We start from the raw sequence: 115,343 nt of genomic DNA, 5'->3' as shown, positions 1-115,343 counted from the left end.
ACGTTCATTTTGTCCAAGGGGATTTACTTGAACCGATTATGGCTCAAGGCATCAAAGTCGATGTGTTTATTTCCAATCCGCCTTATATTGCGGCAGAAGAAATGGATGGTTTATCAGAGGTTGTCACAAAGCATGAACCTGTCAATGCGCTGACAGATGGGCGTGATGGCCTGTGGTTTTATGAGCGTATCGCCTGTGATCTCCACAAAGTACTTCATCAGCAAGCGGTGGTTGTCCTTGAAATAGGGCATACACAAGCACAAGATGTAAAAGCGCTTCTTTTGCAGGCGTTCCCTTCAGCTGATGTTCATATCATCAAGGACATCAACGGAAAGGATCGAGCGGTTTGCGCACACATTCAAAACGGAAGTCCGGCTGAATAAAGTCGGACTATTTTATTATGTAAAGATGAAACTTATGGTAAAAGGGAAACGTATATATAGAAGAATGAACATTCTGATCATGATTTTTTACATAAATTTGTTTTGAAGGAGCGAATGGTGTGAACAGAAGGTATGCGATGGTGTTGGTCATCGTCAGTGTACTATTGATTGTGAGTGCTTGCGGTAAACCGAGCTTTAAAAAAGAAGCAGCAGCATTTGGGGAAAACTATAAAAAAGCACAATACACAGTGAATCGGACGGATGACCTATCTGACATGAAGGAGAAGTTGAAGGATTATTTAACCGAGCATGAATATCAAGAATATACAGAAGACAGCATGTTTCCAAGTGTATTAGAAGCAGCAAAAGATCAAGATTGTCAAATTAAACTGAAAAAAATTACGTTTACACCTTCAGATGAAAGCGATGACAGGATTGAATTTGACTATGAAATGATCATTCAATTTATTGACCATAAAGGAAAGGTCAAAAAGGAAATTGAGAAAAAAGGTGCAATGACAGTTATCAAAACAGATTCGGGATTAAAAATCAGCCGAGATTGGGATGGAAGACTGTACCCTTCCGATTACCAATCCTCACTAAAAAGCCGTTCATAAGTTGTTGAATGGCTTTTTTGCATGCAGAAAAAACATTGATTCGCTTTCCTCATGTAGTTGTTTTTTACTCATAATCTATTAAAAAAATCATTTTTGCTGTTTACGAGATGCGTTTCCTGGACACAATGTTTGTAGCGAAGAGATAAAGTGGGGGGAACACATTATGTTCAAAAGTAAAATGATGATTTGTCTTTATATGTTTCTATTATTATGTGGTGCTTTTGCAAACCTTGGAAAAGAGGAGACGGCGGCTGCTTCTGCCAATCAGCCTGTTGTGATTCCAGATGAAGCCATTCGTTTACGCATTTTAGCCAACAGTGACCGGTCGGCAGATCAAGATGTGAAACGAAGTATTCGAGATGAGGTCAATGCCAATATAACGGAGTGGGTGAAAGACCTCACATCCATTGAAGAAGCTAGACATGTGATTCGTTCAAAGCTTCCAGACATCAATCGTATTGCTAAAGCAAAATTAAAGGAACAACACATTGATCAATCCGTATCGGTCAGCTTTCAAAAAGCCTCATTTCCAACAAAGCTATATGGCAACTTTGTTTATCCTGCTGGGAAATATGAAGCCATTTTGATTACGTTAGGGGAAGGAGACGGAGCCAATTGGTGGTGTGTGTTATTCCCACCTCTCTGCTTTATCGATTTTTCAAACGGAGAAGCGATCGCCTCACCAGAAGGAGATGATAAAGAGCAGGTAGCCGCAGAGCCATCAAATGAATCTGTCAATGAAGTGGTAAAAGAAGAAGAGACGGGTGAAGTGAAATTCTTTCTGTTCGAATGGGTCTCTAGTCTTTTCTCTTAAAAAAGGTCTAAATCTGTTTTTGCCTCATAGAGTTGAAGTAAGAGAACAAAAAGAGGTGAAAGCATGTATTATCAATTAAGAATAGCGACAGAAGAAGATGCCCCGGCCATTAATGCTTTTCTTGAAAAAGGCCAAGCAAAAGGCGGGGTGACGATTGCAGAGCGTACGTCATTTGTGGTCATGGAAGATGCAGACGGTGAGCTTGCAGGCTGTTTAGGTCTTGAACGACTAAATGAACAAGAAGGATTGCTAAGATCACTTGTGATATCAGATAAACTTGGTCAGGGGCATATCGTTTCTCTGTTCCAAAGTGTTCAAACGCTAGGAGAAAAACAAGGTGTGGACACCTTTTATGTAGTAGCCAATCACTCCTCTTCGCATGATTTTTTAGCGCTGATGGGCTTTACGCCTATAGAGGAAATCCCGGAAAGTGTGTGGGTATCTGCGCATGCAAAAGAGTCGTTGGGAAAAGAGCAGGCGGTTGTGCTGCAAAAAACAGCGAGTTAATCACAAAATACCGGACTTATTCACATACTTATCCACTGTAAAACAAGCGTTATCCACAAATTGTGGACAACGCTTGTTTTATTTAGCAGCATCTTTTATACTTTCAAAAGGATAATTGAGATTTATCAACAGTTTTATCTTTTTTAAAAGGAGTTTGTATGATGTTAAATACAAAAAGGTGGTCTGTGGATTTAAAAAAGGATTTATCCACATACTATCCACAAATTGAACAAGCAGCTCTGTTGTTGCGGCAGAATGAAGTGGTCGCTTTTCCAACAGAAACGGTGTATGGACTAGGGGCAAATGCAAAAGAGACAGAGGCTGTGAAGAAAATTTATGAAGCGAAAGGACGCCCAAGTGATAATCCGTTGATTGTTCACATTGCGGACGTTCAACAGCTTCATGAATTTGCGCAAATAGAAAATGAAAAAGTAACAGCGCTGATGGATGCCTTTTGGCCAGGCGCTCTCACCATTGTTCTACCTTGTAAGCCGGGCACATTATCAAAGCAGGTGACGGCAGGTTTAACGACAGTAGGCGTAAGAATGCCTGATCATCCTGTTGCGCTTGAACTCATCCGAGCAGCTGGTCTGCCAATTGCCGCGCCTAGTGCCAACCGTTCGGGAAAACCGTCGCCGACACTTGCGGATCATGTCGAGAGTGATCTTGATGGGAAAATTGCTGGCATTGTCGATGGTGGTTCAACAGGTATTGGCGTGGAGTCAACGGTTGTATCCTGTATAGACGAGATTCCAGTGATCTTAAGGCCGGGCGGTATTACAAAAGAAGCGTTAGAAGAGGTCGTAGGAACGGTCAACACGGATCCAGGGCTGACGAAAAAGGATGAAGCGCCTGTATCGCCGGGAATGAAATATACACATTATGCACCTGAAGCACAAATGTATATATTTCATGGAAGTGATGAAGACATGCAGCTGCACATTCAGAAGTACCGAGCTGAAGGGCTAAAAGTAGGCGTGCTGACAACAGAAGAAAAGAAAGAATGGTTTGCGGCAGATGTTATCTTTAGCTGTGGATGGAGAGAAAAGCCTGAAACGGTTGCGGCAAACTTATATCGTGTGCTGAGACAATTTGATGAAACGGATGTAGACTTGATCATTTCAGAAGCCTTCTCAGAGCAGGGAGTTGGTTCTGCGATCATGAACCGTCTGCAAAAAGCGGCAGGAGGGCGCACTCTCTCTTCATTCAAATAGTTCTAACCTCTCTTGGACAAACATAGGTTAAAGGAGAATGCGTGTCCAAGGGGGATTTACATGAATGAACTAGCTGGCGAATTGCTGACACTCAGTATCATGGCTTTTGCACTTGGAATGGATGCCTTTTCGGTTGGACTCGGCATGGGGATGATTCAGCTGAGATTCCGCCAGATCGTTTATATTGGACTTGTCATTGGGATATTTCATATGTTTATGCCTCTTTTTGGCATGTTAACAGGTCAGCTTTTATCTGGCTGGCTTGGGCTCCTAGCAACCTATATTGGCGGGGCGCTGCTTTTGGTGCTGGGTCTGCAAATGATCATCGCTTCTATCCGAAAAGAAGATAAGCCATTTATCGCACCTGTTGGGGCCGGTCTCGTTCTTTTTGCAACAAGTGTGAGTTTAGATAGTTTTTCCGTTGGCTTAAGCCTAGGGATTTACGGTTCTCGGGTGTTGATGACCATTTTATTGTTTGGCTTTTTTAGTATGATGCTCACATGGCTTGGATTATTACTCGGTAAACAGGTTCGGTCATGGGTAGGTTCATACAGCGGTGCGCTTGGCGGATTGATTTTACTAGCCTTTGGAATCAAATTATTATTTCCGCTCTAGCCAGTCTCCTTACATAACATGTAGAATGAAATGCTATATAATAGAAGAAAAGGAGGTCGAAAGATGAATATCTTATTTGTTTGTACGGGAAATACTTGCAGAAGTCCGATGGCTCAAGCCCTTTTTTCCTCCATTGCAGATGAAAAAGGCTTACAGGTCACTGTAAAATCAGCGGGCATCTTCGCCTCTGATGCAGGGAAGGCTTCTCCTCAAGCAGTCGAAGCATTATTTGAGAAAAGCATTCCACTGAATCACTCATCGTCTAAACTAACAGAAGAACTTCTTCGTGAAGCAGATTATGTCTTCACCATGACGATTCAGCATAAACAGTTGATTGTGGAGCAATATGCTCATGTGAAAGACAAGGTCTTCACTCTAAAAGAATTTGCGACAGGATCAGAAGGTGACGTGTCGGATCCATTTGGAGGGAGTCTCTCCATTTATCAGGAGACACGAGATGAACTAGAAACGCTATTGTATCAACTTGCTAAAAAGCTTAAACAGGATCACAAATCCTCATAAATGGACAACCTGTAAAACCGTTGCGCAAACGGTTTTTCTGCTTTTGTTTGCAAATGACTAGGCAGAGGTTAAAATATAACTGTAAATAAAGAATGAATGTAAGACATGACAGATTAACTCACCCTTAGGAGGAATTGCCCGATGAAAGTAGCCATTGCATCCGATCACGGCGGAACGAATATTCGTGAAGAAATCAAACAACTAATGGATGAATTAAAGATTGAATACATTGATATGGGTTGTGAATGTGGATCAGGTTCTGTAGACTACCCTGACTATGCTTTTCCTGTAGCCAATATGGTGGCAAACGGGGAAGTCGATCGAGGCATTTTAATTTGCGGGACAGGTATCGGTATGAGCATTTCAGCAAACAAAGTGAAAGGCATCCGCTGTGCATTGGCGCATGATACATTCAGTGCAAAGGCGACGAGAGAACATAACGATACAAATGTTCTTGCGATGGGAGAACGAGTCATTGGACCAGGATTGGCAAGAGAGATTGCTCACATTTGGCTGACAACAGAATTTACTGCAGGACGTCATGCTGTGCGGATTGGTAAAATCGCTGATTACGAAGAAAAGCACCTGTAAGGAGCGTTTAACATGAACATTGGTCAAGATTGGCTTGAGATGTTAAAAGAGTTTCATCAAACAGTTGAACTGCGAGCCGGCCACATTTTAGTGATTGGCTGCAGTACGTCAGAAGTGGCTGGCGAGCACATTGGGACAGCGGGAAGTGAGCAAATTGCTGAAGCTATTTATCAAGAGCTCGATCAACTGAGACGCGAGACAGGAATTGAATTGGCCTTCCAATGCTGCGAGCATTTGAATCGTGCCCTCGTTGTGGAAGAGGAGGTGGCGTACCGGCTTAACTTAGAAATTGTAGCGGCAGTACCTGTCCGTAAGGCGGGTGGTTCTATGGCGGCGCATGCGTATCAGCAAATGGAACACCCTGTGCTGGTTGAATCCATTTCAGCGCATGCAGGGATTGATATCGGTGATACATTCATCGGCATGCACTTAAAGCGGGTAGCCGTACCGGTCCGTCTCAGCCGTCATCAATTAGGACAAGCACATGTGACGTTTGCAAAAACTCGTCCAAAGCTGATTGGCGGAGAACGAGCCGTTTATACAAGTTCATAGTTCGGATATATTTCTAATATAATGTTGAATGATGAAGACGCTTCACCCTTTGAATATTCGGGTTTTCATAAAAAAGAAGTCGATTTTCCAAAAAAAACTTTTACATTTTACTCAAAAACCGTGTACAATGAGATGGTGAAAACATCGAATGGAAATAGATTGGAGAGGATTTCGCTGATGAAACATTTACCTGAGCAAGACGCACAAGTATTCAAAGCAATTCAACTAGAGCGGAAACGCCAGCAGGACAAAATCGAATTAATTGCATCAGAAAACTTCGTAAGCGAAGCAGTCATGGAAGCGCAGGGTTCTGTCTTAACAAACAAATATGCAGAAGGTTACCCTGGTAAACGCTACTATGGCGGCTGTGAACATGTAGACGTTGTAGAAGATATCGCACGTGACCGCGCAAAAGAAATTTTTGGCGCTGAGTATGTGAACGTACAGCCTCACTCAGGAGCTCAAGCGAATATGGCCGTATACTTTACAATCCTTGAGCATGGCGATACAGTGCTAGGCATGAACTTATCACATGGTGGGCATTTAACACATGGAAGCCCTGTAAACTTTAGCGGCGTACAGTACAACTTTGTAGAATACGGTGTAGATAAAGAAACACAACATATCGACTACCAAGATGTACTTGAAAAAGCACGTGAACATAAGCCGAAACTAATCGTAGCGGGGGCAAGTGCTTACCCACGTCAAATTGATTTCAAAAAGTTCCGTGAAATTGCCGATGAAGTCGGTGCTTACTTTATGGTGGACATGGCTCACATCGCGGGTCTTGTTGCAGCAGGTCTTCATCCAAATCCAGTTCCTTACGCTGATTTTGTGACAACGACAACTCACAAAACATTGCGCGGACCTCGCGGCGGAATGATTCTATGCCGTGAAGAGTTTGGTAAAAAGATCGACAAATCGATCTTCCCTGGTATTCAAGGTGGACCACTCATGCATGTGATCTCTGCAAAAGCTGTTTCTTTCGGTGAAGTATTGAACGGAGATTTCAAAACATATGCACAAAACGTGATTGATAACGCAAAACAACTAGCTGAAACACTTTTATCTGAGGATATTCAGCTTGTATCTGGTGGAACAGATAACCATCTTGTTCTCATCGACTTGCGCTCTCTTGGCATTACAGGAAAAATTGCAGAAAACGTTCTTGATGAAATTGGTATCACGGTGAACAAAAATGCAATTCCATATGATCCAGAGAAACCATTTGTTACAAGTGGTGTACGTGTAGGTACAGCAGCAGTGACAAGCCGTGGCTTCGATCAAGAAGCGATGAAAGAAGTCGGTTCCATTATTGCGCTGGCTCTGAAACATCATGAAGATGAAGCGAAATTAGAAGAGGCGAAAAAGCGTGTATCTGATCTGACAGCTCGTTTCCCTCTATATCAAGAATTAGATTATTAAGATGCAGACCCATTTGCCTATTTTTGGCATGTGGGTTTTTTTTGTAGGATTTGCGAATCATATTGAAAGATGATGTCTTTTTATGTAGAATTGTAGGAAGTGTGCAAAGTTCACCGGAAGATGACAGAAAAGGAGTTGTAGCAAGCAATGGCAAAGGTTTATGTATTTGATCACCCGCTTATTCAGCACAAACTTACATATATTCGTGACGTTCATACAGGAACAAAAGAATTTAGAGAGCTAGTGGATGAAGTCGCAACATTAATGGCATTTGAAATTACAAGAGACTTACCGCTTGAAGAGGTAGATGTAGAAACACCTGTACAAGTCGCTAAATCAAACGTGATCTCAGGTAAAAAACTCGGAGTTGTGCCGATTTTAAGAGCAGGTCTTGGAATGGTAGACGGGATTTTGAAGCTCATTCCAGCTGCCAAAGTGGGACATGTCGGTTTATACCGTGATCCGAAGACATTAAAGCCTGTTGAATATTATGTGAAGCTTCCATCTGATGTGGAAGAGCGTGAATTTATCGTAGTAGACCCAATGCTTGCAACGGGCGGATCAGCTGTAGAAGCATTAAACAGCTTGAAAAAACGCGGTGCGAAAAACATCCGCTTCATGTGTCTGATTGCTGCGCCAGAAGGTGTAGAAGAAATGCAAAAACATCATCCAGATGTTGATATCTACATTGCGGCATTAGATGAGAAGTTAAACGAAAAAGGTTACATCATCCCAGGTCTTGGTGATGCTGGTGACCGTATGTATGGAACAAAATAAGAATGATTCATGAAAAGCCCACATGCAAACGTGCATGTGGGCTTTTTTGAAAAATATGACAAACGGTTGATATCGTTCTTAGAAAAATCAATGTATACTGAACATTAGCAGTTTTTTTGCATGAATGTCACAACTCTCCTAAAGTTTGATGAAATTGTGAACATTTTGTGTGCTCTCTCATTATAGAAAAGTTTTTTAACTTTCAACGGATTGACACATCATAGACGCTATTGTATGCTAAACGAGGGTATTATGGTAAGGTTTTCATAGCCTATAGCACTCTACTAATCCTCATTGTGAACCCTTTAATAATCAGGGTTTGTATCAGCGAATGAAGCAGAATCCCATAGATCTAAAGATTTCAAGTCTGATTGCACAATTAGACCGATGGGTGATTGATTTTTTTCAAATAGGACGGCTTATCATAAGCGTCTTCTACGCAGTTTTCATCACCATTTATCACCTTTTTTACAATATTTTTCATCGGGAGTCAGATGAATGAACGATCCAAACGTCATTTTCCGCAGACAGAGTAAATATATGTTCTATTTATTGGCAATTTTTGTGTTTGGCTATGCCATGCCTGGTTTTAAACCACTGTTTCTTGGTTTCATTATCGGCACAATTTTTGCTTTCTTTAATTTATTCCTGCTTATTCGGAGAATGCATGCTTTTGATCGAGCAGTTAAAAAAGGAAAATCTATTCGTTCAATGGGAAGTACAGCCAGGTGGGCCAACGCAATTCTCGCAGTAGCGATTGCTTGGCGTTACCCTAACGAAGTTCATCTGGCAGGTGTTGTTATAGGATTAATGACAATATATCCTGTCATTATGATAGATTCCTTCATTCAACTTAAACGTTCTACTATGGAAGAGAGGTGAATACTCTTTGGGTCACAGTTCAAAAACTACAGAATTTTTAGGGTTAACGTTCAACTTATCCAATGTTCTCATGATTACGATTGCTAGTATCATCGTTCTTCTCATAGCGGTGCTGACTACTCGTGTTCTGGCTATTCGTCCGACAAAGGCGCAGAACTTCATGGAATGGATTGTTGATTTTGTTCGAAATATCATAGGTAGTTCGATGGACATGAAAACAGGAGCCCCATTTCTAGCGCTTGGCGTTACATTACTCATGTACATATTTGTTTCAAACATGCTTGGACTGCCATTCTCGATTACGGTCGATCACAACTTATGGTGGAAATCACCAACTGCTGATCCTGCAATCACAATGACACTAGCGGTTATGGTCATGGGATTGACACACTACTATGGTGTTAAAGCAAAAGGAGTCAAGGAATATACAAAAGACTACTTTAGACCAATCCCACTTTTAGTACCGCTGAAAATTATTGAAGAATTTGCAAACACATTAACACTTGGTTTGCGTCTTTATGGAAATATTTTCGCTGGAGAGATTCTTCTTGGTTTACTTGCAGGACTTGCGACTAATTTCTATTCGCAAAACCTTGCACTAGGTATCATTGGTACATTAGGTGCCATCGTGCCGATGATTGTATGGCAGGCATTCAGTTTGTTTGTCGGAACCATCCAGGCATTTATCTTCACCATGCTGACAATGGTGTATATCTCCCATAAAGTCAGCGACGAACACTAAAAAATTGAGAGTCCAAAAAGGACGTTATTTTAAAGGAGGAGCTTTTTAATGAATTTAATAGCAGCAGCAATTGCAATCGGTTTAGGAGCACTAGGAGCAGGTATTGGTAACGGTCTAATCGTATCTAAAACAGTTGAAGGAATCGCTCGTCAGCCAGAAGCTGGTAGAGAACTAAGAACTCTTATGTTCATCGGGGTAGCTTTAGTTGAGGCACTTCCAATTATCGCTGTCGTTATCGCATTCTTGGCATTCTTTGGTTAATATGTGAGAAGCGTTCTAATATGAATTTTAATGGCGAAGATCAGATTAGTTCGAAACTTCGCCATTCCTTTATGTTTTGTTTCTTAACATATTATTTAAAGAAGGGAGTTGCCGTACTAAATGTCTCAGTTACCAGTAGTTTTAGGAGCAGGTCTAAACACCGGAGATATCATATTCCAGCTGATCGCTATGCTCATCCTGCTTGCACTTTTAAAGAAATTTGCGCTTAAGCCTTTATTAGGGATTATGAAACAGCGTGAAGATTATATAGGAAATGAAATTTCAAGTGCTGAAGAAAAGCACGTTCAAGCTGAAAAGCTTCTTGAAGAACAACGTGTCTTATTGAAAGAAGCACGCGAAGAATCACATACACTCATCGAAAATGCGAAAAAGATTGGTGAGAAACAAAAAGAAGACATCATTCAAGCAGCACGTCAAGAATCAGAGCGCTTGAAAGAGTCTGCTAGAACTGAAATCGTGAAAGAAAAAGAACAAGCTGTGGCTGCACTGCGCGAGCAAGTTGCATCACTTTCTGTATTAATTGCTTCTAAAGTGATTGAAAAAGAACTTGATGAGCAAGCACAAGAGAAATTGATCCAAGAGTATCTTAAAGAGGCAGGCGAAAGCCGATGAGCGTGACTATTGTCTCTAAGCGTTACGCTTCTGCTCTTTTTGACATCGTTCTTGCTTCTTCGGCAGTAGACGAAACTGAAAAAGAGCTGAATGAGATCAAAAAAGTTCTCAAGGCTGACCAAGAATTAAATGACTTTCTTGTTCATCCGAAGATTACGGCAGACAAAAAGAAACATCTGATTGCAGAAGCTTTCAAAGGTGTTTCGACATATGTTTTGCACACAATGTATTTACTGATTGACCGTGGACGCACGAATATTTTTCCTGAAATGGCGTCTGAGTTTGTGAAACTTGCAAACCGTACGAAACAAATAGACGATGCGATCGTGTATTCAGTGAAACCGCTCAGCGGAGCTGAAATTCAATCTTTATCTGAAGTATTTGCCAAAAAAGCCGGAGTCACATCACTGCGTGTAGAAAACGTGATTGACAAGGATCTAATAGGCGGAGTGAAAATCCGTATCGGAAACCGCATTTATGACGGCAGTGTCAGCGGAAAGCTTTCCCGCATTGAACGTCAGCTTGCAGGCGAAAATCGTTAGAAGGGGTGAAACCTTAGTGAGTATCAAAGCTGAAGAGATTAGCGCGCTGATAAAGCAGCAAATCCAAAACTATCAATCTGAAATTGAAGTAAAAGATGTCGGTACAGTCATTCAAGTAGGGGACGGTATCGCGCGTGTACATGGCCTTGACAACATTATGGCAGGAGAGCTTGTTGAGTTCTCTAACGGTGTAATGGGTATGGCTCAAAACCTTGAGGAGTCTAACGTAGGTATCGTAATCTTAGGACCTTACAAAGATATCCGTGAAGGTGACGACGTAAAACGTACAGGTCGTATTATGGAGGTTCCAGTAGGAGAAGAGTTAATCGGACGTATTGTGAACCCACTTGGTCAGCCTGTTGATGGACTAGGTCCAATTTTAACAAGCAAAACACGTCCAATCGAAAGTGAAGCACCAGGCGTTATGGATCGTAAATCGGTACATGAGCCGCTTCAAACGGGAATTAAAGCAATTGATGCCTTGATTCCAATCGGACGCGGACAGCGTGAATTGATCATTGGGGACCGTCAAACAGGTAAAACATCTGTTGCAATCGATACGATCCTGAACCAAAAAGATCAAGACATGATCTGTATCTATGTAGCGATCGGACAAAAAGAATCAACTGTTCGTGGTGTTGTTGAAACACTTCGTAAGCATGGTGCGCTTGACTACACAATCGTTGTCACAGCTTCTGCATCACAGCCAGCTCCACTTCTTTACCTTGCTCCTTATGCAGGTGTAACGATGGGTGAGGAATTCATGTATAACGGCAAGCATGTGCTTGTAGTGTATGATGACCTTTCTAAACAAGCGGCAGCTTACCGTGAGCTTTCATTATTGCTTCGTCGTCCTCCAGGTCGTGAAGCATTCCCTGGTGATGTTTTCTATCTTCACTCTCGTTTATTAGAGCGTGCAGCGAAGCTTAGTGATGAAAAGGGTGGCGGTTCTATCACAGCATTGCCTTTCGTAGAAACGCAAGCTGGTGATATCTCTGCATATATCCCAACAAACGTTATCTCAATCACAGATGGACAGATCTTCTTACAATCTGATCTCTTCTTCTCAGGCGTACGTCCAGCGGTAAACGCAGGATTGTCTGTATCTCGTGTAGGTGGTTCTGCACAAATCAAAGCGATGAAAAAGGTAGCAGGTACACTTCGTTTGGATCTTGCTTCTTATCGTGAGCTTGAAGCATTCGCTCAGTTTGGATCTGATCTAGACCAAGCGACTCAAGCCAAATTAAACCGTGGTGCTAGAACAGTTGAAGTCTTAAAACAAGACTTGAACAAACCGCTGAAAGTTGAAAAACAAGTAGCGATTCTTTATGCACTGACAAGAGGATACTTAGATGATGTAGCGATTGCTGATGTCAAACGCTTTGAAGCTGAGTTATTCATGTACATTGAAGAAAACCATAAAGACTTGTTTGACACAATCTCTCAAACAGGAAACATGCCTGCTGATGAAGAGTGGAAAGCAGCGATCGAAGGCTTTAAACGTACGTTTGCACCAAGCAACTAATTAGTAATCTTTCCGAGAGAAAAAGATTCTCTTTTTCTCTCTTTTCACGTAAATGAACACGGATTCCTGAAAAAAGGTGGTGAAATCTTTGGCCTCATTACGCGATATTAAGTCAAGGATCACGTCAACAAAAAAATCGAGTCAGATCACAAAAGCGATGCAAATGGTATCAGCTGCGAAACTGAATCGTGCTGAAAATAATGCGAAGTCCTTTGTTCCTTACATGGAGAAAATCCAAGAAGTCGTTGCGGCAATCGCAACTGGAACAAGTGCTAAGCACCCAATGCTTCTTTCAAGACCTGTTAAGAAAACAGGGTATCTCGTCATTACATCTGATCGAGGACTTGCAGGACCTTTTAACAGCTCGATTTTACGTGCCGCTTACCAAGCCATTCAATCTCGACATCAATCTGCTGATGAATATGCGGTGATTGTGATTGGTAAAATCGGACGCGACTTCTTCAAAAAGCGTGGTATTCCAGTTATTTCTGAAGTCACAGGGCTTGGAGACGAAGTAGCGTTTGCTGATATTAAAGAATTAGCAAGCAGTACAGTACAAATGTTCTCTGATGAAGCGTTTGATGAACTTTACATGTTCTATAACCATTTCGTCAGTGCCATTTCACAAGAAGTAACAGAGAAAAAATTATTGCCGCTAACGGACCTTTCGGCCGCAGCGACACCAAATAAACGTTCCGCATCTTATGAGTTTGAGCCTTCTGAAGAAGAAATTCTTGAAGTTCTCCTTCCTCAATATGCAGAGAGTTTGATTTTCGGTGCGCTTCTTGACAGCAAAGCAAGTGAACATGCTGCAAGGATGACAGCAATGAAGAGTGCAACAGACAACGCAAAAGAATTGATCGACAGCCTGACACTCTCTTACAACCGTGCTCGTCAAGCAGCGATTACACAAGAGATTACAGAAATTGTCGGCGGAGCAGCTGCCTTAGAATAGAAATAATTGTCAGGAGGGAATGCAATGAAAACAGGACGCATCAGTCAGATCATGGGACCAGTCGTAGACGTTCGTTTTGAAGACGGTCACTTGCCTGAGATTTATAATGCGATCAAAGTTTCGCATAAAGCGGAAAGCGAAAGTGAAGTTGATATCGACTTAACTTTAGAAGTAGCACTACATTTAGGTGATGATACAGTGAGAACCATCGCAATGGCATCAACAGACGGTGTGAAGCGCGGTATGGAAGCTGTAGACCTTGGAAAACCAATTTCAGTACCAGTTGGTAACGTAACACTTGGACGTGTATTCAACGTACTGGGAGATAACATTGACTTAGATGAGCCACTTGGTGTGGAAGCGCAAAGAGACCCAATCCACAGACAAGCGCCTTCTTTTGATCAACTTTCTACAGAAGTTGAAATTCTTGAAACAGGTATCAAAGTTGTTGACCTTCTTGCTCCTTACATCAAAGGTGGAAAGATCGGTCTATTCGGTGGAGCCGGTGTTGGTAAAACCGTTCTGATTCAAGAATTGATCAACAACATCGCACAAGAACACGGCGGTATTTCTGTATTCGCTGGTGTTGGAGAGCGTACACGTGAAGGAAATGACCTTTACTACGAAATGAAAGATTCTGGCGTTATCGAAAAAACAGCGATGGTCTTCGGCCAAATGAACGAGCCACCAGGTGCACGTATGCGTGTAGCTCTAACTGGTTTGACAATGGCAGAGCATTTCCGTGATGAACAAGGTCAAGACGTATTGTTCTTTATCGATAACATCTATCGCTTTACACAAGCAGGTTCTGAAGTATCAGCCCTTCTTGGACGTATGCCTTCAGCGGTAGGTTATCAGCCAACTCTAGCAACAGAAATGGGTCAGCTTCAAGAGCGTATCACGTCTACAAACGTAGGATCGGTTACATCGATTCAAGCGATCTATGTACCTGCGGATGACTATACAGATCCAGCTCCAGCTACAACGTTCGCTCACCTTGATGCAACGACAAACCTTGAGCGTAAGTTGACAGAGATGGGGATTTACCCAGCGGTAGATCCACTAGCTTCAACATCTCGTGCCCTTGCACCTGAGATTGTTGGCGAAGAGCATTATGCGATCGCGCGTGAAGTTCAGCAAACATTGCAGCGTTATAAAGAATTGCAAGATATCATTGCCATTTTAGGTATGGATGAATTATCTGAGGACGATAAGCTTGTGGTACACAGAGCTCGTCGTGTTCAATTCTTCCTATCTCAAAACTTCCACGTAGCAGAACAGTTCACTGGCCAAAAAGGTTCTTATGTGCCATTGCAAGAAACTGTTAAAGGCTTCAAGGAAATCTTATCTGGTAAATACGATCACCTTCCAGAAGATGCATTCCGCTTAGTCGGCCGCATTGAAGAAGTGGTTGAAAAAGCCAAAGAGATGGGTGTAGAGGCCTAATCTGGTCCTTAGGAGGGTAAAAGCATGAAGACCGTTCAAGTCAATATCGTTACTCCCGACGGCCCAGTGTATGAAGCGGATGTGGAAATGGTCAGTGTAAGAGCAGAAAGCGGTGAGCTTGGGATTTTAGCTGGCCACGTTCCAATGGTTGCTCCGCTAAAAATCGGTGCAGTTCGCTTAAAACATAGTGGATCAACTGAATTGGTTGCAGTAAGCGGTGGATTTGTTGAAGTTCGCCCCGAAAAAGTAACCATTCTTGCTCAGGCTGCTGAAACATCAGACAAAGTTGATGTCGATCGTGCAAAATCAGCGAAACAGCGTGCTGAAGAGCATTTGAACCACCCGAATGAAAGTGATGTACGCAGGGCGGAACTCGCATTAAAACGGGCATTAAACCGTTTAAATGTAGCAGGGAAATAAAACAGTAAATCCTTCTTATCACTGTGATAAGAAGGATTTTTTTTAGGATGACATGAGAGACTGATACATCGACACATACGGATGAGATGCTTGCTTTTCTAGATATAACTGCTCGCAAAATTGCGTACTGCAATGCCATGTTTTATTATTTCTGCGTAAGCCAAGCGTATATTGGTGCGAAGAGTCCATATAAGGCCGCACGACCCAGTCAGCATCTGAATGATGACGGATGACAACTTCTCCTAAATACACACTCATCATCGCTTCTAATGCATCTATTGGCATTTTCCACTCAGCAAAAAGCTGCTGACGGAAGGCATCGAAGTATAATGACTCTAACTGATAAAGGCTTTCCTCTGAGTAATCCAAAGAAATGTTATGAAAATGACACAATTGTGCTAATTCTTCTAGCTGTGTCTGTCTATAATCAAAGTAGAAAGCAATGGCTTCCCATTCATGTTCAAATGAGGGAACCAGTTCTCCGTACAAATCAACAAAGTCAGGAAAAGAATCTTTCAAATATGATCAGCTCCTTCCACCGCAGTATATCATCTCCTTCGCATCAGAATAAGAGGGGATTCACTCTAAATGTAGCTCTTTTTTCCAAATGATTCATCTTTCCGATTTTGGAGGATATAATGAAAGGGAGTTTTCCTTTACAGAAATCAATAAAAGGAGGATTCAAGTGTATGGAAGACGTAGGACAACAAGCAATTGTCAGTATTGTGATCCACCTATTTTTTATTGCCATTACGTGGTGGGCATTGCTTGCGGTGAATATCGATCCACTGATTAAAAAAGGAAAAATTATTCAAGCTAGATTGCTCATGATGCTGATCACGATTGCTATTGCATCGGCAGTCAGCAATTTCTTTCTTGATTATTTAAATTTCTCCAGACAAATCCCTTATATGTTTTAACATAAAAGGTTTGGTCACTGCCTTCTGCGGGAACGTAAAAAGAAGTGTCAAAAATATGGCCTTTGATGACTTTTCCACGTATGCATTGATCTCCTTGCGGCAACACTTGTAGCAAGGGGGAATGACAAGTGAGAAAGTGTTTAAAAGGTTGGCCATTATTTGCATTTATTCTTTTTTTTGTTCTGATGATTCAAGGTGTTCGGGCGGAAGAAACATCCACGCTCGCCCAAATAGCAGAAGGTATGAAAAACCAGCAAATCGAAGTAAGTGGATGGACGCTTCATGCCAAAACAAATATAGACATTTCATCCGAACAATTTTCAAAAAAAGTGAAACGTTTGAAAGACGAACTACGACAGTATGAGTGGACCGAAAAAAAAGAGAAACATGTCACCAAAGTCACAGGAATTTACAAAGATGAAAAAAATGATACATTATCGAAAATTTTACTCGTGAAGACCGACACAAAATCAAACCAAAAGTCGTATTTATTATATGAGCAAAAAGGTGCTCGCCCACTGAATACCTGGGAGCATACATATGATCAGTTCGTACGTCATGCAAAAAGCATATTACAAGAAAAATTTGTGATTTTTACTTGTCTCGATGGTCATGTAAATGGTATGATGGATGTTGTTTTGCAAAAAAAAGCTGAAATGATAGCAAATGAATTTCAAGCAAAACCTGTTGAGTATCTCGTTGAGTCTAATTTTGTGTCGCTTTCCGCTTACACAGAGAAGTGGGAACAGTTCATTATGACTTCAAATGATAAAATGAATGTTCAAATTGCCATCAGAAGTTCGGAAATGAACGAAAATCATACGATTACGGTTGGCACACCAATCGTAACGACTGAATATTAATATAGAGAATTTGGGACGCGGAGGGGAAGACCTTGGAAAAAATCATCGTCCGCGGCGGTCAAAAGTTAAACGGCACAGTTAAAGTAGAAGGCGCAAAAAATGCCGTTTTACCAGTTATCGCTGCATCTTTGTTAGCAAGTACAGAAAAAAGCGTAATTTGTGATGTACCTACGCTCTCCGATGTATATACAATCAATGAAGTGTTACGTCATTTAGGAGCAGAAGTACATTTTGAAAATAACGAAGTATCAGTAGATGCATCTCATGCACTAGAAACTGAGGCTCCGTTTGAGTACGTCCGTAAAATGAGAGCATCTGTGCTCGTCATGGGACCACTTTTAGCTAGAACAGGTCATGCAAGAGTTGCATTACCTGGTGGTTGTGCGATTGGTTCAAGACCAATTGATCAGCATTTAAAAGGCTTTGAAGCAATGGGAGCTAAAATTCAAGTAGGTAATGGTTTCATCGAGGCTGAAGTAAATGGCCGTTTAAAAGGTGCAAAAATCTATTTGGATTTCCCAAGTGTAGGGGCAACTGAAAACATCATCATGGCAGCAGCATTGGCTGAAGGAACGACGATTTTAGAAAACGTAGCAAAAGAACCTGAAATTGTTGATTTGGCAAACTACATCAATGCCATGGGCGGTAAGGTTCGCGGTGCTGGAACTGGTACAATCAAAATCGAAGGTGTAGAAACACTTCACGGTGCAAAACACAACATCATCCCTGACCGAATTGAAGCTGGTACGTTTATGGTGGCAGCAGCCATTACTGAAGGGAATGTTCTTGTAAAAGGCGCTGTGCCTGAGCACATGACTTCACTTGTGGCGAAAATGGAAGAGATGGGTATTCAGATCATTGAAGAAGAAGAAGGTTTAAGAGTCATTGGACCATCTGAGCTCAAGCCAATCGATCTAAAAACAATGCCGCATCCTGGTTTCCCAACGGATATGCAATCTCAGATGATGGCGCTATTGCTTCGTGCGAACGGAACAAGCATGATCACAGAAACTGTGTTTGAAAATCGTTTTATGCATGCTGAAGAATTCCGCCGCATGAATGGCGATATTAAAATTGAGGGTCGCTCTGTGATAATCAATGGACCTGTTCAACTTCAAGGTGCTGAAGTGGCAGCGACTGATTTAAGAGCAGGAGCAGCACTTGTACTTGCTGGATTAGTGGCAGAAGGTCATACACGTGTCACTGAATTGAAGCATATTGACCGTGGATATGTGAACTTCCACCAAAAACTAGCAGCAATCGGTGCAGACATTGAAAGAGTAAATGATGAATCAGCAGATGTGACACAAGAACAAGTTGTATCAGATCTAAACGCATAATCATAAAAGAAATCAGTGTGTCCATTTGGGCATGCTGATTTTTTTTAGAATCATAGACTGGTTGCATTTTCAAAAGCTTATCATTAGTGTATCCAATCATTTTAAATTTTATTCATAAAGACGAACAGTAAATCAAATGATGAAGAGCACAAACATATCAGCAAAAGACTTGTCCAATGAATGAAAGAAGCTGTCATATTAGCTTGTCCTTGCCCATAGGATAAAAGAGATTCAATGACAAATGGGGGCAGCCAATATGAAACCAATGATATGGACAATCGCAGGAATTTGCATCATCATTTTAATGATTCCAACCTTACTCGTGTTGCCGACGTTCCAAGGAAAACCAGCAGCCAGCCAACACGTAGCAGCAGAACCATCAGTTAAAAAAGAAGTGAAAGGTTCAGTCAAATTGAAACAATCACCCGTCTCCATTCCCGTCTACCGTTCAGCGCATCAGCAGGTAGAAAACATCCCCTTAGAAGAGTATGTGATCGGTGTCGTCGCTTCTGAAATGCCAGCCGATTTTGAAATAGAGGCGCTCAAGGCACAGGCACTCGCCGCTAGAACGTATATCGTCAGACAAATGATCATTGATAAAACCGTCAAATCTCCACAGGGTTCTCTTGTAGATGACACCCAAATGTTCCAAGTGTACAAAAATAAACAGGAACTGAAGAAAATTTGGGGAAAAGCGTACAATTGGAAATTAAAAAAGGTCACAGAAGCGGTCGCCAGTACACAAGGGAAAGTACTGACGTATGACGAAAAACCAATTGATGCTTCCTTCTTTTCAACAAGTAATGGGAAAACCGAAAATGCAGAAGCTTATTGGAAAAATGAAATCCCTTATTTGAAAAGCGTCTCAAGCAAATGGGACGAAAAATCACCCAAATTCCAAAACAAGAAAACCATCACAGTGAGCGAATTTCAGCAAAAACTGGGTGTGACCCTTGGCCAGCAGCAGGTGGGAGAAATTGTAGAACGAACACCAGGCAATCAAGTAGCCAAAGCCGTCATTAACGGAAAAACATTGTCGGGCAGAGACATTCGCGAATCACTAGGATTGCACTCTGCAGACTTTACATGGGAACGAAAGGGTCAGCAAATCGTGATTACGACAAAAGGGTATGGCCATGGTGTGGGCATGAGTCAGTATGGTGCACATTATATGGCACAGTCAGGCAAAAAAGTAGAGGCGATCGTGAAACATTATTATCAAGGGATAAAAATTGAATCAGCTGATCGCTTTCTGAACACATATATGGCTAAGAAATAAAAGCAAAGGTGCCTCAAAATGGGGGCATCTTTTTTTATGTGTGAAGAGGTTTGAACAGAATGTGACAAATTGCGACTTAAGGCGCACCTCAGGAAATCTTAAACATTTACATCCCGACAAGAACCGATGGCCGATACAAAGCCCCTCGAAAGAATGAGAAAACGAGGGTGACAAAAGAGTCGTTAGGTGAATATATCTAGACATCTGACAGAATTTTAGTGATTTTGATGAAAGAGAAAAAGGGATCGAGTCCTATACCATTCCAAGACAGAATATTTTACGATTAAGATGTTTCAATCAAATACATAAGGAGGAAGGAAAAGCATGTTGAAAAAAGTATTTACACTCGTAACCTTAGCTGTATTGACATTATCAATGTCAATCTCTTCACCAGTATTTGCAGAAGCAGCATCAGCCAAAAAACATAAGAAAGATGTAAGAGTGACGATCTTACTTGATGCAAGTGGAAGTATGGCAAGAAAAGTGGATGGAGAGCGCAAATTCGATTTAGCAAAACAAGAGGTATTTAAATTTGCTCAGTCTCTTCCGAAAGATGCTAAAATCCGTATGAGCTTGTTTGGGTCTGAAGGAAACAACAAAAACTCAGGTAAAGCCCAATCATGTGAAGTCATTAGAGGCGTTTATGGCGTTCAGCCTTATGAAAAGGATAGTTTCGAAAACTCTCTAAACGGTCTTGGACCAAATGGCTGGACACCGATTGCACGTGCTCTTGAAAGTGCAAAGCAAGCGGATAAGCAGCTTCATAAGGGAACAAAACACATTGTGTACTTAATTACTGATGGTGAAGAAACTTGTGGTGGAGATCCAGTAAAAGTAGCGAAAGAGCTTCATAACTCAAAAGGATCTACTGTAGTCAATGTGATTGGATTAGACTTTAACGATGGCTATGAAGGTCAATTGAAGCAAGTAGCTAAAGCTGGTAAAGGTCATTACTACCAAGCAAGCACAGGGAAAGAAATGGGTTCTATCCTTACAGCAGAATCATTAAAACTACACGAATAACTTGCTGAAGAAAAGGGAAACGATTGATTGATGCTTTCGTTTCTCTTTTTCTGTACAAATGAAAAAAAGGGAGATTTTTTAATGAAAAGAAATATTATATTAACCATTTTAGCGAGTCTTGTTCTGCTTCTTTCTTCACCAGCTCATGCTGTAACGAAAAAGGAGCCTGCTCATGTGGTGATTTTACTTGATTTAAGCGGAAGCATGGCACAATCGGTTGAAGGCGAAAAGAAAATCGATATCGCAAAACGCTCGATCCAAAGTTTCGCAAGTATTTTATCAGAAGATACACAAGTCTTGCTTCGTGTTTTTGGTCATGAAGGAACGAATAAAAATGCAGGAAAAGCCGTTTCTTGTGCAAGTTCCGAAGCAGTTTATGGATTTGGAACATATGAGCAAGCAACCTTTCAACAAGCGCTAAATGTGTATGGTCCAACAGGATGGACACCACTTGCCAAAGCATTAACTGATACGAAACAAGATTTTGAAGATCACCAAGCTAAAGGAAAAAATATTGTATATGTTGTCAGCGATGGTGAGGAAACATGTGGCGGAAGCCCATCACAAGCAGCAAAGCAATTACATGAAGAAGGGATTGACACAATCGTCAATATCATTGGCTTCGATGTAAATGAAAAAGAAGCAAAAAGTCTAAAATCTGTTGCCAAAGCTGGTGGTGGACAATATCAACCAGCAGCAAATGCAGAAGAATTGAATCATATTCTTCAAAAAGAAGCGAACTCTTTTGGTCAATAGGATGTGAATAGACAGCTGGGGAGAAACCCCCAGCTGTTTTTTCATTAAGGATCAATAAGGATCAATTTAAAGTCGTTTCCAATTCATCAATCCGTTTCTCCACGTAGTGCTGATCTTTTCTTGCATGAAAGGTTTCGGCTTTTTCTAATATTGCGGTGGTATTGTATTCTGGAATCTGAGAATAGCTTTCGTAAACCCCTTTTGGTATTAACACGTTTCCTTCAGGCCAATAAACTGCGATATTTCCACGTTTCAGCTCTCCGAATTGAGCAACTCCTTGGTAGGATCCGTATTGATTAAAAAGGACAACGGGATCGCCTTCTTGGACGTAAAGCTCTTTCGCATCTTCTTCATTCATCAAGATAGAATGCCGCTTTCCACCATTAAAGGCATCCTTTTCACTGTAAATCATAGAGTTGAATTGCTTGCCTCGTCTTGTCGTGATATTGAAATGCTCCTCAGTTTTTCGGTATTGAGGCAGCTGTGCTGGGAGCAGGTGTCCTTTTCCATCCGGTGTTGGACACACCCCATCTTCGCAAAGCCATGCGCCACCCCATTGAAAGACATCCCCTTTATGACGCAAATGCTGGATCCCATCATAGTTCCGATTTGCGATGGCAATCTCACGACGAATGTCTTCAGCATGGTCAAAATGAATCAGCTTCGCGTCTTCTGGGCGAACTCTTTTTGCTAGGTCAATATAAATGTCCCATTCAGCCCTGGCTTCTTCAATGCGAGGTCCTTCAATTTCCGGACTGAAATACACCATGCGTTCCGTACTGGTTGATGTACCGCCGCCTGGCTGTTCATATCTTGTCATTGCAGGCAGAACAATCACAGTCTCTTCTGCTTCTACCAGTGTAGAGGTGTTCAAAATAATATCTTGATGGACACGGAGTTCAAGTTCGGATAGTGCTTTTTCAATCGCTTCAGGATTTGGCATCGTTTCTAAAAAGTTTCCACCGCTAGTAAACAGCATCTTCAGCTTTTGCGGGTGTTCTTTTGGAAGAGCCATTTTTTCAAATGATTGCCCAATCGTGTCACCATGCCATTTTGGAATATCAAATCCCCATATCTTCTCGATTCTTTTAATATTCTCTTCATCAAAATCACTGCCGGGCAATACGAATGGATCGGCACCCATTTCGCCTGAACCTTGGACACCGCTATGGCCACGAATAGGCATAACGCCACAATGTTTTCTGCCAATAAATCCGCGTAACATCGCAAGGTTTGCGACTTGTGATATATTATCAGTTGCAAAGCGATGCTGAGTGAGACCCATACTCCAAATAAACACGCCTGAATTGGCATTGGCAAGCAGTACAGCGAATTCCTTCATTCTTTCTTTAGTTAAGCCTGACGATGCTTCGAGATCTGACCATTTTAACTGAGTGACATGCTGCTTTACATCTTTTATGCCGGTTGTATGCGCTTGGATAAATTCATGATCAAGAGCGGAATGGGGCGCTTGCTCCTCCATATCAAACCAATGTTTGATGACACCATTCATAAACGCAATATCGCCGCCTATATTGACTTGATAAAAATCATCCGCTATTTTTGTGCCGAATAAAGCACTTTCTGGAATAGAAGGGACCCAATATTTTTCCATTGCAGGCTCTTTATATGGATTGATGACAATGATTTTGGTTCCTTTCTTTTTAGCGGCGTACATATATTTAGTCGAAACCGGCTGGTTGTTTGCTGCAACAGAGCCCCAAAATATCAATACATCTGTTCCAATCCAATCACTGTAATTACAGCTGGATGCACCTATACCAAGGGAGCGTTTTAGAGCGGTTTTGCTTGGTGAATGGCAAATACGAGAAGCATTATCGATATGATTTGTTCCAATAAATCGCGCAGCTTTCGCCGCAGTATAGTACACTTCATTTGTAATCCCTCTAGCCGTTAAATAGAAAGCAAGCTGACGTTTATCAATGGATTTGATTTTAGCGGCGATTTGATCTAATGCATTAACCCAAGAAATGCGTGTAAAAGCATTCTCACCTTTTTTTCGAATCAGGGGATAAGGAATACGCCCAAGTTTTCGAAGAGACGTGCTATCCATTTGTTTGAGCCGCTCAATATCTTCGAACCATTTTGGATCAATAGCTGGCATTGTGTTAAGCCGTAGCACATTCAGTCTTGTAGTGCATATATGGGGTCCTGCTAGTGTTTGATCGTATAAACCTGATACACCAAGAGCACAGCCGTCACAAACGCCCTGAGTCAATATACGGTACGCATAAGGGAGATTATCTTTGTTCTCCCATGCCACTTTCATCGTGTCTCGAATGTGTTTCGGTTTTACTTTTCCGAGCCCCATAGGAGCAAAAGAGGCCCATAGCTTTGGTGAGGGTTTTTTGTTGAGTTTAATAGGCCCCTTGTGTTTTGTTTTTCCCATGATATCGTCACCCTCCTATCATTTTGTAAAGCGTTTTCATATCTAAAAATTACCTGTAGATTGTCATTCTGTCAAATTCATCTTAAGAGCGGACCGTGACAGAAGAAGGAGCAGTAAGATTTGATTCACGAAGTTGTTTAATATCCTTCCGAATGAGAAGAGATATGATAAACGCAATGAAAAATAGGCCAGAGAAGACCATGAGACTTTGTGTGTAATTGCCTGTAATGTCACGAATAAAGGAGGAAAATAAAGGTCCTGCTAAACCAGCAGCGGCCCAAGCGGTGAGAATATAACCGTGTATGGCACCTAGCTGCTTGGTACCAAATAAATCTCCGATATAGGCTGGAATTGAAGCAAACCCTCCTCCGTAGCACGTATAAATGATCGCCATCACGATTGAAAAGATGAGCGGTTCTTTTAAGTAGGGAAGTAAGGGAAAAGCAATGAGCTGTATAGTAAAGAAAATCGTATACGTATTTGGCCTTCCGATATAATCAGAGAAGGATGCCCATCCGATCCGTCCTAGCCCATTAAAAGCACCTAAAATTCCAACAAGAGTAGCTGCTGCACCCGCCGTGAAACCAACACTTTCTTGAGCAAGCGGTGATGCTACAGAAATAATAGCAATTCCGCATGTGATATTAATAAAGAGCATGACCCACAAATAATAAAAACGCCGTGTTTTAATGGCTTCATTTGCGGTGAGCTGTGATAAATCTTGAGGAATTTTCCTTTGGCTTGTTTTTAGCACGTTAAATTGTTTGACATCATCAGGTGTTGGTGGTGATAAATAAAGAGATGAAACGACCATGATAATAAAATAAGAGATTCCGAGAATATAGAAGGTATTTGCAATATCAACTTTTTCAATGAGTAATTGAATAATGGGACTGCAAATCAGAGAAGCAAATCCAAAACCCATAATGGCTAAACCCGTTGCGAGTCCTCTTCGATCTGGAAACCATTTGACTAATGTTGATACTGGAGCAATATAGCCTACACCTAATCCGATTCCAGCGAGTACACCATAAAATAAATAGAGGAGAGGTAATGAAGACATGTGGACAGCAAACCCTGATCCAGTCATCCCAATGCCGAAGAAAATAGCTGAGAAGAGCCCTGATGCCCTCGGCCCATACTTTTCAACGAAATGCCCCATAAAGGCAGCTGATAAACCTAAAAATAAAATAGCGATGCTAAATGTCAGGCTTATTTCTGTTAATGACCATTGAAAGGTTTGATGTAAAGGATTCGTAAAAACACTCCATGCATAAACAGATCCGATAGATAAATGAATCCCCACAGCACTTGTAGCGATCAGCCAACGATTTTTTGTTTTATTCATTGTGTTCCCTCCATATAAAGCAAACAAAAAGTTTGATAAGATAGAAATATGTTACATTTTTATGACTTTTTAAAATAATATCACAATTCGTCTGGTTCATATAACTAAATTTGTGTTGAAAGGAAGATCAGATCATGAATCCTTCTGTTAAAACGAAACGGCGCATACACCAATATCGCAAAGGTCAAATGACATGTAAAACAGATGAAGTTGTAGAAGAATTCCCTTTAACCGTGCTGGTGAATGGTGAAGAGTTTGTCACACTCGTTTGTTCACCGGATCATTTGAAAGAATTGGTGATCGGTTTTTTAGCTTCAGAAGGAGTCATTCGATTTGAAAAAGAGATTAAAAGGTTTACAATAGATGAAAGTATGGGTTTTGCATATGTTGACTTACATCACACAACTCAGTTCCAATCCTCAGATTTTACAAAACGAGTGATCGGATCTTGCTGTGGGAAAGGAAGACATTTTTATTTTCTCCAAGATGTGAAGACGGCAAAAACAGCCATTGACCGAATCAGTATTTCTGCTGAAACTTGTATTCATTTAATGAAATGTTTACAGGAGGAAAGTCAGTTATTTCAACATACTGGTGGTGTCCATAATGCTGGACTGTGTGATACAGAAAAGCTATTCATCACTAGGACGGATATAGGACGGCATAATGCGTTGGATAAAATCTATGGATATTGTTTACTTCATAAAATCCCACTGAGAGATAAAATCCTTGTATTTAGCGGCCGGATATCATCTGAAGTTCTGTTGAAGGCAGCAAAATTAGGAGTATCAATCGTCATATCAAAATCAGCTCCTACTGAGTTAGCACTTAAAATGGCAGAAGAATTAAATATAACAACAGTTGGATTCGTAAGAGGAGAATCTTTTAATATCTATACTCATCATCAGCGTATTACAGAATAGGAGGCTAAGTATGGTCAGTATTTTGGATAAAAGACATCGACCATTGCGCGATTTAAGAATATCCGTAACAGATCGCTGTAATTTTAGATGTACGTACTGTATGCCTGCTGAAATCTTTGGACCAGATTATCCTTTTTTAGATAAAGAAGAGCTGCTTAGCTTCGAGGAAATTGAACGACTTGCTGCGCTTTTTGCAAAGGAATTAGGTGTGGTGAAATTACGTATTACAGGCGGTGAACCTTTAATGCGTAAAGATTTGCCCGTTTTGATAGAAAAACTCGCAAAAATTCCAGGTATTGAAGACATCGCGATGACAACCAATGGAACGCTGTTACCTTTGTACGCAGATAAGCTAAAGAAAGCAGGTCTGAATAGAGTCACCATTAGTTTAGATTCTTTAAATCCAGATCGTTTTAAGCAGATGAATGGAAGACACATTTCCATCCAAAAAGTATTTGATGGGATAGAGGCTGCAAAAAAAGCTGGACTTGCTATTAAGATCAATATGGTTGTCCAAAAAGGTGTGAATGATCAAGATATCTTACCAATGGCAGCCTATTTTAAAAAAGAAGGACACATTCTACGATTTATTGAATTCATGGATGTTGGCAATACGAACAAATGGAATCTCAAACATGTATTGACGAAAAAAGAGATTATGGAGCTAATTCATTCAAAATACCCTATCAAACCAGAACCCCCTCGATATCAAGGGGAAGTAGCCAATCGTTATTTTTATGAGGATGGGTCAGGAGAGATTGGCATTATTTCTTCCGTTTCAGATGCTTTTTGTGGATCGTGTAATAGAGCTAGACTATCTGCACGTGGCGAATTATTCACCTGTCTTTTTGCATCATCGGGCTTTGATCTGAGACAATTCATCCGTAATTCAGAAAATGATGAATATCTAGTGAACATATTGAAGGAACTTTGGTCAAACAGACAGGATCAATATTCAGCTGAGAGAGAGCAAAAGAAAGATCAGAAAAAAGTTGAGATGTCCTACATCGGCGGGTAATGACAACAAAGTATCATGATCATCGATTTTTGAAAAGAAGAGAAAATGCTATAATCACTGTTGAAAATCTTCTTTTAACATCAGGATAATATTTCCTATAAGGCTCGGCCCCATAAAAAAACAGCAGAGATTCTGCTGTTTTTTAAAATGTTATTTTGTACCTCAAAATTGACAGAGTAAGGATGAAAAAGAGATTTTTATTCATTTTGTCCTGCTTTACATTGACAGGAACTATGCTAAGATCAAATCAATCTTTACCAACTCGATTTTTTTACTCCTGGAATCTGTCCTTTATAGGCAAGCTCACGAAAAGCAATTCGAGACATTTTAAATTTTCTCAAGTAACCTCTAGGACGGCCAGTTAATTCACAGCGGTTTTTTAAGCGAGTGGGTGAAAAGTCTCTAGGTAGTTTCTGCAAAGCTTCATAGTCACCTTTTTCTTTTAGCTCTTTCCTTAATTGTGCATATTTCAAAACGAGCTGCTGCCGCTTTTTTTCTTTTGCTATTTTTGATTTCTTTGCCATTTAAAACCCTCCTGGTTTAAGTGTGTATGTTCCATTGAAAGGGGTCTTCAAACGTTGTCCAATCTTGATCAAATTCTTCAGGTGTAAGTAAGCATTGATCTAGTGTACGAATAATATCTGCTTTAGGTAAATCTACACCGATAAAGACAAGTTTTGTATGTCGATCACCAAACTCTGCATCCCACTCATCTAGAATGTCTGGTTCCTGATTTAAGATCCGTGATCGTTCTTGCTCAGGCAAGGCAGCAATCCAGTATGCGATTGGTTCAATTGCCACAGATTTTCCAGCTTGTGAAATTAAAATGGTTAAATCATGATGTGTCGCTAGCCATGTAAATCCTTTCGCTCGAACGATTTGCTCTGGCATTTGATCTAACCATGCATTCAGTCTGCCAGTATGAAAAGGGAGCCTTCTTTCATAAACAAAAGATGATATTTGGTATTCTTCTGTTTCAGGCGTATGCTGAGAGTGTCCAGCATTAATTTCTTTGATCCAGCCCGCAGAAGCACTAGATTTTTCAAAATCGAATAAACCAGTATTCAAAATATCACTAGGTTGTACGTTACCTTTAGAGGTTCTAATAATGGCTGCTTCTGGTTGAAGTTTGGTTAACACGTGCTCAAGCCGATCTAGTTCTGATGCTGATACAAGATCACATTTGTTGATAATGAGCACATCACAAAATTCAATTTGATCAATAAGTAAATCGGAAATCTCTCGTTCATCATCATCTGAAACTGCTTCTTTACGATCCAATAAACTTTCTCCTGACTGGAAATCTGTCCAGAAACGGTTTGCATCTACCACCGTTACCATCGTGTCTAATCTGCAAAAACGTGTCAAGTCTATGCCCATTTCTTCATCAATGTAAGAGAAAGTTTGAGCGACAGGAATTGGTTCACTAATACCTGTAGATTCAATGACAATATAATCGATATTCCCAGCCTTACAAAGGCGTTCTACTTCAATTAATAAATCTTCTCTCAATGTGCAACAAATACAACCATTAGATAGTTCAACCAGTTTCTCATCTGATCGAGAGAGTTCGCCGCCTTGCTTAACTAATTCCGCATCAATGTTTATTTCACTCATGTCATTGACAATAACAGCTACTTTTAGGCCTTTACGATTTTGAAGAACATGATTTAATATCGTGGTTTTTCCAGCTCCTAAAAAGCCGCTTAGAACTGTGACAGGTATTCTTTTATCCATTTGATTTAGTCCTTTTGAACATGCTCATTTTGTATGCCGCCTCACTTATATAGTAATGATTACGATTTAAATCTTAAAAATTATTTTGTTTCCCGATGAAGGGTGTATTTCTTTAATCGTGGAGAATATTTTTTTAACTCCAATCGGTCTGGGTTCGTTCGTTTATTTTTTGTAGTGATATAGTTTCTGTCACCTGTTTCAGTACAGGCTAAGGTGATTTTCACGCGCATAATTGATATAATCCTCCTTTATTTCGTAATGATTACGATTTGTATTTTAAAATGATAAAGGCTGATTGTCAAGTTTAGTATCAAGTCTATGCCAACTCAAATAAAAAAGGGGTATCGTATTTCATTGATACCCCTTTTCATTAATAAAAGTCACCAAGTTCTTCTTCGTAATAATCTTCGTACTGTTGGACATCAGTAGGGAGTTCTTGGAGAAAGGCTAGCCCGCCTAGTATAAACATCAAAACGATAGCGATGAATGAGAGAATAACGGCGGCAATACTTGAAATCGCAAACAGTGTTTGCATTTTCATCATCTTAGCATATTGTTCCAATAATTCTTCGTAAGAAGTATCAGGCGCTTGAATCAATTGTTCAGCTGCTTTCACGGATTTTTGGACATGTATTCCCATCATAATCAGAAAAACGCCAATGGCAGCAGGAAGAACAAGCCAAAACCCACTGAGGATGGATAGACCACCTGAAATATAGAGAAAGATGCTCCCAACCTTTCCCCACTTTGTTATTGAATGAAGAGATTGAATGATTTTCTCAGTTTGTTGCAATTGTGTTCACTCCTTTATGTATTCACTCTATATCATACTTGAGCAAGTAGTACTTTAGGAAGAGTGAATTGACCTTTTTTCTATCTTTTATTTACTTTTTATGGATAAATAAATTATTTTTGAATAAGAAAAAAGTAACAATTACTATGATTTAAACATGCAAATTTTGTAATAAATAAGAAAAATAGTTTAAAATAATTAGAAAAATTATCAAAATATGTTGTTAGTTGTCTATCAATTGGTTATTATTGTATTGTATTACCATAAAAATTGGAAGGTGGAATTCATATGTTAGATCGAATTTTAAACAAAATGACCAATGTTCAACCTGCAGCTGCTAGATGTATTTTGCAAAGATTGGTCACTTCTTGCCAATCAGCACCAACTTGTTTCCTTCAAGGCGTTGGAACTTTCCGTTACTATGTGGATCGTGACACAGGTGAGATTTGTACTAGCCAAGAACGCGTTAAATGTGGCTGCTAAATCTAAGTATCTTATTTATTAGGGTGTGAACGCATGAGCATAACTCCAATTTCATTAGTAACAAATGCTATGCAGACGTCAAATAAGCGTCAAGCAGGCCATACATCAAATTCTTTTTTGACTCAAGCAGCGCAAATTGTTCAAGGCGACCATTCTCCAGAAGAGAGAAAGGCGTTATTTCAACAACTGACTTTAGTTCAGCAAGGAAAAGATTTAGAGCTTCATGTTTCTAAATTAAAGGAACTAGAGAAAGAGGTTCAAAAAGAGGGGTCTTCTTCTGTTACTGTGAATCAGCACGGTGATCAAGTTGACATTTCAAATGAAGCTCGCAGTGAGTTTGAACAAGCTGAGGAACAAACATCCGCTTCAAGCGAAGCTAATGATATCGCTGCAGAGGAAAAAGGGAAGGATGTTCAGCCAAATTCACAATAATAAAAAATGAGGCATGTGTTTGATGCTCTTCACATGCCTCATTTATCTTTAGTTTGCAGCTAGTCTTGAATAAAGACCGTCTGGAAAAGGTGCTGCATATGAGATGGTATCATTGTCTTCTACCATGATGTAGAACGGAAACTCCTGAATTTGGAATGCGTTTATCAATTGTTCATTTACCGGAATAATTCGCAAGTTTGTTTCGTTATCACGATATAATTCTTGGTCTTTTTTTTGCCCGTTTTTCAACAAAATACTCAATGAAACGTTTAGTTTACGCTGCTTTTTTGTTTCTAGGAATTGTTCGAGTGATGGAATGCAGTGCGGACATGCTGAGTCAGTGAAGATCAGTAATTGTTGTGTACGATTTGTTTGCAGCAGATCATTCATGTGAATGGGTGATGGCTGATCGAGAAGTGGATGCGCAAGTTTCTGCCCCACGTGTTCTATAGGTAAGATGATAAGCTGCATCTGTTGTTTTAAATAGATGATAATTCCAGCCGTTAATAGAAGACTGCAAATCATAAGAGCGAGCTGTATAAGAAAAATTGAATTCATCGTATATCGTCCTCTCAAAGTGAAGTTACGCAAAGCTATCATATTACAAATATCAAAAATATGTCAATTATACTAAATGGTGTAAGGTGGAGCATCTCATGAGTACAGTGAACCATTGTTTATATGCAATCTCCTATACTTGGAAAAAAAGTCGTTCTTATCTTCTTTTAACTTTGTTCATTCAAGTGATCGTTGGTTTTATGCCTTTGGCTAGTGTCTGGATTATTCAAACTTTGATTAATGAAATTATTTTATTTATGACGTCTTCAGGTGACATCCAAAAGGTTTTGTGGTTATTTGGACTGCAAATGGTCATTGTGATTTTAGGATATGGGCTTCAATTCATTCTTCAGCTTAGTCAACAGAAAGCAACAAATCTGATTGGTCTGCATTTGAAAGGTGAATTGCTTCAAAAAGCGATAAGACTGCCGTTTATTACGTTTGAGCACCCGTCCTTTTACAATGAAAGTCAACGTGTGATGAACAGTCATCAGCATGTTCTCAGTATGGTGAGAAGTATTTTTACAATGATGAGCGCGTTGATTACTGTTGTATCACTTCTTATTTATATGATCGGTATTCATTGGGGCTTAGCGGTCATATTGTTCTTGTTTACCTTGCCTGTATTATGGATTGAACTTTTCTTTGGAGGCGCACGTTATCGATTAAATCGTTTGTTAACGGCTAATGATCGAAGAGAAATGTATGTATCTGATCTCGTCGCGCAGCGAGATTCTCTAAAGGAAGTTCGTTTATATGGAATAGGGAATTATCTTCTTCAAAAGTGGAGAGGTCACTACATTAAAAGTGCAGATGAAAAATATAATTTGCTGAAACGCCAAGTGCGCTGGGAGATGGCAGGCGGGTTGCTTATGACATTGGCCTATGTGTGCTGTGGTTTATTGATTGTCTTTCTTATTTTTCAAAAAAAATTAGCAGCGGGTACGTTTGTTGCAGTGCTGCAAGCTGTACAAAACATTCAAAGTGGGTTTCAAGATTTAACGAGGGAATGTTCTAGTTTATATGAAACAAGCCTATATATTGATGAAATGAGAGCTTTTCAAAAGAGAGAAGAGGAAATGCATGAACAGACGGAAAAGGCAGCGTCGCTTCAGGGAATTGAGCATATCCAGTCCATTACATTAGACAATCTCTCTTTTACTTATCCGAATATGAAAAAACCAGCGATTGAGCATATTCATTTTCATATGAATAAAGGTGAACGAATTGCATTAGTAGGAGATAATGGGTCCGGTAAAACCACTTTAATCAAATGTTTAACCGGCTTATATGATCCAGATCAACAGAATATGCACAAAGTCAATGGAGAGGATATTTCCACCATCCATAAAAAGACCTATCATGCGAGAATGGCTGTTCTTTTTCAAGATTTTATGAAGTACGAATTCACTGTGAGAGAAAACATAGGGTTTGGCCGTATTGATGATATAGAAGAGGAAGAGCGGTTGATTTCAGCCGCCCGCCAAGCAGGTATAGAGAAAAGAATTAATCAAATGGAAGACACATATGATGCGCAGCTAGGGCGCTTTTTTGAAGAGGGACATGAATTGTCTGGCGGACAATGGCAAAAGCTTGCGATGGCGAGAACCTTCTTTAGAGAAAGTGATTTTATTATTTTAGATGAACCGACCTCTGCTCTCGATCCATTGTCGGAGATCTCGCTCATTCGAAAGTTATTCGATCATACGCAGGATCAAGGGGTTTTGTTTATTACACATCGTATGGGAGCGGCCCGCTTAGCAGACCGTATCATCGTCATGAAAGATGGTGCTTTCATTGAAGAGGGCAACCATGATGAACTGATGGCGTTGCACGGAGAGTACAGAAGGCTTTACGAGGCACAATCTCAACTATTTCAACAAAAGGAGATGGTGTAAGGTGAGTGTCTTTTATTTCATAGGCGTCTATTTACTAGGAATCATTTTTGCGGGTGCATGGCTCGATAAAGCAAGGAAACAGAAGGCACATGTCCAGCAGATCAATGCTTATCGGTTGTTGCCGCCTTCTTTTGCGGCACCTATGTTTTATTTATTTTTGTTGATTGAATTGGTTTGTACGGTTCATTTGTTTATATGGAACATGTCTGTCCTGCCTGCAATTGGCCTTACAGCCCTGTTATGTATTTATACTGGAGCGGTTACGTTCAATTTAATTAGGGGGCATCGTGATATTTCGTGCGGTTGTGGAGGGTTACTGGAAAACGATCGCCTGCATTGGGGGATTGTGATTCGCAATCTGCTGATGCTTACTCTTGTGGCAGGGTTATTTTATGTACATCCTAGTGTTGAAATGATTTCATTGCGGTTGAAAATGATTTGTTTTCTCATTGCAGCGGCTGTCTGTTTGATCATAGCGGTCAGCCAAGAAATTGTGCTATTGAAGCGAAAGTGGATCGACTCATTCCAGATTGCAGATGGATCAATTATAGAAGGAGATAAAATGAAATGACAGATATTTTATTAATCATTGTGTTATTAATTGTCATTGCCCAGCTGGCTGTCGTGTTTTTGCTTGCCCGTTTTATCGGGAGATTTATGAATAAAATAAAGTCCCTTGATGGAATTGAATTGAAGGAAGCGGATATTGGTGACCCGGCTCCGTTATTTCGCAGTTATTCGCATGTTGGTGAAAAGGTGATCTTGAAGGAGTATTTGCAAAATGGGCGAGCTGTGATGCTGTTATTTGTGAATTCTACTTGTATGACTTGTAAAAGTATTTTGTCTGATGTGCAGCCTCAAACTTCACATGATGATGCTCATGTGATTGTTATTAATGGAGATGAACAAGCCGATGATGCCTCGCTTCTTCAATTGCTGCCGGAGCAAGCTGTTTATATGCGCTCATCACAAATTATGGAGTTGTATGGAGTAACAGTTGTTCCGCAAGCGCTTCTGATTGATGAACATGGTATCATTCTGAAAAGAAAATCACTTCAAAATGCGAAGCAATTTGAGCAGTTGGTGCATGCTTCATAAAAAAGCGTCTCTTTCTTCAAGAGACGCTCCAGCGTGTAGACAAACCCTCGCATTCTTTGTCAGTCCTGCGTGCTGGTGCTCACGAATGTGAAATTCGCTCCGCGCCAGTACTCGACCTTCCTAGGGCTTCAAAGGTTTTCTATCACGCTGAAAAGAAGACAAAGGGCTAAAATCAAGTTCATTTTAGCCCTTTGTCAACAATCTAAAGCGTCTCTTTCTTCAAGAGACGCTCCGTTCATAATTCTTTTCCTAAAATATCTAAGTCGTACCGATTGCCGTCCATTTCCGCGATGCGTGGCAAATGTCCCCAAGTCTCAAAGCCGTGCTTCTTAAATAATTTGATGCTGGCTTCGTTGTGGCCGAAAATAAAGGCAAGTAACGTTCGGATGCCTAATGAGGGTGCCAATTCGAGCGCCTCTTGTAAGAACAGTGACCCTAAACCTTTTCCTCGATAGTTTTGGTTCAAATAAATACTCATTTCAACAGTACCGTTGTATGCAGGTCTGCCGTAAAACGTTTCAAAACTGAGCCAGCCGTAGATATTTCCTTCCTCATCTGTTTTCACATAGAGAGGACGTTTCTCTGAATGATTCAAAAACCACTGACGGCGGTCTTCTACTGTAACAGGTTCTGTATCGGCCGTTACTTCTCTTGAAGCAATCGTTGAATTGTAGATATCGACGATCTCTTTGAGGTCATCTTCTGTTGCCATGCGGTTGAAAGTTTTCACCATATGTACCCCCATCTTTTTTTTCATTCATCATACATATTATTGATGCGATTGCGCAAAATAAAAAGAAAAATGATTTCGTGTGTATATATTTTTTGAAAAGTGTTCAGAATGTTGCTGAGGTGATGAAAAATGAGAGAGGAAGAAAAGAAACGTACTTCCAAAATCACAAAAGTTCAGCAATTTTTCCGTAAGCGCTGGGTATTCCCTGCTATTTACTTGGTCAGCGCAGCGGTCGTGTTAACAGCCGTTCTTTGGTATCAAGCTGTATCGAAAGATGTGAAAGACCAACTATCTGATGGAAATCAAACAGGACAAGAACAGCGTGATGATGCCGTTGAAGTTGGAAAGCCAATTGAAAATGTCGCTATGCCGGTCCAGAATTCTGAGAATGTTTCTGTCGTGAAAAAGTTCTATGAAGCAGATGCTGATCAAAAAGAAAAAGAAGCAGCACTTGTAAACTATAATAACACCTATACCTTAAGCAAAGGTATTGATCTTGCAGATAAAGATGGCAAAGTGTTTGATGTCACAGCTGCTCTTAGTGGAACAGTCGTTCAGGCGAAAAAAGATCCAGTTCTCGGTCACGTTGTTGAAATTGAACATGAAGATGGATTGTCTACTGTGTATCAATCGTTGTCACAAGTGAGTGTAAAAGAAGGCGATGAAGTAAAGCAGAATGATGTCATCGGTGCTTCTGGTAAGAATCTATATGGTGCTGAAAGCGGCAACCATGTTCACTTTGAAATTCGTATGGAAGGTTTAGCGCTTAATCCACTTAGCTTCATTGATAAGCCTGTTTCTTCCATTGAAAAAGCAGCGCAAGAAGTGACAGAAGAAGCAAAAGAACCTGCTCAGCCAAAAGTTGATGAAAAAACGAAGGAACCTGCTGCTGACGATAAGGCAAAAGAGCCGGCTGAAGAAAAATCTGAAGATAAGTCTGATGAGAAGGGGAAATCCTCTGATCAAGAAAAGTCTTCTGATTCCTCTAAAGACCGCAGTCAGTCAGAAGAAACAAAACAATCTTAATGTCATGTCAGATCCTCTGTGTAGATAAATGCACAGAGGTTTTTTCTGTCTTTAAAAAAACCTCCGCCATATGGCGGAGGGATGCTATAGGGCGGCAGGTCCTTCTTCACCTGTCCGAATGTTGATTGTATTTTCTATCTCATATATAAAAATCTTCCCATCCCCTGGTTCGCCTGTACGCAGTACTTTCTGTGCTGTTTCCACGACCTGTTCAACAGGTACTTTGCTTAAGACGATTTCAATCTTTAAACGTTCGTACACATTGCTTTCCTTTTTGACGCCACGGTATAGTTCCGTATGTCCCTTTTGTAATCCGCAGCCGTGCACATTGGAAAAGGTAATAGAGGTAACACCAATCTTTCCAAGCTCCACCTTTAATGTTTCAAAATTAGCTGGACGTGTGACAATCTCCACTTTATACATTTTGCTCATAGAGACACCCCTTTTTCTTTAATCTTGATATGCTTTTTCGCCGTGCATCGTTAAATCAAGACCGACTGATTCTTCTTCTTCAGTTGCGCGAATCTTGAAGAAGATGTTGACGACTTTGATGATCACGTATGTGACAACTGCAACAAAGACGTATGTGGCCACGATGGCGACAACTTGTTTCCAAAGTAAGCTTGGATCGCCGTAAAATAAGCCGTTGGCTCCGCCATCATTGACAGATGTAGTGGCGAAAAGGCCTGTAGCAATGCCTCCCCACGTACCGCCGATCCCGTGCAGACCGAATGCATCCAGTGCATCGTCATAGCCGAACTTGGCTTTAAGTGAATAGACGCCCCAGAAACAAACGATTCCGCCGATGATTCCGATGATAATTGAAGCAAATGGTGTGACAAAACCTGCGGCAGGTGTAATCGCTACTAGGCCTGCAATGGCTCCAGAGATTGCACCTAGCATCGTTGGTTTTTTGTTGATCATCCATTCGACTAACAGCCAGCCGATGATTCCGGCAGCAGCTGCTGTATTTGTGTTAATAAAGGCATACATGGCGACACTATCTAATGTGAGGGCACTTCCTACGTTAAACCCAAACCAGCCAAACCAAATCACAGCTCCGCCAAGAAGTGTGTAGATCAAGTTATGCGGAGAAGAACTTGCCGCTTCTTTTCGCTTCCCGAGAACAATGGCTACGACTAGACCAGCCACACCTGATGAAATGTGGACGACGTTTCCACCGGCGAAGTCAAGTGCTCCCATTTCGCCAATCCAGCCGCCACCCCATACCCAGTGTGCGACTGGAGCGTATACAAATGTGACCCAAAGGAGTGTAAACACGACCACCGCTGAGTAACGAATACGTTCAGCGAACGCACCAGAGATAATGGCTGTTGTGAGGACGGCAAAGGTCATTTGGAACATCATGAACAATGAATGTGGAATCGTATCACTATATGAACCAGGTTCAAAGCCAACGCCTTTTAGTCCAACCCAGTCAAAGCCTCCGATCCATGCATTGCCTGGCGCAAAGGCCAGTGAATAGCCAAACACGATCCAGACGATAGAGACAATGGCTAGTGAGGTTAAGCTGTGCATTGTCGTACTTAACACGTTTTTACTTCTCACAAGTCCTCCATAGAATAAGGCTAAACCCGGTGTCATTAACCACACGAGTAGTGCGCAGAAGAACATAAATACTGTATCACCCATTTGCATGCTGCATTCCCCCGAATCATTCAGAATTAATAGATTTCTTAATTCTTCATTATAGAGAGAAAAGTCATATATAACATATTCATGTAAGTTTATCTAACATGGTTTTTTGGTCATTATCAATATAAATGGATGAAAAGTTCGTAAAAAATGAGAATAAACGTGTATGAACGACGAAAAATAAAGGGCATTTGACCTATAAAATCGAACTGAGAAACAATTTGGTTCGCTCCTCTTGAGGGGAATCAAATAATTCTGATGGGGTACCTTGTTCGACAATTCGTCCTTCATGCATATAAACAACTCGGTCAGCTACTTCTTTTGCAAAGCCCATTTCATGAGTGACGATGACCATTGTCATGCCTTCTTTGGCAAGACTTTTCATGGTTTGTAGCACTTCTCCTACAAGCTCTGGGTCCAGCGCAGAAGTGGGCTCGTCAAATAACATGACATCGGGCTTCATGGCGAGAGCTCGTGCGATGGCAACGCGCTGTTTTTGACCGCCTGATAGCTTTGAAGGGTACACTTTTGCTTTATCCGCTAGTCCGACTTTCTCTAATAAGACATTGGCTTCAGTTATCGCTTGTGCTTTCTTTGTTTTTTTCACCATAACCGGTGCTTCGATGATGTTTTCAAGCACGGTTTTGTGCGGGAAGAGATTAAAATGCTGAAACACCATGCCTATTTTCTGCCTCATTTTGTTTAATTGATCTCGTTTTGGATGAACGGGACTGCCATCAATGATGATCTGACCGTCATTTTTTATTTCTAAAAAATTCATACAACGGAGCAAGGTGCTTTTCCCAGAGCCGCTTGCACCAATTAAGACGACAACATCATTTTCATATACAGTGAGGTCGATATCTTTTAAGACATGCAGTTCTCCAAAGTGTTTATTCAGTTTTTCAACACGAATGATCTCTTTTGATTCTGTCATGCTTCTCCTCCTAATGATCACTGACTGATAGTTTCTTCTCAACGGTTTGCACAGCGAATGTTAACAGCAGGACAAGAACTAAGTAATAGACAGCCACGACAAGTAAGTACGTCATGTTGTCAAAACTGTTGGAGCCTTGAGTGGTGGCTATGTTAAAGAGTTCATTGACGCTGATGAAGGCGGCAAGTGAAGAGTCTTTTAAGCCGATAATAAACTGATTGCCAAGAGGGGGGAGGGCGCGCCGCATCGCTTGCGGGAGAATGATACGTCTCATGGTTAGAAATCGCCCCATGCCAAGAGAACGTCCTGCTTCTTTTTGACCTTGATCGATTGATTGAATCGCCCCTCTGAATATTTCTGCTATATAGGCACCGTTATGGAAGGCAAGCGCAATAGAGGCTGCCCAAAAGTCGGGTATATTTAATTCTGTAAGCCCAAAATACAGGATGAAAATCTGCACAATGAGTGGTGTCCCGCGTACAAGGAAGATATAGGCATTTGCGATATAACCGAAAACGGCCACGCGGGATATTTTTAGTAAGGCAAAGAAAAGCCCGATGAACATGCCGATGAAAATACTGATGACAGTGAGTTGTAAGGTGAGCAGCATTCCTTCTAAGAAAACGCCTCTAGAATCAATCAGCGTTTGAAAAAAATGTGATAAGGTAGGCAAAACAATCATCTCCATTTGAAGAAAGTGCGCCTAGAGAAAGGCGCACAATCGTGGTTTTAATCCTGTTTGACGGTAATATCTTCGTCAAAATACTTTTCGCTAATTTGTCTTAATGTTCCGTCTTTTTTGAGTGCATCAATCGCATCGTTGATTTCTTTTATGAGCTCTTTATTGTCTTTAGAGACAGCAATTGCTTGCTCACTTTGCCCGAGTCTTTCTTGTGCTTCAATTTTTAGTTTTTTCTTCATGGCTTCTGCACCTGTGGCAAAATCAGTGACGACCGCATCGTGTTTGCCATTGGCTAGTGCTTCTAAAGCGACAACATCACTGTCGTAATATTTCGGTTCCTGACCGCTATGTTCTTTGGCAATATCCGCATAAGACGAACCTTTAGAGACAGCGATTTCTTTGTTTTTTAAGTCATCTGCACTGTGAATGTCTGCGCCGGGTCTTGTGAAGATTTGCGAACCTGAGTAGTAATACGGTTGAGAAAAAAGGACGTGTTTTTTTCGTTCCTCGTTGATGGTATGACTTGCAATGGCGGCATCAAATTTACCTGCTTTGACGCCTTCGACGATGCCTGCGAATTTATATTTTTTCTGTACAGGCTCTAGGCCCATCTTGTCACTAATCGCATTGCCGACATCAATATCAAAGCCGGACATCTGGTTTCCATCCATGTAACTGAATGGGTGGAATTCACCTGATGCTGCAAAAATAAATTTCCCATCCTCCAAAATCGGCGACCCTTTCGCTGTAGAATTACGTTTATCTCCGTTCCCATTTGTTTCATTTGAACCGCACGAAGACAGAAGTAATACTGCAACCGAGAAAAGGGCTGGGACCCAAAACCGTCTTTTTTTAATAATAAGCTTCTCCTCCTTTTCAGCCGTTCTCCGTATAAGGAGAAAGTAGGCTTTTCAATATGTGTAGCATCTTACCATTTGTTCCTCATATTCTCAATTTTATATGCGCTTTTCCAACACTTGCCCTTTTTAAAATGTATGTCTTGCTTTTCGGAGAGAGAACTTGAATTGATCAGGGTAAAAAAGGGAAATGAATCTCATAATAACGAGGTGATAGACAAAGAACGTGTATGTCAAAAGAAGGGGGCGGGTGTATGATCAAATGGAAAAACAACCGAAAAGTCTTTTTAACGGCGATTGCTTTTGGAACGATGTTAAATCCATTGAATTCCTCAATGATTTCTTTAGCCTTGCATCAAATTCAGCATGAGTTCGGTTTGTCGTTTACGACGGTATCTTGGCTCATTTCAACCTTTTATTTGGCCAGCGCGGTCACGCAGCCGGTGAGTGGACGAATTGGAGATCATGTGATGAGCCGGAGAACCTTATTTTTATTTGGACTAGTTCTAGTGGCAGTCTCAGCCATTTGTGCGCCGTTTGCCCCGACTTTTGCGGTGCTGATTGTGATCCGGCTTCTTCAGGCGATTGGAAGCAGTGCGATCTATCCTTCAGGTGTTGGACTGATTCGGGATCATGTGAAGGAACGACAAGCTTCTGCTTTAGCGGTATTGTCCATCTTTGCTTCAGCGATGACAGCACTCGGGCCGACACTTGGCGGGTTTTTGATGACGATCGGCAGCTGGCCGGCGATCTTTTTAGTGAATTTGCCATTCATATTGATCAGTTTTTTTCTAGGCCTTTCCTTGTTTCCTAAGGAGAAGAAGAAAAAATTGCGTATCGGAGACACTGTCCGAAAGCTTGATTTGCCAGGGATGTTTCTATTTACAGTTTGTATTGTCCTTTTGCTTTCTTTTTTATTATCACTATCTGATGGTATTCAGTATGTACAGGGCATTCTCTGTCTTGTGAGTGCGGGTGCTTTTATATGGTGGGAATATCAGGTGGATGAGCCATTTATCCAAATTCGGATGTTCAGGCAGGAGAAACGGCTTTCGCTTGTGTATGTGCAATTTATCATTTTGAATATTTTCTTCTATTGTCTCTTTTTTGGCTTGCCAAGTTATTTTCAGGATGAATTGGGCTGGCGTGTGGAGATGACAGGTCTCTTTATGCTTTGCATGTCTGGCGTGAGCATAATGGTATCGCCGCTGACTGGCAAGTGGGTAGATCGCGGCGATGAACGGCACCCTGTTTTGACAAGTGCTGTGCTGATGCTGGCCGGTGCTTCCGCAATGACTTTCTTTTTTATTCCTGCGCCATTCTGGGGGAAAGGACTGGTTCTTGCTTTGCTTGGACTCAGTTACGGGATTGGAAATGTTGCGCTTCAAGCTGCGATGTTAAAAGCGAGCCCTCAACAAATGATTGGCACGACCTCTGGGCTTTTTCAAACATGCAGGTACCTTGGTTCCATTCTGTCATCTGCCGTGCTTGGCATGCTGTTTGGTGAGGAAATTGCAGGTTCTCATTTTGAACAATTAGGCTGGACATTGATCATGATTTCTCTTGTCGGCATTAGCGTCAGCCTTTATTTTTCGAGTATGGTCAGAGGAAAACAAACAATGAAAAAAGCGGCTGGGATAAAGTAGAAGAGAGGTCTTCCATACTTTATCGCAAGCCGCTTAAGAGTTGGACAGGTCTGATCCTTGGTCCTTTTGCTTCCTTCTGAAAATTTTGCCCACAATGTTCTCGTAAAATGTCACGATACGGTCAATTGGAGAGTCAAAGAACTTCCATAATTTATTCATGATAAAGACAACGACAATCGATACGATCAAGCTGCCTAATACATCAAATGGATAATGATGACCGACCCAGATGCGGGAGAACCCTGTCAGTAATCCAAAAACAAGCAAAATATTGCCGAGTTTTTTATTACGGGATCGAATGGCTAGTGAAAGAGCCAGTGCACCTGTTGTGTGGTCACTTGGGAAGGAAGCGTCTGCTGAGTGCGGGATGAGTGTGTCGACTTTGTGCGCCACAAACGGCCGCTCTTCATAATAAAACAGCGTAATGGCAAAATTGACGATGAGTGCCACGATGCCTGTTACACCAGAAAAGAAGACATGCTTCTTAAATTTGTGATTACCTAAAAACCAGCAAATCAATAAGACGAGGGCATATACGAGAATGGCCTTTTTCGTAATGAAAATCATGGCCTGATCTAAAAACTCAGAATGATGAGCCATCCCGTGTATGACTTTAAACAATTCGTAATTCAAAACATCACCTATACTTTCGCTTAACGCCAACTATTTTTCAAAAGACCTATCTGTTCATTTGAAATATCCTATATTTTAGCATGTTTTCAGTGAAGTTTAAAACAGTATCCTATTCTGATAGGGAAACCTTTTGTGCTTTTGCTTCTTGCGGTTTTCGTTCGCTCCAATAAAAAACACCCATGCTGAGTAACACGACAACGCCAGCAATGAGATATACATTTGAAAAATCTGTGAAGCTGACAAGCAGTCCGAAGACAAAGGATCCAGCGGCAATCCCCGTATCATATAGGGTAAAGAAAGTTGCTGTGGCGTAGCCTGTACGGTGTGCTGGTGAGTGCTGTATCGCAAGTGTTTGTAGACATGGCACCAAAGAGCCGTAGCCAAGACCGATGACAGCGCCGGATAAAAGAAGCATGGTGGCTGTTTGGGTAGCGGTCAGCATCCATAAACCAATCGCAAAGAGAGCAATCGATGGATAGATCACAATATGAGGCCCGACTCTGTCAAACAGTCTGCCTGTAAATGGACGTGATCCAAGCATTGCAGCTGCAAAAACAATGAAGAAATAACTGCTTGCACCCATCAGGTTCAGGGAATTGGCATAGACTGAAATAAATGAAATGATCGGCGAGTAACAGAAGGAGATAATGATTCCAACTGCTGCCGTTTTTAAAGCACCTTTTTCAAACAGATGAGAAAAAGTGAATCGAAAGATGACACTTCCGCCGTTTTCAGGCTCTGGCTGTCTAATCAGCATCGTGAAAGCTGCACCGATAGAGACGATGATCGAAAAGAGAAGAAATAAAGAATGGAATCCTACTTTTCCGACTTGATTCAGTGCGATAAACGGACCGATAACCACAGCGAGGTTCATTGACATCACAAAGTATCCAAGACCCTCTCCTCGTTTATGTTTCGGAATCATATCAGCAGCAATGGCACTTGCTACGGTTGTCAAAATGCTGAAGAAGATGCCTTGCACGAAACGCAGCATGAGAAGTGTTTGGAATTGATCAATTGGAATGTATAAATAAGTGAGCAGGGCAAAAGCTGTTGAAGAAAAAATCGCCATGCGTTTCTTGCCGAATTTCTCAATAATGGCCCCTGAAAATGGCCTTGTCACAATTGCTGATAATAAGAAGACCGTCACAAGGAGGCCGCCCTGTGATTCTGTTCCATTTAATTCATCCATTGTGTAAATGGGGAGTAGTGTCAAAAGGGCATAAAAAGAGGTGAATGTAAATAAATTCACCAGGACAATCATGATAAAGTCTTTTGTCCAAATGCGTTCGTTCATGGTGTATGTCACTTCCTATTCAGTTGATAATTTGTGTAAAAGTGTATGGAGGAGTTTTTTTTCTTCGTAGGTAAAATCTGAAAGACATTCTTCTTCAAATTGTTCCATCGTCTGTTTGATTTTTTGAAACTTTGCTTTTGCATCGTCTGTCATGACGATGAGATTCTCACGTTTGTCTTTTCCTTGGACTCGTTTCACCCAGCCGTTTGCTTCTAGACGCGTCACGGTTCTGGTAATCGTCGGTGCTTCGACGTTCAAATAGGTCCAAATGTCTTTTTGCGTTTTAGGACCGAATGTATCCAAACAAAAAAGTACAGTCCACTGGGACATGTACAAGTCATAAGCAGCAAGCGCTTCGTTCGCTTTTTTAGACAGCAGCCGCGCGCTTTGATGTATTTGATGTAAACACTCTCTGTTTAACGTATCCATAGGCTCACCTTTATTCATTATTTATCTAGGTAAATAAAATCACCTTTCCTATTTTACGTGTTACACCGATGCTTGTAAAGTGAAAATTTTCGCCACTCGAAATGATTTTTTGTTTTGTCTTTTCTGATAAATCCCTTGTCCCATCTTCATTTTTAGCATATTCCCTATGCAATGCTAATACACTGTTACAAACCTGACAAAGAGAGTGTTTGAGGTGAGGGATCGTGTTTGGCATTTACTACCTAATGGATGAGAAATTAAGACGAACAAGCGCCGCTGAAAATGGATAATATTGATACGGATCTCATTTCACACTTCTCACATCCATTTTAGGGAGGTCGAGTGGTGTGCACGATTACATCAAAGAGCGAACAATCAAGATAGGAAAGTATATCGTGGAGACAAAGAAAACCGTTCGTGTAATTGCGAAAGAATTTGGAGTCTCTAAAAGTACTGTACACAAGGATCTAACAGAAAGACTGCCAGAAATTAATCCAGATCTGGCTAACGAAGTGAAGGAGATACTGGATTATCATAAATCAATCCGCCACCTGCGAGGGGGAGAAGCCACAAAGTTAAAGTATAAAAAAGAAGAAATTTTAGAAGGTGAGCCTGTAAAACAGTAAGCTTTAGTTCTTTGTTCATAAACATGATATATATATCTTCCTCTTATCGGTAGTTTCTAACCACAAATTTTGTAAAGACTTTTGTAAAGAAATATCTTTTTTTCTGCAAATTATGATAGAATATATAATTAGGGCAGAATGTGGTATTTGCTATGGAAACAGATTTTCAAGGAGGATATATATAGATGTTTGCTAGGGATATTGGAATTGATCTTGGTACTGCAAATGTACTGATTCATGTCAAAGGAAAAGGAATTGTGTTAAATGAACCATCTGTTGTCGCTCTTGATAAAAACAGTGGGAAAGTATTAGCTGTTGGAGAAGAAGCGAGACGTATGGTTGGACGTACGCCTGGGAATATTGTTGCGATTCGTCCATTAAAAGATGGCGTAATTGCTGATTTTGAAGTAACTGAAGCGATGCTCAAGCATTTTATTAACAAATTGAATGTGAAAGGGCTGTTCTCTAAGCCGCGTATGCTCATCTGCTGCCCGACAAACATTACATCTGTTGAGCAGAAGGCAATCAAAGAAGCTGCTGAAAAAAGCGGCGGGAAGCATGTATTTCTTGAAGAAGAGCCAAAAGTAGCAGCAATTGGTGCTGGTATGGATATTTTTCAGCCAAGTGGAAACATGGTCGTAGATATTGGAGGCGGAACGACAGATATCGCTGTCATCTCGATGGGTGACATTGTAACCGCCTCTTCTATTAAAATGGCTGGAGACAAATTTGACCTGGAAATTCTAAACTACATTAAAAAAGAGTACAAGCTGTTGATCGGTGAGCGAACTGCAGAGGACATTAAGATCCAAGTTGCAACGGTATTCCCAGACGCACGTCACGAAGAGATCTCGATTCGTGGACGAGACATGGTGACAGGATTACCAAGAACGATTACCGTCACAAGCAAAGAAGTAGAAGAAGCATTACGTGAATCTGTATCTGCCATTGTTCAGGCTGCGAAACAAGTTCTCGAAAGAACACCACCTGAATTATCAGCTGATATCATTGACCGCGGCGTCATCATTACTGGTGGCGGAGCGCTTCTAAACGGGCTTGATCAATTGCTTGCAGAAGAGCTGAAAGTACCAGTTTTCGTTGCAGAAAATCCAATGGATTGTGTAGCAGTTGGTACTGGCGTGATGCTTGATAATATGGACAAGTTGCCAAAGCGTAAACTCAGCTAATGATTTCCCTCATTCTTTTTAGAAAGAATGGGGGATTTTTATTAAAGAAGCCTGCCAATATGCCGATATATTTCATAGAAGATTGTGTACTGATGATTTTAGGTCATGTGAAAGAATTTGAATGAGGTGAGCACGTGTTAAAAGGACTATACACCGCAACATCTGCCATGATCGCTCAAGAGCGGCGGACAGAAATGCTTTCAAATAATATCGCAAATGCGAATACTCCAGGCTATAAAGCAGATGAAGGGGCCATGCGTGCATTTCCAGAAATGCTGCTAAGCCGAATGGAATCAGGACGTTTCCAAACATCTTCAGGCAAAGGCTTTAGTATCCCTCAGCAAACGGCGATTGGCGGAATTAATACGGGAACATACATGCAGGAATTGATTCCTCAATTTACACAAGGAACATTAAAAACAACGGATCAAACAACGGATATCGCATTAGTAGAAAATAATGTACCCATCAACCCGGAGACAAATCAAAAGTCAGCGCTTTTTTATGCTGTGAATACACCAGAAGGCGTTCGTTATACGAAAAGCAGTTCCATTACATTGAATGATCAAAATCAGTTGACGATCAATGGACGTGCCCTTCTTTCCGTGACGGGTCAGCCGATTACCGTTCAAAGTGAGAATTTCAAAGTGAACGCAGATGGAACCGTGAGTGAAAACGGACAAAATCTTGGACAAATTGATGTACGTGTTGCAATGGATACAAGAAACCTTGCGCGTGAAGGAAATGATTTATACCGTACAGCTGATAATCAGCCTCTTCCAAGTGCGGTCAATAATGGTCAAATGTCCTATACATTAAGCCAAGGTGTATCAGAGCTGTCGAACGTTGATGTGACGAAATCATATACAGAAATGACAACAGCCTACCGCGCATTTGAAACAAACCAAAAAGTGGTTCAGGCATATGATAAGAGTTTAGAAAAAGCAGTGAACGAAATCGGAAGAGTGTATTAATGAAGAAATGAAGAGAGAGGAGGATTCTCATGCTTAGAACGATGATCAATGCAGCTGTGTCAATGAACGAGGTGCAAAAGCAGCTTGATATCATTAGTAATAACATTGCAAACAGTGAAACAACAGGGTATCGCGCGAAAAATACCCGTTTTTCAGAGCTGGTCAGACAACAGTTTAATCAGGTAGACGAAAAAAATGAGCAGGTGGCAAACAGTCGTCTGACACCTGCTGGTTTAAGGCTTGGAACTGGAACGATGGTCAATGCATCCATTAACTCATTGCAAGGGTCTATTAAAGAAACAGGCCGTGACCTTGATGTTGCATTTGGTGCGCCATCTCAGTATTTGCAGGTCAATGCTGGCGGTAACATCCGGTATACAAGAGATGGTTCTCTTTATCTACAGCCAGGAAATAATCGGAATCAAGTCCAGCTGGTGACAAGCGAAGGCCATCCGATTCTTGACGAAAACGGGAATGAGATTGTCTTAAATGCGAATTTCCGTGATATTTCTATCGATAAAAATGGCCGGCTTACAGCTATTTCTCGAGGCAATCAACCGAATCAGCAGGTGAATCTTGGGGTTGTTCAAGTGAATAATTCTTCAGCACTCATCTCTGAAGGAGAAAATTTGTTCTCAGTCGACGGCAACTATCAAGGCGCTTTAACGGCACTGAATGGGGCAAACCGTCAGGCCATTCAACTTCAGCAAGGTGCACTTGAAACGTCGAATGTGGACATGTCTAAAGAATTAACAGACCTCATGACAACACAGCGTTCGTATCAGATGAACTCAAGAACCATTACGATGGGCGATCAAATGCTAGGACTCATTAATACCATTCGATAATGAGCAGGCGGATGTCAGCCTCTCATGATAAAAAAGGCGGCTCGCTCAAAGTCGCCCTTTTTTTTATAAAAATCTGAGACATCTGCAAGCAGATCTTCAAGATCAATCCAGGCTTCTTTTCGTTCAAGACATGTGACGAGTGTAGCAATCTGTTCATCTGCCTTGGGCGTTTGGCTGTAGAGAAGGAATAAAATTTGGAACTTGATTCTTAATAGATCAAATTGGGCATCAACGGCTTCTTTTAGCCCTTTTTGAATATACTTCATTCCTTCATCAGTTAAATCCTCTTTAAAGCAGGAACGCACAGTTTCATAGAGACACGATACATAGGAGTGGGCAGATTTCCGGTATGCTGGGAGCCGAAGCGCTTTTTTAAAGTATTCTAGTGCTTCCTTATGACGATTCTGTCTCGACTTGATAAAACCAGCGTCATAATACACGATACCAAGCAGTTCTTGGTCATCAATCATTTTCACGTATTCGATAATTTCAATCAAAATAGCTTCTGCTTCTTCATATTTTTTTTGATCACTAAAGTTAAGTGCGAGCACAATTTTGCACCGATAAATGCTGTGGATATCCCCGTGCTTTGCAAAGATATCCATGGCTTTTTCAACATGTCGAATGGATAACAGTGAATAGCGGTTGTTATAATAAACGCCACTTGTACGGAAATGAAACTCCGCTTCCTCTAGCTCATCGTCTAGCAGGGGCAGTTTTTCTTCTGCTTTTTCAAGATAATGAATGGCATCATTTTGATCGCTCTTTAAAGATTCGTATAAACCGAGAAAAAAGTAAAAATAATATTGCAGTTGATCATTCATTTGATCTTTGTGGAGCATGAGTTCATGCTTCAGTTTTTCTAAGTCTTCTGTTTGGTTCATCCAGAGCTGGTGCCGAAAAAGCATAAGCTGATAATGTAAATGAAGCTCCTGTTTCTTTGACAATCTACGTTTATATTTGGTTAAGGACGTTTTGATCTCTTCAGCCTTCGAAAAATGTCGATGTTTTAGCATTGTATACCACGAATGGAGAAGTTTTTTAATGGATTTATCGCTTATAAAATTCATTTTTACCCTCTTATTCAATCAATGATGTAATATATATTACCATATTTGTGAAAAAACGATGAGTGTAGAGTGGATTATATTTCATGACAATAGGTAATGATAGATTCTATTTTTTACCATAAATGTTGGCTGAACATTGAAAAATGACTGCATTCATAATATACTTCAATAGGAATCAAATGAAGATTAGCGATATAGAAAAGAAGGAGAGATCAAGACATGCTTGATGCTCAGCAAATTCAAGACATTATTCCACACCGTTATCCATTTTTATTGGTTGACCGTATTTTAGAAGTTGATGGTGAGAAAAGAGCGGTTGGAATCAAAAATGTCACAGTAAATGAAGAATTTTTTAATGGCCATTTCCCAGGATACCCCGTCATGCCGGGTGTGCTTATTGTAGAAGCACTTGCTCAAGTTTTTGGGGTCATCATGTTAGGTAAAGAAGAGAACAAAGGGAAAATTGGTTTGTTTGCAGGGATTGACAGCTGCCGATTCAAAAGACAGGTCAAGCCAGGCGATCAGCTACGTTTAGAGGTTGAAATCACACGTCTTCGCGGTCCAGTTGCCAAAGGAAAAGCAGTTGCAACAGTAGATGGCGAAGTGGCATGTGAAGCAGAACTGACATTTTCTATCGGTCCGAAAGTATCGTAATGTGTCTGACGGTTCATCTTGTATGAACCGTTTTTTATATGGAAACATTCAGCCAGCGCGGATGAGGACTTGCTTTTTTGACAAAAAAACGTCATATTAGACAAAAAAAGATGAAGGTGATAAAGAATGCTGAAAGAATTTAGAGAGTTTGCCGTCAAGGGGAATGTGATTGACCTGGCTGTCGGTGTCATCATCGGGGGAGCATTTGGCAAAATTGTCACTTCACTTGTGAATGATTTAATTATGCCGCTTGTTGGTATTATTGTTGGGGGGCATGATTTTAGTGGATTGTCTATTAAAATCGGTTCTGCTCAAATTTTGTATGGAAGTTTCATTCAAACAGTGGTCGACTTCTTGATTATCTCCTTTTCCATTTTTATCTTTATTCGTTATTTAAATAAATTAAAACGGAAAAAGGTAGAGGAAGAAGAAGTGGTTGAAACGCCAGATCAAACGGAAGTGTTGTTAACCGAAATTAGAGATTTATTGAAAAAACAAAGCCAATCGAAAGATGTGCAATAGAAAAAGAGCGGCTCATCCCGCTCTCAGCGTGTAGACAAACCCTCGCATTCTTTGTCAGGGCTGTGCTCCGGTGCTCACGAATATTAAATTCGCTCTGCTCCGGTGCTCGCCCTTCCTAGACTTCAAAGGTTTTCTATCACGCTGAAAAGGAAGACAAAGGGCTAAAATAAAGTTCATTTTAGCCCTTTGTCAACCATCTAAGAGCGGCTCATCCCGCTCTTTTTTTATGTGTTCTGTTTAAAAGCATCCAGCAGTTTTTCTCCTGATAGCCCCTCTTTGACGAGGTCTTTTAATACTTCTTCGGTTTCTGTTCTGTAACGATTTGTGATCATTTTACCGTCGAGTAATACAGATATGTTTTCTTCTAAGGCAACGATGTTTTTGACTTGGACCGATAGATGAACAGGGCGGTTGTTTTCTTTTGTAATCGTCACGAGAATCTTTACTTCTGTATGCTGCTGAAAGAGCACTTCAAACACTTGTCTATGCTTCTTTGGAATCAGTGCCTCGATCATCCAGTGATTTTCGCCATCTTCTTTATTAATGATTAAGCCGTCACGAAGGGGAATGCTGGACATTTTATCTTGCTTTGGATCAAGTTCGATTTTTAAATCAATCAGCCTAAAGGTTTTCATATTTATCACCTCACAAGCGTTCATTATTCGTAAGTATCATTATAGCATACAACATCTGTATAAATGAAACCGCTGCCTACTCAGAACTAGCTGCATATAAGTGAAAGGAGATGTTTTATGGAGTCCTATCAACTTCGAAACATACATATTGGTGAGGAAAAGGAAAGCAATGTGAGGGTCTATACATGGGGAGACATTCTCTCATTTTGTGATGTGTATATGGAAGAAGGGGAGTCCCTCACTTTTCAATACGTGACAGACGATCAAATGGACTGTTTCGAATTTCAATTGTCAATTCATGATGGAAGGCTTTGTTTTTATTGGTTTGCGTGGGACGGGTCTGACTATATTCACATGCCTTCTAGTAATTGGATTCATTCAGATGTTTTTTATCAATTTATGAAAAATAAGTATTTCGTCAAACAAAATAAGATGATGTTTTATACGCAAGCGGTAAAAAGTAAAAATGATTGAGGAAATAAAGAATTTGAAGAACGATTTTGTCATTTTCGTTTTTTGTCTCTTGTGCTATTCCTCAGTAGACTAGGGTTAGCTGAAAGGAAAGGAGGCAAAAGGCAAAGGTCTAGCATCTCGCGGCCCTCCTCTAGCTATAGCTGATAGACTTTGCCTGGTACACATATTCACTGCGTAATAGTAGAACCAAGGTTTCTTTGTATCAGTCATGTGTCCCCTGTGAATCCCCTTATACGTATCCGGTCATGTAGCGTGACCGGGTACTCTTATATTCATTGATAAGCCGATCATCCCTTGCAAATAGTGGATACTCATTTCATAATGATGATGGATTTGAAAAACGGAAGGTCAACTGAAAATGCAGGCAAAAAAGGAGAGACCGATGACAAACATTCAATTAATCGCAACGGATTTAGACGGAACTTTATTGAACAGTGAGCACAAAGTGAGTCAGGAAAACGAGCAAGCGTTAAAGGAAGCAGCGGCGAGTGGGATTGAGGTTGTCGTTTCAACAGGAAGAGCGTATTTTGATGTGAAATCTATTTTTGATCAGCTTGGGATGAATACGTGGGTCATCAGTGCAAATGGAGCTGTGATTCATGATCCAGAAGGTCAGGTATATCATTCGGCTGTTCTAGAAGAAGAAAAAGCAAAACACATCTTATCATGGCTAGAGGAGCGTGATTATTACTATGAAGTGTTTACGAATGAAGCTATTTACACACCAAACCGCGGCAGGGAGCTTCTGGCGATAGAAATGGACCGCTTAAAGAGTGCAAATCCAGAAACGGATCAGCGTGTTCTTGAGCAAGCGGCTGAAGTTCAATACAGCCAGTCAGGTTTTGCTTATATTGATACATATCAAGAATTGTTTCGTGAGGATCAGAAGCTTTCGTTTTATAACATCTTAGGTTTCTCATTTTTTCAAGACAGATTGAAAGCCGGATGGGATGCGTTTGGACATGATTCTGAATTAACATTGGTTAGTTCGGCTGATCATAACTTTGAAATTGGAGCAAAGGAGGCGTCGAAAGGGCAGGCGTTAACCAGGCTGGCAGAAAAGCTCGGTATTCCATTAAGCCGAACAGCGGCTGTAGGAGACAGTTTAAATGATGAATCGATGATTCGGGCAGCTGGGGTTGGAATTGCAATGGGGAATGCGAGAAAGGATATAAAAGAATTAGCTGATCATGTCACGTTAACAAATGATGAACATGGTGTGGCACATATGATTCAACATCTTTTGAAATAATTGAATCGTATGTATTTGTATAAATGACATAGGATGAAGCGCATTCTACAAAAGAGGAATTCAGAACTACTTCTATTTACACCCGCTATGGAACATCATATAATTTAATTATGAATATAACCCGCTTGTAAGGAAGTTAAGGAGAGTAAACGAATGGCGCTGGAATCTTATAAGTCCGACAATCTGCATTTAATCAAGGAAGCCTTAGACTATACTCAGGTTGGCCTGACGGTGACGGACCCGTCTTTACCTGATAATCCTTTAATATATGTGAACAAGGGCTTTTTAGATATGACAGGCTATCAAGAAACCGAAGTATTAGGAAAGAACTGTCGTTTCCTTCAAGGAGATGAAACTGAACAGATTGCTCTCAAACAAATTAGGGCAGCCATTGAAAACAAAGAGGCTGTCACTGTACAGTTGAAAAACTATAAAAAATCTGGTCAAATGTTTTGGAACGAGTTAAGTGTGGCGCCTCTATGGATTGATGAAAATGAAGGGAAACGCCTTTATTTCGTTGGTCTGCAAAAGGATGTTACGAAAGAGATGGAACAGCAAGAGCTTCTTGAGCAATCCATTGATGAAGTATTGAATATTTCTGTCCCGATTGTTCCGGTGAAGGATGGTATTTCTGTCCTGCCGATCATTGGTACGTTAACAGCGCCAAGGTTTGATAAAATCATCTCAACAGTCTCCACTTATATCTCTCAATCCAAAGACGATTACTTTATTGTGGATCTGTCTGGTCTATTAGAAGTGGATTCATTTGTGGCGGATGCGATCTTTAAGCTGAACGATTTGATTTTAATGACTGGCACAGAACTGATCGTGACAGGTATCAAACCAAATCTTGCGATGAAAATGGGAGAAATGAGAGAGGACTTCCGTGAGTTGAATACGTATATGAATGTGAAATCTGCATTGAAAAAGCTGCAAATTTAAGCATTCCTTTAGATGAGATTAAAAAAAGAGGACTTTTCATCAAGTTTGAGAAAAGTCCTCTTTTTGCTGTCATTACGATGATTGAGCGGCTGCACTTAACGTGAATAAATCTTCTAGTTCGTTCGTTGACAGCTCTGTAATCCAGCTTTCACTTTGGATAATTTGATCATTTAACGTTTGTTTTGTTTCGAGCATTTGATCAATTTTTTCCTCTATCGTGCCGGTTGTGATCATCTTATGGACGTGAACAAACCGCTTTTGCCCGATGCGGTAAGCACGGTCTGTTGCTTGGTTTTCTACAGCAGGATTCCACCATCTATCGTAGTGAATGACATGATTGGCGGCGGTTAAGTTTAGTCCGGTTCCTCCTGCTTTTAAAGAAAGAATTAAGATGTTGAACTCTTTTTTCTGGAAACGTTCCACCATTTTGTCCCGATCATGTTTTGATAAGCTCCCATTTAAAAATTGAACTGGTTCTCCAAACATCTTTTCGGCGAGCTGTTTGATCATGTTGCCCATTTCAATATACTGCGTAAAAATGAGACAGCTTTCTCCTTGTTCGTGTATGGCTTTTAACAGCTCTGCTAATTTATCCATTTTTAATGAACGCTTCAACAATTTCACATCTGTTCCGCTCTCTTTTAAATAAAGAGCAGGGTGATCGCAAATTTGTTTGAGTCTGCCAAGCATACTTAAAATGATGGCTTTCCGCTGCATCCCTGTTAATGAGGCCATATGTTCGAATGTATCTTTGACCAGCTGTTCATATAAAGATGCCTGCTCTGCAGATAACGGGATGAATTCTTTTTCTTCTAGTTTCTCTGGCAGATTGAGTGCAACTTCTTCATCTTGTTTTGTTCGTCTTAATAAGAATGGCTTGATCAGCTGCTGCAGCTGTTGGATTCTTTTTTCTTCACGGTCTTTTTCAATCGGAAGGACGAACTTTTTATGAAAACTGGTCAGGCTGCCGAGATATCCTTTGTTCACGAAGTCGAAAATAGACCAAAGCTCTGTCAAGCGGTTCTCCATCGGTGTCCCGCTGAGGGCAATGTGGTGCTGTCCTTTTAATTGCCTAATGGCTCTCGATTGTTTCGTATGGGCATTTTTAATGTTCTGGGCTTCGTCTAAGCAAATGGTATTCCATTTGGCTGCTGTTAATTCATCACGGTCAGAATGTGAGAGACCATACGAAGTGAGGACGATATCTGTTGATTCGTACGCTTTTGTAAAGTTCTCACCTTGTGGACGTGATGGTCCATAATGCAGAGCGACATTCAAATGTGGTGCGAATGTTTCAAGCTCTCTTTGCCAGTTCCCTAATACGGAAGTCGGTGCAATGATGAGAGATGGAGCGGCGTCTTGTTGATGCTCCTTCAAATAGGTGAAATAAGCGATCATTTGAATCGTTTTTCCAAGTCCCATATCATCTGCTAAACAAGCCCCGAATCCATGAGACCTTAAGAACAGAAGCCAGTTGACACCGTGCTGCTGATACGGGCGCAGTGTGCCCTTAAAGGACTCACTCATCTCATAGGATGGCAGCTCTTGTGTATCATTTAACTGATGAACAAGTCCTCGTAGTTGAGACGAAAGTTCAAATTGAATATGGGCAAAGGCCGAACTGTCTAGCAACTCAGGAATCGACTCAGAGGAGGCCTCTTGGTCTGCGAGTTCACGTGATAAAATATCCGACATATGAAGTCCTTCGTTCTCAGCGCGCTCCATCCATTTCTTCATTTGCTGGATAAAGGTCGGGTCGATTTTAATCCATTGTCCACGAATGTTGACAAGACGACGTTTACTTTGAACAAGCTCGTTGAACTCATCTTCTGTCAGCTCAATCCCGTTTGTGGCAAAGCGCCAATTAAAGTCCATAAGGGCATCCATTCCAACGTGCGATTCGCCTCGTGGTGTGGAGGAAATCCGTGCTTTTAGCATCATGGTGCTTTCTTTGACGATCTGCCACCATGATGGGAGCAGGATCTCAATCCCCATGTTCACAAGTGTTTCACTCGCTTCAGATAGGAAGAGCCATGCTTCTTCTTCTGACATGAGGGTGGTACCAGATGTAAATGAGAGCCAAGGGACAATCTGACCGAACCGCTCCAGCTCTCTGGTGATTTTTTCTTGAAACGGACGCCATGATTTTTTTAAAGAACGGATGCCTTCAAAGAAATGCAGATCACTGTTTTTCTTATCACGCAAAAACAATTCAATTTTCCAATCATCCCCGTCGAAATCAGGCTCATTTAAACGCAAGCCGACAGTGAAAGGTGTCTCATCATCAATCCAGCCGATCGTTTCCAAGAAATCCTGTTCATCTAAAAAATGTCCCTGGAAGGAGGAAAGAGCAGGCGATTGTGCAGTCATTCGGTTCCATTTGTGCTGCAAGGCATCATCATATTGAATGTAATCCTGTACGGCAAAGGAGAACCAATCAGCTGTGTAGCCATCTAATAGGCCTTCTTTGTCTTTAAAGCGAAGCATGCCTTTTGTCCATGCCTCGAAATCTGGGACAAAATCTTCATCCTCGATGAATTCGTAAATGGTTGAGGCTGTTTTCATAAGCGGCTCTGTTTCATCCGTTAACGTCACATGGCTGAAAGTATTGAATGAATTTTTCCCTAGCAATTCAACGGTCATCCAAGGACTTAACAGGAAGGCAGGTGTGCCAATAAAGCTCACATCTTCTAAGAATGTTCCGTAAAAAGATGATTCGTGCCATTGGAAAAGCTGCCTCTTCATTTCATTTAGCGGTACAGGCTGTCCGTCCTCTGCTTGCGCTGAAATGGTGAAAGAGAAATCTTCGGTTTGTTCTGCATGAATGACAATTTGTTTATGGCGTGTCATCAATTAATTTTCCTTTCTTCATTTCCTCTTGGAACGCACGCAGCCGTTTTGTTGAATCTTGCAGCTGCTGTACATATCTTTCCCACACCGCGGTTTTTTTCGTTTTATGATAAAGCGTACGCAGTTTTTTGAGCATTTTCACAGATTCCCGGTAAGCACTTCGATTCTTTTGATCGAGAAGCAGTGAGATTTCCCGGTGGTACGAAGGAATGAGTGCTTCAGGCTCTTCCTTTGCAATCTGTTTGATCAGTTCTTTCTCCAATTCACTGATGGAGAAACCAACGAGGCTGTGTATTTCAATCCATTCTGCATAGCGTTCTTGTGCATATAAGAGCTGACTATATTCAGTAAATGCATAAGGCATACAGATTTGGAGATAGCGTTCATACAAGAAATGATCTTTCGTCTGTTTAAAGTACGCGTCTAAATAAAAGAAGAAATCGCTGACGGCTCCACGCAGTTCTCTATAAGATAGGTCAAGCTGGCAATATTCTTCTAATACATATGTGATCTCTTGATACCAAAGTTTGAGACGCTTCCAGTCCTTGCGGTTTGTGAGATCCTTTAGCCAATTGAGCACATTCGGCAGCATATCTGCATTGAGCAATTTTAGTTGCTGGAAGAGTCTTTCGTCTTCTTTTAGCAAATAATCCATATGCATCAGCCCAATGGTGCGTTCAACCGTTTGCTCCTGCTGTTGGGCGCTCTTGAGTAATTCTGTTTCTTTTTTGACCCATTTCCCTCTATTTAATATAGTTCCCCACATTTCCATAAAGACCGCAACTCGTTCATGCTGGAAAGGTCCGCTGATTTGAAGAAGTGTCCGAACGGCAGTTGGTGTGTTTTCAAGAAACGGATCGAGGGAAAAGGAAAGGGCGTATGTCCTCAAATGATCCACTGAATCAAAAATGGTGTTCATGAGCTGTTCTACATATGGATTCATCGAATAAAAGTCTTTTTCGGCATCAAGACGGCCGAGATCGATTAGCTCATGGAGCCTTAACCACACATCGATGGACGTATGAATCGCATACAAACTCTTGAATTCAGGTGAAGTGGGTGCGTGTTTTTTCAGGATCGATAAATAGCCGTAATACAAATGCTGTGGCGTTTGCTGGTGCTTCGGTGTCCGTTTCAGCCAGAGGTGAAATTCCTCCTGGAAAAAATTCAGCCAGCTCTGAAGTGATTGTTCATCTGGGCGCTTCACTTGGAAGTGCTGACGAATGAGTTCTTTGCTGCGCTGTAATTCATCCTTCTCTGACCAATTTTCTGTAAAGCCGGTCACACTCTCTACTTGAGCGTATAGCGAAAAGAAGACAGCGAGGATGTGTTTACATAGTCCATCAGCTGGACATGAACAGCTGCTTCCCACTGGAAACAGCACATGAAGGTGGACTCTTGCTGCCACGACATCATGTACATAAGCTGACCATTCGGTATCAGACTCTTGCTTGAGCCGATATACGCTGTCCTGTCTATAAGTAATCAATGCTTTTTTGATGAGTTGCTTGTTTTCATCTGTTGAAGGAAGAAGTTCTTTGATCTGTTCGGCTGTTTGTTTGATTTCTTCTTCGTTGATGTTGTGCTGAAGCATTTGATCCGCTCCTAACCAAGTAAAAGATTCCAATTCTTTTATTATAGCTCAATGGTGATTTATAAAAAAGTTTTTCATGAAAATGGTCATAAATTTCAAAAGCTGTCGAATGATGTAATAGAGTATTGCATAAACCAACCATACAGCATATAATAATGAAATTAGTGGAATCGAAAGGATACAGACATGGATAATAAGGGTTTAAATCAAGAAGAGTTTTTAAAGATTTTGATGTACGCTCATGATATTGGTGAAAATTCCAATGATGTCACAACAAAAGAAATGCTTGAAAATCTGATTGCTCATATTCGAAATGGCCTTGTTTCATAAAAGTAGCCCCCTGCTCTCTCAGCAGGGGGTTTTTGTATGCTTTTATGAATGGAACGAAAATTCCCGGCATACGATGACATTACAAGCATAAGGAGTATGGGGAGCTGATGTGTCATGAAGATTGCGATTGCAGGCTGTGGGTATGTAGGGCTTGTCACAGGGGTGTGTTTAGCAGAAGCGGGACATGATGTGACATGTATGGATATTGACCGGCGGAAGGTCATGCAGCTGAAGCAAGGGAATCCTCCGATGTACGAGCCGGGATTAAAAGAACTGCTCAAACGGAATATGGAGCAAGGACGCATTCGTTTTCATATTAATGGAGCGTCAGCCTATTCGCAGGCTGACGTGTTAATGATTGCTGTCGGTACCCCGCAGCAGGCAGACGGTCAAGCTGATTTGCAGTATGTCTTTCAAGCGGCAAAGGAGATGGGCTTACAAGCAAAGCCAGGCGCAGTGCTTGTCGTGAAAAGTACAGTGCCTGTCGGAACGGGCGATCAAATTGATCATTTGATTCATCACGTGTTAGGTCGTAAGGAGCCATTATCTATCGCATCGAATCCAGAATTTTTACGAGAAGGGTCTGCCATCTCAGATACGCTTCGGGCGGATCGGCTGGTGATTGGAGCCGAAACAAAGAACGGATTAGATCAGCTAGAGTCTATGTATGCGGATTTCCACATTCCATTCGTGAGAACAGATCGGAAAAGCGCAGAGATGATCAAATACGCATCAAATGCATTTCTTGCCACAAAAATCAGCTTCATGAATGAAATTGCTTCGATTTGTGGAAAAACGGGAGCTGATGTTGAGAGAGTTGCAGAGGGGATGGGACTCGATCAGCGGATTGGTGCTTCGTTTCTTAGGGCAGGCATTGGTTACGGAGGTTCCTGTTTTCCGAAGGATACAAATGCCCTTGTCCAAATTGCAGGGCATGTGTCCCATGATTTTGAGCTATTGAAGGCTGTCATCAAAGTCAACAATGAGCAGCGAGCAAGTTTTATTCGAAGTGTGAAGGAACGGATGGGAGAAAACTTGGAAGGGAAGAGAATGGCTCTTCTTGGCCTTTCCTTTAAGCCGAATACAGATGATATGAGAGAGGCGCCGTCAATCCCGATCGCTCATCAGCTCCATCAATTAGGAGCGGAGATTGTAGCCTATGATCCTGCTGCCGCTCGCAATGCAGCTCAAGAACTGCCTGATCAAGTCCTTTTTGCTCAAACGATTGAAGAGGCGATCAAGGATGCTGATGCGGTCTGTATATTAACTGAGTGGGCGGATATTCAGTCCTTTCCACTTTCAGCTTATAAAGATTTCATGAGGCAGCCGATCATCTTTGATGGCCGGAATTGTCATACGCTTGAAGCGGCAGAAGTAGCTGGTGTCGAGTATCATTCTATTGGGCGCAGGCCTGTCTCTCCTATTTATATGTAATGAGAAAAACCGATAACTTCATGTGTTATCGGTTTTTGCGTTAATGCGGAAGAATGAATCCGCCATATAAAAATGCAGCCACAATCAGAAAGGCAGGGTGCAATTTGAATTTGGTCATAAAGAAAAATGAAATGGCGGCAATGGCAAGTGATTGTGTCCAGCCAATGGCTTTCACGGCATCTCCGCCAATTTCCCATGTTAATAAAAGCATCATCATCGCAATGACAGGCTGCACAGATAGGGTCATGCCTTTGACGACAGAAGATTGGCGAAAACGGTCAATGAGTTTTAGCAGTAAGATCAATCCGATCGCAGACGGCAGGACCGTCGCAAGCAGTGCAATGATAAAGCCTGGCCATCCCATGACATCATAGCCTACATAAGCCGCAATTTTCGTAGCGATTGGGCCTGGAAGTGCGTTGGCTAATGCGAGCATATTGGAGAACCCTTCGTTCGTCATCCAATGAAAATGATTGACGATTTCTTCATAATTGAGCGGAATGGAGGCAGGTCCTCCGCCATACCCTAACAGATTGGATAAGAAGAATGCCCAGAATAAAAAGAGAATCAGCATCACGAAGACACTCCTTTCTCTTTATTTGTTCGAGTCCAGCGATCTTTCAGTTTGAAATGAAAGGCACCATAACATAAAAAGATGATGACAATGATTCCTGGATGAATCGAGAGTACTTGAAGACCGACAAATGCCAAAAGGAATAGGACGATTCCGAAGATCATGCCGAAGCCCTTCAACGCTTTTTGTCCAAATTCATATGCCATCATTCCTAACAGAACGGCAATTACTGGTGTCACAGCACCGATCATATTTTGAATGATGACTGAAGAGCTTAAGACGCTGACAAGTGTAACAAGTGCCACCATAGCGAGACATGTCGGTAAAATATGTGCAGCTGTTGCAACAATGGCGCCAGATACACCTTTTAATCGATAGCCGAGGTATGCCGACATTTTCGTAGCAATCGGTCCTGGCAATGCGTTGGCGATGGCGAGTGTTTCTCCAAATTCGTCATCATTGATCCATTTGTATTTGACGACCGCTTCATGGCGAATGAGCGGGATCACAGAAGGTCCTCCGCCAAATCCCAGAATACCGGTTCGCACCATGGCGATCATGAGTTCAAGATATGATTGCAAGTGGTTCAACTCCTATCTACAATTTCATGCCCATTCGGCTTTTGTATCGTTTAATGAGCATTTGACAGTCAACACTGACGACGCCTTCAAGCGGGTACAGCTTCTTTGTCAGGAACGTCTCCATTTCCTGTTCATTTTGAAAAATGCCATGCATATGCAGCTTGCTTGGTCCTGTCATATGATAAAGGCTTGTGACGGCTGTTTCCTGCTCAAGCTGAAGGGCGACTGTTTCTAAACATTTCGGCTCAACCTCTACGTTAAAAAAGACAGAGACATGAATGCCGATCTTTGCTGGATTAATGACAGCGGTGAATCGTTCAATGACACCTGCTTCAATGAGCTGTTGAATACGGGCTTGTACAGCAACACGGGAAAGGCCGACTTGTTTCCCTAAATCTGTATAGGACATACGCCCGTCCTCGTGTAATAAGGAAAGAATTTGTTTATCTCTTTCATCTAATGTTAAGTTTGGAATGCGATATTCATGTGCCATCGTATAACCACCTTTCTTCTGTTGATATTCTATCATATTTTATTACGAATAGAATGTTTTATTTTTAATTGAGTAACGAAATGAAATAATAAAAGAAAATAACATATCTTTTTGCATAAAAAAACACCCCGACATCACCGGGGTGTTTTCATTTTATTTTTCTGGGCTGCTTTCCGCACTAGCAATTTGCTGTGCAAGGTCAGCACGATCAATGTCTGCTTGGAAGAACTCCTGCGTATTTGGAAGGTGTAAATTCATGTGACGTTTTTGGGAAATTCGGATGGTCACTTGATCCACAGTGTAATCAAATACATGCCCGCCTACGCTTCGATCATCATCAATAAAGTGGAGATGATATCCGCTTACCGCAATGCCATGTGCGTACTGTGGTGTACGGAAGCCTGCGATCGTCCCGCGAATATTTTCAAAATCGAAAATAGGCTGTGACTTGACTGCCTCTACCATCGGAACGTAAGGTTTTTCCTGTTTTTCAACCGTACGGGTTTGAACCTTTTTGAATGACCCATCGATGCGGATCGCATAAAAGACATTCTTGCTCGGTAAGATTCGGTCGATTTCTTCCTCTAGCTCTTTGGACGTCATCGGTGCATCAATTCGATGAACGATGTCCGTTTCAAAAAATGCTAGAGAGCAGAATGGTGAATAATCTTGATCGGTTACTGGTGTGGCTGTTCCATCAGAGCGCAGTCGATAAAAAGCGCCGTCAAAGCCGATTAGTTCCCCATCTAATTGATTGAATGTGCCAATGCCAAAATCACCGTGCTCGGGAATATGTGATAGGGAGAAATCTCCATCGTATACGGCTTCCAGCAAGGAGGTCATGGTTGATACTTGATAGACCTCTTGCTTTTTGTCCTGCGGTATTGTGTTGTTTTGTTGATTCATTGGGTGCATCATACCCATGTCCGCTCACTCCTTTAACGTAATGTATCGAAGTCTTATCTGACGTTCGTTGTGTGTTTTTCACGAAAGACTTCTGGCCATTTTTGACTGGCGAGGTCTGGGTTGTCTTGATAGTCTATCGGAATATCAATAATAACGGGTCCTTTTATGTTTATACCCTTTTGAAGGACAGTTGAAAGCTCTTCAGGTGAGTTGACACGTAATCCAGTTGCTCCAAAGCTTTCTGCATATTTCACTAAGTCGATCTGACCGAACTCAACACAAGACGTACGGTCATACTTCATTTCCTGCTGGAATGCCACCATATCGTATGTGCTGTCGTTCCAAACGAGATGAACGAGATTTGTTTTCATGCGCACGGCTGTTTCTAATTCCATGGCGGAGAAGAGAAAACCGCCATCACCTGAGACTGAAATGATCTTTTCATCTGGATTCAATATGGAGGCTGCAATCGCCCATGGTAATGCCACGCCAAGTGTTTGCATTCCATTACTCACTAGGAACGTGTTCGGTTCATAAACACGGAAGTGGCGAGACATCCAAATAGCGTGCGATCCGATATCACATGTCACTTTCGTGTCATCTGGGATGATACGTCTCAACGTATGAATGACATCCAGCGGGTGTGATAAATGACTTTCTCTTTCTGGTGCTTTTTCGATATCACTTAACAGCTCTTGTAATTCTGTAACGAGATCTACGTTCTTTTTGCATAATGAAAGTGGAACGCTGTCGTGGGCTAGATGTTGCACCGTTTCAGATATATTGCCCACAAGCTCAAGCGTCGGTTCATAGAAATGGTCAATATCTGCCTGCATGTCATCCACATGGATGATTTGACGCTGCTGCGGTTTCAAATTCCAATGCTTCGGATCGTATTCGATTGGATCAAAGCCAATAGTTAAAATCACATCCGCTTTCTCAATGAGAAGGTCGCCTGGCTGATTACGGAATAAGCCGATTCTGCCCACATATTGAGCCTCAAGCTCTCTTGAGAGAACACCGGCTCCTTGGTACGTTTCGACAAATGGGATACCAAGTGTTTTTAATAATGTTCTTGTCGCATTTGCCGCAGCTGGACGGCTAGCTTTCATTCCCACAATTGCAACAGGTAAGTGCGCATTTTGAATTTTGGCGATGGCCGAACTGATGAGAGCATCCGGTGCAGGACCTAGTTCTGGAGAAGGGTGAGCAGACACTGGTGTTTGTGTGGTGTGTTCGGTCACGACATCTTGTGGAAAGCTGATAAATGCTGCCCCAGCTTGACCTCTTTGTGCCGCGCGAAAAGCATTTGTTAATGCTTCTGGTATATTGTTTACGTCTTGTACTTCAACGCTATATTTTGTCACTGGTTTGAATAATGCCGCATTGTCGAGTGATTGATGTGTTCGTTTGAGCCGATCCGCACGGATGACGTTTCCAGCGATTGCAACAACAGGGTCACCTTCTGTATTGGCTGTTAATAGACCTGTCGCTAAATTGGATGCGCCAGGACCTGATGTAACGAGACAAACGCCTGGTTTGCCAGTTAAACGACCGACAGCTGCTGCCATGAATGCCGCATTTTGTTCGTGTCTGCATAGCACAAGCTCTGGACCTCTGTCTTTTAATACATCAAATACTGCATCAATTTTTGCACCTGGAATCGCAAAAACATGGGTCACACCTTGGGCAATGAGCGTATCGACAATCAACTCTGCTCCTCGTTTTGTTAGGGGTTGTGTTTGAGAATTCATTTACCCCGCACTCCTTTCGGCAAGTAAAATTTTTTATGAAAATATATTTTCATGATATGATTTACTATACATTTCACAAAATAAATTTTCCAATATATGTTTAACGTAGTTTTAATATGTTTCACGAATAAGTGTTTGAGGAGTGAAAGGATGGAACTGAGACATTTGCAGTATTTTGTCACAGTCGCGGAGGAGCTGCATTTCGGCAGAGCGGCCGCACGATTGAACATGACACAGCCTCCACTTAGTCAGCAAATTAAGCAGTTTGAGGAAGAATTGGGATTTCCTTTGTTTCACCGGTCTAAAAGGGTGGTGGAGTTAACAGCTGCTGGAAAGGTTTTTTTACATGAGGTCCGGGGGGTGCTGCATCAGCTTGATAAAGCCGTTGATCATGCCCGGCATACGGCAAGAGGGGAGCTTGGGAAGATTATCATCGGTTTCGTTGGTACAGCGACATATGATATTCTGCCGCCAGTTGTCCGTGAATTCAGAGAGCGGTACCCCTCTGTCAGTATTGAGCTGCAACAGCTCTCTGTCCCGCAGCAGCTTGAGGCGCTTTTGAATGGTGAGATTGATATTGGTTTTTTGCATCCTACATCGCCGCAAGAAGAATTGGTCAGTCGTTTAATGAAGCAAAGTGAATGTATTTTTGCGATTCCGAAAAACCATCCGCTGGCGGAAAAAGAAGCGGTCACGATTGAAGATATTCGTGATGAGCCGATTATTTCTTTATCAAAGGAATCATGGCCGTCCCTTTATCAGCATTTTGTCCTACTTTGTGAAAAGTACGGATTTTCACCCAATATCGTGCAGGAAGCAGCAGAATATCAAATGGTCATTGGGCTTGTCACAGCGGGAATCGGAATTGCTATCATTCCAACATCGGCCCGGCGTTTATTTAATTTAGATGTGGTGTATCGGTCAATTGAAGGTGAGGAGCTACTCGCGGAATGGACCATTTCTTATAGACGAGAAAATCATAATCCGGCATTGTTTCATCTTGTCCATCATATTCTCCATCGCGCTGAGCCGGAATAAGGGAAGAGAGAACGGGGTATGGTATGATGTCGTTACATACAAGAGGAGGCATGTCTGAAGTGATTACATTACAAATGGATCAGTTGTCACGAAAAGAAGCATATAAAGTATTATCTGGTTCCGTCGTTCCAAGACCCATTGCATTTATTACAAGCCTTTCTAAAGAAGAAGTCGTCAATGCTGCACCATTTAGTTTCTTTAATGTCATCAGCGGCCATCCTCCGCTGATCGCTGTTTCTATTGGACGTCGTCAAGGAGAGATGAAAGATACAGCAAAACATATCATCGACAGGGAAGAATTTGTTGTCCATGTGAGTGATGAAGCGATGATTGAAGATATTAATGAAACAGCTGCTACTTTGCCAGAGGAAGAGAGTGAGCTGACTCGTACCGGTCTTCATCAAGTGAAGAGCAGCGTGGTGTCAGTACCAGGAATCAAGGAAGCACGCATTCGCTTTGAATGTCAGCTGGAAAAACATCTGACCTTTCAAAATGATGAAGAGGAGATCACAGTCGATCATATCATTGGCCGGGTGGTGTGTGCGCATTTAGATGAATCCGTCTATGATGCGGAAAAAGGATATATTTTTACGAATGAATTAAAGCCAGTCGCGCGCCTAGCAGGTAATGATTATGCCCATTTAGGTACGCCATTTGTACTGAAGAGACCGGAATAACATCTAAAACCCCCGAGGCTATCGGTGGTCCAGCGTGTAGACAAACCCTCGCATTCTTTGTCAGTCCTGCGCTTCGGTGCTCACGAATGTCAATTCGCTCTGCTCCGGTGCTCGTCCTTCCTAGACTGCAAAGGTTTTCTATCACTCTGAAAAGAAGACAAAGGCTAAAATAAAGTTCATTTCAGCCTTTGTCTAAATTCTAAAACCCCCGAGGCTATCGGGGGTTTAGTGTTTATTTCTTTTGTTCTAGTTTCAATGGCGCGGCGATATTTTTTTCTACCTTTTTGCCTTTTAATACATCGTCAGCAGCGCCGACTGCCAGTTGACCGATCAGCTCTGGCTGCTGCGCGACTGTTGCAGATAGTTTTCCTGCTTTGATCGAGTTGAGTGCATCTTCATTACCGTCGAAACCGACGACAAGAATGTCTTTTCCAGAGCTTTGGATGGCCTCTAGTGCGCCAAGCGCCATTTCATCATTGTGGGCAAAAACGGCTTTGATGTCAGGGTTTCCTTGAAGAAGGTTTTCCATCACGTTGAGCCCTTTTGTCCGGTCGAAGTCAGCGGCTTGTTTTGCTGTGACATCTAACTTTTTGTCTGCAATTTGATGGAAACCTTTTCCTCGTTCACGTGTCGCAGAAGCACCTGGTACACCTTCTAGTTCAGCCACTTTTGCTCCTTTACCGACTTTGTCGATGATAAAGTTAGCTGCCATTTCGCCGCCTTTGATGTTATCGGAAGCAACGAGCGCTTCAACCTTTCCGCTTTCTGCCGAACGGTCTAATGTGATGACCGGTATGTCTGAAGCATTCGCAGATTCGACAGCCGTTGATATAGCTGAGGAATCGGCTGGGTTAATGAGTAATGCATCGACCCCTTGTTGAATTAAATCTTCTACATCACTTGTTTGTTTGGCTGAATCATTTTGTGCATCGGCAATGACAACTTCAATGCCAAGCTTTTTCGCTTCTTTTGTCACACCGTTTTTAAGAGAAACGAAGAATGGGTTATTTAAAGTCGAGATCGATAGTCCGATTTTTATGTCTTTTTTCTTGCCATCCTTTGTTGATTTGGCCCACTCTGGCGGTTCAAGCGAGCAGGCAGAAAGCATGAATAATGAGAGAGTCACGATCAGGATTACATATTTTTTCATAGCAGCTGCCTCCTTAAGCAGATTTCTTTCTGTCGAGTAGGACTGCAATCAAGATGACAATCCCTTTCACAACAGACTGATAGAATGATGAAACACCAAGTAAGTTCATACCATTGTTCAAGACCCCGATAATGAGTACCCCGATGAGTGTGCCGACAATTCTCCCTCTTCCGCCGGATAGGCTTGTCCCGCCAAGTACAACGGCAGCAATTGCATCAAGTTCATACGACGTACCAGCTGTTGGCTGGGCTGAGTTGAGACGAGATGTTAAGATCGCACCTGCTAAAGCAGACATAAAGCCGGCTAATGAGTAAATCATGATTTTGACGCGTGGTACTTTAATACCTGAGATGAGGGCTGCTTTTTCATTTCCGCCAATGGCATACGTTCTTCTGCCAAAAGGTGTTTTATGAAGCAAGACCCAAAGAACGATAAAGGTGAGAAGCATGGTGATCGCTGGAACAGGAATTCCTAAGAAATATCCACGGCCAAATAGCTGAAATGCATAGTTAGAGCCAAGCCCTGTAATTGGGTTTCCGTCTGTATAAACAAGCGTCAATCCTCTGAAAATCGTCATCGTCGCAAGTGTTGCGATAAAAGGAGCCATTTTTCCTTTTGTGATTAAAAGACCGTTGATCATTCCAAGGATGGCACCGATGATACATCCAACGATGATGGCAAGAATCGGGTCCAAACCAGATACAATAAAGCCGGCAGTCAGAGCACTAGACAGCGCTAGAATGGCACCGACAGACAAATCAATTCCTCCGGTTAAAATAACAAACGTCATGCCAAAGGCAATGAGGGCGTTAATGGAGATCTGTCTGAGTAAGTTTAAAATGTTTAATGGTTCTAAAAAAGCCGGATTTAAAATAGAAACAATGGCAACAAGGATGATGAGTCCTAAGAATGGCCCAAGCTTTTGCATGATGTTGTCAAATCGTCCATTTGAAGTAAGTGGTTTCATGTTACTTCCCTCCTGTAGCTAGTGTCATAATTCGTTCTTGTGTAGCTTCTGTTTTACTTAATTCTCCGCTGATGGTTCCTTCATGGATGACAAGCACTCGATCGCTCATCCCAAGAACTTCTGGGAGCTCAGAGGAGACCATCAAAATCGCAACGCCTCGATCCGTCAGCTCGTTCATGAGCTGATAAATTTCTCGTTTCGCCCCGACGTCGACACCTCTTGTCGGTTCATCTAAAATCAGCACCTTCGGCTGAATGCCGATCCATTTGGCGATGACGACCTTTTGCTGATTTCCACCGGACAGGCTGCGTGCAGAGATTTCAGATGAAGCGGTTTTGATCGTGAGTCGTTTGATAAGCAGGTCAACAAAGTCCTGCTCGTTTTTCTTATCGATCAGCCCCTTTGGAGAGAAGCTGTCTAAGTTAGGCAAGCCGATGTTTTCCCGGATGGATGCATCAAGCATCAGTCCTTCATCTTTACGATCCTCCGTGATAAAACCGATGCCAAGTTTGACTGCATCACTTGGTTTTTTAATGACAGCCTTTTTCCCATGAACCCAAATTTCTCCTTGATCCAGGGGATCGAGTCCAAAGAGCGACCGCATCATTTCCGTCCGGCCAGCACCCATTAAGCCTGCAACACCGACAATTTCTCCAGCTTTGACGGAAAAACTGACATCTTGAAAGCGGCCTTTCCTCGTTGCTTGCTTCACTTCTAGGACGGTATCACCAGTAGAAGGTGTGCGCTCAGGGTAACGATCGGTTAATTCGCGGCCGACCATTTTTTTGACGACTTCATGGAAATTCGTGTCCGGTATCGCTTTCGTATCGACCGTTTTTCCGTCACGCATGATCGTAATCCGGTCACAAATGGCAAAGATTTCTTCCATCCGGTGAGAAATGTAGACGATGGAAACGCCTTCTTTTTTGAGTGATTCAATGACCTGAAATAGCTTGTCAATCTCACGGTCTGTGAGAGCAGCTGTTGGTTCATCCATAATAATGACCTTTGCATCGGTCATTAACGCTTTCGCAATCTCAATCATCTGCTTTTGTCCGACAGAACAGCTTCCTGCCTCTTGATCGAGCGATAGGTTGACAGACAATCGGTCGAGCTGCGCTTGGGCGAGGGTTTTCATTTTCTTGGTGTCTAGGAGACCAAGCTTTGTATAGATTTCTTTCCCGATAAATAAATTCTCGAGTACCGTCATATCAGGCCATATATTCAGCTCCTGATGAATGAAGGCAATCCCGTTCTGCTCGGCTTCTTTCGGATTCTTGAAAGCGGTTTCTTTTCCGTCGATTTGAATCGTTCCTTGATCCAGGGAATAGAGTCCTGTCAGCAGATTCATTAACGTTGATTTTCCTGCCCCGTTTTCACCCATTAGTGCATGGACTTCACCTGTGACGAGGTCAAAGGAGACCCCGGCGAGAACGGTGTTTTTTCCAAAGGCCTTATGGATGTTATGCATTTCAATGTTCATAAGTGGCTCCTCCTTTTAAAAGATGACACCGGCATGAAGAATGCAGTTTGCGTATGGGGTGGCTTCACCCGTTCGAATCACTGCTTTTGCCTGTTTGGTCATGTCTTTAAATGTCTCGTGATCGACTTCATCTAACGGATGTGAGAACGCTTTCTTTAGAAATAAATGATCTCTCTCATTGGCTTCTTTGATTTCACTGGCGATCGTGATGTGTTCAACGGCCATTTCCTCAAGAAGAAGGGAAGTAACCTCCTGAAAGGATGGTGTGCCGATGGATAATGCAAGGTCGATCTTGACCGGTCCTTCTGGAATGGGCAGGCCGCAGTCTGCGATGACAATCGTATCTGTATGACCAAGGTCAGCAAGCACCTTGGCGATATGACTATTTAAAATACCATTTTTCTTCATTTCTTATTCTCCAATTCTTCTCTTGCTGGCATGCCGCCTTGGGCACCAAATTTTGTGACTGAGATAGATGCGGCTAAGTTAGCAAAGGCAAGTGCGTCGTATAGGGATTTTCCTTCTGTTAGTGCTACAGCTAAAGCGCCGTTAAAAGTATCGCCAGCGCCTGTAGTGTCGACGGCTTTCACAGGATAGCCCGGTACCAACACTTCTTTTGATCCGTCAAAGTATCGAACACCACTTTTTCCTTCTGTAATGAGTAATTTGTTTGGATATTGGCGCAAAGCCTCTGCTATGGTGAGTCCATCAAACATAAGAGCTGCTTCGTGTTCGTTTGGCGTGATGTAGGCAGCTTGATCTAATATTTGCTGAGAGACTTTGCGAGCTGGTGCGGGATTTAAGATGACTGGAATCCCTTTTTCGCTGCAAATGGTGCAGACGGCTTCGACTGTTTCTTCAGGAATTTCCTGCTGGATGAGGACGATTCCGATTTTTTCAATAGAAGAAAGAGCATCTTTTACATAATGAGGTGTTACCTCATTGTTTGCTCCTTTGACGACAACAATGCTGTTATCCCCTTCAGCTAAAATGATATGTGCTGTTCCGCTTTCCATTTCGGTAACCGGTTTCATATAGGTGGTGCGTACACCTTGTGCTTGCAAATTGCTCATAATGTCCTGACCATATGCGTCATCCCCAACCCGGCCGATCATATATACATCTGCACCGAGCCTTGCGCTTGCCACTGCTTGATTGGCTCCTTTTCCCCCAGGAACCGTTTTAAATGATTCGCCTAGGACGGTTTCTCCTGCATTGGGACGCTTATTCGATGTGACAACTAGATCCATGGAACAACTTCCTACGACAACTATTTGACTCATTGTGAATCCACCTTTCTTGTGGTCTCTCGTTCAATAAAAGAGACGGGCATTTGAATAACTGCTTGATCTATTGGCTGTTTTTGAATGGCTTTAATGATCAGCTTTGCGGCTTCTTTCCCCATATCATAGGCAGGCTGCCGAATCGTTGATAAAGAAGGGAAGAGCAGTTCGCTTTGCGGAATATCATCAAATCCAATGATTTGGACGTCTTCTGGAATGGCTTTTCCAATACGAAGCGCTTCGTGTACGACGGCTGCTGCGACGATGTCATTGCTGGCAATGATGCCATCTGTTTCAGGGTACAGCTTGAAAAGAGCCTTGGCGCTTTTTCGGGCTTCCTGAAAAGAAAAAGAAGCGTTAGACATCACATGAAAGTTAGCACCTTCTTCAGTCAGAACATCAAGTGCGCCTTTGAATCTTTGCCGCGCCGTTTGAAGATGAGCGGGCCCTTTTAGCAATGTGATTTGCTGACTGCCGCGTTTGATTAATTCCATTGCAGCCATTTTCCCACCTGCCGTAGCATCTGCAAACACAGAAGGTGCATTTGGAACGGTACGATCTAAGAAGACAACAGGCAGTTCATCATCATTGTATAAATCCGATTCAGGTTCGTTTGTGACAGCGATGACACCGACCACCTGGTTTTGCTTAAAGGTTTGTAAATAGGCCATTTCCTTCTCCCGATCTTCATCACTGTTTCCGAATAATAAGCGAAAACCGTTTGCATGAATCTCATCCTCAACGCCTCTAGCCAGCTGAGGGAAGAAGGGGTTTGTGATATCAGGTAAGATGAGACCAACTAATCTTGATTCTCTTTTAAAAAGGGATCGTGCCACTTCATTGGGGAAGTAGTTTAGCTCCTGCATCGCTTGTGTCACACGGGTTTTCGTATCAATATGGACGTATCCAGTATCATTGAGCACGCGTGAAACAGTTGCAACAGACACTTGAGCAGCTTTTGCAACATCTTTAATTGTAGCCAATGGAGTGCCTCCCTTCTTTGATGTGTAACCGTTTACACAGATAGATTATCACGAAAGCATTGAAAAAACAATCTTAAAAAAATAAAAAAAGAAAAGAAAGAGGACGTCTTCCTTTTCTTAACTAATAATGCCTGTTTGTGTAATGTTCACTTTGATTTTTGGAATGATTTTCACTTTTGGATAATCGGTGACCCAATTCATTTTCATATACTCATCATAATGTCTGACTCTATATTTTCTGCCGAGGCTTAAGACGTCAGAATTTGCTTCTTGTAATGTAGCAACAATTTTTTCTGCTTCTTTTGTCAAGATGGTTGAAAGTTTTTTGTTAAGCATTTCAATTTTTTTGTCTGTATCTAGATTATCTTTTGGGTACTCAAGGACAGAAGTTGCGAATTCAAATTTGAGTGAGTATGTTAAGTTTCGATGATCAGGATTTAGAATCTCGATGTCTCTCTTTACATCAGTGACTTGAATCGTAATGTAATTGTTTTCTTTTGACTTCATGTCGCTTCTCACTTTTTTTGTGAAGTTGGCATACTTGCCCATTTTTCCGTCCATGACGGTGAGTAAGATCGCATCTTGACCGTACAACTCGCCTTTCTTCTTCTCATTATCAAATAGAGCAACCCCTTTTACACTGATTAATTTCTTCGATTGATCAAAATAGATTAAAGGCAGTGTGAAGTCCTCTCCAGTTTGAAGCATTTTAGATCGAATACTTTGAATGTTTTTAGGTGCTACTTGGGAGGAGCGTGATGCGGTTGTGATCAAGTTATTTAAATAGTCACTCACGATGAGTTTTTCCTTCAGCAGCGAGTTAATCACTTCTTCACAGGTCCCCCCTTGAACAACGGCAAGATTTGCGAGGAGGGGGCTTTTCGGATCACGATAAAACATATCTAAGTAGGGCAGAAGACGATTTTGGGCAAATTCATCACCGATCAGCATCACGCGCATTTTCGACATGTCTATTTTTTGATCCACTATCCGGCTGAAGTTGGTTCTTGCTTTTCTTAAAGTAGGTGCTTCCGTTGTGAGAAGAGTGGTTAAAAAGCTGCCAGTATTTCCTTGCTCCATACTTTGAGACTGCTGCACTTTTCGATAAGTGATTGAGTATTTCGCATTGTCATCCTCTCCTTGATCAACAGCGGAGGTTAACACAAGAGAGATGTTCTTTAATAAATTTTGATCCCAGCAGCCAGGCATGAATATGAGAGAAACACACATGAGCAACGTCAGTATGTACTTATGACGCATGTGATTTCACCTTCCCTTTACGATGTTTGAAAAAGATGATAATGGCCATAAAGATCGGGAGTGTGTAAATAAATGAATATTGAGCGATGGTGGTAAAGTCATTAAAACGTTGAATTCTAAAATTATCGGTTGCAAGGTAACAGCTAGCCGCATAAATCAAAATGGCAAAATATAACACATATTTTTTGTGTTCTTTTTTCTTAAGAATACTTGCCACGCCATTAGCGCAAAAGTAAAGGTAATTACTGAGAGTAGCTAAAATGACAAATACCCAGAAACTAAGAAAAATTAAATCCGTCCGCTCAATCACACCGAACGAAATGGTTTTTAACAGATAAAGAACAGGATTTGGAATGATTTTAAGCTCAATCGGGCTGAAAAACATAAAACAAATTACTGTGATAAATAGATAGTAAAGAGTCGTGCATATATTGGCAATGGTCATGACCTTGTATCGCGCTTTAATGGTTCCTTTCATCAGTGGAGAGATGATCAGAATCATCTCAAATCCATTCATAGATAATACAACATCCTTCAATCCAAGCTGAAATTGAGAGAAGTCCGTTTGGAAAAAGGGCATAAGGTAGTCGATATTGGTTCCTTTTAATGAATACAGCATGATGAGAGACAACAAGAGTAAAAAAGGAGTCAGAATAAAGTTGAATCTGACAATCGCTGTAATTTGTTCCTTGGCGATGTAAAGGATGGATATCATGAGTAGTAGGTTAATGACCCAATTGGGTGTAAGTGGTAAAACCCATATACCCAGAATTCTCGTGAAAATAGATAGAACGACAATACAGACTGAGGCGAAATAAATTGTATAAAGAGCCACTAAGATTCGCCCAATCCATTTTCCAAAAACCTCAATTAACGCCTCGAAAAATGATGTCTCAGGATATTTGTGAATGATATATATAAAAATGGTATTGATGATTTGGATAAAAAAACAGGCCAAAATGATAGCCATCCATCCATCATGCCCCATATCTTTCATAAGCAAATGAGGCAGAGCTAAAATACCGACACCAATTTGAGATTGAATGATAAAAAAGACAGCTTGAGATGGAGATATTTTATTTTTCATCTTGATTTTTCCATCCTCTCAAATTTTCAATTTGCTCTTTCTTTTTTGGATTTAAGTAAACAGGGCGCTTTTTATACATCCACATCGGTAACCGAATCACAGTGTCTTTTAAGTCCTGCCAGTTAAATGGAGCTACTGGAGATAAATACGGGACACCTAGTGATTCAAGGCGGCATAAATTCATCAGGGCGATCGACAGGCCGAATGAAATGCCAATAAACCCAAACATCGATGCCATGAACATGAGGGGAAAACGCAGCATCCTGATGGTAGACGTCATTTCAAACGAAGGAAGAACAAAGGAAGCAACAGCGGTCACGGCGACCACAACGATAAGAACATTCGAAATGAGCCCAGCTTTTACTACCGCATCTCCAATGACCAAACCGCCTACGATCCCAATGGTCTGTCCAATTGGCTTTGGCAGACGCACCCCAGCTTCGCGTATGAGCTCAATCGTAATCTCCATCAGCATTGCTTCTATTAAAGGTGGAAAAGGAATGCCGATAATGGAATTTTTCATCGTAATCGCTAATTCATCCGGGACTACCTCATAATGAAAGCCGATGACTGCAATATAAAAAGAAGGCAAAATCACAGCGATGATACAGGCAATATAACGAAGAATACGAATAAACGTAGCTGGAATCCAGCGACTATTGTAGTCATCTGGTGATTGAAAGAAGCTAAAGAACGTAATAGGCAGAATGATAGCCATTGGACTGCCATCCATCAGCACAACAATTCTTCCTTCAAGAATGGCAGATCTCACTTTGTCAGGTCGTTCTGTGTCAATAAGCTGCGGGAAGATGGAATACGAATCATCCTCAATCGCCTCTACAATAGAACCTGGGCTAAGCAGCGTGTCTACTTTAATAGAAGAAATTCGTCTGTTAACCTCATCTATCTTTTCTTGATTGGCAATATCAGAAATATAAACCGTCGCAACCTTTGTTTCAGATTTTGTACCGACCTTATGATACTGGATTGCAAGTTTTCGATCATTTAAGTGTGAACGTAGCAAATATAAATTGGTATCTAAACTCTCAACAAACCCATCATGTGCGCCTGCAATAATACTTTCAGAAGAAGGTTCAGAAATAGAACGCAACGGCGGCTGCCCAACAGCAAATATTTTAATCTGTGCGGATTTTTCATCAAGGAAGGCAATACTTCCGGCAATAATGCTGTCGACAATCAGCGTCAAGTCACCTGTTTCGAGTGTACTAAGAGATTTTGCATAGTCCTGCTTTCCAGGAGGGCCAAGCAAGTTGCCAATAATGAAGTTGTTTAATTTACTTTCATCCACTCTTGTTTTAATAAAAAACAGCACTGATTTCGTTTCATTCACCATTAATTCTCGGTATTCAAAATCAGCGCTTTGCTGAAATGCTTTTTTCAGAATCCGAATCTTTTCCTCAAAACCGCCTGATAAAAAGTGTAAGCGTGTTTGCTCATTCGTGTTTGGCATCTTTAGCCTCCTCTCACAGATTTTTTAACCATAGTGTAAGCCGAGAAGATGATTTTATGCGTCATCTTTGGGGAAAGCATGACACGCACCGACAACTTTCAACTAAAATCACATTAAAAATGTTAAGAAATGATGAATCTTGATAAAAAGAAATGAATAATGTTTCATTGTTTAGGTCATAAGGAGTGAATATCGTAAAGATAGGCTATAACAAAATGATTAATCTTTGACATCTTATCCCAGTTTTTTGTGACCTGAAAATAAGCAGATGACTTGATTTTTTGACAGGTGACCTTTGTCATAGGTCAACACATAGCGTTCTGACCAATGAGGATGACTTTCTAACCTGTTCATTTAAAAATATAAAATATTCTAAAACACGCACTATTCATTTAAAGCGCTGATATGACTGATTTCGTAGAGATGAGAGGGCTTTAAAACATTGATTCAAAATACATCTTAATAATTGTCGAAAAATTTAGGGAGAAAAGGACAAAAGATTTTTCACTGTTTGATGGTAACGCTTTCTCTTGTTTGAAGCAGAAATTCAGTCGTCATTTTGTCCGTCTTTTGGCCTTTTCATTTGAGTGTGAGATAGGCAAATACGCCTTCTGATTAGAGGAATTTGGCATACGAGGAAGTGAAAGATTATGTTACATAATACCGATTGTGATTTTATGCTGAACCTATATACTGTTGATTGAATTTACATATCACACTCATAAAAAAAGGAGATGTAGATAAGCGATGTGGTTAATCGTTATAGCCTGTGTCATCATGTTAGGGATTGGCTTTATTGAAAAGAAGCGTCATCAGAAAAATATCGATGCCCTGCCGGTACGCGTCAATATTAATGGTATACGCGGAAAGTCTACCGTTACAAGATTGACAACCGGTATCTTAATGGAGGCAGGTTATAAAACTGTCGGCAAAACAACAGGAACGGATGCAAGAATGATTTATTGGGATACGCCAGAAGAAAAACCGATTAAAAGGAAACCGCAAGGACCAAATATCGGAGAGCAGAAAGAAGTTATGAGAGAAACCGTTGAAAGAGGAGCAAATGCCATCGTCAGTGAATGTATGGCGGTGAATCCAGATTACCAAATTATCTTTCAGGAAGAGCTGCTTCAAGCGAATATTGGCGTGATCGTAAACGTTCTTGAAGATCATATGGATGTGATGGGGCCAACTCTTGATGAAATAGCTGAAGCCTTTACAGCGACAATTCCTTACAATGGGCACTTGGTTATTACGGATAGTGAATATACAGATTTCTTTAAAGAGATTGCGAAAAAACGCAATACTGAAGTGATTGTTGCAGATAATTCCAAGATTACCGATGAGTATTTACGGAAATTTGAGTACATGGTGTTCCCGGATAATGCTTCACTTGCACTTGGTGTCGCACAAGCATTGGGAATTGATGAAGATACGGCATTCAGAGGCATGTTAAATGCGCCGCCTGATCCAGGAGCGATGAGAATTCTTCCATTAATGGACGCAAAAACACCTGGACATTTTGTAAATGGATTTGCGGCTAATGACGCAGCATCTACATTGAACATTTGGAAGCGTGTGAAGGAAATTGGGTATCCAACAGATGAACCGATTATTATCATGAACTGTCGTGCGGATCGCGTAGATAGAACGATCCAGTTTGCGGAGGATGTACTTCCTTATATTGAAGCAAGTGATCTTGTCTTAATTGGTGAAACGACAGATCCAATTGTGAAAGCATTTGAGGATGGAAAAATTCCGGCTGACCACTTACACAACCTTGAATATCAATCTACAGAACAAATTATGAACATGCTTGAGAAAAAGCTTCATAATCGAGTGGTTTATGGAGTCGGCAATATTCACGGCGCCGCTGAACCTTTAATCGAAAAAATTCAAGAATACAAAATTAAGCAGCTTGTCAGCTAGGAGGAAATATAGAAAATGTTCGGATCAGATCTTTATATCTCGTTAATTTTAGGTGTTCTACTCAGTTTAATCTTTGCAGAAAAAACAGGAATCGTACCAGCTGGGTTGGTTGTTCCAGGTTATCTGGCGCTCGTCTTTAACCAGCCAGTCTTCATTTTAGTTGTTTTATCTGTCAGCTTGCTGACATATGTGATCGTTCGTTTTGGTCTATCGAAATTTATGATTTTGTACGGACGCAGAAAGTTTGCGGCGATGCTGATTACAGGAATTGCCTTAAAGCTCATATTTGATTTCTTCTATCCAGTGGTTCCGTTTGAAATAGCAGAATTCCGCGGAATCGGAATCATCGTGCCTGGATTGATTGCGAATACGATTCAAAAGCAAGGTCTTACGATTACCCTTGGAAGCACATTACTTCTAAGTGGTGCAACATTTGCCATCATGTATGTTTACTATCTATTTTAAGATAAGGTGTGTCCAATGATGAATAAAAAATTGAGCTTTCAGGAAAAGCTGCTGAAAATCACAAAGAACCAAAAGAAAAAGACGAATAAACACGTACTGATTGCTTTACCGATTGTCATTGCTTGTACATTTCTATTTACATTTATCGGGAAAGCACAAGTACCAACTGTAGAAAAGAATCCAGAAAACATCCTGACCGCTTCGTTTGTCGGAGATATTATGTTTGGAAGAAATGTAGAGAAAGTCACAGACCGCTATGGAAAGCAGCACCTGTTCCGCTATGCGAAGCCGTATTTTGATGTATCAGATTATGTAACTGGGAATTTTGAGCATCCAGTGGCTTCAGATAAGGAACAGGCAGCACAAAAGAATATTCATTTGAAAACAGATGAAGATTCTGTACAAGCGTTAAAGGATTTGAATTTCTCTGTACTAAACTTTGCGAATAACCATGCAGCAGACTACGGTGAAAAAGGCTTAAATAACACGATTGATGCCTTTGAAAAAGCTGACATGGATTATACAGGGGCAGGGCGCAACGTCAAAGATGCGAAGCAGAACATTTCATACAAAGAAGTGAATGGCGTTAAAATCGCTACCCTTGGTTTCACAGATGTATATGGAAAAGATTTTAAAGCAACAAATCGCAAGGCAGGTATTCTGCCAGCTGATCCATCTATCTTTATTCCGATGATTTCACAAGCTGCTGAAAAGGCAGATATCGTTGTTGTTCATGCGCACTGGGGACAGGAATATAACAATGAAGTAAACGACAGACAAAGAGAGCTGGCAAGAGCGATGTCAAAGGCTGGTGCTGATATCATTATCGGTGCACACCCGCACGTTCTTGAGCCGATGGAAGTCTATAACGGAACAGCGATTTTCTATAGCTTGGGGAACTTTATTTTTGACCAAGGCTGGTCAAGAACACGTGACTCTGCCATTGTTCAGTATCATCTGAATGAAGATGGAAAAGCGACATTTGAAGTGGTTCCAATGTACATCAAAGAAGCGACACCTGCTCCAGTTAAAGCAGGATCTCTTGAATCAAAATCGATTATCCGTATGCTGACAAATGGCACGAATGCGGATTGGAAAGAAAAAGACGGACATATTTTCTTTGAAGTCGATCATTCTGATAAAGTTCAAACATTAAAAGAAAACGAGGGGAAGGATAAAAAATGAAATTCCTTAAAGCAAGCTGGCCGTTTGTTGCGTTAATTTTAGTCTTTGTCTTTATGTCTGCTTTTAAATTTAGTGACAGCCTCACAGATCATGAGAAACAAAAGATCTCGGTTGAAATGCAGAAAATTGAACAGCAAAAGCAGTCAAAAGCGGAAGCGAGTAAATAAAGAAATGATGATGAAAAGAGCACGCGAGGCGTGCTCTTTTTTGACGGAAAAAGGTGTAAAATGAAAGGGGTCATGTCGAAACTATAAAAGAAAGGAGGAAGAGAGGATGAAATGGAAAGGAATACTGCTTGGAGGATGTGCCATTGTAGGACTTATGTTTATGTCTCAAACAGAGGTGTCTGCTCAAACAACATCTCCTTTAAAACAAGCGGAAACGCTGATAGGTACGCCTTATCATAAAGGAGGAATCGATCCGAAAACGGGCTTTGATGCTTCTGGCTTTATACAATATGTATACAAAACAACAGGTGCATTTGATTTGCCGCGAAAGGTGATCGATCAATACCAAATCGGTGAAAACGTATCATGGGGAAAAGCGAAGCCCGGAGACCTTGTCTATTTTCGCAGTCTTGAAGAAACAAAAGACATCCCGACACACGTTGCTTTGTACGCTGGAAATGATCAAGTGATCCACATCACACTCAGTCAAGGGGTGGTGAAAACAGATGTCAGCAAAAGTAAATATTGGACCGATCGGTTCTATGCGGTCAAACGGCTGCCTGTCTCCCAAGAGATGTCGGATGATCAACTGGTGAAAGATGCGATGAAATATTTAGGAATCCCTTATGTATTCGGGGCATCAGATCCAAAAGTAGGATTCGATTGTTCAGGTTTTTTACAATATTTATTTGAAAAATCACTTGGGATTTATTTACCAAGAAGTGCTGAGCAGCAATGGATGGTTGGAGAGAAAGTAGCACGAGACGATATTCGGCCTGGAGACTTTGTTTTTTTTAGCAACACGTATAAAAAAGGAATTTCACATGTAGGAATGTACATCGGAGGAGACCGCTTTATTCATGCGAGCCGTTCGGAAAGTGTGACGATTTCTTATTTGTCTGAATCGTATTGGCGTGAGAAATGGACAGGTGCGAAACGATTAACTGAGCTGAAACTAGCGAAAGAAGACCCAGTCGTATCAAAAGCCGCTACGTATATTGGAGAAGTACCTTATGTAAAAGGTGGTGCGAGCCCAAAGCAAGGCTTTGATACAGCAGGATTCACGCAGTATATCTATCAAGAAGTGCTTGGAATTGAGATGCCTCGCTATGCACCGGGACAAGTTAAAGCAGGTACACCTGTAAAACGATCGGAACTAAAGCCAGGAGATCTTGTCTTTTTTAAAGGGACTTCGTTGATGCCAGCCATTTATGCTGGTTCAAATCAAGTCATTCATGTGACGGTTTCAAATGGCGTTGTCATTACCAATATGAAAACAAGTACGTATTGGAAGGATAAATATGAGACGGCCGTTAGAATCAAAAAATAAAGAAAAAGCCCGATCAATGCTCGGATCGGACTTCTCGACTTCTCACTAGGCGCTGATCAGACAAGCGTCTTTTTTTCTTGAAATTGATTCTGCAAAAGCAGATCAATAAAATAGGCGACGCCATCTTCATGGTTGCCTTTTGTGATATAGGTGCTTTGTTCTTTAATGACATCCACCGCATTCCCCATCGCTATCCTGTGTCCTGCTTCATCGAACATGGATAGATCATTGGGGCTATCACCGATCGCATAAATATCGGATGAGTCTACGCCATAATGGGCTGCAAGTTTTTTGAGGGCATGTCCTTTACCTGACTCTTTTGGCAGTACCTCAATGATATGTTCTCCAGATGAGGTCAAGGAGAGCTCAGGCATCTTAGAAAGAAGATCTCGTGCTTCTTGCAGCTTATTCATATCAAAGGAGAAGCATAGTAATTTATAAGTTGGTTCATTCGACTCGAAAATTTGACGGATGTCATCGACAGGTTTGATGCCAAACTGTTTAAATTGAGTCATCGCCCCTTCCCATAAATCAGCTACATCCTCATGAGGATTGGCGCTTTTGATCATATCAAATTCAGCTTTGAGCTTTTCTTTTCCATCAAATGGGGAAAGGAGGGCATCGTCTGTATAGACCTCGAAATAAATGTTCCGTTCCACTAATTCCTTTGCAGCACGTCTTCCAGCTTCTTGATCAAGGGTGATTCTGCTGAAGAGCTTGTACCCTTCTGTATGGACAGTTCCTCCATTTGCCGCAATAATGGGAATGTCTAAATCCCCAAGAAGCTCTTTTACATCAAAAGTCGCGCGCCCTGTACAAATGGTCACAATATATCCAGCTTCCTTCGCACGAATCAATGCTTGCCGGTTTTGAGCGGATATTTCACTTTTCGTATTTAAGAGTGTACCGTCTAAATCAATCGCAATCATTTTTTTCATTGCTGTTATATCCTCCTTCATTCATGCAATAGCCTCTTCAAAGTATGTACGATTTCCTTCATTCTCATGAAAGAGTCGGATCGTGGATTCCTCTCTTTAAGGCTAAACAAAAATGGTCAATTGATCAAGGATATAAGAAAAAGCGCCCAAAAGGACGCTTTTAGCGTGTAGACAAACCCTCGCATTCTTTGTCAGTCCTGCGCTCCGGTGCTCACGAATGTCAAATTCGCTCTGCTCCGGTGCTCGTCCTTCCTAGACTGCAAAGGTTTTCTATCACGCTTAAAAGAAGAAAAAGGGCAAACACCTTTTTCAACACATAAAAAGCGCCCAAAAGGACGCTTTCTGTTTTTATGATAATTCAAGCTGTTTCTTCAATTCCGTTTTGACTTCGTTCAGTTGGTTTTGATCCAATTGGTAATAATAAACGCCATTTGGCTGGTAATCAGATCCTTTTAGTTGAATCGTATCAACAGATTTCAATGAAGTGAGTAGTGGGAAAAGACCGACTAGTTCTTTCATTGACAGGTTAGTTGAGACGTTATCACCTAGAGTATCTATGATATTGTCATAAGACGGAATAGACGTTACTGATTTTGATTTATCGAAAATGGCTTTTAAAACTTCCATTTGACGCTGTCCGCGCATGAGATCACTGTCTGCTTTTCTTGTTCTCACATAAGCGAGAGCTTGATTACCATCTAGTGTGTGAGTACCCGTTTGCAGCTGAACTTTGCCCTTTGTATCTTTAAGAATCTGTTTCACAACATATTCATCTTTAATGTTAACGGAAACACCATTCAATTCATTCACAATTTCCTTAAATGCTTTGAAATTACTTTCAATCACAAAGTCGACAGGGATATCTAGTAAATTCTCAACTGTACTCACCGTGAGGTCTGCATCACCAAATGCGTGTGCATGTGTAATTTTGTCATAACCATGACCTGGAATATTAACATATGAGTCCCTTGGAATACTTAATAATTTCACGGTTTTATTCGTACGATTTACTGTCGCTAATACCATTGCATCGCTTCGTGCTTGTTTGACGGTTTCGCCTGGTCTGCTGTCAATGCCAAGCAGCAAGACAGAAAAGCTGTCTTTCCCAGGATCAAATGCTTCAATCCGTTTGACAGATTGTGCACCGCGGTCTAGAGAGACTTGTGCTTTTTTCGCAGCCGATGTCACTTTATAGTAGGCATAGCCGGTGACAGAAGCGGTTGTCAGTAAAAGAATACCAAAAATAAAAAGAGTGACTTTCACCCATGGTTTTAAACGCTTTTTGCCTTTGCGTTTACTTCTTGTTTGATCCATATATTTAAACCCTCGCTATGATTTTATAGTAAAGATGTCCTTCTTCCTGCTTACAAACTAAAACAAATATACCTTAAAACGGGATATAGTGCGACATTTTTTTCACTAACGCTTAATTGACGTTTCCTTATCTAAAAAAGTTTCAATGATACGCAAATGAAATATATTTGTCATAAAACATCGAAATGTTTGAAATGACAGGAAGTGAGGAAAATGATTTTTCATAGAGAAACATCTAGTCATTACATAGATAAAAGAGGGGTTATGATCATGAAAAATCGGAATGGGTGGCTTTATTTCTTCGGCGCACTTGGCGGCGCCTTATATGGTTACGATACAGGTGTCATTTCTGGCGCTATCTTATTTATGAAAGAGGATTTAGGTTTAAATGCATTTACAGAGGGACTTGTGGTCAGCTCGATTTTAATTGGGGCGATGCTCGGGTCTTCTCTTTCTGGAAAACTGACAGATCAATTCGGACGGAAAAAAGCGATAATCGCCGCAGCCATCTTATTTATTATCGGCGGATTTGGAACAGCCCTTGCACCGAATACGGAGGTCATGGTTTTATTCCGAATCGTGCTAGGACTTGCTGTCGGATGCTCGACGACGATTGTTCCATTGTATTTATCTGAACTTGCGCCAAAGGATTCAAGAGGGGCACTTTCCTCATTAAACCAACTCATGATCACATTTGGTATTCTTCTTGCCTATATTGTGAACTACGTTTTAGCAGATGCAGAGGCATGGCGTCTGATGCTTGGAATTGCCGTTGTTCCTTCTGTGCTCTTGTTATGTGGTATTTTGTTTATGCCAGAAAGTCCTCGCTGGCTGTTTGTCCAAGGACAGGCGGACCGAGCGAAAGAAATATTGTCAAAACTTAGACAAAGTAAGCAAGAAGTTGAAGACGAAATTGCGGATATTCAAAAAGCAGAAAGTGAAGAAAAAGGCGGTCTTAAGGAATTACTCGAGCCATGGGTGCGCCCCGCTTTAATTGCTGGTGTCGGCTTAGCCTTTTTACAGCAGTTTATTGGGACAAATACGATCATTTATTATGCACCAAAAACATTCACAAGTGTCGGCTTTGGCGATTCAGCAGCCATTTTAGGAACTGTAGGAATTGGTGCAGTCAATGTTGTCATGACGTTTGTTGCGATTAAAATCATTGATCGTGTCGGGCGGAAAGCGTTACTCCTATTTGGAAATGTAGGGATGGTTCTTAGTTTGATTGTTCTAGCAGTGGTCAATCGTTTTTTCGAGGGATCAACAGCTGCAGGGTGGACAACGATTATATGTTTAGGACTTTTCATCGTCATTTTTGCTGTCAGCTGGGGCCCGGTCGTATGGGTGATGCTGCCGGAGCTGTTCCCGGTACATGTCCGGGGAATTGGTACGGGGGTATCGACCTTCCTACTGCATACAGGGAATTTGATCATCTCGCTCACATTCCCAACCTTGTTAAGTGCAATTGGCATCAGTAACCTTTTCCTTATTTATGCAGCCATTGGCATAGGTGCCTTCTTATTTGTGAAATATTTAGTCACAGAAACGAAAGGGAAAAGTCTTGAAGAGATTGAAGAAGATTTAAAAAAGAGAAACCGTGCCGTCGTGAATGACGAAGGGGAAACGGTTTGAAAAAAGACCAGCTGCATGAGGCAGCTGGTCTTCCTTTGTTAAACAAACGTTTAATCAAGAAAGGACAATCACTCATCTTCTGAACGTGCTGCCTATGACATACATATGGAACAGGCGGGCGAAAGGTGGAAATGAGATGAAAGGAAAAACGAGCATTGTGATGCTGACGTACAATGAATTGCACCTAACGAAAAAATGTATCGACAGTATCAAGAAGCATACTCGGCGTGATGAATATGAACTCATTATCGTGGATAATGCTTCATCAGACGGAACAAAGGAATATGTGAGACAACTGGAAGATGTCGTGTTGATTGACAACGAGAAGAATCAAGGCTTTGCCAAGGGCTGTAACCAAGGGGCGAAAAAAGCAACAGGAGATAGTCTTCTTTTTTTAAATAACGACACGATTGTGACCGAAAACTGGCTTTTGCCTTTAAGAGAAGCCCTTTTTGCATCAGATCGTATTGGCATGGTAGGCCCTGTCTCCAATTATGTGAGTGGTCCTCAGCTCGTTCAGCCATCTTACACAGATGTGAAGGAGCTTCCTGCCTTTGCGAAGGCATATACGGCTTCGAGAAAAGGTCAAAGAACATATGTGCATAGACTTGTTGGTTTTTGTCTGCTGGTCAAAAGAGAGCTGATCGAGGATGTAGGGTTATTTGATGAGCGATTTGTATATGGATCATTTGAGGATGATGACCTTTGTCTGCGTTCGTTGCTGAAGGGATACCAGCTGCAAATCGTCCATGATTCTTTTGTGCATCATCACGGTCATGCTACCTTCAATGCCAATGAAGAAACGAACATCTCTACATTGTTTGCGGAGAACAGGCTTCGTTTTTTAGATAAATGGGGCATTGATTTAAATCTGATAACGCCCCATCCATATTTTGCAACACTGCTCCCTGAGGATGCCGGATGTGTGCTGGATGTTGGCTGTGGTGCTGGGGCGACAGGACTTGAACTGATCAACCGGCAGTCCGTTGACATGTACGGAGTAGAGGCGGATGCATTAAAAGCAGAGATGGCAAAGGCGTATTACAAAGAAGTGATTGAGACAAAAGCGGAGGCGTATCCTTGGTCAGAGAAAGAAGCTTTTTTTGATGCTGTGATCTTTTCTGATGTGTTAGAGCATGTGTCAGACCCATGGCAGTTGATAGCTCAAGCGCATGCGTCTTTAAAACCAGGTGGCGTGATCATTTGCTGCTTACCTAATATGATGCATGCGGAAGTACTGCTGCCTTTAATGGCAGGTGATTTTACGTATCAAGATGTGGGGATTTTAGATCGAACACATATGAGATTTTTCACACCAAACACAATGCGGGCGCTCTTTCCAGACCATTTGTTTCATCGCGTGATTGAACAGCCGATCAATGTGCCAATTGATCAAAACGTTCAATTGTTTTTTGACGAAGTGGCGAGAGTAGGAGAGTCACTTGGCTTTCAAACAAAAGCATTATCTGATCAAGTGACGCTCTATCAGCTTTTGATCGTTGCACGTAAAAAAGGCGGTTCCCCCTCCGGATAATCCGCCTCAGCGTGTAGGCAAACCCTCGCATTCTTTGTCAGTCCTGCGCGCCGGTGCTCGCGAATCCTTCATTCGCTCCGCTCCGGTACTCGTCCTTCCTAGACTGCAAAGGTTTTCTATCACGCTGAAAAGAAGACAAAGGGCTAAAACAAAGTTCATTTTAGCCCTTTGTCAACCATCTAAGGCGGATGACCGCCTTTTGTGCTACCATTTAAAGCTTTTCGTTGCGCCTTCTGCACCAAAGTTCAAAATGCTCACTTTTACGTCATATGCAATGTCTACTTCTTGAAATAGTGTATCCCATTCATTGCGGTGCTGATCCCAAAAGTCTGGATACTTGATGCGCACCTGTCGATTTAAAAGGATCGGGTCAACACCAACTTCTTTTTGCATGTGGTGGACAGCTTTTTGAATGCGCTCTTTGATTTTGCGTTCAAAAATGCGCTCAAATCGTTTGATGTATTGCTCATCGTATGAGTTTTCAGGGGGATATTGATCTTCTGATAGTTTCCCGTTTGTTTGTACACTAATTTTAAAGGAAATCTTTCCGTTCTTCAGATAGGGTTCAATCTTTGATTTTGCTTTCTTGATTTCATACGTAATCGGAAAGCCTTTGTAGGTGGCGGGTACGACTCCGCCTGAGATGCGATTCATGACCCAGTTTAAAGATTGGACATCTTTTGCTGGTATGAATCCTATCAGCTTTCGTGTTTTTCCATGGATAATGCCTGCACCATCATAGGTGAGTTCTCCATTTACGACATCCACACTTTGGACAAGAAAGCTTGTACCCATCTGAAAGTAATCCGACGCTCGGCCAATACGTGTTGGCAGTAAAATCTTCCCGTTAAAGCTCCGGTTTTTTGATGTTTCAAAAATATGCTCAACTGGCACCTTTTGTTGTGATTTTAATTTTTGATTGATGACTTTTGAAGCCTCATGCCGTGACACTAAGAGGTAGCTGCTTCTTCGAACCTCATCATCTCGTATAAAGTGGTTGAGTGTTCCTTGAATATCATGATGCTCGGCTTGATTTTTGCCAAACAAAAAGATTTTGAGGTGATCACTGTAAATCGGCGGGTCCTTCAAAGCGACATTGCTGACTGCTTCCAGTACATTTTTCCCCTTTGAGACGACATTCACATAGCCAGGGGAATCTGCTTCTTGTGTTCCGCCCATTTTAGGGACAAGGTTTTGATAGGTGAGTTTGACTCCGTTATCATCTTCCTCGTCAATGCCAACACCGCGTACAAACGATAATTTCTCAATATCCTTTAAGTCCCAGCAGCCTGTCGATAAAATCAAAAGACAGCAAGACAGAAAGGTGAGCCATAAACGCCGTCCTTTCATGCAGATCGACCTCCCCATTTTTTACGTATCATGAGCAGAACAGCTGTTAAAAAAGGAATCGCTAACACAGCGAATAATGCATAGCCGAGTAAAGTCGAGTAGTAAAAGACTTCATTGATATTTCTCGGAAAAAGAGAGAGAGCTGAGGTCAGCAAAAACAGCAACCATAGCAGTCTCGTTAAATTGGTTGTCTTAAAAACCGTTTGACAGCCTTTAATAGCAAATTGGAAAAAGCCAAGCATACAAATAAACTGCTGGCACGTCCAGATCGTCAGTAAGAAAATATCAAAGCGTTCAATGAAGACCCCTTCTAGTTCTAGCGCTTGAATGAGGGAGACAGTGGGCCAGGTGAGTGATTTCGTTTCTCCAACCGTCATGGAACCAATCACAATAAAGAGCGTGAGGGAGTAAATAAGTGTGGTGATCCCTACACCGATCGCTGCGGCCCATTTCGCTTTTGACCATTTGTCTTTATAGATAAGCGGTACGACAAACAAAATGACTTCAAAGCCTGTAAATTGAATAAATGTTTGAGAGAACAAATTACTAAAATCTTTAAACCCGTGCGCCATCACTGGGCGTAAGTAATCAAAATCAAATATTTTCAAACTAAACAGCATGAGCCCAATGTAAATGATCATGGTCATCGGATAAATATATGTCACCATTTTCACTACCGGAAAAATTCCGCTTTTTAAATGATAGGTGGCCACCAGTAAAAAAATCATCACAATCACGGTCATCGGGGTCGATTGCAGCAGGAAAAATTGAACCACTTCCCCTAGTACACGCGCCTCAAAGCCAACAATGGCTAGTAAATAACCGATCAGCATTAGGTTAAAGATCGTGCCAAAGAAGGCACCGGCTCCTTTTGTATTCGATTCAAAAATGGTATCCGGTGCATTCTTCTCAGCAATCCAACCTAGCAAAAAAGCAACGAAAGCAAAGATGACTCCCTGTATTAATACAATGATCCAGCCATCAGGGAATCCTGAATTGGCAGAACTGCGTGGAATGGTTAAAATTCCAGCGCCTATCATTGTAGAACTGCACAGAATGGTGACTTGTAACAATGATAGCTTCTCAGCTCTGTACATCGTTTACTCTCCTTGTCTTTTGAGATTTTTTGTCTTGGCTGTTTTCGGTCTTGATTTAAATAGCCCTATTGGTAAACGAACGTACGTATCTTTTAAATCTGAAAACGGTGAAGACAAAACAGGTGTGAAATAGTCAAAACCAAAGGTCTTTAGCTGCATCAAGTGACAAAGTACAAATAAATAACACATGATGAGGCCGTATAATCCAAACATGGCTGAACTGAAGATCGCCATAAACCGCAGAATGCGTAAGGGGAAGCTGAAATCATATGATGGAGCAGTGAAATCGGCTAGTGCCGTCAGAGACACAATAATGACCATTAAGGCACTGACGATATTGGCTTGGACAGCCGCCTGTCCAATAATGACGCCGCCAATCAGTCCAATCGTCTGCCCGATCGCCCTAGGAAGACGAAGTCCAGCTTCCCGCAGCAGTTCAATCGTAAACGACATCAAAATGGCTTCCACTACAGGAGGAAAGGGCACATTTTGCCGGCTGCCTGCGATGGTAAGTGCCATTCGTGTTGGTAATAAACCAGGATGATAGGAAACAAGGGCGATATAGAGTCCCGGTAAAAAGATCGTCAAAAGCACGGCAATATAACGGAGCAAACGCAAAAGAGTCGCACTTGTCCATCTTTGATAATAATCCTCCGGTGATTGCATCAAGGCAGTGAGAGTCATCGGCATAATGAGGGCAAACGGCGTCCCATCGAGCAAAATAGACACCTTTCCTTCTAACACAGAGGCAATCACCCGATCAGGACGTTCTGTATTTTGAATCTGCGGGAAAATAGAGATATGACTGTCTTCAATCAGCTGTTCTATGTAGCCGCTCTCAGGAATATCATCCATTTTGATTTGCTTCATACGAGAGAAGACATCATCTACTAGTTTGGGGTCTGCGATATCACGAACATACACAAGAGCAGCAGATTTCTTGTTGCGAGTTCCTATGTTTACCTTTTGAATGACAAGGTTCGGATCGTTTGCTCTTTCACGAAGCAATGCCGTGTTTTTTTCAAGATTTTCAATAAATCCAATCCTTGGTCCTCTAACAAGGACTTCTGATTGCGGCTCCTCTACTTCTCTAAATTGAAAAAGATTCGTATGGAGCGCAAGCGCTTGAGTGGCCCTATCCACAAATAAAATAGCCCTGCCGCTGTATAACTGCTCGATGGCAAGGTTCATATCTTCCAGCACATCATTTTGAATACCAAAGAACGTTTTAGAAAGGAGAGAAAGTGTGGTGTGGTCGACCTCAGTGATGGTCAGTTCCTTTTGCATAGGTGAAATAATTTGTTTGGAAAGCATCTCAAATTCTGTGAGTCCTTCAACGTACACGAGACATGCAGAGACAGCGGAAGGACCAAATGAAAAAGAGTGGAACACGATATCATCACTTTTGCCGGCAAAGCTTTTGACACGCTGAATGACGGACTCTATATCTTGTTCAATACGACTTTTCATAATACCTCACCCTCATGTCTTTTTTTATAGAGTGACTCGGAAGGAGAAGAATTATGCAAATAGAAAAAAGAGAATCCCCTAAAATAGGAATTCTCTTCACATGTTTATCTCGCCAGCCAGCCGCCATCTACGGCTAAAATATGACCGTTCATATAATCAGAGGCAGGGGAGCTGAGAAAGACGGCGGCACCTGCTAGATCTTCAGGCCGTCCCCAGCGTCCAGCGGGGATTCGTTTCAGAATCTCTTCATTCCGGTTCGCATCGTCACGAATGGCTTGCGTGTTATTGGTTGCAATATAACCAGGCGCGATCGCATTGACCTGAATATGCTGACTTGCCCATTCATTTGCAAAAGCTTTCGTCAAACCTGCGACAGCATGCTTACTTGCTGTATAAGCGGGAACAAAGACACCGCCTTGAAATGATAGAAGGGAAGCGATATTGACAATTTTCCCTTGCCCTTTTTTCAGCATCTGCTGTCCGACCTTTTGCGTGAGGAAAAAGAGACTGTTGATATTCACATCCATGACAGTATGCCAGTTTTCCTCTGAATATTGAGCAGCCTCTTCTCTTTTAATGGTCCCAGCATTATTGATCAAAATATCAATTGAATGCTGTTTTAAAAGGGCATCAACATCCCGCTTTGCGGACTTAGGATCTGCAAAGTCTACTTGAATCGCATGAAATGATCTGCCGGTCTGTTCGACAAGTTCTTTTGTTTCATCAAGCGGCGTATGGTGGTAGGTGCCGATGATATCTGCACCTGAACGGGCAAGCGCTACGGCAATACCTTGCCCAATACCAGTTCCAGGACCTGTGACAAGAGCTGTTTTGCCTTCGAGGGAAAAGAGGGACGCTACATATGATGTCGTTGTCATCTCATTACCTCAGCTGGTCCATCGGGACAAAGTCCATATCTTTAAACGTATAGTTTTCTCCCGCCATTGCCCAAATAAATGAATAATTTGCGGTACCTGAGCCTGAATGAATGGACCAGGCAGGTGAGATGACGGCTTCTTCATTTGCTACAACGAGATGTCTCGTTTCAGATGGCTCCCCCATAAAATGAAAGACACGTGCGTCTTCCTCTATATCAAGATATAAGTACACTTCCATCCGCCGGTCATGTATATGAGCAGGCATCGTGTTCCATGTGTTATTGGTTTCAAGCTGAGTGATGCCCATCATAAGCTGGCAGCTTTGGATGCCGTCTGCATGAATGACCTGATACAGATTCCGTACGTTCGAGGCGGATGCTTCCCCTAAATGATTCGGTGTTAATTCAGCAATCGCAGCCTTTTGTGTCGGATACGCTCTATGAGCTGTGGCTGACACAAGATAAAATTTGGCCTGCTCACCTGATGAACTAGCAAACTGTACATGTTCGTGTCCAAGTCCAATATATAAGAAATCTTTATGCTCCAGCACAAATGACTCACCATCGACTGTAACCGTACCTTGGCCGCCGACATTCACAATGCCAATTTCCCGTCTTTCAAGGAAATATTCTGTACGTAAAAAGTCGCCGGCATCTAGCTTGATCGGTTCTGATGTCGGCATAACACCGCCAATCACCACACGGTCCTCATGCGAATAATATAGCTTCAATTCACCACTGACAAAGAGTGTCGGAATATGAAAATGACGACGAAGTTCCTCTGTTGTAAAACGCTTGACCTGCTCAGGATGTACAGCATAACGATTTTCCATTTGAGATAAGCCTCCCTTTCCATCTGAAACATATGATTGTTTTATTTGGTATCGGTTTCAAGGAAAATTCTAGAGGAAAAAGAGAGCGGCGTCAACCGTTAATTTGAAATCGCTTTCTTTAATTGTATAAAAGCTTTTTTTCTTCATGTTCATGAAAAAAATCTTCTGATACAGTTCAACTTGTGGTATGCTTTTTTTAAGTTTATTTGAAATCGGTTTCGAAACAAATGAGAAGATCAATCTTGGGAGTTTTTTGTATGAAAGAGAAAAAGCAAACGAAAGTCACCATTAACGAAGTTGCAGCATATGCAGGTGTCTCAAAATCAACGGTATCCAGATACATCAATGGCAGAACAAATGAAATTTCTCCTGAAAAGGTAAAAAAGATTAAAAAAGCCATTGAGGAGCTCCATTACCGTCCGAGTCAGCTTGCCCAAGGATTGAAAGTAAGAAAGAGCAAGGTCATTGGTTTTATTGTGGCTGATATTACGAATCCATTCTCTGTTGCGACACTTCGTGGTGTGGAAGAGATTTGTGATGAATATGGATACAGCATTATGGTGTGCAACACAGATAATCGTCCAGAAAAAGAACGAGAAATGCTTCTGAAGCTGAATGCGCATTATATTGAAGGGCTGATCATTAATACGACCGGTCAAAACAATGACATTTTGCAAGACTTTAAGCAAAACGGTGTACCGATTGTTCTTGTTGACCGTAAGTTACCTGAACTCAAGGTCGATACCGTCACAACGAATAACCGTGACATCACGGCTCGTCTACTTCACCAAATGTATGAAAAAGGCTACGAACATATCGCTTTCTTTACTGAGCCGGTCGATGGGATTAGTCCACGTGAAGAACGAAAAGAAGCCTATGAACAGACGGCCATGAGTCAACATAAGACACCTATGATTGCAGAAATCAATTTGAAGCAAAAGGAACAAATGCGAGATGAGATTTGTCGTTTTTTACAATCAAACCATCAGAAAAAAGCGATTTTAGCAGGCAATGGATTACTCATGCTGAAGCTCATCAGTGAACTCGTCGATCTTGGGGTGAAGATTCCTGAGGAGATAGGCATTGCCGGATTTGATGATACAGAATGGTATAAGCTGATCGGGCCAGGCATCACTACGGTGGCGCAGCCATCTCATGAGATGGGGAAAGCGGCGATGCAAAAAATCAAGACGCGTCTTGAAGGGGATAAGAGTGCACCCCAGACCATTCAACTTGATGGAGAAATCATTGTGAGAAAATCTTTATAAACGTCAGGCAGAGAAGAGTATACATACGTGCATGCTCTCTCTTTTTCAACTGTTTTGAAACCGGTACCAAGAAAGGGGAGAAATCATTGAAAGCATTGGATGTGATCACATTTGGGGAATCAATGGCGATGTTTTATGCAAAAGAAATTGGCGAGCTTCACCAAGTGCATACGTTTCAAAAAGCACTTGCTGGTGCAGAGAGTAATGTTGCGGTCGGCTTGGCAAGATTAGGCTTTAGTGTAGGCTGGATGAGTAAGGTCGGGGCGGACTCACTTGGTACATTTATTTTAGAAGAGCTTCAAAAAGAAGGGGTCGATACGAAGGCAGTACTCCGTTCAAATGATGGAGCCAAAACAGGAATATTGCTTAAATCAAAAGTCATCGATGGAGACCCTGATGTGACGTACTACCGAAAAGGCTCTGCTGCGAGCACATTGAACCCAAGCGATTTCCCGTCCACTTATTTTCAGCAGGCAGGACATCTTCATATGACCGGAATCCCGCCTGCTGTGTCTAGTGAAATGAGAGCGTTTTCTTTTCATGCCCTTAAAGAAATGAAGAAAGCAGGAAAAACCATTTCTTTTGACCCGAACCTTAGACTTCAACTATGGGAAGAGGAAGAAGACATGATTCATACGGTGAACCAGATGGCTGCTCAAGTAGATTGGTTTTTCCCAGGGCTTGCAGAAGGTCAAAGACTCACTGGATGTCATGAGCCGGAAGCGATTGCGGATGTTTATTTACAAAAAGGCGTCAAGCTTGTGGTCATTAAACTGGGAGCGGAAGGAGCCTATTTCAAAAGTGCATCCGGCCAAGGTGTAGTGGATGGTTTCCATGTGTCTCATGTCGTGGATACAGTCGGAGCTGGTGATGGATTTGCAGTGGGAGTGATGAGCGGTCTGCTGGACGGATTATCATATGAAAAATCGGTGACAAGAGGCAATGCCATTGGAGCACTTGCAGTCATGTCCCCAGGAGATCACGAGGGCCTGCCGACTCGAAAAGAGCTTCAGGCATTTATAAAAGAAGCCAAACGATATCAAAGGCGACACGATATGAAGGGAGATGAGAGGTATGGGAAAGTCAGCAAGTATGAGCGTTAAAGAGAAGCTCGCAGCTTGTAAACTCATTGCGGTGGTCAGAGCAGGTAGTGAAGCAGACGGGATAGAGATGATTGGTCGTTTAAAGAAAAAAGGGGTGCGGGCCATCGAAGTGACATATACCACGCCCAATGCAGAGCGGATCATTGCATCTTACCAGCATGACCACGACTTGATTGTCGGAGCTGGAACGATTACAACGCTTGAGCAGGCACAATCAGCCATTGAAGCCGGCTCTCAATTCATCGTTAGCCCTGGATATCTTCCTACTATCGGAGAGCACCTATCTTTTCACGATATACTCTACGTGCCAGGTGTTTTGACCCCGAGTGAAATTATGCAGGCAAAAGCAAATGGATACAGCGTGTTAAAGCTTTTTCCGAGCGGCTCCTTCGGTTTGTCCTATATGAAAAATTTGCAAGGTCCGTTTCCAGAGGTTGAGTTCATCCCAACAGGAGGCATTCATCCAGTCGATGTGCCAAAGTGGCTTGAAGCAGGAGCCGTTGCAGTAGGTGTCGGCAGCCAGCTTGAAAGCAGTACAGCAGAAGAATTACAGGCTGTTCTTTCTTCCACCATCATGTAGTTCACATAAACAACCGGCTGATGACTACCGGTTGTTTGTTCGTTTATCTGACATAAAAGATGGGAAGGCGCTTCTTTTCACATAAAATGAGCATAAAGGAGAGGTCGATATGTACATTCAACAAGATGAACTAAAAGATGGTCAAATTGAACAATTGATTAAAGCTCATTTAGAAGAGATGAAAAAACATTCACCGCCAGAAAGCATTCATGCCCTTCCGTTAGACCATCTGAAAAAACATGATGTCACAGTATGGAGTGCAAGGGATGGAGAGGTGCTTCTTGGCTGCGGAGCCATCAAGGAGCTATCAAGTGAACATGGTGAACTCAAATCGATGAGAACGGCAGCAGCCCATATGCGAAAAGGCGTGGCGAAGCATCTGTTGACCCACCTTCTCCAAGAGGCGAAGCGGCGGGGGTATAAAAGAGTGAGCCTTGAAACAGGTGCGATTGCTTTCTTTGAACCGGCAAGAAAATTATATGAAAGCTTTGGATTTCAATATTGTCCGCCTTTTGGTTCATACCAAGAAGATCCGAACAGTTTATTTATGACAAAGGAATTATAGAGGTCGAGAGAGTATGCTTTTATAAGCAGCTCTTTTTTTATGCGGCAACAATGGAAGGAGGAGAATGTGAATGAAATGGTCGAAGTTGTTCGGAATGGGCGCATTTCTCACATTTTGTGTCGTATCTGTTCTTTTTTTATCTATATTAGGTCAAGATTTAGTTAAAATTGAAAGCGCTTCCGATGAGGCGGTATCAACTTATCAATATCACTTTGTTCTTGTACCAGAGGAACTTGATAATGAATATTGGCAATTGGTGCAAAAGGGAGCTGCTGATGCGGCGGAAGTTCATCGGGTGTATCTTGAATACCTAGGTCCAAAGCAGGCTGATTTGGATGATCACCTGAAAACCATTGATATGGCGATTGCTGGTCATGTGGATGGCATTATGACGCAAGGGCTTGATGCAAAAAGATACAAACCGCTCTTTCAAAAAGCAAGAGAGAAAGGTATAGATGTCGTCACAGTCGATACCGATGCAGAGGGGAGCAAGCGTCAAGTGTATGTCGGAACAGATAACTATTATTCCGGCTTTATCGCCGGACAGGCACTCATCGCCGATACAAAAGGCGAACAGTATGTGGGCATTGTGACGGGACGTCTTGATGCGATTCACCAGAAGCTTCGCGTGAAGGGGTTTCGAGATGCCGTTTCTGGTGAGAAACGCATTCATATTGCTGGAATAGAAGAGTCGGCGATTACGAAATCAGGTGCTTCCGGTGCTGCGTATAAATTGTTAAATGATCATACGCAGCTCACCGCATTTTATGGAACAAGCGCATTAGACGGTGTCGGCATTATTCAAGCAACAGAGCAATATCATTCGTCTAAAGATGTTTATGTGCTCGCATTTGATACTCTGCCTGATACGATTCAAGCGCTGGATGATGGGAAAATTGATGCAGTGGTTGTACAGCACCCTTATGAAATGGGCTATCAAGCGGTTGAATCTCTTGTTCGTTTGCAACAAGGGGATAAACAAGAACCGCTTCAGTACACAGGGACGAGTGTGATTCGGCGAGGAGACCTGCCCCTTCATCAAACGAAAAGACCACAGGGGGTTCAGCCATGAGAAAAATACGAAGTAAATTATTATTGGCATTTTTAATTCTTGTGCTCCTTGGTAATGTGGCCGCTTTTTTTGTGTATTGGAGCAGTTCAAAAATCACATCAGAATATAGCAAGAGCTTTCGTTCCTTTCTCCTGCTGAATGATATTTCGACAGAGGCAAAAACGATGTATGAAAAGGTCAACGCCTTTGCCATCGAAAAGGATCAGGCGTTTGCCAAGGGGTATGCTGAATCAAAACAGAAAATGACATCATATGATCAAGCATTGCTCAAAGATGCAGGGCTTCATGCCGCCATCCCCTCCATTGAAAAATATCAATATATGATGCGGACGCTCATAAACGAAAGTGATGCGACAATGAATCATGTCAAAGAAGGGAAAATCAAAGAATATGCTGCAAGTGTGAAAGAAGTAAGAACCGTGTCCTCTTATATCCAAGAGCAGACAATGACTCTTTTGGATGATGAATTATCTGAGTATCAAGTACTCTACCAATCCCTTCAAAAAAGACATCAAACGTATGCGCTTTTTACTCTATGTCTGTTTACATTATCGATAGGCATCGCATTATGGATGGCCTATATCATTGCGGGCGGAATTTCAAGACCGATCGTTCATCTGTCTCGAAGTGCCAAAGAAGTATCAGAAGGAAATTTTGATGGTCCGAATTTGCATGTGTCATCGAAGGACGAAATCTCTGTGTTAAATCATGCCTTTGAGCGAATGCGGCGAGAGATGAAGGTCATGATTGAAGAGATGAAACAAAAGGCCGCTTTAGATCAGAAAATTAAAGACATGAAGCTGAAAACACTACAAAACCAAATGAATCCACATTTTTTATTTAATACATTAAACATCGTTTCACGTATGGCGTACTTAGAATCAGCTGATGCGACATCGAGATTGATACAATCCGTTTCTACGCTGATGCGGTATTCGCTATCTCCTCTCAGCACATCTGTTACGTTAGAACAAGAAGTGAAAGTGGTAAAAGAATATTTTCATATACAAGAAACAAGATTTTCCGATCGTATTACATGCAAAACGACTATAGATGAGTCGTGTCTATCTGTTCACATTCCGAGCCTTACATTGCAGCCGCTTGTCGAAAATGCCTTTATTCATGGGGTAGAACCAAAAGAGGAGGGGGGGCTTGTAGAGCTCTCTATTGATCGAGATGATGGCTTTGTCATGATTCGGATTCGGGATAATGGACTTGGCATCAGTGATCAAGAGAAAAAGAGATTGCTATCGCAAGAGGAAGAAGATCATCCAGACACACGTAGTAAAGGTCACTCGACAGGAATTGGTCTTCGAAATGTGATGTCGAGGCTGCGTTTGTTTTACGGAGTACAGGATGCCCTTCAAATTGATTCAAAGCCAAACGAAGGGACCACCATTCAATTGACAATACCAATCAAGGAGGAACGAGCATGCTGAACGTGCTGATTGTGGATGATGAAAAAATTGAACGAATGGCGATGCGTAAGTTCATGACCGAATGGCTGCCAGACTGTCATATTGCAGGGGAAGCTGCGAATGGAAAAAAGGCGGTGGAATTGGCGCGGTCTAAGCCAATTGACCTTGTGCTCATGGATATTCAGATGCCAGGCATGGATGGACTCACAGCGATCAAACAGATCAAAGCAAGCTGTCCTCATACTAAATTTATTATGCTGACAGCCTACGATACGTTTGATTATGCCAAGCAAGCCATGCAGGAAGGGGTCAAACAATACCTTGTCAAACCAGCTGATAAAGACGAAACCATTACAGCGATTCGTTCTGTTGCGGCAGAAATTCAGCAGGAGGTCTCCCTGCGGCAGGCGGAGAAAGTCAATCAGCAGTCAAAATGGCTGGAAGCTCATGTGTTGAACGGTCAATCTTATTCCTCCACAGCGTTTGAGCGGCTGTTTCCGGATTTTCAAGCAGGTCTAGTGATCGCTGTTCAGCGGACAGGCGGGGATCAACTCCTGAATCATTTGCAGGAGTCTGCTCTTTTTCAAGCAGTGCCTATCAAAGTGAGCGGTGAGCTGTTTACATGCTTGATTTACAGCCATCAATCACCTGGTCATCTAAAGGCGAATGTACTGCAAGCCATTCGCGCTGCCATGACAAGCGAGCAGCATTCCCCTGTCATTGTTGGCATGGGTCATCCTGTCTCAAATCCACTTCAACTTCAGAAAAGTGCGGCAGAAGCGAAGCTTTCCTATTATCAGCGAAAAAAAGATGACGGTGCGGTTCGTTATGGCTTTTACTATACAGATAGACAACCTTACGTATTGATCAACTTGCCTGAGCTTGCCGATGACATGATGCTTGCACTAGAAGAAGGGAGAAGAGATGATGCTCTTGCTTACTATGATGCCTTCCAATTAGAAGGGGCAACCATTTCTCATGTGAAAGAGCTGCTCATTTTACTCAAATCACGACTTCGTGCAGATGTGCCGATTCTAGCTATCACCACAGAAACAGAATGCCGCCAATGCTGTGAACATTTATTTGATCTGTATGAAGCAAGAACCCAGACGGTGAATGATATAGAACGGTCGAAACGATACATTCAAACACATTTTTGCGAACATATCACGCTGGAGCAAACGGCCGCCTATGTTGATTTAAGCCCGACGTATTTCACCAAACGCTTTAAGGATGAGACAGGTCTGACGTTTAAAGAATATGTGACGACCTGTAGGATGGATAAAATGAAGAAGCTACTGAAAGAGAGTTCGCTTAGTTTAAAAGAAATCACCTATCAAGCAGGATATACTGATCCGAATTACGTCAGTCGTGTGTTTAAAAAAATGGTTGGCTGTTCACCGAAGGAATATCGAAAACAGGTCGTAAAAAAATGAAGAATTTCATAAAAAAGTGAAGAAGTTTGCCTGAAAAAAGGCAAGGATCTGCCAGTATACTTATTTTGATAACGCTTACAAAATAGGGATGGGGGATCCATGATGAAGTTTAAATTAGGCTTTACTTTATTGGCACTCTGTATGCTGGTCGTCTCTGCTTGCAGTTCATCGACGAACTCAGATGCAAAAAAAGAGGGCGGAGCGGAGAAACTAGAAATTTTCTCTTGGTGGACTGGTGCAGGTGAGGAAGACGGGCTGAAGGCACTCATTCAATTGTTTGAAGAGAAAAATAAAGACATTCCAATTGAAAATGCAGCTGTCGCTGGTGGCGCTGGTACGAATGCAAAGGCTGTTCTAACAAGCCGGATGCAAGGAGATGATCCGCCAGCTACTTTCCAAGTACACGGGGGAGCAGAGCTGAATGAGAGCTGGGTAGCCGCAGGTAAAATGGAGCCGCTGGATGACCTTTATGAGAAAGAAGGCTGGAAGGATAAATTTCCAGAATCACTGATTGACCTTGTGAGCAAAGACGGGAAAATCTATTCCGTTCCAGTGAATATTCACAGAGGCAATGTGCTTTGGTATAACAAAAAAGTATTTGAAGATCAGGGCTTAGAACCGCCAACGACGTTTGATGAATTTTTCAAAACAGCCGATGCCTTAAAGAAAAAAGGGATTACTCCACTTGCGCTTGGGGATAAAGAACCTTGGGCAGCGACTCATTTGTTTGAAAGCGTTCTTCTAGGTGTACTAGGTGCAGATGACTATCAAAAACTTTGGGCGGGCGACTTAAAAATGGATGATGCAAAAGTGAAGGAAGCGGCAGACATCTTTGGACGTATGCTCGAATACGTCAACGACGATCATAGCTCGCGTAACTGGCAGGATGCCTCACAGCTCGTGGCAAAAGGGGAAGCTGCAATGAATGTCATGGGCGACTGGGCAAAAGGATACTTTGTGAATGATCTAGATTTGAAGGTGAATAAAGACTTTGGATACGTGGCTACTCCTGGTACGGAGGGCAGCTTTATGGTCATCACGGATACATTCGGACTGCCGAAGGGTGTCAAACAGCCAGAAAACGTGAAAAAATTCTTATCTGTCTTAGGATCTGTGGAAGGACAGGATGCGTTTAATCCGTTGAAAGGGTCAATACCGGCACGTGTGGATGCAGACGTATCAAAATATGATGAATATGGAAAATCGGCAATGAAGGCGTTTAAAGAGTCAAAGCTGGCACCGTCTCTTGCGCATGGCTCTGCTGCTGAAGAAGGTTTTGTCACGAAGGCGAACCAAGCCGTCAATATTTTCGTGACACAAAAAGACAGCAGTCAGTTCGTTTCTTCTTTAAAAGATTCAATGAAATAAAGATGAAAGAGGCGGCCGTTAGGCACCGCCTCTTTTTTAAAAAAGGAGTGTAGCTTCATGCGCATGGACACATCGCCGATCACAAAAACACCAGCAGCAAAAGTGAAACGTGTTCGGAAAAAATGGAATGGAGATCAGCTGCTTGCCCTGCTATTTTTAGCACCGTCAGCTGTTTTATTATTCATTTTTGTTTACGGATTTATTGGCTGGACAGGATATGTTTCATTATCGAACTGGACCTCGCTTGTTCCTGATTTTTCTTTCGCAGGTATGAAAAATTATGTCATGCTGTTTCAAGATTTTCGCTTTCAGTCAGATCTTCGAAACACGGTCTTTTTTACATTATTCTTTATTGGAGCAGTCATTGCTTCTGGACTTGTACTGGCCATTTTACTAGACCAGAAGATCAAGGGAGAATCACTTTTTCGGAATCTCTTTTTCTTTCCGATGGCCCTTTCCTTTGTTGTCACAGGTGTTGTGTGGCAATGGATCCTAAATCCATCTACTGGGGTGAATCTGTTTTTAAAAACACTCGGCATCCAGCCCAAGTGGTACACGGATACGAACATTTTAGCTGGATTTGTCTGGGGAAAAATTGAGTTTGGTGTACCGGCAGCAATGATTGCAGTTGTCATCGCTGCTGTGTGGCAGATGACAGGGTTCTCACTTGCGATGTATTTGGCTGGTCTTAGAGGCATTCCAGAGGAAGTGAGAGAGGCTGCTAGAATGGATGGCGCAACCGAGTGGCAAATCTACTGGAAAATCATTTTCCCGCTGTTAAAACCAATCACAGCGAGCGTCGTCATTATCATGGCACATATTTCTTTAAAGATCTTCGATTTGATTTACTCGATGACAGGACCAGGTGCAAACTTTGTCACCGATGTGCCAGGTGTTTATATGTTTGAAATGACCTTTAGAGGAAACCATTATGCAGGTGGTGCCGCCATTGCGATCGTTATGTTGATTTCTGTTGCGGTCTTTATCGTGCCGTATCTCCTGTCTAGCCGGAAGGGGGCTTCATCATGACCGCAAGAGGATTTGTCCGTCCAGTTCTTTATGCTTTATTAATACTGTGCAGTTTGTTTTTTCTCATGCCTGTTTATGTCATGCTCGTCACAAGCTTAAAGCCATTAGGTGAAGTTACCCTTGAGCGAATGTGGTCGCTTCCATCTACACTTGATTTCTCAAGCTACAAAATCGCTTTTGAAAAGTTATCACCCAATTTAATGAATTCTCTTTATCTAGTCATTCCTGCAACCTTATTGTCAGCTGTATTAGGTGCGATGAATGGCTATGTGCTGTCTAAATGGCGCTTTAAAGGATCAGAAGTGGTGTTTACCTTCATGTTGTTCGGTATGTTTATACCATACCAAAGTATCCTCATTCCACTTATTCAATTTTTACGTGAAATCGGCTTGTATAACTCCATTCCGGGACTTGTGCTTGTCCATGTCGTATATGGCCTGCCAATCACAACACTCATGTTCCGCAATTTTTATGTGAGCATTCCTGATGAAATGATTGAATCAGCGAAGATGGATGGAGCTGGGTTTATCGGGATCTTCAGACATATGATTTTGCCGCTTTCCATCACAGGGTTTGTCGTGGTTGCCATTTGGCAGTTCACAAATGTGTGGAATGAGTTTCTATTTGCGGTCACTATGACCACAGCAGAGAATCAGCCGGTCATGGTTGCACTGCAGAATTTATCAGGCAGTCAAATTGTGCAATGGAATGTTCAAATGGCAGGTGCCATCTTGGCTGCACTGCCGACACTTTTGGTCTATATTCTACTCGGAAAATACTTTGTGAAAGGGCTTCTTGCAGGCTCTGTCAAAGGGTAAATTGATTTTCTTGTTATCGTTTTCATTCGGTGTACTGAAAGGATTGACTTCTCTTTAGATAGCGTCATAATAAAAGTTGAGACTTGCTAGTTTTCATCATGCTAGGCAAGGATTATCAAAGGGTAGCAAAGGGAGGAGTCATCCTGAATGAAGCAGTCACCAATTTTTTTACTGCCTGAATTGAAGGAGAGAATATGGGGAGGTACAGCCTTAAGGGATCAATTTGGCTATGATATTCCTTCTGATCAAACGGGAGAATGCTGGGCAATTTCTGCTCATCCAAACGGACCAAGTGTCGTGCAAGACGGTCCATATAAAGGGAAAACGCTGATCGAACTATGGGACAATCACAGAGAATTGTTTGGGGGAATAGAAGGCGATCGCTTCCCGCTCTTAACCAAAATTTTAGATGCAAACCAAGATTTATCCGTTCAAGTTCATCCAGATGATGATTATGCGGAAAGACATGAAAATGGCGAGCTTGGGAAAACAGAGTGCTGGTATATCATTGACTGCAAAGAAGGCGCAGAAATGATCTATGGTCATAATGCAAGGACGAGAACTGAGCTTGTGACCATGATGAACAGCGGAGATTGGGAAGGCCTTTTGCGGCGAGTGAAAATTAAGCCGGGCGATTTTTATTATGTGCCAAGCGGTACCATTCATGCGCTATGTGAAGGCACACTGGTTCTTGAAACGCAGCAAAGTTCAGATACGACCTATCGGGTGTATGATTATGAACGAAAAGACCAAAATGGCCATGAACGTGAACTTCACTTCACGCAGGCCATTGATGTTACCACGGTTCCTCATGTAGACGGTTATGCAGATGAATCAGTAGAAACTCGTCCAGGGGTGACCATTAGAACATTTGTAGAAGCAGAATATTTTTCTGTGTATAAATGGGAAATTGATCAAAAAGTAGAGCTATCGCAAGATTATCCGTTTTTGCTGTGCAGCGTTATTAATGGGGAAGGGTCCTTAGAGCATAATGGACATACATATCCGCTGCCAAAAGGAGCCCATTTTATCCTGCCGGCTGAAACAGGGAACTTCACCATTGAAGGATCTTGTGAACTGATTGTGTCACATATATAAAGGTAAAGAGGACTTCGAGGGAGCCCTCTCAGCATGTAGACAAACCCTCGCATTCGGTGTCAGTCCTGCGTGCCGGTGCTCACGAATGTCAAATTCGCTCCGCGCCAGTACTCGTCCTTCCTAGAGCTGCAAAGGTTTTCTATCACGCTGAAAAGAAGACAAAGGGGTAAAATAAAGTCATTTTACCCCTTTGTCAATTTTGAGAGGACTTCGGGAGTCCTCTTTTTTTCTATTGCATAAAGGACTTGAAAGAGACTTGTTTTTGTCGATAAAGAGATTAGTAGACTATTATGCAAAGTTAAGAGAGGGACAGGGACCGTGAAAAAAACCATCAAGATTATGTTACTCGCAGCTGCCTTTGGTATGACATTACACACGGGCAAAGAAGTGCAAGCAGCCTCCTATGTCGATCAATCCATTTATACGATTAGCACCTCAAAAGTATTTACAACAGAAGCAGAAGTCAAAAAAGCGGTTGACACGTTGAAAAAGGATAAGAAGTGGACAGCCACGTATCAAACCTCAGGAAATACATCGACTTATCAGCTAACTGCCTCAGGATATGACTCACAAGCAGCAGCGAGTGCAAGTGCCGCTGCATTAAAAAAAGAGTTAGGCATGAGCGGTACGGTGTCTCCAGTAGGTGACCGCCTTCCTTTACAGAAAATCGTATCTGATCCAATCAACGATGAAAGTCAGGCGAAAAAACTGACGCTCGAGCTGACGAAAACATCAGGACTCAATAGCACGTATGAAGCTATCAATCAAAGTAGACCATCATATCAGGTCATATCAGGTGCCATTGATTCTGAAACGAAAGTCAAAAATATTCAAACCGAACTACAAAAACAGGCCGGAGTCACTAGTACATATCAAACCGAAAACAAAGCTGGCACCGTGTATCAGCTGATCTCAGGCAATATTGTCGGACAGAGTAAGGCAAATACCATCCTGCAAGGTTTTCAAAAGGAATCTGGTTTAAAAGCAGTACTCCAAACGGTAGCAGCAGGCAAACCGTATTACATCGTCACATCTGCTGCACAAACGAATCAGTCTAAAGCGCAAACCCTTCTGACCCAGCTGCAAAAAGAAGCGAAAATCAGCGGAAAGATTCAGAAGGCTGGAGCTGTTAAAAATGTATATAGCATGGAATCAGGCTATTTCAAAGACAGTAAGCAAGCAGCCTCAGCTGCGGCTCAGATCAAAAAACAAGCTGGTGCGTCAGGTACTGTGCAGCGAGTAGGGAAAACGAAAAATTATATCGTAAAGCTCAATCAATTAAATGACACAACTTACGCAAAAACAGTTGCTTTTTTCAAGAAAAAGAAATGGCGCTATACGTCTAAAAAGATCTCCTCTACACAGCCATATCAAGTAGTGACTGGGAATCTTTTGGGCGATGATCAAGCGAAAAATGCAACGGCATTTTTCCAAAAGAAAAAAGTATCCGCCACAACGAAAAAAACAGGCAAAGCATCTGATAGCACGTATCGACTTGTCGTGAATCAAGCAACGGATCAGACAAAAGTAAATAAAGGTGCTGCATACTTAAAAGCGCAAAAGGTGACAAGCAGCATCACAACAGGCAAGGGACAAGCCGTCAGTAAAGCATACAGCCTAATGACCGCTCCTGTATATGATCAAAGCAAAGTGAAGCAGGCACAAGAGATCATGAAAAAAAATGGAGTTGCTAGCAGTACAAAAACATTAACAGAAGCTGTTAAGCAATACCGTATTACGACAGAGGCAACTGTGAATCAGACAAAGCTGAATCAAGCCTTAAGCTATTTAACCAAACAAAAAATGAAAGCAGCCGCTCAAAAAACGGGAGCAACTGATTATGGTCAATATCAGATCAAAACAGGGGTTATTTCGACTGCTGCCTTAAGAGATCAAGGCATGACATTCTTCAAAAAAAGAAATGAACCAGCTGCTTATACAACAACGACAAAACCGGCATATAAAATCAACATCACACAGCAGTTTACAGGGTTACCAAATGCGAATGCGGCCATTGCTTTTGTGAAAAGCCAATACGGCTGGACAGCCACAGCGACAAAAATCAAAAATGGTCCAATGGTGATGCAGACGAATTATAACCTCACAGTCAATGAGATGGTAAACAAACAAATGAAGGTGTCGCCGCAGACAGATGGTGCAGCCTACGTCTATGCGACATATGTAGACCCAGCGACGTCCACAGTGAATACAGACGGGCTAAATGTACGTTCTACACCTGATTCAAGTTCGGCTAGCAACATCGTCGCACAGCTGAACAAAGGGACAAAAGTGAAGCAGCTTGGAAAAGAAGGCAACTGGATCAAGATCAGCCTCGGCTGGAGAAATGCGAGTTCAGCAGAAGTATTAAAATATGTAGACCCAGCGAATATCGCGGAGGGCACTCAATCTTATTTTCAATTTCTCAAACTCTCTGAAGCTGCAAATCTCAACCCGACTGAAGTGAATACGAAGATTTTAGCAGGGAAAGGCATTCTTGCCGGAAAAGGACAAGCCTTTATCACAGCAGCGAAAACGTATCATATTAACGAAATCTATCTGATTTCACATGCATTGCTTGAAACAGGCAATGGCAGTTCCATTTTAGCGAACGGTACGAAGTTTAATGATAGAATCGTGTACAACATGTATGGCATTGGTGCATATGACAGTAACCCGAATTACCTCGGTGCAAAGTATGCGTATGAACAGCAATGGTTCACACCAGAGGCAGCCATTATTGGCGGGGCAAAATTCATTGGCAACAGCTACATCAATAATGCCACATACAAACAAGATACCATTTACAAAATGCGTTGGTCTGCGACAGCCACTCACCAATATGCAACAGATATTGGCTGGGCTTCTAAACAGGTCACTCGTATGTATAGTTTGTATAACTTACTTGATAACTATACGCTGTATTATGATATCCCCGTGTATAACAAATAAAAAAACGTCCGTGCTTCTTAATGAGAAGCCGGACGTTTTTTGTGTAAGAGCTGATGTTCAATAAAGGAAAGAAGCTGCTGACTTGATTTCCCTTTTGAATATTGGTTCCATTCCTCAGCAAAGGTTTTCAATAAGTCTTGATTGGCTGATTCGTTTAGCTGCTTAAGCTCCGTTAAGAGCATATCTTGAGTGACGCAAGCTTTTCCTGGAATGATATCTTCATAACGTTCGACTAAGCCGCGTTTTGTGCGATAAGTCTCTAGATCGTAAGTGAAGAACAAAACAGGCTTTCGGAGCAGCGCATATTCAAACACAATGGACGAATAATCTGTAATCAGGACATCGCATACAGAGAGCAATGGAAAGAGCGGCTGATCGGACACATCAAAGATCCACTCACCATCTGTTTCTGCTTTGGCTAAATGTTTCACTGCAGGATGAAGTTTGACGAGCAGAATATAGTCGCCATTCAGCTCACTCTGCAATTGTTCTTTAGAAAAAGGTAAGACAAGACCGTTCATTGCAAAGTCCCGGTAGGTCGGCGCATACAGCAGCACTTTTTTGCCTTTTGGAAAAATACCCGTTTGAAAGGAAATAGGGCGCTCATCATAGTACGCATCTGTGAAGGGGACACCTGTTGGCAAAAAACGATCGTCGTTGACGCCAAATGAAGTTTTGAAAATCTCGCGCATGTGATCTGAGCCAGTAACGATATAATCGAAAGACGCATAGACGCGCTTGAAACGCTGCAGATCACGAGAACTACGGTGATGATTTGAAGCATCTTCAAGACCGAACTTTTTCAAAGCACCATTGGCGTGCCACACTTGAATACAAGTGGTAGAAGGTCTATTTCTTAGCACACTTGTCATCAGAAAATAATTATCTGTGACGACGACTTTGCTTTTCAGCATCGTATAGATACATTGAATGAGATGGATGGGATTTTTTTCATGAAAATAGCGAAATGACACATGAGGCACGTCCTTTTCTATCACGGAAGCATGCTTCGTATAGAGGACAGTGAGCTTCATTGTCATATTCGCCTGTTTTTGATAAGTATCGATGAGAGCAGCTGCATTCTCTTGGAATGAAACAAGCAGCGTCACCTGATTGTCACGAGGTTTCACGCCGCTCATGAGCCATCCAGCAAAAGAAACAAAAGCTGCATAGCATGAGATGATCATTGAGCGTATATTCATCATGTATCAGTCTCTCACAGCTGCTTCGTCTGATCTTTTACTTGCTCAGGATAGTAGCGCTTTTTCCCTTTGTTTTCTTTTAATACGGCAAAAGCGTACTTTGGGATATTCAGCATTCGTTTCCATCTCCACGGATTGACAATGAGTCTGTACAGCCATTCCGTATTTGTTTTAATCATCCAGCGTGGTGCACGCTTCACCGTTCCGCTAAATACATCAAAGCTTCCGCCTAAACCGATGCAAACAGCTTGCGGGAACAAATGACGGTATTCATAAATAAAGTTCTCTTGGTTTGGATAACCTAAAGCAACAAACACCATATCTGCTTTTGAACGAGCAATTTGTTTTGCCACAAACCGTTTATCCGCTTGATAACCATCACAGCTGCCTGCAATCACCACATTCGGATATTCCGTATCAATTCGCTGTTTGACAGCCTCAAGCACTTCTTTTTTCGCACCATATAAAAAAATACTTTTAGATTGCTTGTTTGCGAGATCAAGCATAGACATGAACACATCAAAACCTGCAATTCTTGATTTCAATGGACTTTGCGTCATGCGTGACATCAACACAACGCCTACACCATCCGGCAGTACATAATCCGCAGAAGAAACCACTTGATGATATGCATCATCCTTCATGACAGCATAGCCGATCTCTGGGTTCACTGTCGCAATCATGGCGCCTCTTCTCTGGGAAATATGATGCTGGTTGATATAGCTAATAAATTCATCTAAGTCACCATTTACATAAGAAAGGTTAGAGACCACTTCTGTTTGCATTGTTCAGACCTCCTTTTTCATTTTGTTATCTATGAAACGTTCATTGTAAATTCATTCTTCGCCTACTCATCATTTTATCACAGTTGCTCCATGAAATATTAACAATAACTTTACAATCCTTTAAATTTCGTGACATTTTGATAACTTCATATGGAAGGTGCTTCATAAAACATTGATTTTTCGGACTTTCCGTTCCGCGCCCATTAAATTGGAAATAGTTTGTCTTTACATCTGCTTAACGTTTGTTAGGCGCTGTGATATAATGAGGTTCCGAAGAGCGATAAACACGATCGAAGATAATAGGATTACGGATAAACATTACTGCTTGAAGCAGTCGAATAAGGAATGAAGAAAGGAGTTTATGTTTGCAATGAAGAAAGTTATTACTTACGGTACATTTGATTTATTACACTGGGGGCACATTAAGTTGCTAGAGCGTGCAAAGCAGCTTGGAGATTACTTAGTGGTAGCCATCTCGACAGATGAATTTAATTTACAAAAATCCAAAAAGGCTTATCATAGCTACGAGCATCGAAAGCTGATTTTAGAAACCATTCGTTATGTAGACGAAGTCATTCCAGAAAACAGCTGGGATCAAAAAGTCCGCGATGTACAAGAGCATGACATTGATGTCTTTGTCATGGGAGATGACTGGGAAGGTAAATTCGATTTCTTGAAAGAGCATTGCGAAGTCGTTTACTTGAAGAGAACAGAAGGTATCTCGACAACTCAAATTAAGGAAGAAATTGCGGGACTTTAATAGATCGAAAAAAAGTACTTCTTATCTTTTGGTGAGAAGTGCTTTTTCATGTAAAATACAATGAGCAAGTTATCATGATTTTTAAGGAGAGCTTCCTTTGTTTCAAAATTGGATGAAGAAAAAAGTTGAAGATACATTGGATCAACCTGAACAAAATGAAACGATGACTTTAGTTGAAATTCCTGACATGGACTACTACTTTATTGTAGGTGACGTACCAAATGAGGAAGACGGTTTAACGAAGTCTTTAAAAGCAAGAATAGAGCCATTGGCTGAGAAACATAAACGTACTACGATGTTAACTTTGAATTTCGATGTAAATGTGAAGGAACGTATTCGCCGCTTGGAGGAGACCTTTCATCCTCAAATTGACATCCTGAATGTATTTGAACATTACATTCTGCCAGAGAGCGGAAGTAAAAGGTATTATTCGGAGTTTATTGCGGGTGAAGTCCCTCAATCCATCAATGAAGCAGTTATTCCGGCAGATACATCGGCCATTCAGGTGACGAGATATGAACTGCCTTCTTCCCCAATCTGTATGATTGATCAATATAATGAAGAGCAGCAATTAGTGAAGAGAGAAGAATACAATTGGCAGGGAGCTTTACGCAGAGTTCAAAGCTTTGTTCCTCATACAGGTGCTCTCTATTTAGAAGAATTGATCAAGGACGATGGCAGCATTTTTATGGAGATCACCTATGCCGGTGATGCAAAAAAGAATTCAGTTCGCCACATTAATTGGTATAAAAAAACAGGAATTCAAACATTTACAAAGAAGACGGATATAAAACAACAATGGCTATCCAGCATTCAATTACAAAATGACCGGTTGAAACTGATGGTCACAGAGGACCGGGACCAGGACCGCCACTTGTTTAAAGTAGATCAACCGGAATCAACTTATTATGCTGCTTTTGTGCATGAAGCCCATTATGAGAAAAATCCGCACCATATCTATTCTCAATATGGAGAATTATTTAAACAAATAAGAAAACAGCAAGTGGATGCCGTCTTCTTTGGCGATACTAAGCATAAAGAAGATGTTGAGAAGGTTTTAGGAGAACAAACTTATTTCTACCATGTGCCTTCTGATGAAATGTCAGCTTGGAAAACAGTACTTCATCAGATGCTGGAAAACCGTATACGTAAAGATGAGCTGAGAAAGATCGTGGATCGCACGAAATGGGTGCTGCATGGTCTTAGCTCTGAACACCATGTTCTTCATCTTCAGCTTAAGATGACAGACGAAATGAGCCAAGCGGATCATGTGGAAATTGATTTTGCAGGATATGATCGAGTGAATGGAGCTGAAATCATTTCTCAAACAATTGATGAGAATGATCAAGTCAGTTTCCCAATTGGTCATTTTCAAACAAAGAAAAACATCGAAACCAACCAAACAAAATTTGTGGATTTTTACATCCGCTTTAAAACAGAAGAACTTCAAGAAGTTTTGCAACGTCTAGAAGTAGAGGGAGAGCTCCTTACCAATAAACCATCTTCAATTGATGGTTGGTCGTATCAAACGAAACAGGGGAACTATTCTTGGAAAGTAAAATAATGATACAAATAACGGTAAGATTTTTGAACAGAGGAGATTAACGATTAATGATTGAAGAGGGAATCCATAAGAAGAGTGTCGTTGAAGGTTTAAAAAATCATCATGAAAAATTGGAAATGCTCGTTCGCATCTACGATGACATGCCATTAGCAGATAGAGAATTTTATCTGTTTATGAGGGAAAGGGTCTCAAAACAAGAACTATTCCTCCCGCTTGTTCATCAAGAAGAGAATCTATTCAAATTGGTACTGAGTGAAGCATCGCTTCCGCTTGCGTTAGAGCAAGGCCAGACATACAACTTATATGTCACGGACTATGTGAGCGCAAACAAAGAAGAGGACGAAGACGAGCTTGAAGACTCAGCTTATGATTCTGATTCGGAAGAAGAGGATGAAGACGCAAAAGAAGCGGATACCAGCGCAACTTCCGAAATAGAAGAAAAAACACCATATTACAAACGTCGTTTGAAAATGGAAATTGAAACGCCAGAACTGACATTTTTAGAAAATAAAGAAGCGCTGTTGTATGTTATTCCATATCGTACAGACAAAGGCAATGCTTCATTGAAAATCAAACGGGAGCTCAAAGTTGTGAAATTCCATCACATCGAGCTCAACAAAGAATGCACGCTATTCTTATCTGGGTATGCAGGCGTTCTAAGTGCAGAGCATCCTTATCAGATCAAAGAAGTAAAGCTTCTATTGAAGAAAAATGGTGAGGAACCAGTTGAGCATCGTTTTCCTGTCAAGATGACACATAAAAAAGATGAAGTCATTCAATATCGTGACGACCATAAAACACCACAACTGTATCAATTTTCAGCAGAAGTTCCTTTAGAGGAGTTAACTTATTCTTTAAATAAACGCCTTATATACCGCTTTTATCTAGAATTTATTTGCGACGTTAACGGAGTGGAGGAAACATTAACAACTGCTTCTTTGGTACTTGGAGATCGTTCAAACAAACTCAAAGGGCTTGTTCAAATTCATAAAAGAGACGACGTACCAATTCGTTATGAAGTGTACAGAAAGAAAAAAAGACAAACTCTTGGTATTCAAATTAATGATTACACCATGAAGACACGTGCTAAGTACTACGTGAAAAGCAAGTGGAAGAAATTCAAAAAGCAATTTGGGAAAATCAAAAAAATTCGAAATCGTCTTGTAACAAGAACCTTTAAAACAACCTTTAAGTTGGCGAGTAAGCTGTCCGTCAAAAAGAAAACTGTTGTGTTTGAAAGCTTTAATGGAAAACAATTCAGTTGTAATCCGCGTGCTATTTATGAATATATGAAAGAAAATCACCCTGAATATACGCTGATCTGGAGTGTTAAAAAAGGGCACGAAGCACCATTTAAAGAAAAGGGCATCTACTATATCAATCGTCTGTCATTGAAATGGATTTTTGCAATGGCAAGAGCCGAGTATTGGGTCGTAAACAGCCGTTTGCCGTTATGGATTCCAAAACCAGAACACACCACATACTTACAAACATGGCATGGCACGCCGTTAAAACGACTGGCGATGGACATGGACGAAGTGCATATGCCTGGAACAAACACGAAGAAGTACAAAAAGAATTTCACGAAAGAAGCATCGAATTGGGATTATCTGATTTCTCCTAATGCGTACTCGACCGAAATTTTTACCCGTGCGTTCCAATTCCAAAAGACCATGATTGAGTCAGGATATCCGAGAAATGATTTCCTTCACAATCAAAACAATGAAGAAACAATGAGAGCGCTCAAACAAAAAATGAACCTGCCGCTTGATAAAAAATTGATTTTATATGCACCGACATGGAGAGACGATCAATTTTATAAAAAAGGGCAGTACAAATTTGATTTAGACCTTGATCTGCATGAGCTACGAGCATCTATCGGAGAAGAATATATCATCATCCTTCGTATGCACTATTTAGTAGCGGAAAACTTTGATCTCGGACCATATGAAGGCTTTGCCTATGACTTCTCTCATTACGAAGACATTCGAGACCTTTATATGATTTCCGACCTACTCATTACAGATTACTCTTCCGTGTTCTTTGATTATGCAAACCTTAAACGTCCGATGCTGTTCTATGTACCAGACATCGAAACATATCGTGACAAACTGAGAGGCTTCTATTTTGACTTTGAACAAGAAGCACCAGGACCACTTGTAAAAGAAACATCACGCGTGATTGAATGGGTAAGAGAAACAGAACAGCCGACATTTACATTACCACCTTCATTTACGCCGTTTTATGAAAAATTCTGCTACCTAGAGAGCGGAGAGTCATCGAAGCGTGTGGTGGAAGTCTTTATCAAGAAAGAGCAATAACATGAAAAGCTGTCGAGATTATAGGATCAATCCTATAGCTCGACAGCTTTTTTAATTTTCTTCATTTGTTAATTTTTGGTATAAGGCTTCGCGATAGCTTTTATGTTGGTAGAAGAAATCATTCATTCTTTCTTTGTGAGCATCTTCCATTTGGAAATCGTTTTTCACTATGTTAGAGATTTCTTTAATAACTGAAGAGCTATTTGTAACAAGCTTACCGAAGCTGTCTTTTAGATCCATATCTAATTTGTTATATAAGTGGTTTCCACAAATAAACTCTGCATAATCGGGTATAAAGAACAAAACGGCTCTATTCAAAAATGCAAAATCAAATACAAATGATGAGAAGTCAGTAATGAATAATTTATAATCACTAAGATTTATATCTTTGGTAACAAAATTAATTCTTGGATGATCTGCTTTGAATTCATTTATAACAGAATTAAAAATAGGATGTAACTTTAATTCAAAATATAAATCCTCTTTTTCAAGTAAATCAGTAAATTCTTTTGAAGAAATCAAATGGTTTATCTCGTTATAATAAGAAGAATTTTTAAAAGCTTCTTCTTTTATAGCCCACTCTCCACCTTTAGAGGAATTAACTAGTGAGACTCTCCAAGAAGGTGCAAAAATAATTTTATTGCTGGTAGGTGTGTGACTTTTGACAAAATCAAAGCGTGCCATTCCAGTTTCAATTATGTTTTCTGGTCTGTAGTTGTAATTCTCAATTAAATTCTGTTTTTCGAAATTACTGGAGACTACAAATTTATCTATTTTATTCTTTTCACTAGAGTATATCCAAGGCGTGTGCGCATGTAGGATCCCATGCTGTAAGTAAATTAACTCAAAGTCTAAACGGTCATTAATAAATTTCATTCTTTTTTCAGAAAATGCACTATATTCTTGTACAGTCCTAAATGAGGTCAAAATCTTAGTAGCATTTAGAAATAGATATTTATGCTGTCGAGACCTGAATTTAATCACATGTTTCCTTTCTTCTTGATTAAACATGTTTTCTAGATCAATGCTATCACCATCGTAAATATAATATCTTTTTACACCGTCTTTTTTGTGGAAATCATGTTTAAACTGATAATATCCATTATCTATAATGTTCTTTCTATCATTATATAGCCAGATGTCTTTTCTTTTTTTGTTTATTAGCTTTCTAGCTAAAAATAGCTTTTTGTCATGCTTTCTGACTATTTTATCAAATTCTTTTGTATATGAATCTGCCTCACCTTTAGTATCTTTTTCGACAATGATTTTTTGTTGTTTAGGTAAAAATTTTAAACCATAGCCATTTTTGAATGCCTTATGTTTCATAAAGCTCTGAAATACAACGTCATTGATAAAATAGAAAGAAACGGGATAATCGTAGTTTTTATAATTGATATTGAACTTTAAATGTAATGTTTGCTCATCAAGTTCCTTTTTCCAACTAAATCTATAAAAGTTATTTGTTTTCATTCTTGTTTTGTAATAGCTATGATTAGACAAAGAGAGTCTAGGTGCAAAAGATTGTCCGTTAACATCAATCTGTAAATTTAAATCTAAGAACTCATTAAGTGGACTTTTAATAAAACCAGCTACTAATAATTGATTACCTTTAATAGTAAATTGGGTCATGACTATTTCAATTCGTTGCTGTTTAAACAGCAGTTCATTATTGCGATAAATATAGATACCTTGTGAATCGTATTTTATCGTAGGTTTAGGTTGTTTCAAACTTAGTAAAGATGCTTTATGATATATATCAATAAAATCGTGATTTAAAATGATTTTATCCTCAAGTTTTTCTATGATATTAAACATGCGTTTTTTCCAACTTGAAAATTCATCTTGATCGAGATGAAATGGTATTAAAGATTTTGACTTAAATCTCCAATTCAATTCGTATAAAATCATACTTTGGACATAAGGATGAACATTATTATGATAAGAGTATGAATCCATCATTTTTTCAAAGTACAAGAGAAGCATATTGTATGAGTGTACGGGACTTCTATACTTCATTACTGTTGAAGATTGGTGAGTTCGGTATATATATTTTCCGTTTGAACAAATTCCAATTCTTCCTGTTCTCATGATGTAGGCTGTATTAAAAGTTGCATCTTCAGCATACGCGAGATCTGTGTCAAAATAAATACGTTCATTAGCGGGTAAATTCTTCACACAAACGTTGATTGTTGTTTGATTTATATTTGGATAAACAGATACATCATAAACGCCAGTTGTTGAATAGTTCTTGGTCCTAGGATGATCTTTTACTTTTCCGTTGACTAAAGAATAGAGAGGGTATGCAACAATGGAAACTTCACCTTCAACTTGATTAAAGTAGTTAAATAATTCATGAATTGTATTACGTCCAATTAAATCGTCTGAATCTAAGAAAAGAATATATTTGCCTGTTGCTTGTTTTAATCCAAAGTTTCTAGCTGCTGAAACGCCAAGGTTTTCTTGTGAATAAATTTCCATGTTCTTGTATTGTTTAACATATTCGCTGCAAATTTCAAAACTGCCGTCAGTTGAACCATCATCCACAAAAATGACTTGTATTTTTGTGAAATCATGTGTCTGTTTCAT

The 115,343-nt window shown here is 41.3% G+C and carries 115 protein-coding genes (2 of these 115 running past the window's edge); 70 read left to right on the top strand and 45 right to left on the bottom strand.

The features are described from left to right. The 20 genes from prmC to AC0VYC_RS17080 form a co-directional block, all read left to right on the top strand. Positions 1 to 383: the final stretch of a peptide chain release factor N(5)-glutamine methyltransferase gene (gene prmC, locus AC0VYC_RS17175; protein WP_045033923.1), read on the top strand. 505 nt of this gene lie to the left of the window's left edge; 383 of the gene's 888 nt are visible here — the last part of the coding sequence; the start codon falls outside the window, past its left edge; the stop codon is at positions 381 to 383. A 137-nt stretch (positions 384 to 520) separates the two neighbouring features. Then, the gene (locus AC0VYC_RS17170; RefSeq protein WP_019743247.1) at positions 521 to 1,000 is read left to right on the top strand and encodes a hypothetical protein; all 480 of its coding nucleotides are present in this window, start codon (positions 521 to 523) and stop codon (positions 998 to 1,000) included. A gap of 163 nt (positions 1,001 to 1,163) precedes the next feature. Further along, positions 1,164 to 1,814 (top strand): stage II sporulation protein R, encoded by a 651-nt coding sequence (spoIIR, locus tag AC0VYC_RS17165; RefSeq protein WP_335350549.1) that lies wholly within the window; start codon positions 1,164 to 1,166, stop codon positions 1,812 to 1,814. A gap of 63 nt (positions 1,815 to 1,877) precedes the next feature. After that, entirely contained in the window at positions 1,878 to 2,321 is a 444-nt protein-coding gene (locus AC0VYC_RS17160; RefSeq protein ID WP_007497650.1) for a GNAT family N-acetyltransferase, read from the top strand. 161 nt (positions 2,322 to 2,482) lie between these two features. Beyond that, positions 2,483 to 3,535 (top strand): L-threonylcarbamoyladenylate synthase, encoded by a 1,053-nt coding sequence (locus tag AC0VYC_RS17155; RefSeq protein WP_475390076.1) that lies wholly within the window; start codon positions 2,483 to 2,485, stop codon positions 3,533 to 3,535. Positions 3,536 to 3,595: 60 nt separating this feature from the next. After that, the gene (locus tag AC0VYC_RS17150; RefSeq protein ID WP_017360043.1) at positions 3,596 to 4,150 is read left to right on the top strand and encodes a manganese efflux pump MntP; all 555 of its coding nucleotides are present in this window, start codon (positions 3,596 to 3,598) and stop codon (positions 4,148 to 4,150) included. 63 nt (positions 4,151 to 4,213) lie between these two features. Continuing rightward, positions 4,214 to 4,672, top strand: a complete 459-nt coding sequence (locus AC0VYC_RS17145) for a low molecular weight protein arginine phosphatase (protein ID WP_165379183.1) — start codon at positions 4,214 to 4,216, stop codon at positions 4,670 to 4,672. Between the two features lie 141 nt (positions 4,673 to 4,813). Continuing rightward, on the top strand, positions 4,814 to 5,263 hold the full coding sequence (gene rpiB / locus AC0VYC_RS17140; RefSeq protein WP_003214714.1) for a ribose 5-phosphate isomerase B: 450 nt from the start codon (positions 4,814 to 4,816) through the stop codon (positions 5,261 to 5,263). 12 nt (positions 5,264 to 5,275) lie between these two features. Next, a complete protein-coding gene (locus AC0VYC_RS17135; RefSeq protein ID WP_100324687.1) occupies positions 5,276 to 5,815 on the top strand; it encodes a TIGR01440 family protein in 540 nt (179 codons plus the stop codon). A gap of 177 nt (positions 5,816 to 5,992) precedes the next feature. Next, positions 5,993 to 7,240 (top strand): serine hydroxymethyltransferase, encoded by a 1,248-nt coding sequence (gene glyA / locus AC0VYC_RS17130; RefSeq protein WP_024718755.1) that lies wholly within the window; start codon positions 5,993 to 5,995, stop codon positions 7,238 to 7,240. A 147-nt stretch (positions 7,241 to 7,387) separates the two neighbouring features. Next, the gene (upp, locus tag AC0VYC_RS17125; RefSeq protein WP_003214553.1) at positions 7,388 to 8,017 is read left to right on the top strand and encodes a uracil phosphoribosyltransferase; all 630 of its coding nucleotides are present in this window, start codon (positions 7,388 to 7,390) and stop codon (positions 8,015 to 8,017) included. A 498-nt stretch (positions 8,018 to 8,515) separates the two neighbouring features. Further along, a complete protein-coding gene (locus AC0VYC_RS17120) occupies positions 8,516 to 8,899 on the top strand; it encodes an ATP synthase subunit I (protein WP_007497639.1) in 384 nt (127 codons plus the stop codon). 7 nt (positions 8,900 to 8,906) lie between these two features. Continuing rightward, on the top strand, positions 8,907 to 9,641 hold the full coding sequence (gene atpB, locus AC0VYC_RS17115; RefSeq protein WP_007497637.1) for a F0F1 ATP synthase subunit A: 735 nt from the start codon (positions 8,907 to 8,909) through the stop codon (positions 9,639 to 9,641). A gap of 48 nt (positions 9,642 to 9,689) precedes the next feature. Continuing rightward, complete coding sequence (atpE, locus tag AC0VYC_RS17110) at positions 9,690 to 9,902, top strand: F0F1 ATP synthase subunit C (RefSeq protein ID WP_003214968.1); 213 nt, start codon at positions 9,690 to 9,692, stop codon at positions 9,900 to 9,902. A gap of 120 nt (positions 9,903 to 10,022) precedes the next feature. Next, positions 10,023 to 10,535: a F0F1 ATP synthase subunit B gene (gene atpF, locus AC0VYC_RS17105; protein WP_007497634.1), complete on the top strand. Its 513-nt coding sequence runs from the start codon at positions 10,023 to 10,025 to the stop codon at positions 10,533 to 10,535. Then, complete coding sequence (locus AC0VYC_RS17100) at positions 10,532 to 11,077, top strand: F0F1 ATP synthase subunit delta (protein ID WP_007497632.1); 546 nt, start codon at positions 10,532 to 10,534, stop codon at positions 11,075 to 11,077. Before atpF ends, AC0VYC_RS17100 begins: the two co-directional genes overlap by 4 nt. A 16-nt stretch (positions 11,078 to 11,093) precedes the next feature. Continuing rightward, a complete protein-coding gene (gene atpA / locus AC0VYC_RS17095) occupies positions 11,094 to 12,602 on the top strand; it encodes a F0F1 ATP synthase subunit alpha (RefSeq protein WP_008343398.1) in 1,509 nt (502 codons plus the stop codon). 88 nt (positions 12,603 to 12,690) lie between these two features. Further along, entirely contained in the window at positions 12,691 to 13,557 is an 867-nt protein-coding gene (locus AC0VYC_RS17090; protein WP_007497628.1) for a F0F1 ATP synthase subunit gamma, read from the top strand. 24 nt (positions 13,558 to 13,581) lie between these two features. Then, on the top strand, positions 13,582 to 15,003 hold the full coding sequence (atpD, locus tag AC0VYC_RS17085; protein ID WP_008343395.1) for a F0F1 ATP synthase subunit beta: 1,422 nt from the start codon (positions 13,582 to 13,584) through the stop codon (positions 15,001 to 15,003). Positions 15,004 to 15,027: 24 nt separating this feature from the next. Further along, entirely contained in the window at positions 15,028 to 15,423 is a 396-nt protein-coding gene (locus AC0VYC_RS17080; protein ID WP_008343393.1) for a F0F1 ATP synthase subunit epsilon, read from the top strand. 42 nt (positions 15,424 to 15,465) lie between these two features. On the opposite strand, the gene AC0VYC_RS17075 is transcribed toward AC0VYC_RS17080, so the two are convergent. Further along, on the bottom strand, positions 15,466 to 15,942 hold the full coding sequence (locus tag AC0VYC_RS17075; protein WP_045033929.1) for a hypothetical protein: 477 nt from the start codon (positions 15,940 to 15,942) through the stop codon (positions 15,466 to 15,468). A gap of 170 nt (positions 15,943 to 16,112) precedes the next feature. Here AC0VYC_RS17075 and AC0VYC_RS17070 point away from each other — a divergent pair, with 170 nt between their 5' ends. The 6 genes from AC0VYC_RS17070 (at position 16,113) to AC0VYC_RS17045 (ending at position 21,604) form a co-directional block, all read left to right on the top strand. Further along, positions 16,113 to 16,343: a DUF1146 family protein gene (locus AC0VYC_RS17070; RefSeq protein ID WP_025208130.1), complete on the top strand. Its 231-nt coding sequence runs from the start codon at positions 16,113 to 16,115 to the stop codon at positions 16,341 to 16,343. A 128-nt stretch (positions 16,344 to 16,471) separates the two neighbouring features. Beyond that, positions 16,472 to 17,206, top strand: coding sequence for a YwmB family TATA-box binding protein (locus AC0VYC_RS17065; protein ID WP_035389789.1), 735 nt, complete (start codon positions 16,472 to 16,474; stop codon positions 17,204 to 17,206). 32 nt (positions 17,207 to 17,238) lie between these two features. Further along, entirely contained in the window at positions 17,239 to 18,546 is a 1,308-nt protein-coding gene (gene murA, locus AC0VYC_RS17060) for a UDP-N-acetylglucosamine 1-carboxyvinyltransferase (RefSeq protein ID WP_007497616.1), read from the top strand. Between the two features lie 256 nt (positions 18,547 to 18,802). Further along, a complete protein-coding gene (gene spoIID, locus AC0VYC_RS17055; RefSeq protein WP_008343381.1) occupies positions 18,803 to 19,825 on the top strand; it encodes a stage II sporulation protein D in 1,023 nt (340 codons plus the stop codon). A gap of 324 nt (positions 19,826 to 20,149) precedes the next feature. After that, entirely contained in the window at positions 20,150 to 20,848 is a 699-nt protein-coding gene (locus AC0VYC_RS17050; RefSeq protein ID WP_008343379.1) for a VWA domain-containing protein, read from the top strand. Positions 20,849 to 20,929: 81 nt separating this feature from the next. Then, positions 20,930 to 21,604: a VWA domain-containing protein gene (locus tag AC0VYC_RS17045; protein ID WP_025208129.1), complete on the top strand. Its 675-nt coding sequence runs from the start codon at positions 20,930 to 20,932 to the stop codon at positions 21,602 to 21,604. A gap of 61 nt (positions 21,605 to 21,665) precedes the next feature. Here AC0VYC_RS17045 and AC0VYC_RS17040 read toward each other — a convergent pair whose 3' ends face one another. Beyond that, positions 21,666 to 24,014, bottom strand: coding sequence for an FdhF/YdeP family oxidoreductase (locus tag AC0VYC_RS17040; protein WP_475388898.1), 2,349 nt, complete (start codon positions 24,012 to 24,014; stop codon positions 21,666 to 21,668). 82 nt (positions 24,015 to 24,096) lie between these two features. Further along, on the bottom strand, positions 24,097 to 25,362 hold the full coding sequence (locus AC0VYC_RS17035; RefSeq protein ID WP_342502287.1) for an L-lactate MFS transporter: 1,266 nt from the start codon (positions 25,360 to 25,362) through the stop codon (positions 24,097 to 24,099). 134 nt (positions 25,363 to 25,496) lie between these two features. On the opposite strand from AC0VYC_RS17035, the gene fdhD reads away from it, so the two are divergent. Together fdhD and moaA are read left to right on the top strand one after the other, a co-directional pair. Next, the gene (gene fdhD, locus AC0VYC_RS17030; protein WP_024718748.1) at positions 25,497 to 26,285 is read left to right on the top strand and encodes a formate dehydrogenase accessory sulfurtransferase FdhD; all 789 of its coding nucleotides are present in this window, start codon (positions 25,497 to 25,499) and stop codon (positions 26,283 to 26,285) included. A gap of 10 nt (positions 26,286 to 26,295) precedes the next feature. Beyond that, entirely contained in the window at positions 26,296 to 27,303 is a 1,008-nt protein-coding gene (gene moaA / locus AC0VYC_RS17025; RefSeq protein ID WP_268381904.1) for a GTP 3',8-cyclase MoaA, read from the top strand. Between the two features lie 254 nt (positions 27,304 to 27,557). Here the strand turns inward: moaA and rpsN are convergent, their stop codons facing one another. The 4 genes from rpsN to AC0VYC_RS17005 all read right to left on the bottom strand — a co-directional run bounded on the left by rpsN (position 27,558) and on the right by AC0VYC_RS17005 (position 29,833). Further along, positions 27,558 to 27,827, bottom strand: coding sequence for a 30S ribosomal protein S14 (gene rpsN, locus AC0VYC_RS17020; protein ID WP_268361061.1), 270 nt, complete (start codon positions 27,825 to 27,827; stop codon positions 27,558 to 27,560). A gap of 16 nt (positions 27,828 to 27,843) precedes the next feature. Then, positions 27,844 to 29,040 (bottom strand): GTP-binding protein, encoded by a 1,197-nt coding sequence (locus tag AC0VYC_RS17015; RefSeq protein ID WP_041091417.1) that lies wholly within the window; start codon positions 29,038 to 29,040, stop codon positions 27,844 to 27,846. Between the two features lie 80 nt (positions 29,041 to 29,120). Further along, a complete protein-coding gene (gene rpmG, locus AC0VYC_RS17010; RefSeq protein WP_003214771.1) occupies positions 29,121 to 29,270 on the bottom strand; it encodes a 50S ribosomal protein L33 in 150 nt (49 codons plus the stop codon). A 140-nt stretch (positions 29,271 to 29,410) separates the two neighbouring features. After that, positions 29,411 to 29,833 (bottom strand): DUF5362 family protein, encoded by a 423-nt coding sequence (locus tag AC0VYC_RS17005; RefSeq protein WP_007497598.1) that lies wholly within the window; start codon positions 29,831 to 29,833, stop codon positions 29,411 to 29,413. A gap of 288 nt (positions 29,834 to 30,121) precedes the next feature. Between AC0VYC_RS17005 and AC0VYC_RS17000 the strand changes: the two genes are divergently transcribed. Further along, entirely contained in the window at positions 30,122 to 30,316 is a 195-nt protein-coding gene (locus tag AC0VYC_RS17000) for a hypothetical protein (RefSeq protein WP_072367358.1), read from the top strand. Between the two features lie 33 nt (positions 30,317 to 30,349). After that, on the top strand, positions 30,350 to 30,748 hold the full coding sequence (locus tag AC0VYC_RS16995) for a hypothetical protein (RefSeq protein ID WP_039165303.1): 399 nt from the start codon (positions 30,350 to 30,352) through the stop codon (positions 30,746 to 30,748). 48 nt (positions 30,749 to 30,796) lie between these two features. Here the strand turns inward: AC0VYC_RS16995 and AC0VYC_RS16990 are convergent, their stop codons facing one another. Then, positions 30,797 to 31,306 (bottom strand): thiol:disulfide interchange protein, encoded by a 510-nt coding sequence (locus AC0VYC_RS16990; RefSeq protein ID WP_335350551.1) that lies wholly within the window; start codon positions 31,304 to 31,306, stop codon positions 30,797 to 30,799. A 98-nt stretch (positions 31,307 to 31,404) separates the two neighbouring features. Between AC0VYC_RS16990 and AC0VYC_RS16985 the strand changes: the two genes are divergently transcribed. The 3 genes from AC0VYC_RS16985 to AC0VYC_RS16975 are packed head-to-tail and all read left to right on the top strand — an operon-like array spanning position 31,405 to position 34,302. After that, positions 31,405 to 33,204, top strand: a complete 1,800-nt coding sequence (locus AC0VYC_RS16985; RefSeq protein ID WP_335350552.1) for an ABC transporter ATP-binding protein — start codon at positions 31,405 to 31,407, stop codon at positions 33,202 to 33,204. Between the two features lies 1 nt (position 33,205). After that, the gene (locus AC0VYC_RS16980) at positions 33,206 to 33,775 is read left to right on the top strand and encodes a MauE/DoxX family redox-associated membrane protein (RefSeq protein ID WP_337902895.1); all 570 of its coding nucleotides are present in this window, start codon (positions 33,206 to 33,208) and stop codon (positions 33,773 to 33,775) included. Next, the gene (locus tag AC0VYC_RS16975) at positions 33,772 to 34,302 is read left to right on the top strand and encodes a TlpA family protein disulfide reductase (RefSeq protein ID WP_007497592.1); all 531 of its coding nucleotides are present in this window, start codon (positions 33,772 to 33,774) and stop codon (positions 34,300 to 34,302) included. Before AC0VYC_RS16980 ends, AC0VYC_RS16975 begins: the two co-directional genes overlap by 4 nt. A gap of 235 nt (positions 34,303 to 34,537) precedes the next feature. Here AC0VYC_RS16975 and AC0VYC_RS16970 read toward each other — a convergent pair whose 3' ends face one another. Then, positions 34,538 to 35,035, bottom strand: coding sequence for a GNAT family N-acetyltransferase (locus AC0VYC_RS16970; protein ID WP_008343345.1), 498 nt, complete (start codon positions 35,033 to 35,035; stop codon positions 34,538 to 34,540). 129 nt (positions 35,036 to 35,164) lie between these two features. On the opposite strand from AC0VYC_RS16970, the gene AC0VYC_RS16965 reads away from it, so the two are divergent. Next, positions 35,165 to 36,061 carry a peptidoglycan DD-metalloendopeptidase family protein gene (locus AC0VYC_RS16965; protein WP_039165313.1) on the top strand — a complete coding sequence of 299 codons (897 nt, stop codon included), beginning with the start codon at positions 35,165 to 35,167 and terminating at the stop codon, positions 36,059 to 36,061. Between the two features lie 84 nt (positions 36,062 to 36,145). Here AC0VYC_RS16965 and AC0VYC_RS16960 read toward each other — a convergent pair whose 3' ends face one another. From AC0VYC_RS16960 to AC0VYC_RS16940, 5 genes are all read right to left on the bottom strand, one after another. Then, on the bottom strand, positions 36,146 to 36,493 hold the full coding sequence (locus AC0VYC_RS16960; RefSeq protein ID WP_007497589.1) for a P-II family nitrogen regulator: 348 nt from the start codon (positions 36,491 to 36,493) through the stop codon (positions 36,146 to 36,148). Between the two features lie 18 nt (positions 36,494 to 36,511). Beyond that, a complete protein-coding gene (locus AC0VYC_RS16955) occupies positions 36,512 to 37,720 on the bottom strand; it encodes an ammonium transporter (RefSeq protein WP_008343343.1) in 1,209 nt (402 codons plus the stop codon). A gap of 193 nt (positions 37,721 to 37,913) precedes the next feature. Then, the gene (locus tag AC0VYC_RS16950; RefSeq protein ID WP_039165315.1) at positions 37,914 to 38,654 is read right to left on the bottom strand and encodes an amino acid ABC transporter ATP-binding protein; all 741 of its coding nucleotides are present in this window, start codon (positions 38,652 to 38,654) and stop codon (positions 37,914 to 37,916) included. 10 nt (positions 38,655 to 38,664) lie between these two features. Beyond that, entirely contained in the window at positions 38,665 to 39,342 is a 678-nt protein-coding gene (locus tag AC0VYC_RS16945) for an amino acid ABC transporter permease (protein WP_007497584.1), read from the bottom strand. Between the two features lie 41 nt (positions 39,343 to 39,383). Beyond that, positions 39,384 to 40,229 (bottom strand): transporter substrate-binding domain-containing protein, encoded by an 846-nt coding sequence (locus tag AC0VYC_RS16940; protein WP_338705111.1) that lies wholly within the window; start codon positions 40,227 to 40,229, stop codon positions 39,384 to 39,386. 218 nt (positions 40,230 to 40,447) lie between these two features. Here AC0VYC_RS16940 and AC0VYC_RS16935 point away from each other — a divergent pair, with 218 nt between their 5' ends. Beyond that, positions 40,448 to 41,839, top strand: coding sequence for an MFS transporter (locus AC0VYC_RS16935; RefSeq protein ID WP_475388890.1), 1,392 nt, complete (start codon positions 40,448 to 40,450; stop codon positions 41,837 to 41,839). Positions 41,840 to 41,872: 33 nt separating this feature from the next. On the opposite strand, the gene AC0VYC_RS16930 is transcribed toward AC0VYC_RS16935, so the two are convergent. The 3 genes from AC0VYC_RS16930 to AC0VYC_RS16920 form a co-directional block, all read right to left on the bottom strand. Then, positions 41,873 to 42,472, bottom strand: coding sequence for an undecaprenyl-diphosphatase (locus AC0VYC_RS16930; protein WP_008343330.1), 600 nt, complete (start codon positions 42,470 to 42,472; stop codon positions 41,873 to 41,875). Positions 42,473 to 42,581: 109 nt separating this feature from the next. Beyond that, positions 42,582 to 43,769, bottom strand: coding sequence for an MFS transporter (locus AC0VYC_RS16925; protein WP_007497577.1), 1,188 nt, complete (start codon positions 43,767 to 43,769; stop codon positions 42,582 to 42,584). Positions 43,770 to 43,784: 15 nt separating this feature from the next. Continuing rightward, on the bottom strand, positions 43,785 to 44,198 hold the full coding sequence (locus tag AC0VYC_RS16920; RefSeq protein ID WP_475388888.1) for a MarR family winged helix-turn-helix transcriptional regulator: 414 nt from the start codon (positions 44,196 to 44,198) through the stop codon (positions 43,785 to 43,787). A 347-nt stretch (positions 44,199 to 44,545) separates the two neighbouring features. On the opposite strand from AC0VYC_RS16920, the gene spoIIID reads away from it, so the two are divergent. The 4 genes from spoIIID to AC0VYC_RS16900 all read left to right on the top strand — a co-directional run bounded on the left by spoIIID (position 44,546) and on the right by AC0VYC_RS16900 (position 47,833). Next, complete coding sequence (gene spoIIID / locus AC0VYC_RS16915) at positions 44,546 to 44,824, top strand: sporulation transcriptional regulator SpoIIID (protein WP_008343327.1); 279 nt, start codon at positions 44,546 to 44,548, stop codon at positions 44,822 to 44,824. A gap of 185 nt (positions 44,825 to 45,009) precedes the next feature. After that, positions 45,010 to 46,011, top strand: coding sequence for a cell shape-determining protein Mbl (mbl, locus tag AC0VYC_RS16910; RefSeq protein ID WP_007497573.1), 1,002 nt, complete (start codon positions 45,010 to 45,012; stop codon positions 46,009 to 46,011). 134 nt (positions 46,012 to 46,145) lie between these two features. Beyond that, on the top strand, positions 46,146 to 46,985 hold the full coding sequence (locus AC0VYC_RS16905; protein WP_017360018.1) for a flagellar hook-basal body protein: 840 nt from the start codon (positions 46,146 to 46,148) through the stop codon (positions 46,983 to 46,985). A gap of 29 nt (positions 46,986 to 47,014) precedes the next feature. Beyond that, positions 47,015 to 47,833, top strand: coding sequence for a flagellar hook-basal body protein (locus tag AC0VYC_RS16900; RefSeq protein ID WP_007497568.1), 819 nt, complete (start codon positions 47,015 to 47,017; stop codon positions 47,831 to 47,833). Between the two features lie 14 nt (positions 47,834 to 47,847). Here AC0VYC_RS16900 and AC0VYC_RS16895 read toward each other — a convergent pair whose 3' ends face one another. Next, on the bottom strand, positions 47,848 to 48,903 hold the full coding sequence (locus AC0VYC_RS16895; RefSeq protein ID WP_058337021.1) for a tetratricopeptide repeat protein: 1,056 nt from the start codon (positions 48,901 to 48,903) through the stop codon (positions 47,848 to 47,850). Between the two features lie 219 nt (positions 48,904 to 49,122). Here AC0VYC_RS16895 and fabZ point away from each other — a divergent pair, with 219 nt between their 5' ends. Then, a complete protein-coding gene (gene fabZ / locus AC0VYC_RS16890; RefSeq protein WP_024718731.1) occupies positions 49,123 to 49,557 on the top strand; it encodes a 3-hydroxyacyl-ACP dehydratase FabZ in 435 nt (144 codons plus the stop codon). Positions 49,558 to 49,683: 126 nt separating this feature from the next. Then, positions 49,684 to 50,079: a large conductance mechanosensitive channel protein MscL gene (mscL, locus tag AC0VYC_RS16885; protein WP_008343317.1), complete on the top strand. Its 396-nt coding sequence runs from the start codon at positions 49,684 to 49,686 to the stop codon at positions 50,077 to 50,079. 224 nt (positions 50,080 to 50,303) lie between these two features. Here mscL and AC0VYC_RS16880 read toward each other — a convergent pair whose 3' ends face one another. Further along, positions 50,304 to 50,714: a YwpF-like family protein gene (locus tag AC0VYC_RS16880; protein WP_003215215.1), complete on the bottom strand. Its 411-nt coding sequence runs from the start codon at positions 50,712 to 50,714 to the stop codon at positions 50,304 to 50,306. Positions 50,715 to 50,831: 117 nt separating this feature from the next. Between AC0VYC_RS16880 and AC0VYC_RS16875 the strand changes: the two genes are divergently transcribed. The 3 genes from AC0VYC_RS16875 (at position 50,832) to ytvA (ending at position 53,382) form a co-directional block, all read left to right on the top strand. Further along, positions 50,832 to 51,188, top strand: coding sequence for a hypothetical protein (locus AC0VYC_RS16875; protein ID WP_008343305.1), 357 nt, complete (start codon positions 50,832 to 50,834; stop codon positions 51,186 to 51,188). A 391-nt stretch (positions 51,189 to 51,579) separates the two neighbouring features. After that, positions 51,580 to 52,440, top strand: coding sequence for a Cof-type HAD-IIB family hydrolase (locus AC0VYC_RS16870; protein WP_216635359.1), 861 nt, complete (start codon positions 51,580 to 51,582; stop codon positions 52,438 to 52,440). Positions 52,441 to 52,593: 153 nt separating this feature from the next. Continuing rightward, the gene (ytvA, locus tag AC0VYC_RS16865) at positions 52,594 to 53,382 is read left to right on the top strand and encodes a YtvA family blue-light photoreceptor (protein WP_251210523.1); all 789 of its coding nucleotides are present in this window, start codon (positions 52,594 to 52,596) and stop codon (positions 53,380 to 53,382) included. Positions 53,383 to 53,454: 72 nt separating this feature from the next. Here the strand turns inward: ytvA and AC0VYC_RS16860 are convergent, their stop codons facing one another. After that, positions 53,455 to 56,232, bottom strand: coding sequence for a DEAD/DEAH box helicase (locus AC0VYC_RS16860; protein ID WP_017360014.1), 2,778 nt, complete (start codon positions 56,230 to 56,232; stop codon positions 53,455 to 53,457). After that, a complete protein-coding gene (locus AC0VYC_RS16855) occupies positions 56,219 to 57,826 on the bottom strand; it encodes an SWIM zinc finger family protein (RefSeq protein WP_327871963.1) in 1,608 nt (535 codons plus the stop codon). The genes AC0VYC_RS16860 and AC0VYC_RS16855 overlap by 14 nt, the downstream gene beginning before the upstream one ends. A 186-nt stretch (positions 57,827 to 58,012) precedes the next feature. Between AC0VYC_RS16855 and AC0VYC_RS16850 the strand changes: the two genes are divergently transcribed. Together AC0VYC_RS16850 and AC0VYC_RS16845 are read left to right on the top strand one after the other, a co-directional pair. Then, positions 58,013 to 58,156: a YwzD family small protein gene (locus tag AC0VYC_RS16850; protein ID WP_003214884.1), complete on the top strand. Its 144-nt coding sequence runs from the start codon at positions 58,013 to 58,015 to the stop codon at positions 58,154 to 58,156. A 114-nt stretch (positions 58,157 to 58,270) separates the two neighbouring features. Further along, entirely contained in the window at positions 58,271 to 59,590 is a 1,320-nt protein-coding gene (locus AC0VYC_RS16845) for a UDP-glucose dehydrogenase family protein (protein WP_024718724.1), read from the top strand. Between the two features lie 40 nt (positions 59,591 to 59,630). On the opposite strand, the gene AC0VYC_RS16840 is transcribed toward AC0VYC_RS16845, so the two are convergent. The 5 genes from AC0VYC_RS16840 to alsS all read right to left on the bottom strand — a co-directional run bounded on the left by AC0VYC_RS16840 (position 59,631) and on the right by alsS (position 63,898). Beyond that, positions 59,631 to 60,164, bottom strand: coding sequence for a chromate transporter (locus AC0VYC_RS16840; protein ID WP_268372872.1), 534 nt, complete (start codon positions 60,162 to 60,164; stop codon positions 59,631 to 59,633). Beyond that, the gene (locus AC0VYC_RS16835; protein ID WP_034647433.1) at positions 60,164 to 60,724 is read right to left on the bottom strand and encodes a chromate transporter; all 561 of its coding nucleotides are present in this window, start codon (positions 60,722 to 60,724) and stop codon (positions 60,164 to 60,166) included. Before AC0VYC_RS16835 ends, AC0VYC_RS16840 begins: the two co-directional genes overlap by 1 nt. Positions 60,725 to 60,761: 37 nt before the next feature. Continuing rightward, positions 60,762 to 61,238 (bottom strand): Lrp/AsnC family transcriptional regulator, encoded by a 477-nt coding sequence (locus tag AC0VYC_RS16830; RefSeq protein WP_017360010.1) that lies wholly within the window; start codon positions 61,236 to 61,238, stop codon positions 60,762 to 60,764. 153 nt (positions 61,239 to 61,391) lie between these two features. Beyond that, on the bottom strand, positions 61,392 to 62,153 hold the full coding sequence (budA, locus tag AC0VYC_RS16825) for an acetolactate decarboxylase (protein WP_370529243.1): 762 nt from the start codon (positions 62,151 to 62,153) through the stop codon (positions 61,392 to 61,394). 44 nt (positions 62,154 to 62,197) lie between these two features. Continuing rightward, entirely contained in the window at positions 62,198 to 63,898 is a 1,701-nt protein-coding gene (alsS, locus tag AC0VYC_RS16820) for an acetolactate synthase AlsS (RefSeq protein WP_256688767.1), read from the bottom strand. A gap of 150 nt (positions 63,899 to 64,048) precedes the next feature. Here alsS and alsR point away from each other — a divergent pair, with 150 nt between their 5' ends. Beyond that, positions 64,049 to 64,936, top strand: coding sequence for an acetoin biosynthesis transcriptional regulator AlsR (gene alsR / locus AC0VYC_RS16815; protein ID WP_047945714.1), 888 nt, complete (start codon positions 64,049 to 64,051; stop codon positions 64,934 to 64,936). Between the two features lie 59 nt (positions 64,937 to 64,995). After that, positions 64,996 to 65,613, top strand: a complete 618-nt coding sequence (locus AC0VYC_RS16810; RefSeq protein ID WP_178897391.1) for a flavin reductase family protein — start codon at positions 64,996 to 64,998, stop codon at positions 65,611 to 65,613. Positions 65,614 to 65,845: 232 nt separating this feature from the next. Here the strand turns inward: AC0VYC_RS16810 and rbsB are convergent, their stop codons facing one another. From rbsB to AC0VYC_RS16765, 9 genes are all read right to left on the bottom strand, one after another. Next, the gene (gene rbsB, locus AC0VYC_RS16805) at positions 65,846 to 66,763 is read right to left on the bottom strand and encodes a ribose ABC transporter substrate-binding protein RbsB (RefSeq protein ID WP_017368181.1); all 918 of its coding nucleotides are present in this window, start codon (positions 66,761 to 66,763) and stop codon (positions 65,846 to 65,848) included. Between the two features lie 13 nt (positions 66,764 to 66,776). Then, positions 66,777 to 67,730, bottom strand: coding sequence for a ribose ABC transporter permease RbsC (rbsC, locus tag AC0VYC_RS16800; protein WP_007497532.1), 954 nt, complete (start codon positions 67,728 to 67,730; stop codon positions 66,777 to 66,779). Between the two features lies 1 nt (position 67,731). Then, positions 67,732 to 69,213, bottom strand: a complete 1,482-nt coding sequence (locus AC0VYC_RS16795; protein ID WP_326112295.1) for a sugar ABC transporter ATP-binding protein — start codon at positions 69,211 to 69,213, stop codon at positions 67,732 to 67,734. A gap of 15 nt (positions 69,214 to 69,228) precedes the next feature. After that, the gene (gene rbsD / locus AC0VYC_RS16790) at positions 69,229 to 69,621 is read right to left on the bottom strand and encodes a D-ribose pyranase (RefSeq protein WP_017360008.1); all 393 of its coding nucleotides are present in this window, start codon (positions 69,619 to 69,621) and stop codon (positions 69,229 to 69,231) included. Beyond that, positions 69,618 to 70,496 carry a ribokinase gene (gene rbsK / locus AC0VYC_RS16785; protein ID WP_251210520.1) on the bottom strand — a complete coding sequence of 293 codons (879 nt, stop codon included), beginning with the start codon at positions 70,494 to 70,496 and terminating at the stop codon, positions 69,618 to 69,620. Before rbsK ends, rbsD begins: the two co-directional genes overlap by 4 nt. Further along, on the bottom strand, positions 70,493 to 71,479 hold the full coding sequence (locus AC0VYC_RS16780; protein WP_008343265.1) for a LacI family DNA-binding transcriptional regulator: 987 nt from the start codon (positions 71,477 to 71,479) through the stop codon (positions 70,493 to 70,495). Before AC0VYC_RS16780 ends, rbsK begins: the two co-directional genes overlap by 4 nt. A 117-nt stretch (positions 71,480 to 71,596) precedes the next feature. Further along, a complete protein-coding gene (locus AC0VYC_RS16775; protein ID WP_203143776.1) occupies positions 71,597 to 72,739 on the bottom strand; it encodes a Ger(x)C family spore germination protein in 1,143 nt (380 codons plus the stop codon). Then, on the bottom strand, positions 72,729 to 73,826 hold the full coding sequence (locus tag AC0VYC_RS16770) for a GerAB/ArcD/ProY family transporter (RefSeq protein ID WP_475388882.1): 1,098 nt from the start codon (positions 73,824 to 73,826) through the stop codon (positions 72,729 to 72,731). Before AC0VYC_RS16770 ends, AC0VYC_RS16775 begins: the two co-directional genes overlap by 11 nt. Next, positions 73,816 to 75,297 carry a spore germination protein gene (locus tag AC0VYC_RS16765; RefSeq protein ID WP_475388880.1) on the bottom strand — a complete coding sequence of 494 codons (1,482 nt, stop codon included), beginning with the start codon at positions 75,295 to 75,297 and terminating at the stop codon, positions 73,816 to 73,818. The genes AC0VYC_RS16770 and AC0VYC_RS16765 overlap by 11 nt, the downstream gene beginning before the upstream one ends. A gap of 747 nt (positions 75,298 to 76,044) precedes the next feature. Between AC0VYC_RS16765 and pgsB the strand changes: the two genes are divergently transcribed. From pgsB to AC0VYC_RS16740, 5 genes are all read left to right on the top strand, one after another. Beyond that, positions 76,045 to 77,226, top strand: a complete 1,182-nt coding sequence (gene pgsB / locus AC0VYC_RS16760) for a poly-gamma-glutamate synthase PgsB (protein ID WP_007497522.1) — start codon at positions 76,045 to 76,047, stop codon at positions 77,224 to 77,226. 15 nt (positions 77,227 to 77,241) lie between these two features. Beyond that, positions 77,242 to 77,691 carry a poly-gamma-glutamate biosynthesis protein PgsC gene (gene pgsC / locus AC0VYC_RS16755; RefSeq protein ID WP_007497520.1) on the top strand — a complete coding sequence of 150 codons (450 nt, stop codon included), beginning with the start codon at positions 77,242 to 77,244 and terminating at the stop codon, positions 77,689 to 77,691. A gap of 18 nt (positions 77,692 to 77,709) precedes the next feature. Beyond that, positions 77,710 to 78,876: a CapA family protein gene (locus AC0VYC_RS16750; RefSeq protein ID WP_024718710.1), complete on the top strand. Its 1,167-nt coding sequence runs from the start codon at positions 77,710 to 77,712 to the stop codon at positions 78,874 to 78,876. Further along, on the top strand, positions 78,873 to 79,043 hold the full coding sequence (edmS, locus tag AC0VYC_RS16745; RefSeq protein WP_008343253.1) for an extrachromosomal elements maintenance protein EdmS: 171 nt from the start codon (positions 78,873 to 78,875) through the stop codon (positions 79,041 to 79,043). Before AC0VYC_RS16750 ends, edmS begins: the two co-directional genes overlap by 4 nt. 106 nt (positions 79,044 to 79,149) lie before the next feature. Next, entirely contained in the window at positions 79,150 to 80,373 is a 1,224-nt protein-coding gene (locus AC0VYC_RS16740; protein ID WP_048001904.1) for a C40 family peptidase, read from the top strand. 56 nt (positions 80,374 to 80,429) lie between these two features. On the opposite strand, the gene AC0VYC_RS16735 is transcribed toward AC0VYC_RS16740, so the two are convergent. Together AC0VYC_RS16735 and AC0VYC_RS16730 are read right to left on the bottom strand one after the other, a co-directional pair. Beyond that, complete coding sequence (locus tag AC0VYC_RS16735; RefSeq protein ID WP_203143770.1) at positions 80,430 to 81,311, bottom strand: Cof-type HAD-IIB family hydrolase; 882 nt, start codon at positions 81,309 to 81,311, stop codon at positions 80,430 to 80,432. Positions 81,312 to 81,659: 348 nt separating this feature from the next. After that, positions 81,660 to 82,625, bottom strand: coding sequence for an LCP family protein (locus AC0VYC_RS16730; RefSeq protein ID WP_017360001.1), 966 nt, complete (start codon positions 82,623 to 82,625; stop codon positions 81,660 to 81,662). 270 nt (positions 82,626 to 82,895) lie between these two features. On the opposite strand from AC0VYC_RS16730, the gene AC0VYC_RS16725 reads away from it, so the two are divergent. Next, positions 82,896 to 84,260 (top strand): sugar porter family MFS transporter, encoded by a 1,365-nt coding sequence (locus tag AC0VYC_RS16725; RefSeq protein ID WP_212359743.1) that lies wholly within the window; start codon positions 82,896 to 82,898, stop codon positions 84,258 to 84,260. A gap of 136 nt (positions 84,261 to 84,396) precedes the next feature. Next, positions 84,397 to 85,794 (top strand): bifunctional glycosyltransferase family 2 protein/class I SAM-dependent methyltransferase, encoded by a 1,398-nt coding sequence (locus AC0VYC_RS16720; protein WP_058337012.1) that lies wholly within the window; start codon positions 84,397 to 84,399, stop codon positions 85,792 to 85,794. 204 nt (positions 85,795 to 85,998) lie between these two features. Here AC0VYC_RS16720 and AC0VYC_RS16715 read toward each other — a convergent pair whose 3' ends face one another. The 5 genes from AC0VYC_RS16715 to kduI all read right to left on the bottom strand — a co-directional run bounded on the left by AC0VYC_RS16715 (position 85,999) and on the right by kduI (position 91,421). After that, the gene (locus AC0VYC_RS16715; RefSeq protein ID WP_335350809.1) at positions 85,999 to 87,144 is read right to left on the bottom strand and encodes a Ger(x)C family spore germination protein; all 1,146 of its coding nucleotides are present in this window, start codon (positions 87,142 to 87,144) and stop codon (positions 85,999 to 86,001) included. Further along, positions 87,141 to 88,241 carry a GerAB/ArcD/ProY family transporter gene (locus tag AC0VYC_RS16710; RefSeq protein ID WP_024719278.1) on the bottom strand — a complete coding sequence of 367 codons (1,101 nt, stop codon included), beginning with the start codon at positions 88,239 to 88,241 and terminating at the stop codon, positions 87,141 to 87,143. Before AC0VYC_RS16710 ends, AC0VYC_RS16715 begins: the two co-directional genes overlap by 4 nt. A 3-nt stretch (positions 88,242 to 88,244) precedes the next feature. Then, positions 88,245 to 89,711: a spore germination protein gene (locus AC0VYC_RS16705; RefSeq protein ID WP_024719277.1), complete on the bottom strand. Its 1,467-nt coding sequence runs from the start codon at positions 89,709 to 89,711 to the stop codon at positions 88,245 to 88,247. A gap of 104 nt (positions 89,712 to 89,815) precedes the next feature. Next, a complete protein-coding gene (gene kduD, locus AC0VYC_RS16700) occupies positions 89,816 to 90,589 on the bottom strand; it encodes a 2-dehydro-3-deoxy-D-gluconate 5-dehydrogenase KduD (RefSeq protein WP_058213531.1) in 774 nt (257 codons plus the stop codon). A gap of 4 nt (positions 90,590 to 90,593) precedes the next feature. Next, on the bottom strand, positions 90,594 to 91,421 hold the full coding sequence (gene kduI, locus AC0VYC_RS16695; protein ID WP_017368169.1) for a 5-dehydro-4-deoxy-D-glucuronate isomerase: 828 nt from the start codon (positions 91,419 to 91,421) through the stop codon (positions 90,594 to 90,596). A gap of 257 nt (positions 91,422 to 91,678) precedes the next feature. On the opposite strand from kduI, the gene AC0VYC_RS16690 reads away from it, so the two are divergent. From AC0VYC_RS16690 to AC0VYC_RS16635, 12 genes are all read left to right on the top strand, one after another. Continuing rightward, positions 91,679 to 92,689: a LacI family DNA-binding transcriptional regulator gene (locus AC0VYC_RS16690; protein ID WP_024719275.1), complete on the top strand. Its 1,011-nt coding sequence runs from the start codon at positions 91,679 to 91,681 to the stop codon at positions 92,687 to 92,689. An 86-nt stretch (positions 92,690 to 92,775) separates the two neighbouring features. Continuing rightward, a complete protein-coding gene (locus tag AC0VYC_RS16685; protein ID WP_072367379.1) occupies positions 92,776 to 93,792 on the top strand; it encodes a sugar kinase in 1,017 nt (338 codons plus the stop codon). Beyond that, positions 93,764 to 94,372, top strand: a complete 609-nt coding sequence (locus tag AC0VYC_RS16680; protein ID WP_024719273.1) for a bifunctional 4-hydroxy-2-oxoglutarate aldolase/2-dehydro-3-deoxy-phosphogluconate aldolase — start codon at positions 93,764 to 93,766, stop codon at positions 94,370 to 94,372. Before AC0VYC_RS16685 ends, AC0VYC_RS16680 begins: the two co-directional genes overlap by 29 nt. A gap of 109 nt (positions 94,373 to 94,481) precedes the next feature. Then, positions 94,482 to 94,937 carry a GNAT family N-acetyltransferase gene (locus tag AC0VYC_RS16675; RefSeq protein ID WP_024719272.1) on the top strand — a complete coding sequence of 152 codons (456 nt, stop codon included), beginning with the start codon at positions 94,482 to 94,484 and terminating at the stop codon, positions 94,935 to 94,937. Between the two features lie 70 nt (positions 94,938 to 95,007). Further along, positions 95,008 to 96,009 (top strand): sugar-binding protein, encoded by a 1,002-nt coding sequence (locus AC0VYC_RS16670; RefSeq protein ID WP_024719271.1) that lies wholly within the window; start codon positions 95,008 to 95,010, stop codon positions 96,007 to 96,009. Further along, positions 96,006 to 97,448 carry a sensor histidine kinase gene (locus AC0VYC_RS16665; protein ID WP_160757760.1) on the top strand — a complete coding sequence of 481 codons (1,443 nt, stop codon included), beginning with the start codon at positions 96,006 to 96,008 and terminating at the stop codon, positions 97,446 to 97,448. The genes AC0VYC_RS16670 and AC0VYC_RS16665 overlap by 4 nt, the downstream gene beginning before the upstream one ends. After that, on the top strand, positions 97,442 to 98,863 hold the full coding sequence (locus AC0VYC_RS16660; protein WP_475388874.1) for a response regulator transcription factor: 1,422 nt from the start codon (positions 97,442 to 97,444) through the stop codon (positions 98,861 to 98,863). Before AC0VYC_RS16665 ends, AC0VYC_RS16660 begins: the two co-directional genes overlap by 7 nt. Positions 98,864 to 98,962: 99 nt before the next feature. Then, the gene (locus AC0VYC_RS16655; protein WP_035389707.1) at positions 98,963 to 100,231 is read left to right on the top strand and encodes an ABC transporter substrate-binding protein; all 1,269 of its coding nucleotides are present in this window, start codon (positions 98,963 to 98,965) and stop codon (positions 100,229 to 100,231) included. A gap of 57 nt (positions 100,232 to 100,288) precedes the next feature. Further along, positions 100,289 to 101,260, top strand: coding sequence for a carbohydrate ABC transporter permease (locus tag AC0VYC_RS16650; RefSeq protein WP_024719268.1), 972 nt, complete (start codon positions 100,289 to 100,291; stop codon positions 101,258 to 101,260). Beyond that, complete coding sequence (locus AC0VYC_RS16645) at positions 101,257 to 102,078, top strand: carbohydrate ABC transporter permease (protein ID WP_008343219.1); 822 nt, start codon at positions 101,257 to 101,259, stop codon at positions 102,076 to 102,078. The genes AC0VYC_RS16650 and AC0VYC_RS16645 overlap by 4 nt, the downstream gene beginning before the upstream one ends. Before the next feature lie 147 nt (positions 102,079 to 102,225). Then, positions 102,226 to 103,176 (top strand): mannose-6-phosphate isomerase, class I, encoded by a 951-nt coding sequence (manA, locus tag AC0VYC_RS16640; protein WP_007499909.1) that lies wholly within the window; start codon positions 102,226 to 102,228, stop codon positions 103,174 to 103,176. Positions 103,177 to 103,494: 318 nt separating this feature from the next. After that, a complete protein-coding gene (locus AC0VYC_RS16635) occupies positions 103,495 to 106,125 on the top strand; it encodes an N-acetylglucosaminidase (protein ID WP_475388871.1) in 2,631 nt (876 codons plus the stop codon). Between the two features lie 17 nt (positions 106,126 to 106,142). Here the strand turns inward: AC0VYC_RS16635 and AC0VYC_RS16630 are convergent, their stop codons facing one another. Then, positions 106,143 to 107,330 carry a CDP-glycerol glycerophosphotransferase family protein gene (locus tag AC0VYC_RS16630; protein WP_138279077.1) on the bottom strand — a complete coding sequence of 396 codons (1,188 nt, stop codon included), beginning with the start codon at positions 107,328 to 107,330 and terminating at the stop codon, positions 106,143 to 106,145. A gap of 11 nt (positions 107,331 to 107,341) precedes the next feature. Next, positions 107,342 to 108,112: a WecB/TagA/CpsF family glycosyltransferase gene (locus AC0VYC_RS16625; protein WP_024719265.1), complete on the bottom strand. Its 771-nt coding sequence runs from the start codon at positions 108,110 to 108,112 to the stop codon at positions 107,342 to 107,344. A 370-nt stretch (positions 108,113 to 108,482) separates the two neighbouring features. Between AC0VYC_RS16625 and tagD the strand changes: the two genes are divergently transcribed. From tagD to AC0VYC_RS16610, 3 genes are all read left to right on the top strand, one after another. Further along, the gene (gene tagD / locus AC0VYC_RS16620; RefSeq protein ID WP_008343212.1) at positions 108,483 to 108,872 is read left to right on the top strand and encodes a glycerol-3-phosphate cytidylyltransferase; all 390 of its coding nucleotides are present in this window, start codon (positions 108,483 to 108,485) and stop codon (positions 108,870 to 108,872) included. Between the two features lie 97 nt (positions 108,873 to 108,969). Then, entirely contained in the window at positions 108,970 to 110,436 is a 1,467-nt protein-coding gene (locus AC0VYC_RS16615; RefSeq protein WP_427243596.1) for an alpha-glucosyltransferase N-terminal domain-containing protein, read from the top strand. A gap of 47 nt (positions 110,437 to 110,483) precedes the next feature. After that, on the top strand, positions 110,484 to 112,757 hold the full coding sequence (locus tag AC0VYC_RS16610) for a CDP-glycerol glycerophosphotransferase family protein (RefSeq protein ID WP_475388868.1): 2,274 nt from the start codon (positions 110,484 to 110,486) through the stop codon (positions 112,755 to 112,757). Positions 112,758 to 112,808: 51 nt separating this feature from the next. Here the strand turns inward: AC0VYC_RS16610 and AC0VYC_RS16605 are convergent, their stop codons facing one another. Next, positions 112,809 to 115,343, bottom strand: partial view of a bifunctional glycosyltransferase/CDP-glycerol:glycerophosphate glycerophosphotransferase gene (locus tag AC0VYC_RS16605; RefSeq protein ID WP_135009620.1) — the 3' portion only. Its footprint extends 81 nt past the window's final position; the window shows 2,535 of its 2,616 coding nt (coding positions 82–2,616); its start codon lies beyond the right edge, outside the window; the stop codon is at positions 112,809 to 112,811.

It is taken from the genome of Bacillus sp. iso_77 (genome assembly GCF_056173625.1).
This window is presented reverse-complemented; position numbering and strand designations above follow the sequence as displayed.

Bases quoted from the DNA above. Each gene is read 5' to 3' on its own strand.
- AC0VYC_RS16875 (WP_008343305.1), top strand. From the start codon at position 50,832: ATGGAGTCCTATCAACTTCGAAACATACATATTGGTGAGGAAAAGGAA.
- AC0VYC_RS16740 (WP_048001904.1), top strand. From the start codon at position 79,150: ATGAAATGGAAAGGAATACTGCTTGGAGGATGTGCCATTGTAGGACTT.
- AC0VYC_RS16680 (WP_024719273.1), top strand. From the start codon at position 93,764: ATGGGAAAGTCAGCAAGTATGAGCGTTAAAGAGAAGCTCGCAGCTTGT.
- AC0VYC_RS16975 (WP_007497592.1), top strand. From the start codon at position 33,772: ATGACAGATATTTTATTAATCATTGTGTTATTAATTGTCATTGCCCAG.
- glyA (WP_024718755.1), top strand. From the start codon at position 5,993: ATGAAACATTTACCTGAGCAAGACGCACAAGTATTCAAAGCAATTCAA.
- fdhD (WP_024718748.1), top strand. From the start codon at position 25,497: ATGAATCCTTCTGTTAAAACGAAACGGCGCATACACCAATATCGCAAA.
- AC0VYC_RS17045 (WP_025208129.1), top strand. From the start codon at position 20,930: ATGAAAAGAAATATTATATTAACCATTTTAGCGAGTCTTGTTCTGCTT.
- AC0VYC_RS16795 (WP_326112295.1), bottom strand. From the start codon at position 69,213: ATGAACATTGAAATGCATAACATCCATAAGGCCTTTGGAAAAAACACC.
- AC0VYC_RS16715 (WP_335350809.1), bottom strand. From the start codon at position 87,144: ATGAAAGGACGGCGTTTATGGCTCACCTTTCTGTCTTGCTGTCTTTTG.
- AC0VYC_RS16895 (WP_058337021.1), bottom strand. From the start codon at position 48,903: ATGAATTTTATAAGCGATAAATCCATTAAAAAACTTCTCCATTCGTGG.
- rpmG (WP_003214771.1), bottom strand. From the start codon at position 29,270: ATGCGCGTGAAAATCACCTTAGCCTGTACTGAAACAGGTGACAGAAAC.
- AC0VYC_RS17040 (WP_475388898.1), bottom strand. From the start codon at position 24,014: ATGGGAAAAACAAAACACAAGGGGCCTATTAAACTCAACAAAAAACCC.
- AC0VYC_RS16860 (WP_017360014.1), bottom strand. From the start codon at position 56,232: ATGACACGCCATAAACAAATTGTCATTCATGCAGAACAAACCGAAGAT.
- AC0VYC_RS16765 (WP_475388880.1), bottom strand. From the start codon at position 75,297: ATGCCAAACACGAATGAGCAAACACGCTTACACTTTTTATCAGGCGGT.
- AC0VYC_RS16690 (WP_024719275.1), top strand. From the start codon at position 91,679: ATGAAAGAGAAAAAGCAAACGAAAGTCACCATTAACGAAGTTGCAGCA.
- AC0VYC_RS17155 (WP_475390076.1), top strand. From the start codon at position 2,483: ATGTTAAATACAAAAAGGTGGTCTGTGGATTTAAAAAAGGATTTATCC.
- AC0VYC_RS16990 (WP_335350551.1), bottom strand. From the start codon at position 31,306: ATGAATTCAATTTTTCTTATACAGCTCGCTCTTATGATTTGCAGTCTT.
- rbsB (WP_017368181.1), bottom strand. From the start codon at position 66,763: ATGAAAAAATATGTAATCCTGATCGTGACTCTCTCATTATTCATGCTT.
- AC0VYC_RS16985 (WP_335350552.1), top strand. From the start codon at position 31,405: ATGAGTACAGTGAACCATTGTTTATATGCAATCTCCTATACTTGGAAA.
- atpF (WP_007497634.1), top strand. From the start codon at position 10,023: ATGTCTCAGTTACCAGTAGTTTTAGGAGCAGGTCTAAACACCGGAGAT.
- AC0VYC_RS17070 (WP_025208130.1), top strand. From the start codon at position 16,113: ATGGAAGACGTAGGACAACAAGCAATTGTCAGTATTGTGATCCACCTA.
- AC0VYC_RS16935 (WP_475388890.1), top strand. From the start codon at position 40,448: ATGATCAAATGGAAAAACAACCGAAAAGTCTTTTTAACGGCGATTGCT.
- AC0VYC_RS16670 (WP_024719271.1), top strand. From the start codon at position 95,008: ATGAAATGGTCGAAGTTGTTCGGAATGGGCGCATTTCTCACATTTTGT.
- rpiB (WP_003214714.1), top strand. From the start codon at position 4,814: ATGAAAGTAGCCATTGCATCCGATCACGGCGGAACGAATATTCGTGAA.
- manA (WP_007499909.1), top strand. From the start codon at position 102,226: ATGAAGCAGTCACCAATTTTTTTACTGCCTGAATTGAAGGAGAGAATA.
- AC0VYC_RS17080 (WP_008343393.1), top strand. From the start codon at position 15,028: ATGAAGACCGTTCAAGTCAATATCGTTACTCCCGACGGCCCAGTGTAT.
- AC0VYC_RS16735 (WP_203143770.1), bottom strand. From the start codon at position 81,311: ATGAAAAAAATGATTGCGATTGATTTAGACGGTACACTCTTAAATACG.
- AC0VYC_RS17050 (WP_008343379.1), top strand. From the start codon at position 20,150: ATGTTGAAAAAAGTATTTACACTCGTAACCTTAGCTGTATTGACATTA.
- AC0VYC_RS16920 (WP_475388888.1), bottom strand. From the start codon at position 44,198: ATGGATACGTTAAACAGAGAGTGTTTACATCAAATACATCAAAGCGCG.
- moaA (WP_268381904.1), top strand. From the start codon at position 26,296: ATGGTCAGTATTTTGGATAAAAGACATCGACCATTGCGCGATTTAAGA.
- AC0VYC_RS16835 (WP_034647433.1), bottom strand. From the start codon at position 60,724: ATGATCGCCATGGTGCGAACCGGTATTCTGGGATTTGGCGGAGGACCT.
- budA (WP_370529243.1), bottom strand. From the start codon at position 62,153: ATGCACCCAATGAATCAACAAAACAACACAATACCGCAGGACAAAAAG.
- AC0VYC_RS17100 (WP_007497632.1), top strand. From the start codon at position 10,532: ATGAGCGTGACTATTGTCTCTAAGCGTTACGCTTCTGCTCTTTTTGAC.
- upp (WP_003214553.1), top strand. From the start codon at position 7,388: ATGGCAAAGGTTTATGTATTTGATCACCCGCTTATTCAGCACAAACTT.
- kduI (WP_017368169.1), bottom strand. From the start codon at position 91,421: ATGGAAAATCGTTATGCTGTACATCCTGAGCAGGTCAAGCGTTTTACA.
- AC0VYC_RS16900 (WP_007497568.1), top strand. From the start codon at position 47,015: ATGCTTAGAACGATGATCAATGCAGCTGTGTCAATGAACGAGGTGCAA.
- edmS (WP_008343253.1), top strand. From the start codon at position 78,873: ATGAAATTCCTTAAAGCAAGCTGGCCGTTTGTTGCGTTAATTTTAGTC.
- AC0VYC_RS16855 (WP_327871963.1), bottom strand. From the start codon at position 57,826: ATGCTTCAGCACAACATCAACGAAGAAGAAATCAAACAAACAGCCGAA.
- AC0VYC_RS16830 (WP_017360010.1), bottom strand. From the start codon at position 61,238: ATGGCACATGAATATCGCATTCCAAACTTAACATTAGATGAAAGAGAT.
- rbsD (WP_017360008.1), bottom strand. From the start codon at position 69,621: ATGAAGAAAAATGGTATTTTAAATAGTCATATCGCCAAGGTGCTTGCT.
- AC0VYC_RS16995 (WP_039165303.1), top strand. From the start codon at position 30,350: ATGAGCATAACTCCAATTTCATTAGTAACAAATGCTATGCAGACGTCA.
- AC0VYC_RS17035 (WP_342502287.1), bottom strand. From the start codon at position 25,362: ATGAATAAAACAAAAAATCGTTGGCTGATCGCTACAAGTGCTGTGGGG.
- AC0VYC_RS16770 (WP_475388882.1), bottom strand. From the start codon at position 73,826: ATGAAAAATAAAATATCTCCATCTCAAGCTGTCTTTTTTATCATTCAA.
- AC0VYC_RS16720 (WP_058337012.1), top strand. From the start codon at position 84,397: ATGAAAGGAAAAACGAGCATTGTGATGCTGACGTACAATGAATTGCAC.
- fabZ (WP_024718731.1), top strand. From the start codon at position 49,123: ATGCTTGATGCTCAGCAAATTCAAGACATTATTCCACACCGTTATCCA.
- mbl (WP_007497573.1), top strand. From the start codon at position 45,010: ATGTTTGCTAGGGATATTGGAATTGATCTTGGTACTGCAAATGTACTG.
- AC0VYC_RS16955 (WP_008343343.1), bottom strand. From the start codon at position 37,720: ATGCAAATGGGTGATACAGTATTTATGTTCTTCTGCGCACTACTCGTG.
- AC0VYC_RS17135 (WP_100324687.1), top strand. From the start codon at position 5,276: ATGAACATTGGTCAAGATTGGCTTGAGATGTTAAAAGAGTTTCATCAA.
- AC0VYC_RS17015 (WP_041091417.1), bottom strand. From the start codon at position 29,040: ATGGATAAAAGAATACCTGTCACAGTTCTAAGCGGCTTTTTAGGAGCT.
- ytvA (WP_251210523.1), top strand. From the start codon at position 52,594: ATGGCGCTGGAATCTTATAAGTCCGACAATCTGCATTTAATCAAGGAA.
- AC0VYC_RS16675 (WP_024719272.1), top strand. From the start codon at position 94,482: ATGTACATTCAACAAGATGAACTAAAAGATGGTCAAATTGAACAATTG.
- AC0VYC_RS16730 (WP_017360001.1), bottom strand. From the start codon at position 82,625: ATGGATCAAACAAGAAGTAAACGCAAAGGCAAAAAGCGTTTAAAACCA.
- kduD (WP_058213531.1), bottom strand. From the start codon at position 90,589: ATGACAACGACATCATATGTAGCGTCCCTCTTTTCCCTCGAAGGCAAA.
- AC0VYC_RS17170 (WP_019743247.1), top strand. From the start codon at position 521: ATGGTGTTGGTCATCGTCAGTGTACTATTGATTGTGAGTGCTTGCGGT.
- AC0VYC_RS16655 (WP_035389707.1), top strand. From the start codon at position 98,963: ATGATGAAGTTTAAATTAGGCTTTACTTTATTGGCACTCTGTATGCTG.
- AC0VYC_RS17000 (WP_072367358.1), top strand. From the start codon at position 30,122: ATGTTAGATCGAATTTTAAACAAAATGACCAATGTTCAACCTGCAGCT.
- AC0VYC_RS17150 (WP_017360043.1), top strand. From the start codon at position 3,596: ATGAATGAACTAGCTGGCGAATTGCTGACACTCAGTATCATGGCTTTT.
- AC0VYC_RS16750 (WP_024718710.1), top strand. From the start codon at position 77,710: ATGAATAAAAAATTGAGCTTTCAGGAAAAGCTGCTGAAAATCACAAAG.
- rbsK (WP_251210520.1), bottom strand. From the start codon at position 70,496: ATGAGTCAAATAGTTGTCGTAGGAAGTTGTTCCATGGATCTAGTTGTC.
- AC0VYC_RS16840 (WP_268372872.1), bottom strand. From the start codon at position 60,164: ATGCTGATTCTCTTTTTATTCTGGGCATTCTTCTTATCCAATCTGTTA.
- AC0VYC_RS16660 (WP_475388874.1), top strand. From the start codon at position 97,442: ATGCTGAACGTGCTGATTGTGGATGATGAAAAAATTGAACGAATGGCG.
- AC0VYC_RS16965 (WP_039165313.1), top strand. From the start codon at position 35,165: ATGAGAGAGGAAGAAAAGAAACGTACTTCCAAAATCACAAAAGTTCAG.
- AC0VYC_RS16880 (WP_003215215.1), bottom strand. From the start codon at position 50,714: ATGAAAACCTTTAGGCTGATTGATTTAAAAATCGAACTTGATCCAAAG.
- AC0VYC_RS16610 (WP_475388868.1), top strand. From the start codon at position 110,484: ATGATTGAAGAGGGAATCCATAAGAAGAGTGTCGTTGAAGGTTTAAAA.
- AC0VYC_RS16845 (WP_024718724.1), top strand. From the start codon at position 58,271: ATGAAGATTGCGATTGCAGGCTGTGGGTATGTAGGGCTTGTCACAGGG.
- AC0VYC_RS16725 (WP_212359743.1), top strand. From the start codon at position 82,896: ATGAAAAATCGGAATGGGTGGCTTTATTTCTTCGGCGCACTTGGCGGC.
- rpsN (WP_268361061.1), bottom strand. From the start codon at position 27,827: ATGGCAAAGAAATCAAAAATAGCAAAAGAAAAAAAGCGGCAGCAGCTC.
- tagD (WP_008343212.1), top strand. From the start codon at position 108,483: ATGAAGAAAGTTATTACTTACGGTACATTTGATTTATTACACTGGGGG.
- AC0VYC_RS16710 (WP_024719278.1), bottom strand. From the start codon at position 88,241: ATGTACAGAGCTGAGAAGCTATCATTGTTACAAGTCACCATTCTGTGC.
- AC0VYC_RS16850 (WP_003214884.1), top strand. From the start codon at position 58,013: ATGGATAATAAGGGTTTAAATCAAGAAGAGTTTTTAAAGATTTTGATG.
- AC0VYC_RS16630 (WP_138279077.1), bottom strand. From the start codon at position 107,330: ATGATGAATATACGCTCAATGATCATCTCATGCTATGCAGCTTTTGTT.
- AC0VYC_RS16775 (WP_203143776.1), bottom strand. From the start codon at position 72,739: ATGCGTCATAAGTACATACTGACGTTGCTCATGTGTGTTTCTCTCATA.
- atpD (WP_008343395.1), top strand. From the start codon at position 13,582: ATGAAAACAGGACGCATCAGTCAGATCATGGGACCAGTCGTAGACGTT.
- AC0VYC_RS16705 (WP_024719277.1), bottom strand. From the start codon at position 89,711: ATGAAAAGTCGTATTGAACAAGATATAGAGTCCGTCATTCAGCGTGTC.
- alsR (WP_047945714.1), top strand. From the start codon at position 64,049: ATGGAACTGAGACATTTGCAGTATTTTGTCACAGTCGCGGAGGAGCTG.
- AC0VYC_RS16960 (WP_007497589.1), bottom strand. From the start codon at position 36,493: ATGAGCAAAATGTATAAAGTGGAGATTGTCACACGTCCAGCTAATTTT.
- AC0VYC_RS16950 (WP_039165315.1), bottom strand. From the start codon at position 38,654: ATGACAGAATCAAAAGAGATCATTCGTGTTGAAAAACTGAATAAACAC.
- AC0VYC_RS17145 (WP_165379183.1), top strand. From the start codon at position 4,214: ATGAATATCTTATTTGTTTGTACGGGAAATACTTGCAGAAGTCCGATG.
- atpE (WP_003214968.1), top strand. From the start codon at position 9,690: ATGAATTTAATAGCAGCAGCAATTGCAATCGGTTTAGGAGCACTAGGA.
- AC0VYC_RS17120 (WP_007497639.1), top strand. From the start codon at position 8,516: ATGAACGATCCAAACGTCATTTTCCGCAGACAGAGTAAATATATGTTC.
- alsS (WP_256688767.1), bottom strand. From the start codon at position 63,898: ATGAATTCTCAAACACAACCCCTAACAAAACGAGGAGCAGAGTTGATT.
- pgsC (WP_007497520.1), top strand. From the start codon at position 77,242: ATGTTCGGATCAGATCTTTATATCTCGTTAATTTTAGGTGTTCTACTC.
- AC0VYC_RS16650 (WP_024719268.1), top strand. From the start codon at position 100,289: ATGCGCATGGACACATCGCCGATCACAAAAACACCAGCAGCAAAAGTG.
- spoIIR (WP_335350549.1), top strand. From the start codon at position 1,164: ATGTTCAAAAGTAAAATGATGATTTGTCTTTATATGTTTCTATTATTA.
- AC0VYC_RS16970 (WP_008343345.1), bottom strand. From the start codon at position 35,035: ATGGTGAAAACTTTCAACCGCATGGCAACAGAAGATGACCTCAAAGAG.
- AC0VYC_RS17160 (WP_007497650.1), top strand. From the start codon at position 1,878: ATGTATTATCAATTAAGAATAGCGACAGAAGAAGATGCCCCGGCCATT.
- pgsB (WP_007497522.1), top strand. From the start codon at position 76,045: ATGTGGTTAATCGTTATAGCCTGTGTCATCATGTTAGGGATTGGCTTT.
- AC0VYC_RS16925 (WP_007497577.1), bottom strand. From the start codon at position 43,769: ATGAACGAACGCATTTGGACAAAAGACTTTATCATGATTGTCCTGGTG.
- mscL (WP_008343317.1), top strand. From the start codon at position 49,684: ATGCTGAAAGAATTTAGAGAGTTTGCCGTCAAGGGGAATGTGATTGAC.
- rbsC (WP_007497532.1), bottom strand. From the start codon at position 67,730: ATGAAACCACTTACTTCAAATGGACGATTTGACAACATCATGCAAAAG.
- AC0VYC_RS16665 (WP_160757760.1), top strand. From the start codon at position 96,006: ATGAGAAAAATACGAAGTAAATTATTATTGGCATTTTTAATTCTTGTG.
- AC0VYC_RS16645 (WP_008343219.1), top strand. From the start codon at position 101,257: ATGACCGCAAGAGGATTTGTCCGTCCAGTTCTTTATGCTTTATTAATA.
- AC0VYC_RS16945 (WP_007497584.1), bottom strand. From the start codon at position 39,342: ATGGAGATGATTGTTTTGCCTACCTTATCACATTTTTTTCAAACGCTG.
- AC0VYC_RS16625 (WP_024719265.1), bottom strand. From the start codon at position 108,112: ATGCAAACAGAAGTGGTCTCTAACCTTTCTTATGTAAATGGTGACTTA.
- spoIID (WP_008343381.1), top strand. From the start codon at position 18,803: ATGAAACCAATGATATGGACAATCGCAGGAATTTGCATCATCATTTTA.